84 protein-coding genes, 5 tRNA genes and 1 pseudogene (2 of these 90 only partly in view) are annotated in these 115,343 nt (G+C 55.8%); 39 read left to right on the forward strand and 51 right to left on the reverse strand.

Going from position 1 to position 115,343, the window contains the following annotated elements; translation table 11 throughout:
• From Pla100_RS01390 to Pla100_RS01415, 5 genes are all read right to left on the reverse strand, one after another.
• Positions 1-14, reverse strand: partial view of an ABC transporter ATP-binding protein gene (locus tag Pla100_RS01390; protein WP_146576547.1) — the beginning only. It extends 742 nt beyond the left edge of the window; only the first 14 of its 756 coding nucleotides appear in the window; it begins with the start codon at positions 12-14; its stop codon lies off the left edge, out of view.
• A gap of 116 nt (positions 15-130) precedes the next feature.
• Complete coding sequence (locus Pla100_RS01395; RefSeq protein ID WP_146575901.1) at positions 131-1,900, reverse strand: efflux RND transporter periplasmic adaptor subunit; 1,770 nt, start codon at positions 1,898-1,900, stop codon at positions 131-133.
• 143 nt (positions 1,901-2,043) lie between these two features.
• On the reverse strand, positions 2,044-3,450 hold the full coding sequence (locus Pla100_RS01400) for a UTP--glucose-1-phosphate uridylyltransferase (RefSeq protein WP_146575902.1): 1,407 nt from the start codon (positions 3,448-3,450) through the stop codon (positions 2,044-2,046).
• A 458-nt stretch (positions 3,451-3,908) separates the two neighbouring features.
• Positions 3,909-5,219 (reverse strand): phosphoribosylamine--glycine ligase, encoded by a 1,311-nt coding sequence (gene purD, locus Pla100_RS01410; RefSeq protein WP_146575904.1) that lies wholly within the window; start codon positions 5,217-5,219, stop codon positions 3,909-3,911.
• A gap of 274 nt (positions 5,220-5,493) precedes the next feature.
• The gene (locus tag Pla100_RS01415) at positions 5,494-9,066 is read right to left on the reverse strand and encodes a hypothetical protein (RefSeq protein WP_146575905.1); all 3,573 of its coding nucleotides are present in this window, start codon (positions 9,064-9,066) and stop codon (positions 5,494-5,496) included.
• 339 nt (positions 9,067-9,405) lie between these two features.
• On the opposite strand from Pla100_RS01415, the gene Pla100_RS01420 reads away from it, so the two are divergent.
• Positions 9,406-10,956, forward strand: coding sequence for a hypothetical protein (locus Pla100_RS01420; RefSeq protein WP_231602727.1), 1,551 nt, complete (start codon positions 9,406-9,408; stop codon positions 10,954-10,956).
• Between the two features lie 93 nt (positions 10,957-11,049).
• Here the strand turns inward: Pla100_RS01420 and Pla100_RS01425 are convergent, their stop codons facing one another.
• Positions 11,050-12,258, reverse strand: coding sequence for a hypothetical protein (locus Pla100_RS01425; protein WP_146575907.1), 1,209 nt, complete (start codon positions 12,256-12,258; stop codon positions 11,050-11,052).
• Between the two features lie 204 nt (positions 12,259-12,462).
• Here Pla100_RS01425 and Pla100_RS01430 point away from each other — a divergent pair, with 204 nt between their 5' ends.
• The gene (locus Pla100_RS01430; RefSeq protein ID WP_146575908.1) at positions 12,463-13,767 is read left to right on the forward strand and encodes a Gfo/Idh/MocA family protein; all 1,305 of its coding nucleotides are present in this window, start codon (positions 12,463-12,465) and stop codon (positions 13,765-13,767) included.
• Between the two features lie 27 nt (positions 13,768-13,794).
• The gene (locus Pla100_RS01435; RefSeq protein ID WP_231602542.1) at positions 13,795-14,835 is read left to right on the forward strand and encodes a Gfo/Idh/MocA family protein; all 1,041 of its coding nucleotides are present in this window, start codon (positions 13,795-13,797) and stop codon (positions 14,833-14,835) included.
• 57 nt (positions 14,836-14,892) lie between these two features.
• Here the strand turns inward: Pla100_RS01435 and Pla100_RS01440 are convergent, their stop codons facing one another.
• Complete coding sequence (locus tag Pla100_RS01440; RefSeq protein ID WP_146576549.1) at positions 14,893-18,294, reverse strand: DEAD/DEAH box helicase; 3,402 nt, start codon at positions 18,292-18,294, stop codon at positions 14,893-14,895.
• Between the two features lie 241 nt (positions 18,295-18,535).
• Between Pla100_RS01440 and Pla100_RS01445 the strand changes: the two genes are divergently transcribed.
• A complete protein-coding gene (locus Pla100_RS01445) occupies positions 18,536-18,862 on the forward strand; it encodes a hypothetical protein (protein ID WP_146575909.1) in 327 nt (108 codons plus the stop codon).
• A 174-nt stretch (positions 18,863-19,036) separates the two neighbouring features.
• Here Pla100_RS01445 and Pla100_RS01450 read toward each other — a convergent pair whose 3' ends face one another.
• The 4 genes from Pla100_RS01450 to Pla100_RS01465 form a co-directional block, all read right to left on the reverse strand.
• Positions 19,037-19,591, reverse strand: a complete 555-nt coding sequence (locus Pla100_RS01450; RefSeq protein ID WP_231602544.1) for an NADPH-dependent FMN reductase — start codon at positions 19,589-19,591, stop codon at positions 19,037-19,039.
• Positions 19,592-19,599: 8 nt separating this feature from the next.
• Positions 19,600-20,577 carry a phosphatidate cytidylyltransferase gene (locus tag Pla100_RS01455; RefSeq protein WP_231602545.1) on the reverse strand — a complete coding sequence of 326 codons (978 nt, stop codon included), beginning with the start codon at positions 20,575-20,577 and terminating at the stop codon, positions 19,600-19,602.
• Positions 20,552-21,622: a 3-isopropylmalate dehydrogenase gene (gene leuB, locus Pla100_RS01460; RefSeq protein WP_146575910.1), complete on the reverse strand. Its 1,071-nt coding sequence runs from the start codon at positions 21,620-21,622 to the stop codon at positions 20,552-20,554. Before leuB ends, Pla100_RS01455 begins: the two co-directional genes overlap by 26 nt.
• A 79-nt stretch (positions 21,623-21,701) precedes the next feature.
• Positions 21,702-22,577 (reverse strand): fumarylacetoacetate hydrolase family protein, encoded by an 876-nt coding sequence (locus Pla100_RS01465; protein ID WP_390620543.1) that lies wholly within the window; start codon positions 22,575-22,577, stop codon positions 21,702-21,704.
• Positions 22,578-22,857: 280 nt separating this feature from the next.
• On the opposite strand from Pla100_RS01465, the gene Pla100_RS01470 reads away from it, so the two are divergent.
• Together Pla100_RS01470 and Pla100_RS01475 are read left to right on the forward strand one after the other, a co-directional pair.
• Complete coding sequence (locus Pla100_RS01470) at positions 22,858-24,555, forward strand: hypothetical protein (RefSeq protein WP_146575911.1); 1,698 nt, start codon at positions 22,858-22,860, stop codon at positions 24,553-24,555.
• Positions 24,556-24,572: 17 nt separating this feature from the next.
• Positions 24,573-25,505, forward strand: coding sequence for an alpha/beta hydrolase (locus Pla100_RS01475; RefSeq protein ID WP_146575912.1), 933 nt, complete (start codon positions 24,573-24,575; stop codon positions 25,503-25,505).
• A gap of 185 nt (positions 25,506-25,690) precedes the next feature.
• Here the strand turns inward: Pla100_RS01475 and Pla100_RS01480 are convergent, their stop codons facing one another.
• Entirely contained in the window at positions 25,691-27,535 is a 1,845-nt protein-coding gene (locus Pla100_RS01480; RefSeq protein WP_231602546.1) for a prenyltransferase/squalene oxidase repeat-containing protein, read from the reverse strand.
• Positions 27,536-27,833: 298 nt separating this feature from the next.
• Here Pla100_RS01480 and Pla100_RS01485 point away from each other — a divergent pair.
• Positions 27,834-27,907, forward strand: a tRNA-Met gene (locus Pla100_RS01485).
• Positions 27,908-28,320: 413 nt separating this feature from the next.
• Complete coding sequence (locus Pla100_RS01490) at positions 28,321-28,635, forward strand: hypothetical protein (protein ID WP_146575913.1); 315 nt, start codon at positions 28,321-28,323, stop codon at positions 28,633-28,635.
• Between the two features lie 29 nt (positions 28,636-28,664).
• Here the strand turns inward: Pla100_RS01490 and Pla100_RS01495 are convergent, their stop codons facing one another.
• The 4 genes from Pla100_RS01495 to Pla100_RS01510 all read right to left on the reverse strand — a co-directional run bounded on the left by Pla100_RS01495 (position 28,665) and on the right by Pla100_RS01510 (position 32,158).
• Positions 28,665-29,381 (reverse strand): ZIP family metal transporter, encoded by a 717-nt coding sequence (locus Pla100_RS01495; RefSeq protein ID WP_146575914.1) that lies wholly within the window; start codon positions 29,379-29,381, stop codon positions 28,665-28,667.
• Positions 29,374-29,754 carry a DoxX family protein gene (locus Pla100_RS01500; protein WP_146575915.1) on the reverse strand — a complete coding sequence of 127 codons (381 nt, stop codon included), beginning with the start codon at positions 29,752-29,754 and terminating at the stop codon, positions 29,374-29,376. Before Pla100_RS01500 ends, Pla100_RS01495 begins: the two co-directional genes overlap by 8 nt.
• A gap of 25 nt (positions 29,755-29,779) precedes the next feature.
• The gene (locus Pla100_RS01505; protein ID WP_146575916.1) at positions 29,780-31,708 is read right to left on the reverse strand and encodes an AAA family ATPase; all 1,929 of its coding nucleotides are present in this window, start codon (positions 31,706-31,708) and stop codon (positions 29,780-29,782) included.
• Between the two features lie 90 nt (positions 31,709-31,798).
• Positions 31,799-32,158 (reverse strand): helix-turn-helix domain-containing protein, encoded by a 360-nt coding sequence (locus Pla100_RS01510; protein ID WP_146575917.1) that lies wholly within the window; start codon positions 32,156-32,158, stop codon positions 31,799-31,801.
• Between the two features lie 144 nt (positions 32,159-32,302).
• Between Pla100_RS01510 and Pla100_RS32560 the strand changes: the two genes are divergently transcribed.
• Both Pla100_RS32560 and Pla100_RS01515 read left to right on the forward strand, forming a co-directional pair.
• A complete protein-coding gene (locus Pla100_RS32560; RefSeq protein WP_197167625.1) occupies positions 32,303-33,127 on the forward strand; it encodes a type IIL restriction-modification enzyme MmeI in 825 nt (274 codons plus the stop codon).
• Between the two features lie 97 nt (positions 33,128-33,224).
• Positions 33,225-33,935, forward strand: coding sequence for an integrase core domain-containing protein (locus tag Pla100_RS01515; protein ID WP_197167626.1), 711 nt, complete (start codon positions 33,225-33,227; stop codon positions 33,933-33,935).
• Positions 33,936-34,235: 300 nt separating this feature from the next.
• Here Pla100_RS01515 and Pla100_RS01520 read toward each other — a convergent pair whose 3' ends face one another.
• The 5 genes from Pla100_RS01520 to Pla100_RS01540 all read right to left on the reverse strand — a co-directional run bounded on the left by Pla100_RS01520 (position 34,236) and on the right by Pla100_RS01540 (position 43,676).
• Positions 34,236-35,723 (reverse strand): sulfatase, encoded by a 1,488-nt coding sequence (locus Pla100_RS01520; RefSeq protein WP_146575919.1) that lies wholly within the window; start codon positions 35,721-35,723, stop codon positions 34,236-34,238.
• On the reverse strand, positions 35,720-36,907 hold the full coding sequence (locus tag Pla100_RS01525) for a glycoside hydrolase family 71/99-like protein (protein ID WP_146575920.1): 1,188 nt from the start codon (positions 36,905-36,907) through the stop codon (positions 35,720-35,722). The genes Pla100_RS01520 and Pla100_RS01525 overlap by 4 nt, the downstream gene beginning before the upstream one ends.
• A gap of 134 nt (positions 36,908-37,041) precedes the next feature.
• Entirely contained in the window at positions 37,042-38,598 is a 1,557-nt protein-coding gene (locus Pla100_RS01530; RefSeq protein WP_390620553.1) for a sulfatase, read from the reverse strand.
• A 35-nt stretch (positions 38,599-38,633) separates the two neighbouring features.
• Positions 38,634-40,115 (reverse strand): endo-1,4-beta-xylanase, encoded by a 1,482-nt coding sequence (locus Pla100_RS01535; protein WP_197167628.1) that lies wholly within the window; start codon positions 40,113-40,115, stop codon positions 38,634-38,636.
• Positions 40,116-40,301: 186 nt separating this feature from the next.
• Positions 40,302-43,676 (reverse strand): FAD-dependent oxidoreductase, encoded by a 3,375-nt coding sequence (locus tag Pla100_RS01540; RefSeq protein ID WP_146575921.1) that lies wholly within the window; start codon positions 43,674-43,676, stop codon positions 40,302-40,304.
• A gap of 37 nt (positions 43,677-43,713) precedes the next feature.
• Here Pla100_RS01540 and Pla100_RS01545 point away from each other — a divergent pair, with 37 nt between their 5' ends.
• Positions 43,714-44,037 carry a hypothetical protein gene (locus Pla100_RS01545; protein WP_146575922.1) on the forward strand — a complete coding sequence of 108 codons (324 nt, stop codon included), beginning with the start codon at positions 43,714-43,716 and terminating at the stop codon, positions 44,035-44,037.
• Between the two features lie 48 nt (positions 44,038-44,085).
• Here the strand turns inward: Pla100_RS01545 and Pla100_RS01550 are convergent, their stop codons facing one another.
• From Pla100_RS01550 to Pla100_RS01595, 10 genes are all read right to left on the reverse strand, one after another.
• A complete protein-coding gene (locus tag Pla100_RS01550; RefSeq protein WP_146575923.1) occupies positions 44,086-46,116 on the reverse strand; it encodes a DUF4832 domain-containing protein in 2,031 nt (676 codons plus the stop codon).
• Positions 46,117-46,451: 335 nt separating this feature from the next.
• Positions 46,452-47,684, reverse strand: coding sequence for a pyridoxal phosphate-dependent aminotransferase (locus tag Pla100_RS01555; RefSeq protein ID WP_146575924.1), 1,233 nt, complete (start codon positions 47,682-47,684; stop codon positions 46,452-46,454).
• Between the two features lie 40 nt (positions 47,685-47,724).
• Positions 47,725-49,605, reverse strand: a complete 1,881-nt coding sequence (locus tag Pla100_RS01560) for a Na+/H+ antiporter NhaC family protein (protein ID WP_146575925.1) — start codon at positions 49,603-49,605, stop codon at positions 47,725-47,727.
• Entirely contained in the window at positions 49,602-50,333 is a 732-nt protein-coding gene (locus tag Pla100_RS01565; RefSeq protein WP_197167630.1) for an aspartate/glutamate racemase family protein, read from the reverse strand. The genes Pla100_RS01560 and Pla100_RS01565 overlap by 4 nt, the downstream gene beginning before the upstream one ends.
• Before the next feature lie 79 nt (positions 50,334-50,412).
• On the reverse strand, positions 50,413-51,492 hold the full coding sequence (locus Pla100_RS01570; RefSeq protein ID WP_146575927.1) for a serine hydrolase domain-containing protein: 1,080 nt from the start codon (positions 51,490-51,492) through the stop codon (positions 50,413-50,415).
• Positions 51,489-52,325 (reverse strand): gamma-glutamyl-gamma-aminobutyrate hydrolase family protein, encoded by an 837-nt coding sequence (locus tag Pla100_RS01575; RefSeq protein ID WP_146575928.1) that lies wholly within the window; start codon positions 52,323-52,325, stop codon positions 51,489-51,491. The genes Pla100_RS01570 and Pla100_RS01575 overlap by 4 nt, the downstream gene beginning before the upstream one ends.
• A gap of 25 nt (positions 52,326-52,350) precedes the next feature.
• Positions 52,351-53,415 (reverse strand): dipeptide epimerase, encoded by a 1,065-nt coding sequence (locus Pla100_RS01580; protein ID WP_146575929.1) that lies wholly within the window; start codon positions 53,413-53,415, stop codon positions 52,351-52,353.
• Positions 53,412-54,383: a DUF1611 domain-containing protein gene (locus Pla100_RS01585; protein WP_231602549.1), complete on the reverse strand. Its 972-nt coding sequence runs from the start codon at positions 54,381-54,383 to the stop codon at positions 53,412-53,414. Before Pla100_RS01585 ends, Pla100_RS01580 begins: the two co-directional genes overlap by 4 nt.
• A gap of 261 nt (positions 54,384-54,644) precedes the next feature.
• Positions 54,645-55,397 (reverse strand): penicillin-insensitive murein endopeptidase, encoded by a 753-nt coding sequence (locus tag Pla100_RS01590; RefSeq protein WP_231602550.1) that lies wholly within the window; start codon positions 55,395-55,397, stop codon positions 54,645-54,647.
• Between the two features lie 73 nt (positions 55,398-55,470).
• Positions 55,471-56,691, reverse strand: a complete 1,221-nt coding sequence (locus Pla100_RS01595; protein ID WP_315853429.1) for a DUF1559 domain-containing protein — start codon at positions 56,689-56,691, stop codon at positions 55,471-55,473.
• Between the two features lie 330 nt (positions 56,692-57,021).
• Between Pla100_RS01595 and Pla100_RS01600 the strand changes: the two genes are divergently transcribed.
• Complete coding sequence (locus tag Pla100_RS01600; RefSeq protein WP_146575932.1) at positions 57,022-58,170, forward strand: AraC family transcriptional regulator; 1,149 nt, start codon at positions 57,022-57,024, stop codon at positions 58,168-58,170.
• A gap of 380 nt (positions 58,171-58,550) precedes the next feature.
• Here the strand turns inward: Pla100_RS01600 and Pla100_RS01610 are convergent.
• From Pla100_RS01610 to Pla100_RS01660, 10 genes and pseudogenes are all read right to left on the reverse strand, one after another.
• A pseudogene (locus tag Pla100_RS01610) lies at positions 58,551-61,346 on the reverse strand (carboxylesterase family protein).
• Positions 61,347-61,532: 186 nt separating this feature from the next.
• Entirely contained in the window at positions 61,533-61,958 is a 426-nt protein-coding gene (locus Pla100_RS01615; protein ID WP_231602551.1) for a hypothetical protein, read from the reverse strand.
• A complete protein-coding gene (locus Pla100_RS01620) occupies positions 61,955-63,517 on the reverse strand; it encodes a recombinase family protein (protein ID WP_146575935.1) in 1,563 nt (520 codons plus the stop codon). The genes Pla100_RS01615 and Pla100_RS01620 overlap by 4 nt, the downstream gene beginning before the upstream one ends.
• Positions 63,514-64,005: a DUF2924 domain-containing protein gene (locus Pla100_RS01625; protein WP_146458960.1), complete on the reverse strand. Its 492-nt coding sequence runs from the start codon at positions 64,003-64,005 to the stop codon at positions 63,514-63,516. The genes Pla100_RS01620 and Pla100_RS01625 overlap by 4 nt, the downstream gene beginning before the upstream one ends.
• On the reverse strand, positions 64,002-64,220 hold the full coding sequence (locus Pla100_RS01630; protein WP_146575936.1) for a hypothetical protein: 219 nt from the start codon (positions 64,218-64,220) through the stop codon (positions 64,002-64,004). The genes Pla100_RS01625 and Pla100_RS01630 overlap by 4 nt, the downstream gene beginning before the upstream one ends.
• 946 nt (positions 64,221-65,166) lie before the next feature.
• On the reverse strand, positions 65,167-65,496 hold the full coding sequence (locus tag Pla100_RS01635; RefSeq protein WP_146575937.1) for a hypothetical protein: 330 nt from the start codon (positions 65,494-65,496) through the stop codon (positions 65,167-65,169).
• Between the two features lie 99 nt (positions 65,497-65,595).
• Positions 65,596-65,775, reverse strand: a complete 180-nt coding sequence (locus tag Pla100_RS01640) for a hypothetical protein (RefSeq protein ID WP_146575938.1) — start codon at positions 65,773-65,775, stop codon at positions 65,596-65,598.
• Between the two features lie 85 nt (positions 65,776-65,860).
• Complete coding sequence (locus Pla100_RS01650; RefSeq protein ID WP_146575939.1) at positions 65,861-67,636, reverse strand: phosphatase PAP2 family protein; 1,776 nt, start codon at positions 67,634-67,636, stop codon at positions 65,861-65,863.
• Between the two features lie 194 nt (positions 67,637-67,830).
• Positions 67,831-72,858 carry a lamin tail domain-containing protein gene (locus Pla100_RS01655; protein WP_146575940.1) on the reverse strand — a complete coding sequence of 1,676 codons (5,028 nt, stop codon included), beginning with the start codon at positions 72,856-72,858 and terminating at the stop codon, positions 67,831-67,833.
• 204 nt (positions 72,859-73,062) lie between these two features.
• The gene (locus Pla100_RS01660) at positions 73,063-73,707 is read right to left on the reverse strand and encodes a hypothetical protein (RefSeq protein ID WP_146575941.1); all 645 of its coding nucleotides are present in this window, start codon (positions 73,705-73,707) and stop codon (positions 73,063-73,065) included.
• A 295-nt stretch (positions 73,708-74,002) separates the two neighbouring features.
• On the opposite strand from Pla100_RS01660, the gene Pla100_RS01665 reads away from it, so the two are divergent.
• The 8 genes from Pla100_RS01665 (at position 74,003) to Pla100_RS01700 (ending at position 84,010) form a co-directional block, all read left to right on the forward strand.
• A complete protein-coding gene (locus tag Pla100_RS01665; RefSeq protein ID WP_146575942.1) occupies positions 74,003-74,563 on the forward strand; it encodes an EF-hand domain-containing protein in 561 nt (186 codons plus the stop codon).
• Between the two features lie 177 nt (positions 74,564-74,740).
• Positions 74,741-74,947: a carbon storage regulator gene (locus Pla100_RS01670; protein WP_146575943.1), complete on the forward strand. Its 207-nt coding sequence runs from the start codon at positions 74,741-74,743 to the stop codon at positions 74,945-74,947.
• A 293-nt stretch (positions 74,948-75,240) separates the two neighbouring features.
• Positions 75,241-77,391 (forward strand): peroxidase family protein, encoded by a 2,151-nt coding sequence (locus tag Pla100_RS01675; protein WP_231602728.1) that lies wholly within the window; start codon positions 75,241-75,243, stop codon positions 77,389-77,391.
• 104 nt (positions 77,392-77,495) lie between these two features.
• Positions 77,496-77,936 (forward strand): hypothetical protein, encoded by a 441-nt coding sequence (locus tag Pla100_RS31440; RefSeq protein WP_231602552.1) that lies wholly within the window; start codon positions 77,496-77,498, stop codon positions 77,934-77,936.
• Positions 77,937-78,211: 275 nt separating this feature from the next.
• Positions 78,212-79,690, forward strand: coding sequence for a prenyltransferase/squalene oxidase repeat-containing protein (locus Pla100_RS01685; protein ID WP_231602554.1), 1,479 nt, complete (start codon positions 78,212-78,214; stop codon positions 79,688-79,690).
• A 176-nt stretch (positions 79,691-79,866) separates the two neighbouring features.
• On the forward strand, positions 79,867-80,526 hold the full coding sequence (locus Pla100_RS01690) for a sigma-70 family RNA polymerase sigma factor (protein ID WP_146575945.1): 660 nt from the start codon (positions 79,867-79,869) through the stop codon (positions 80,524-80,526).
• Positions 80,523-82,928, forward strand: coding sequence for a protein kinase domain-containing protein (locus Pla100_RS01695; protein WP_146575946.1), 2,406 nt, complete (start codon positions 80,523-80,525; stop codon positions 82,926-82,928). Before Pla100_RS01690 ends, Pla100_RS01695 begins: the two co-directional genes overlap by 4 nt.
• Positions 82,925-84,010, forward strand: coding sequence for a hypothetical protein (locus tag Pla100_RS01700; RefSeq protein ID WP_146575947.1), 1,086 nt, complete (start codon positions 82,925-82,927; stop codon positions 84,008-84,010). Before Pla100_RS01695 ends, Pla100_RS01700 begins: the two co-directional genes overlap by 4 nt.
• Before the next feature lie 132 nt (positions 84,011-84,142).
• Here the strand turns inward: Pla100_RS01700 and Pla100_RS01705 are convergent, their stop codons facing one another.
• Positions 84,143-86,539, reverse strand: coding sequence for a serine/threonine protein kinase (locus Pla100_RS01705; RefSeq protein WP_146575948.1), 2,397 nt, complete (start codon positions 86,537-86,539; stop codon positions 84,143-84,145).
• Positions 86,536-87,108 carry an ECF-type sigma factor gene (locus Pla100_RS01710; protein ID WP_146575949.1) on the reverse strand — a complete coding sequence of 191 codons (573 nt, stop codon included), beginning with the start codon at positions 87,106-87,108 and terminating at the stop codon, positions 86,536-86,538. The genes Pla100_RS01705 and Pla100_RS01710 overlap by 4 nt, the downstream gene beginning before the upstream one ends.
• Positions 87,109-87,303: 195 nt before the next feature.
• On the opposite strand from Pla100_RS01710, the gene Pla100_RS01715 reads away from it, so the two are divergent.
• From Pla100_RS01715 to Pla100_RS01740, 6 genes are all read left to right on the forward strand, one after another.
• Positions 87,304-88,113, forward strand: a complete 810-nt coding sequence (locus Pla100_RS01715) for an EF-hand domain-containing protein (protein ID WP_146575950.1) — start codon at positions 87,304-87,306, stop codon at positions 88,111-88,113.
• 37 nt (positions 88,114-88,150) lie between these two features.
• Positions 88,151-89,401: an outer membrane protein assembly factor BamB family protein gene (locus Pla100_RS01720; protein ID WP_146575951.1), complete on the forward strand. Its 1,251-nt coding sequence runs from the start codon at positions 88,151-88,153 to the stop codon at positions 89,399-89,401.
• A 72-nt stretch (positions 89,402-89,473) separates the two neighbouring features.
• The gene (locus tag Pla100_RS01725) at positions 89,474-91,255 is read left to right on the forward strand and encodes a CotH kinase family protein (RefSeq protein WP_146575952.1); all 1,782 of its coding nucleotides are present in this window, start codon (positions 89,474-89,476) and stop codon (positions 91,253-91,255) included.
• A gap of 128 nt (positions 91,256-91,383) precedes the next feature.
• A complete protein-coding gene (locus tag Pla100_RS01730; RefSeq protein ID WP_146575953.1) occupies positions 91,384-91,890 on the forward strand; it encodes a DUF4956 domain-containing protein in 507 nt (168 codons plus the stop codon).
• Positions 91,887-93,692, forward strand: coding sequence for a purine-cytosine permease family protein (locus Pla100_RS01735; protein WP_146575954.1), 1,806 nt, complete (start codon positions 91,887-91,889; stop codon positions 93,690-93,692). Before Pla100_RS01730 ends, Pla100_RS01735 begins: the two co-directional genes overlap by 4 nt.
• Positions 93,689-95,182, forward strand: a complete 1,494-nt coding sequence (locus tag Pla100_RS01740) for a mannitol dehydrogenase family protein (RefSeq protein WP_146575955.1) — start codon at positions 93,689-93,691, stop codon at positions 95,180-95,182. Before Pla100_RS01735 ends, Pla100_RS01740 begins: the two co-directional genes overlap by 4 nt.
• 50 nt (positions 95,183-95,232) lie before the next feature.
• On the opposite strand, the gene Pla100_RS01745 is transcribed toward Pla100_RS01740, so the two are convergent.
• The 4 genes from Pla100_RS01745 to Pla100_RS01760 all read right to left on the reverse strand — a co-directional run bounded on the left by Pla100_RS01745 (position 95,233) and on the right by Pla100_RS01760 (position 100,152).
• Positions 95,233-96,474 carry a di-heme oxidoredictase family protein gene (locus Pla100_RS01745; protein WP_231602555.1) on the reverse strand — a complete coding sequence of 414 codons (1,242 nt, stop codon included), beginning with the start codon at positions 96,472-96,474 and terminating at the stop codon, positions 95,233-95,235.
• A 569-nt stretch (positions 96,475-97,043) separates the two neighbouring features.
• Positions 97,044-97,691 (reverse strand): hypothetical protein, encoded by a 648-nt coding sequence (locus Pla100_RS01750; protein WP_146575957.1) that lies wholly within the window; start codon positions 97,689-97,691, stop codon positions 97,044-97,046.
• Between the two features lie 91 nt (positions 97,692-97,782).
• Entirely contained in the window at positions 97,783-99,561 is a 1,779-nt protein-coding gene (locus tag Pla100_RS01755) for a matrixin family metalloprotease (protein ID WP_146575958.1), read from the reverse strand.
• 117 nt (positions 99,562-99,678) lie between these two features.
• Positions 99,679-100,152, reverse strand: a complete 474-nt coding sequence (locus Pla100_RS01760) for a hypothetical protein (protein WP_146575959.1) — start codon at positions 100,150-100,152, stop codon at positions 99,679-99,681.
• 196 nt (positions 100,153-100,348) lie between these two features.
• Between Pla100_RS01760 and Pla100_RS01765 the strand changes: the two genes are divergently transcribed.
• The 6 genes from Pla100_RS01765 (at position 100,349) to Pla100_RS01790 (ending at position 107,700) form a co-directional block, all read left to right on the forward strand.
• The gene (locus Pla100_RS01765; protein WP_146575960.1) at positions 100,349-101,101 is read left to right on the forward strand and encodes an NAD(P)H-binding protein; all 753 of its coding nucleotides are present in this window, start codon (positions 100,349-100,351) and stop codon (positions 101,099-101,101) included.
• Between the two features lie 571 nt (positions 101,102-101,672).
• Complete coding sequence (locus Pla100_RS01770; RefSeq protein ID WP_146575961.1) at positions 101,673-102,194, forward strand: sigma-70 family RNA polymerase sigma factor; 522 nt, start codon at positions 101,673-101,675, stop codon at positions 102,192-102,194.
• Positions 102,155-103,180: an anti-sigma factor gene (locus Pla100_RS01775; protein ID WP_231602557.1), complete on the forward strand. Its 1,026-nt coding sequence runs from the start codon at positions 102,155-102,157 to the stop codon at positions 103,178-103,180. Before Pla100_RS01770 ends, Pla100_RS01775 begins: the two co-directional genes overlap by 40 nt.
• A gap of 131 nt (positions 103,181-103,311) precedes the next feature.
• The gene (locus tag Pla100_RS01780; RefSeq protein ID WP_231602559.1) at positions 103,312-105,183 is read left to right on the forward strand and encodes a YHYH protein; all 1,872 of its coding nucleotides are present in this window, start codon (positions 103,312-103,314) and stop codon (positions 105,181-105,183) included.
• 106 nt (positions 105,184-105,289) lie between these two features.
• Positions 105,290-106,012 carry a hypothetical protein gene (locus Pla100_RS01785; RefSeq protein ID WP_146575962.1) on the forward strand — a complete coding sequence of 241 codons (723 nt, stop codon included), beginning with the start codon at positions 105,290-105,292 and terminating at the stop codon, positions 106,010-106,012.
• A gap of 95 nt (positions 106,013-106,107) precedes the next feature.
• Positions 106,108-107,700, forward strand: a complete 1,593-nt coding sequence (locus Pla100_RS01790) for an outer membrane protein assembly factor BamB family protein (RefSeq protein WP_231602560.1) — start codon at positions 106,108-106,110, stop codon at positions 107,698-107,700.
• Between the two features lie 36 nt (positions 107,701-107,736).
• Here Pla100_RS01790 and Pla100_RS01795 read toward each other — a convergent pair whose 3' ends face one another.
• On the reverse strand, positions 107,737-108,126 hold the full coding sequence (locus Pla100_RS01795; RefSeq protein ID WP_146575963.1) for a CoA-binding protein: 390 nt from the start codon (positions 108,124-108,126) through the stop codon (positions 107,737-107,739).
• A gap of 392 nt (positions 108,127-108,518) precedes the next feature.
• Here Pla100_RS01795 and Pla100_RS01800 point away from each other — a divergent pair.
• From Pla100_RS01800 to Pla100_RS01820, 4 genes are all read left to right on the forward strand, one after another.
• Positions 108,519-108,590, forward strand: a tRNA-Phe gene (locus Pla100_RS01800).
• Between the two features lie 58 nt (positions 108,591-108,648).
• Positions 108,649-108,721, forward strand: a tRNA-Pro gene (locus Pla100_RS01805).
• A 289-nt stretch (positions 108,722-109,010) separates the two neighbouring features.
• Positions 109,011-109,083 (forward strand) — tRNA-Ile (locus Pla100_RS01815).
• Positions 109,084-109,111: 28 nt separating this feature from the next.
• Positions 109,112-109,184: transfer RNA gene (locus Pla100_RS01820), tRNA-Lys, on the forward strand.
• Positions 109,185-109,488: 304 nt separating this feature from the next.
• Here Pla100_RS01820 and Pla100_RS01825 read toward each other — a convergent pair.
• Positions 109,489-110,532 carry an alpha-L-fucosidase gene (locus tag Pla100_RS01825; RefSeq protein WP_146575964.1) on the reverse strand — a complete coding sequence of 348 codons (1,044 nt, stop codon included), beginning with the start codon at positions 110,530-110,532 and terminating at the stop codon, positions 109,489-109,491.
• On the opposite strand from Pla100_RS01825, the gene Pla100_RS01830 reads away from it, so the two are divergent.
• Positions 110,526-111,653, forward strand: coding sequence for a hypothetical protein (locus tag Pla100_RS01830; protein WP_146575965.1), 1,128 nt, complete (start codon positions 110,526-110,528; stop codon positions 111,651-111,653). The genes Pla100_RS01825 and Pla100_RS01830 overlap by 7 nt on opposite strands.
• A 1,218-nt stretch (positions 111,654-112,871) precedes the next feature.
• On the opposite strand, the gene Pla100_RS01840 is transcribed toward Pla100_RS01830, so the two are convergent.
• Entirely contained in the window at positions 112,872-113,066 is a 195-nt protein-coding gene (locus tag Pla100_RS01840; protein ID WP_146575967.1) for a hypothetical protein, read from the reverse strand.
• Positions 113,063-113,278, reverse strand: coding sequence for a hypothetical protein (locus Pla100_RS31445; protein ID WP_146575968.1), 216 nt, complete (start codon positions 113,276-113,278; stop codon positions 113,063-113,065). The genes Pla100_RS01840 and Pla100_RS31445 overlap by 4 nt, the downstream gene beginning before the upstream one ends.
• Positions 113,279-114,161: 883 nt before the next feature.
• Between Pla100_RS31445 and Pla100_RS32345 the strand changes: the two genes are divergently transcribed.
• Both Pla100_RS32345 and Pla100_RS01860 read left to right on the forward strand, forming a co-directional pair.
• Positions 114,162-115,232: an RHS repeat domain-containing protein gene (locus Pla100_RS32345; RefSeq protein WP_146575970.1), complete on the forward strand. Its 1,071-nt coding sequence runs from the start codon at positions 114,162-114,164 to the stop codon at positions 115,230-115,232.
• A gap of 31 nt (positions 115,233-115,263) precedes the next feature.
• On the forward strand, positions 115,264-115,343 hold the start of the coding sequence (locus tag Pla100_RS01860) for a hypothetical protein (RefSeq protein WP_146575971.1). Its footprint extends 538 nt past the window's final position; the window shows 80 of its 618 coding nt (coding positions 1-80); it begins with the start codon at positions 115,264-115,266; the stop codon falls past the right edge of the window.

Here is a 115,343-nt window from a genome sequence, read left to right on the forward strand (position 1 = left end):
ATCCGCGTCGCCATCGAACGAACCGCCGTATCGGCCGACGCGTTGGGTTTGTACGGATCGACCGACCCGTAGGGAGAACCCGGCGAGTTGATCGTACGGGATTCGGATGAGGGTGTGTCAGGCATCGGCATCAAGCGGCAGGAGTTTCGGAACTCGACGACGACGCGTCCGCTTGCGGTTTGCCTTGGTATCTTCCTTCGCCTCCCGCACCGCCACCGGCTTCGCCGCGCGGCGCACCTCCGCCCGGTCCGCCACCTTGGTAGGACCCACCGCCGGGCCCTCCGCCAGTTCCGGGCCGTCCGCCTGCTCCGGGACGTCCACTTCCTCCGGGGCGGCCACTCGGGCCATCTGCGGTCGGACCGCCAGGGCCGGGGCCTGCGTCGGCCGAAGCGAGGCCGGTTTCCTCTTCATCGGCGGAACCGCGTGCGACGTTCTTGGCCTCTTCGGACAACGCCAGCATGTCGCTGTTGTCGGTGACAATGACTTCGGGCAAGTTCATCAACGTGAGATGTTGACGCAGGTTCAGCACCGCCGACTCGCCCGGTTTGAGCCCCTCGGCGATACTCGCCATGGTTTCGTTGGTCGCCAAAATCTCGACTTCTCGTGTTTCGAAAGATTGGGCGCCGGTTTGAACGAGCGAATACGTTTTGTTGTCGTGTTCATAAATCGCCTGAATCGGGACTTGCGTCGCCGTGGGGATTTGCTCGACAAACACTTCCACGCTCGCCGTCATCCCGGTCCGAATCACGTCAGGTGGATCGATGATCTCGACATTGACGGCGTACTCCTTGATCGACGAACTGAACCACGAACTCGGTTCGGCATAGCGATTGACCTTGGCAACCCGGCCGGTCAGGACCATACCGGGCAACGCGTCGATGCGGATCTTGGCGGGCATTCCCCGTCGCAGCAAAGTGATCCGAGATTCGTTGACCTTGCATCGGACCTGCATTTTGGAAGGGTCGGGCAATCGGATCAGGCTCTGTCGTTCTCGAACCATGGCACCCGCTTCGACGACGAATTCGGCATTGCCACCTCGCGAGCTGTACTTGTTCGCATGGACGACCACTCCGTCGGTCGGCGCGTAGATCACGCACTTTTCGATCTGCTGTTCGATTTCGGCGACTTCCTGTTGTTGCTCGAATAGTTTGGCTTCGGCGGCCGACAGGTTGGCTTTTTGTGCATCGATATCGCTGTCGAATTGAACGAGCATTTTGCGTTTGGTCAGTGTTTGCAGAACCTTCAAACGGCCTTGAGCGGCTTCGAGTTGGTTCCTTGCATTGGCCAGGGCGAACTTATCGGCTTCCAACTGCAGTGACTTGACGAGCCCCTTGGCGACCAAACGTTCACTGCTTCCCAGGGCCAATTGAGCTTTGCGGAGTTCTTGCTCGGCGATCGCGATTTCGCTCAAAATGGCGCGTTCTTCTGTCTTGAATACCCCTTCAAGATACTCCTCACGAGCGATCTCGGCTTGCTCGACGAGTGCCTTGGCGGTCGCGTAGCCGGCCTCGGCAGTAATGACTTCGATGCGATCCTCTTTGAGTTCGATTTCGAGGTTTGACGAGTCCAGTTCGATCAGCTTGTCGCCCTGCTTGACTTTTGCCCCTTCGTCGATCACCCACAGAATAGGAGTGCCGGTGTTCCCGCGTGCCTCGATCTCGCAAATGATCTCGGTATTGCTACTGCTTTCAATTTCGCCCTGCTCGATCACCGTATGGTCGAACGCCCCTTGGGTGACTTCACTAAGAATCAGGTCATCAGGAGCCAGTTTCTTCTGATCTTCCAAATAGGACTGATAACCGAACCATCCTCCCACACCGATCACACCGACGAAGAACAACAAAATGAGCAGAGTGTTGCCCCGGCGGGTGGCCGGGGCTCGTCGGGTAGATATTCGCATGGGGAGGGGGCCGTGGTGCCGGAGGGGCGGAGGTGGGATCGCAAAACCGTCGAGCGTGCTAGTTACTCTAACACCAGCGGAAGCCAATCCGCTCGCCCTGTTCTACGAACTTTTGAAGATTTGGGTCGGCTCCCTCACCATAATCAGGCGTCAAAGTACCGGTCCGACGAGATCGCCAGATTTTCCGGGATCCGATCGGCCAATTCCTCCGCGTCGAGGGCGTACCGGGCGTTGATTTCGACGGTTACCCCATCGGTGACGTTCACTCCCGCTTGAACCAGCCAACTACGGTGCAGATCGCTGATGGCTTGCTTGGCCAGTTTGGGGGTGTCGGTCTCAGCCCCGTCGGCATTCTTGATCGGTGCAAACGCCTTGGCCGGCTCGACTTCCACCACGATGGTTCGCTTCGCCGCAGGCAGAAGATCGAAAATGAATTTCTCGAATTTGGTCGCATTGGGCGACTCGGGCTCGACGCGGTTGCCGGCTTGATCGAGGTGGGGGACCTTCTTGCTGGCACGGTGGAACGGCAGCGACGTGCTGCTGTTTTTTTCTCGAACCAGAAACTCGATGTCGAACAAATGCACGGCAATGCTGCCGGCCCATAATTTTAACCCGCCATCGGCAGTGGTCATCTCAGCCGCCGAATCGGGCAGGTCGCTGTATTCGATCACCTGGGTTCGGCCGTCGACCTGCACCACGTTGCCGACTTTCTCGGTCGGGTAACGCTTGCGAATCACTTGGCTGGTCAATTCACTTTGGGCGAGTAAATGATGGCCGATGAAAACGGGATCGCACAACGTGATTAGCGGGTTGTCGACCTGCCAGTAAAATAGATGCGAGTTGCCGTCCGCCTTCATCTTGTCGAGGCATCCGTTGCGATCGAGTGCCCGCAGCGTTCCGCCGTGACCATCTGGTGACAAAGCGAGCGAGTCCTTGTCGCTCATCAGGATTCTGCCCGATGCCGCGTCGACGGCTGGCATCGTGCCTTGTTGAAAGATGATGACCTGGTCGCGATCGAGCCCCAGGTAGTCATTCGATTCGAAATACTCACGCGTTGCCGCGTCGGTCGCTTCGCTGGTCATCAAGTACATCGGCACTGTCACGCCGTACCGTTTTCCGGTCGCGATCAATCGATCGGCGAAAATCTGAAACAACGTCCGCTCGCTCAGCGGCCCGGCGGGAAACATGCCTTTGGGCAAGTCAAACCCGAGACGGGTGCCTTGGCCTCCGGCCACAACGAGTGTCGCGATCTGCCCGGCTCGCAATGCTTCTGCGCCTTTGGCTCGCGCCTCATCGATCGTCCAGTCAGTACCCGATCCGTCGGCGGATACGGCTGGTGGCAAGTCTGCCCGAGCGGCCAAGGCGGCAAAGTCGGTCGAGGAATCTTTGCCTTCGATTAGCTGTGAAAGTTCTTCGAAATCGATTTGGTTGATCTGAGCGGCTAACTTGTCCCGCGAGGTCGAGTCGAGTTGATCCCAAAACCGCAGCAGGTGGTCTTGCTGGTAGGCGCGGAGATGTTCGAGGAGGGCGTCGTGGTTGGCGGCAGGCATGGGTGAAGAGTGAAGAGTGAAGAGTGAAGAGTGAAGAGTGAAGAGTGAAGAGTGAAGAGTGAAGGGTGAAGAGTGAAGAGTGAAGAGTGAAGAGTGAAGAGTGAAGAGTGGAGACGGCGGAACTGTTGTGTTATCAGCCCCAACGCGCTGGCTGGCTGTTGATTTCATCGTAACCCGATGCGTCAGCGAGGGATTGAACGCCATTCATTCTCTTTGAAGTATCCCTCGCTTACGCGTCTTGAAGTTGTACTTTTGCCTGTGGCATTGGTTTTTAGTAACCCGCTGCGTAAGCGAGGGATGAGTCCATATCAACTATCCCTCGCTTACGCAGCGGGTTACGAAAAAACTGCAACTTCAAAACTCACGCGTCGGGTTTCGATGAGGACTAAATCAACAGCCTGCCAGCGGGTTGCGGCTATCCAACGGTACCACAGTCAGCGAAAACCATGCCGGAACACTCAGGTCGCCGAAACGGATACCAATGCTTTATCACTAATGTCTTTGCGGCACCAAGCGCCTTGCCATCGAATCTTTGCAACTGCCTTGTAGGCCTGTAGCTTCGCGGCGCTGATCGTGTCGCCCATCGCGGTCACACCGAGGACACGGCCGCCGGCGTTGACGACGTTTCCGTCGACCATCTTCGTTCCGGCGTGAAAGACCTTCACGTTTTCCATCGCATCGGCGTCGGCGATCCCCTTGATCGGATGCCCCTTCTCGTACTCGCCGGGGTAGCCTTCACTTGCCATCACGACGCAAATCGAAGGTCGCTCGTCAAACTCCAATCCGTCCAATTCACCGAGCCGACCATCGATGGTCGCCTGCATGACTTCGGCTAAATCCGTTTTCAATCGCATCAGCAGCGGCTGACATTCCGGATCGCCCAAACGCACATTGAACTCGAGCACCTTGGGCCCCGCCGGGGTCAACATCAAACCCGCGTATAAGACGCCTTTGAAAGGGCGTCGACTGCGTTTCATCGCGTGAACCACCGGGACTAAGATGCCCGATTCGACGCGTGCGAGCGTCTCTTCGTCGAGGACCGGGGCGGGGCAGTAGGCGCCCATGCCGCCGGTGTTCGGACCGGTGTCGCCGTCACCAGCCGGCTTGTGGTCCTGGGCCGCCGGTAATGTCAATATCGTTTCGCCGTCGGTGATCGCCAGGACGCTGACTTCCGGTCCGGTCAAGCGTTCTTCGATAATGATTTCTTTACCCGCCGCACCGAACTCCTTGCGGGCCCCGATCCGGTCGATCGCGTCGAGGGCTTGCGACCGGTTCTCGCAAACGATGACTCCCTTTCCGGCCGCCAAGCCGTCGGCTTTGACGACCACATTGACCGGGTCACTCGGTTCGGTAAAGCGGTCTTTGATATATCGCATCGCATCATCAGGCGAGCGGAACGTTTGGTAATCCGCCGTGGGAATATCGGCCGATCGCAATAAGTTCTTGCAGAACACTTTGCTGCCTTCGAGTTCGGCGGCCACCTTCGATGGCCCGAACACCCGCAAACCGGCCGCCTGCATGTCGTCGACCAACCCCGCAACCAACGGTGCCTCGGGACCGACGACGACCAAACCGACATCGTTGTTCTTGGCAAATTGGATCAAACCGGCGTGATCGTCTTGAGCCAAATCCACGTTCGTCGCGTCCACCCCCGTTCCCGCGTTGCCGGGAGCGACAAAGACTTCGCGGACGTGCGAGCTTTGAGCTAGTTTCCAGGCAATCGCGTGTTCGCGCCCGCCACTACCGACAATGAGAACGTTGTATGACATGGGGATGAAATCGAGGATGGGGGGAGGGAGATTCGCTAAGTGCTTGTTCGGAAGCAATTTACCTGATCAGCAAATAGCCGCAACGCACCAGCGGCTTGCTGGTTAAATCGTAACCCGATGCGTGAGCGAGGGATTCCCTGGCCTTATTCAACTACAAGGGATCCCTCACTGACGCTTCGGGTTACGATTAAATCGACAGCCCTAGCGCGTTGCGGCTGATTGTGGTTTATTTGCGAACGAGCCTTGAGCATCACGAGAACAAGATCTCGCAATGCTAGACACTCGCCAAACGATCCAGCATAACGGGATCGTTCGGTGAAGGAGACATCGGGTCCACGCCGAGGCTGCCGATCAGGCTGCTGGGATAGCTCGATGCCTCGGCTTGCTGGCGTTTGGCTTGCACGAACGCCAAGCGATCCTTCAAACCAAGGCGTTCGACGGCTTCGTCGTTTTGGGGTTTGCTGATGAATTCGTTCAAGCGATTTTCAAACGCGGTCCAGTGTTCGACGTCGCGTTGCTGTTTCGCTTGCAATCGACGCGCGTACCAATCGCTACTAAGCAAGGACTCACGCGTGAACAGGTTGCGAACTTCCGGCGAGTCGATCGTGTGTCCGTTGTGTTCGCCGTGAACCATGATGTCCAGAACCGCACGCAACGGCGGGCACGCCAACTCGTAACCGAAATCATTGAAGTAATTCTTCGCAACGCGCGCTTGGGCCTCAGTAATCTGCAGGATCCCGTCGCCGAACGCTTCTAAGTCTTGAGTCTCCGGACGCAGGATCGAGTCCGGGAACACCTTGGCCGGGTTGTCGAACACGCGTGCCAAGTAGGTGCGAACGAACTTCTTGGTCATCCGGTATCCCAGACGACTGGCCGGGATCAGCTTGCCGTTGTATTCGAAGTCTTCGACGCGTTGCAGCATCCCTTCGGCGATCAGTTGATCCGGATCGCGTTCTTGCGCCGTCATCCGGCACCACACCTCGGGGATCAGTAACGAAATATCATGTCCGACTTCGAAATGAGGACCGATATGGCCTGCCGGCGTGCTGAACCCGCCCAAGTCCGTCAGGATCGTGGCAACGATCGCGTTGTTCATGTCGATCGCCGGATGTAGCGCGTTGAACGGTCCCTTGGTGAGCGCCCCTTCGCTACCCGCCCCCGTCGTGCTGGGGCTCTTGCCGGTTAGCGAGCATACCCAATCCATGATCAGTTCAGGCAGTTCTTGATAATGCAATGGCGAATAGACGGCCAAGGATCGAATGCCGGCGGCGCGGTCGGGTGGATTATTGCGGCGTCCGGACAACACCGCGCCCACCGGCGTCAGCACCGGTGCACCGGCTGGTAACTTGCGAAACAGCTGCATGCCCCGGATCGCGACGTAGGTGTCCAAATGGCGAACCATGTCAGGACGGTCTTGCAGGTAGCGAGGGTTCTTCGTCCGGGCTCCATCGACGATCCGTGGATCAGCGGTGCTGACGACGTAGCCGTCCTCGGCCGCAGCGGCCTTTTCCAACAACGCTTCCATCGGACCGGTGAACTTATCAAATTCGATGGCGTCGGCGATGATCTCGCGTGCCTGCTTGCTTGTTAGCGGTTCGAAGTTTGAGATGAAGTTGCCTGGACCGGAAAGGTCCAATTCGGTTTGTTTATCGAGACCGCGATGGACCGCGTCGTCGGGACGCTGGAACAATCGGTACTCGCAGTTCTCGACGAACTTATAGCTTTCCGCATCGGCGAACATCGATCCGACTAGAGGCGGAATTCCGGCATTCGCCAGCGACGATGAAGGCACCACGATACTCGCCGAGATGTCGTCTTCCCGCTGCACCTTGGCGGCCGCGATGAAGTCTTGCCGCAGCTTAAACGTCCGCCATCGGGAGTCTTCCAGTCCGACACGCAGGTAGGTTCCCACCAACGGGCGATCACCGATCTTCAATTCGTGCCCTGGCGAACCGTTGACGATATCGACCCGGAATTGCTCACGCCAATTGAACTCGCCCGGCGATATGCCCTCTTCGGCATCGGTGCCGATGAACCGCTTGACGATCAACGCGATCGCGTAAACATGTTCGGGAATGGTATTGAGCCAAGTGTTATATTCGTCGTTGTATTCCGGTGACGGCGTCAGCAGCTTGATCACGCTGCCGAGAGATCGCTTGGGATCCAAGACACTACGTGAGGCCCTGTCCGCGTAGACCTTTGCTCCATCCGAATCGGAGGCCCATCGATTGCTGTAATCTTTGGCAAAGATTTCATCAACAAGCGCGAAGTCTTTGTCGTGGTCTTTGACGAAGATCGGACCATAGAGCATGTAATCGCGTAGGCTTTTGCTGATTTCGCTCTTGCCGCCGCCGCTGACCGTACATGGCTTGTGGCAAAACACGCCTTCACCGACGGTGCCGATCAACCGCCAGCTCGGGGCGCTAGCGTGTTTGGCCAATTGCAGTTTGTAACCGCTCGGCGTGATGTAAACCTGATCGGGCGACAAGGGAATGGTCTGAGTCGCGCCGGTGGCGTCTTTCCAACGGATGTGACGCGACTTCAGAGACGCGAACGCGCTTTCAGGAATGTAGATAACCTCCGGATAAAGCTTGTCGATGCCATATCCTTCGGGTTGAACATCAATGAAGTCTGCGTAGCGTTGGGCAACTTCAGTAAAAGTCTGTCCATTGTAAAGGCGGCTTTTGGCTTGGAAGTGGTCGCCTAGTGAATACGACGCGAACGCGAGCGCCCCGCCGGCGTGCTCTTCTTCCGCGTTGCCCATCAAGTTGGCCGCGTAGCTGAGCTGTGTCTTGACCTCTTTCTTGCAATAGCCGAAATAGTTGTCGGCGATCAAGGTCACGATCACGCCGGACTCATCTCGGCAAGTTACCTTGAACGCCGAGCCGTCGTTATAAAGTTCGCCTTCGGTTTGCCAGCACATTCGGTCCCGACGTTGACGTTCGGTCGCATCGTCGTAGTGCGGCAAACCGACATCCTTTTTCGTTAAACCAACCAGATGGGTTGCCAGGATCACGCAACCGGTATGCCCGCTCCAGTGCAGCGCATCCAGCCCCGCGTCACCACCGGCAACCAACGGATCGCCAGCGTTGCCGAAGATGGACTCGACAAAGTCCAGGTTGCTACAAAAATTTCCGGGGACGAAGAAACGCGTTTCCATCGTCTTGTGCTCGCTAACGCCCTCAATCCCTGGCGCGACTAACGGACGCAACATCAACGAGACCCATGTGCGAGCGGGTTCGGGGGATTCGCTCGTGTAAGGAAGTTCCAAGTCCGATTCCGGCGGTCGCATTGCCGACTGGAATAATTTCACGAAAACTTCTTTGGGAACGGCTCGTTTGTCACCTGGAATCGGTAACCCGCCTTCAACGACATGAAACGTTCCTGCGGTCGTGCGTCGATCTGATTTCGGATTGTTCAAGACACCATTGAAACACCGATACGATTTAACTTGGTCGTTCTCGAACTTGTTCTTGCCCAGCGGCAAACTTAGCTCACGCGCCAATCCGTGTCGGTCGAGCGTCAACGAACGCGTGGGCAGACGCAACTTGTCGCCGCCGGTGCAGTCGGCAAAGTATCGTTTCAAGAACGCCTCGATCCGCCCGTCGATCGGCGGTTGATGCTGCCTCAAGATCGCGTTGCGCTCGCGGAAACTCTCCAGCAATTCTCGGGGCAACGCCGACTCAGGGTGTTCCTGGTTTGATTCGTCCGGTGGAGTCAAACCCGCCATTGCCAATTGGAAGGTCAAATAACTTTGTCGTCGTTGACGTTCGGCCGGGGACGAACTCAAGACACTGTCCCAACCGACAGAGCGTTGAAGTTCAGCGGAATCACGTTGTAAGGGCATGGGATTAGCCTTTCCAGGTTCGAATACGGAGGGTGATCGGCTCGCAAACCGCCTTTCTGCCGCTAGCGCCTAGAAGCTTACCAAATTGCCTGCAATTACCAAGGTGTCGTCTTGTCCTCGTCACTGCCGCTAGGCCGCATTTCGTTGTCATCGAGCCAACCCGAACAACCGGAGTGACCGTCATTGTTTGACAGAAGTTGGAAAACTCCGCACCAAACCTACGCGAGAAATTGGACTAAGGATGAAAGGGAAGTAGCGTCTACTAACACCCTTCCAATTTCGACACTCGCCCGCCGCGAGAGTCACTTACTCCCTCTCAAGGTTTTCTCAGTGAAGAAGATGCTCCTGTCAACGACGTTTGCCCTGGTTGCGGCAAGCTGCGGTTCGTTCGCCAGCGCCCAATGTTGCGGTTCGCCCGCTCCCGCCTGTGGCGGATGCACCGACACGGTCTCCGGCGAAGTCGCCGCCGACGGCTCGGGCGGCTGCGGCCCCACCATGACCACCCAAACGATCATGGTTCCCCAACAAGTTACCGAGACCAAAATGGTCACTGTGACGGAAATGAAACAAGAAACGCGTGAGCGTTCTTACACCGTCATGAAGAGCGTGCCACGCACCGAAACGCGTACCCGCACGGTCACCAAGTCGGTACCACGCCAAGAAACCAAGACCGAAACTTACACCGTCATGGTTCCGTCGACCAAGACCGAAACCTACACCGTTCAAGTTCCTGTGACGACGCAAGTCGCGCAAGAATACACGGTCATGGTTCCTAAGATGTCGACCGTCGAAGAGACCTACAACGTCTGCGTACCGGTCAAGACTCAAGTCGAAGTCCCGTACACCGTTTGTGTTCCTTACACCGAACAAATTGAAAAGTCGTACACCGTTCAGGTTCCTTACTGCGAACAAGTCGCTCAAACTTACAACGTTTGCGTTCCCTACACCGAAACAAGCGAAGTCAGCTACACCGTTCAGGTTCCTTACACCGAAACGATGACCGGCACCAAGACCGTTTGCCAAAAGGTTCCGGTTACCAAGTACCGCACCGTCAGCAAAGACATGGGTAGCTACCAGTGCGTGACCGAAGAAGTCCCCGCTGCTCACAGCTGTGGCGGATGCGGATCGTGTGGTGGATGCAGCAGCGCTTGCGGTTGCAACGACGGTTGTGGATCGGCTTGCGGCGGATGCACTCAAACGATCACCAAGAAGGTTTGGGTTCCCAACATCGTTTGCGAACAAGTTCCTTACACGACCTACACGACCCAACAAGTCGAACAGTCGTACACCTACGACGTTTGCAAGACTCGCTGCGAAACTCGCACACGCCCGGTTTGCGTAACCAAGTACCGCACCGAAACGAAGACCCGTATGGTCAACGTTCGCAAGTGCCGAACCGAAACTCGCACCAAAATGGTTTGCGTGAAGAAGACTCGTCAAGAAACCCGCACCCGCACCGTTTGCCGCGTCAACTACGTGACCGAGCAACGTACTCGCACCAAGCAAGTTTGTGATCACGTCGCCGAGACTCGCACTCGTATGGTCTGCCAAACGAACATGACGACCGAATCGCGTGAGCGTGAAGTCTGTGTCATGGTTCCCGAAGAAAAGACTCGTACGTACACCGTCACCGTTTGCGACCAAGTCCAAGAAGAAGTGCCTTACACCGTCACCGTTTGCGACCAAGTTCCTGAAACCAAGACCGAAACGTACACCGTTTGCGTTCCTGTCGAAGTTCAAAAAGAAGTCCAAGTCTGCAAGACCGTCATGGTCCCCAAGACGATCGAAGTGCCCGTTCAAAGCGGATGCTCGTCGTGTGGCGAAGCCGCCCCGGCAGCTTCGAGCGATTGCGGTTGCGGACAACCTGTTGCTAGCGATTGCGGCTGCTAGTGATTGATCGCGAACCTTTCGGTTCGAATCAATTGAAGTCAAGCGAACGCCGGGTTCTTTCAAGAACCCGGCGTTTTTTTTGCATTCGAGTCCTCAGTCGTTCTTGATCACGTCGACTTCGTCCGACGCTGTCACTCCGGAAAGTGGATTGTTGACGACGGCCTGCCAAGCGATCTGGCGAAACACGCGATCGAGTTCAACACTCGGGAAATCAGACGCGTCACCAAACTCGATCGGCCCATCGATCAGCTCGGGCGAGCGACCGTATAGGGTCGCGTAAAAAACATAGCCTTCGAGTCGATCAAAGCCGGGCCCCAGATGGCCGAGTTCGTCTCGCCACAAGGATCGTTCCTTTCCGCCCACAGATCGATGAAGACCGTCCACCCCTGGCAGTTCGCCTCGGTGATAACGTTCAGCGGCCAAGACCATCGCATCGCTCGTCGGCAACACAAAAACCTTTCCAGGATACTCCTGATTGAACATCTCGATCAGTGAGGCATAGGTTGTGTGCCGTTCCTTTCCCATCCGAGCGATCGTGGCGGCAGTCAGTTCGGCCTCGGAAGAGGGAAACTTTTCAAGTTGATAAAGTTGCGGCCAAGCGTCCGACAGATAGAACTTAATATCAGGGTTGTACCTCAAACAAAAGTCGATCCAACATCGGTAATATTCGGGTTGATCATTGAAGTAGGGTCCCCACATCATCACATCCCAGTTGGCGTTAGAGATCGAGGCGAGGAGTTTCGGGACCGGTTGCCCGGCGAACTCAAAAATTCCGTTCTCTTGTTCCCATTTATAGCGGGCACTGCCGGTGATGCCGCCTCCGGTATGAGTGAGCAATGTTTGTTGATTGAATCCGGCAGCTCGAGCGATTTTCGGGAGACAGCCATATCCCGGTGCCATGAAGCTGTGTCCCGTGCCGACGATCCGCAGTGATCCATCGTCGGGTTTGGGCCGCGAGGTAACCGTTCCATAGGCCTTTGCGATCTCTTGGGGCGATCGATAGCACATCGCGTCAGATGGGAATCGCTCGTCTTTCCATCGCGGATCGACCGAAAACTCACGCGGCGCTCCGCTTTGTTTTCCGCCTGCCCGGTCCTGCTTCATGAGCTTGGATCGGTAGGCATTGGCCTCCGCGGCCGTTAAGCGACCATCTCGATCAACGTCGGCTGCCGGAAATTGCTTTAGCCATTTTGCAAGCTGTTGTTCGGAGTATTGGGCAGTTGCTTGGTTTGGAATACCCAGTGAGGCGGACAAAGCGACGACGACCCATAGGGCAAAAGCGAACCGAGTTCGAGCGAGCATGTTTCGATAATCCGGAGAGACAAATCAATCAAAGATCGACAGGCGGGATTGTAACCGATTCTCGATCCTGTCTGCCAATTCCCCATTCCATAGATGGACTTGCTATACTTCAACCGTCCGTCGTGATGACGACGACCATTGGGAACATGACGCAAGGAATTGCCTCGAACCAATGCCCGCCAGCAATCCACTATGAGGCCCGCCATGCGTTCTAACCAACGAGACCGACGTCAGTTTCTTCGCAGTTCGGCGATACTTGCTTCCGTCGGATTGGTGACACGTTACGCCGATGCCGATGAAAAAGTTGCGACGGAGGTTTCGCCCCTTGAGAAAATTCGTATCGGCATCATGGGAGTCAATGGTCGTGGTGGAGCGATCGCCCGCGGGATGATGGCGACGGGACAAACCGAGATCGCTTACGTTTGCGACGTCGACGAGCGGGCTGTCGCTCGCGCGGCCGAGGCGGTTTCCAAAACACAAAACGGTGCACCGGAGATTGTCGCTGATTTCCGCCGGATCTTGGACGACCAACGAGTCGATGTGTTGGTCTGTGCTGCACCGAATCACTGGCACGCCCCGGCGACGATCCTGGGCTGCGCCGCAGGGAAGCATGTCTACGTCGAAAAGCCATGCAGCCACACACCCGGCGAAGGCGAGATGGCCGTCGCAGCCGCCAGGGCCGCCAATCGGATCGTACAAATGGGCTCGCAACGTCGGAGCTGGCCGGGCATCATCGAAGCGATCGGCAAAATCCACGGCGGCGAGATCGGTGACGTGCTTTACAGTCGCACTTGGTACAACAACCGTCGCTCGTCGATCGGACATGGCAAGACGACTGAGGTCCCGACTTGGTTAGATTGGCGCATGTGGCAGGGTCCCGCTCCGGACCGGCCATTTCGCGACAACATCGTCCACTACAACTGGCACTGGCATTGGCACTGGGGCAACGGTGAGTTGGGTAATAATGGCATCCACGCGATCGATGTCGCCCGATGGGGATTGGAGGTTACCTATCCGGTCCGAGTCACCGCCGGCGGCGGAAAGTATCGCCACGACGACGATCAAGAAACACCCGACACGATGATGTTGACCCTTGATTTTCCCGAAGGCAAAACAATCACTTGGGAGGGTTTGAGTTGGTCACCACTGGGACCTCACGATTCGCGATTCGGAATCAGTTTCCACGGAACCGATGGATCGATCGTGATTCGCGGCGGCGACTACGTTCAGTTTGACAATCAGGACAAACAAATCGCCACCGGTAATGGGGCGAGCGGCGACGCCGAACATTTCAACGATTTTCTCGACGCCGTGCGAACCGGACGTTTACCCAACGCCGACATCGAAACGGCTCACCAAAGCACGTTGCTTTGTCATTTAGGAAACATCGCTTATCGAACGCAAAGCGTGCTGAACACCAATCCCGCCGACGGACACGTGATCCAGAACGCGGCGGCGGAGGCGATGTGGAATCGTGAATACGCCCCCGGTTGGGAACCCAAGGTTTGAACCGCTTCATTAGGAATAAGAAACAACATGTTAAAACAACTCTCCAAGTTCAGTTGCATCTTGATTTGGGTAACGATGATGGTCGCTAGCGGTTCGTTCATCTCGGCCGATGAGAAGGAAACTCCCGAGATTCGGGTCGGCGTGATCGGACTCGATACTTCACACGTTCCCGCATTCACCAAAGCGTTCCATCATCCCAGCGACGACAACATGCGAGGCTTTCGGGTCGTGGCGGCATATCCTTACGGAAGTCGTGAGATCGAATCGAGTTTCAGCCGCATCCCCGAATACACCGCCAAGGTGCAAGAGATGGGGGTCGACGTTGTCGAATCGATCGATGATTTATTGGGCCGAGTCGATTGCGTCTTACTCGAAACGAACGACGGACGACCGCATTTGGAACAAGCGTTGAAAGTGTTTGCGGCAGGGAAACCGGTTTTCATTGACAAACCGACGGGATCCAACTTGGGCGAAGTGGTGGCGATCTTTCGTGCCGCCGAGCATTACGGCGTGCCGATGTTCTCGGCATCGTCGCTGCGTTTCGGTCGCAACACGCGAGCGATCCGAGGCGGCTCGATCGGTCGCGTACTCGGATGCGACACGTACAGTCCGTGCTCGATCGAACCCTCGCATGTGGATCTGTTTTGGTACGGCATCCACGGCGTTGAGATGTTGTTCACGTGCATGGGGCCGGGATGCGAATCGGTGCAACACAAAAGCCTAGGCGACACGGAGTTCGCGACCGGGATTTGGACCGAAAACCGGATCGGTACGTTTCGCGGGATGCGAGGCAATCGTCCCGGATACGGTGGGACCGCGTTCGGAGAAACTGGCACGGCCCCCGCCGGTCCGTATGACGGCTATGAACCCTTGGTCGCCAAAATCGCTCAGTTCTTTCGTGATGGAGAACCACCGGTTGCGCCGGAGGAAACCATCCAGATTTACGCTTTCATGCAAGCGGCGATGGAAAGCAAGAACCGCGGCGGCGAAAGCGTGACGATCGCCGAAGTGATGCAAGCCGCCCAGGCCGAAGCCGATCAATTGCTCGACGGTCGTCTTGGAAAATAGTGGTTGATTCGCGAACTCGCGCTGGATGTAACGCTTATTTCCAATTGGAACAAAGCACTAGATTTCCGTTCGAATTAAATCGATCAAGTCCTTCGTTTGCAACTTCGCGGCGGCGTCGGTTCCGTCGAGGATGCCGGCGACCAGTTCGCGTTTGTCGGCATGCAATTGCAGGATTTGTTCTTCGATCGTCCGTTCGGCAACCAAACGATAAACCGTGACGGGACGTTCTTGCCCGATGCGGTGGGCGCGGTCGGTCGCTTGATCCTCGACGGCCGGATTCCACCAGGGGTCCAAGTGCAGCACATAATCGGCGGCGGTTAGGTTCAATCCCGTTCCGCCCGCCTTGAGTGAGATCAGGAACAGGTCACCTTCCCCGTTTTGGAAAGCGTCGACCCGTCGTTGCCGTTCGTGCGATGGAGTCGCACCGTCGAGGTATTGATACGAGATGCCACGCTTGTCGAGGACTTCTCGCACGACGGTCAAATGCTTGACGAATTGACTAAAAACGAGTGCCCGGTGATCGCCATCGCGGAGTTCATCGACCAACGACATCAACAGTTCCAACTTGGCCGAGGTGCCCTTCCAAGTCGGTTCGACGAGCGACGGATGGCAAGCAAGTTGACGCAGTCGCGTCAGCCATGAAAGCGTTTGAATGCGGCGTCGACCCTCGTGCGAGCTCGAACCGTCGCCGACTTGTGTCAATTCGGCAAGCGCCGCCAAGCGGGCTTCTTCGTACAACTTGCGCTCCGCGTCGCTGAGTTCTGCACGCAGGGTGATTTCCGTTCGTGGCGGCAATTCTTTAAGCACTTTGTCTTTGGTGCGACGCAAGATAAACGGACGGACTAAACGGGCGAGTGATTCACGACGTTCGGGATCATTGTGCCGTTCGATCGGTTCGGCGAACCGGGTTCGAAACCGTTGCCACGATCCGAGCAAGCCCGGACTGAGCGTGCGGAATAGACTCCATAATTCACCGAGGTGATTTTCCAACGGCGTGCCCGATAACCCGAGTCGCCAATCGGCCTGCAACGTTCGGATCGCTTGCGATGTTTTTGTTTGTGAGTTCTTGATGAACTGAGCTTCATCGAGCACCAAGGTGTGCCACGGACGGGTGGCGAATCGTTTCGCGTCACGTTGCATCAACTGATAGCTGACGATCAACAGGTCGCCGGGACCGGCCGCTGCGATCACCGCGTCGCGGTCGCAGTCGCGGTAAAGCGACGGCGTCAATGAGGGCGCGAAACGCCCCGCTTCGCGTACCCAGTTCTCACCGACGCTCGTCGGGGCGATCACCAGCGCCGGGCCGTCGGCGGCCCGGTCGATCAAGATGCCTAGCGTTTGGACGGTTTTGCCCAAGCCCATGTCATCGGCCAGCACGCCCCCAACGCCCCATTGACTCAGTCGCGACAACCAGCGGTAGCCGTCGAGTTGGTAATCACGAAGCGTCGCATCGAGACCCTCGGGACGATCGGGGTTCCAAGTTGCCAGCGAATCGAGCCGCTCGATCGCCGAATGCCATGCCGCCGTGGCTTCCAAACTGACGTCGTCGCCTAAGACCTCTTGAGCCAATGGCACGGCCGCACTGGCCAGTTTCAATTGCCCTTTTTCGGAGACCAAGGTATCGGCGAGCTGCGTCAATCGTCGGCGGAACGCTTCGCTGATCTTGGCGAACCGGCGGTCTCCCACTCGAACAAGTTGCCGATCTTCGCGGACGGCGATCAACAGCTCTTGCAATGGAACGTCGATGCCGTCGATCGTGACACTGCCCGTCAAGCCGAACCAATCCGGCGAATCTTCGATTTGAACGCGTAAGGATTTCGGCGTGATCTCGCCGCGGACGCGGAACGTTTCTCCTTCGGGCCACACGATCCGCGGTGCTTCTTCGCCGGCGTCGTGCAAACGCCCCAAAAGATCCAGCGCCGCGTGATCACTAACGGCGACCCAAGCGAATTCGCCATCGCCCGACAATTTGCCCAGACCGAAACGTTCGATGATCACGTCGGCGCGGGTTTGTTCGTCGGTTAAGTTTCGTTGCAACCGAACGGGGCCTTGTTCGGTTAAGCACGCGGCCAACTCAGGCGGCTGACCGGGGACCAAATCGTCCCTGAGTCTCGGTTCGTGGACTCGCAGGGCGACTTTCAATCCGGCACCCGGCCGAGGCCGCATCTGCAACACCAGTTCGCTGAAAATGGGCCGGATCGGTCCCGCCAATTGGGGCGGCAGCGAGACGTGAATCAGCGAATCGATCGTGCTCGCGGCGAGCGCCAACTTGGCCGCCGAGCGTTCGTCGAGCATCGTGTCCCGGTAGTCGTCGCGAAGCAAGAATTGAACCAAACCACCTGCCGCTGAATCGGCCAACGTGCAAACGACAACTCGGTCGTTGATCGAATCGGCGAGAATCACCACCGGTTCGACGGGACTGGTGTGTCCGAAGATCACGTCGCATTCATGCACGTCGATGTCGATCCCTTCGACGGTCAACCGAGGCCGATACTGGATCTCGATCGTTTCGTCATCCGGGCCCGCCAACGGGTCGTTTTGTTGAAACGGTTGGTCGTCGCTGCCGCTGCGTTTGATCGGTTTCTTGGAGGTCGACTTCTTACCCGTTTGATCGATCTCGATCGGTTGCAATGCGAGACTCAACTGGCTGCTGAATACGTCGACGGCCGACGCGTTGGCGTCATCCCACATCACGTTGTCGTGGCCGGCGAGCAAACGCAACGCTTGAAACATACCGAATTGGTCTTCTCTAAAACCATGCGTCGGGATCGACGTCAGCGACGCTACCTGGCTGTCCAGAGGACTGGTCAGGAGGTTCTGTTCGAGCAGATCGAAACTGCGAACCTCGCGGCCTTTGGTCCAACCTTTACCGCCTTTGCGTTGGCGTTGTTCAAACGGTGTGATCGTCAACGGGGTGGCTTGCGAGGCTGGGTTGATTCGCAATCGCCACTGCAATCGAGTTGGTTCGGCATCGACCGGTTCGGGCCGAGCAGACGCGGCCCGGCGCAGCAGTTCATCGACGAACTGCTTTCCCGCCGCGACGGCGTCGGCTTTGAGACCGCCGAGGAATTCGAGCAACTGACCGTTGCCCCGCCGCCGGGCCATTTGCTCCTGCAACCACCACCCCGATGCGAGCGTGTGGGGGCAGCGGAGATCGCGTTGGTAGACAACGCATCCGCACTCGCAATCGGCGAACAATTGAACCGCCTCGGTGCCAATGTCGTCGTCGTCGACGAGCGGTCGCACAATGATCGCGACGGATTGCAAGCGTTGGCGGTTGCCTTGGAGTTGAAAATCAAAACGCACGCCTTCATCGCCTTGAGTCAGCGTGGGTGTTTTGACGCCCAGCATGGCGGCCTGCTTGTCGAAATCCTCGTCGTGCGAGTCCACCAAACGTTCAATCGCCTCGCCCAGCAAAAGCCCAAGCGATCCGATCTGGTCCTCGGCAATCCAATCCATGCCCAATTCTGTCCCAACTTGCGAAAAGAAGCCCTGCGCGGTTCGGCCGGTCAACCCAAAAAGACTGGGCAAAACACGCAGCTTCGAAAATTCGACCACGCCGAAAATTCGAGCGGAATAGGGTACACGTCATCCGCTCTCAACGCGATGGCTGGGCGAAATTCTTTTCGGGCCCGGCACTCGCTTTGCAACGCCTGACCCGAAAGCCCGATTCCGATCCTCTGTAAAGGCACCCAACACCATGCGTCAACAAAATCAAAAAATTCAGCTTCTTTACTTGTTTCTGGCTCTCGGATGCGCCGTCGTGCTGTTTGTCGGATGCGATGACGCGGTCACCGACGGCAAAGTCGAGACCAACAATGGTCAGGTGCAGACCGAATACACCGATCAGATCGAAGAGGACCTCGTGACCGATTCGGAAACCTTGTCCGACGAAATCCAAGGCACCGACCAAGAACTCGATGCGGATCCGAACCGTCAAGACGCGCAAAACTATCTCGACGAGTCAGATTCGTCGGCCTCCTCGGAGGGGGCTGAAAACGAGGGATCTAGCGGGCTGTTGATTTAATCGTAACCCGAAGCGTGAGCGAGGGATCAAACTCCATTCAAGTCCTTTGTATGTATCCCTCGCTCACGCTTCGGGTTTCGATGAGGACTAAACCGACAGCCCGCTCGCGCCGACCCTCCCGTGAAACCCACTTTCCACTCCAATGCGGGCACAGGTAGCGAGGGTTTAGATTGATCACCGTTCATCGAAGCGGTTGTTCGGCAAAACCGCAACGCGAAGCGCGTCGGAAATTCGAAGCGACTCGGCAACGAGCAGGTCGACTCGCCGGGCAATGTCCTCGTCGGCCAATTGATCGCCTTCGAACGACTCGCCGGTCGCATAAACAAACCTCGGGACAATGAGACAACGGAAATCCAACATCAAACTGTTCGCAACTCCCATCGCCGACATGTAGCTGCCTTGGCCGCCCGCAGCGAGCATTAACGAGACGACTTTTCCCGTCCAGGCCTTCCCGGTCAATTCGATCGCGTTCTTCAATGCCGCGTTGACGTCGTAATTGTAAACCGGCGATGCGATGAACACTGAATCGGCTTCCTTGATCAAGTCCGCCAACGCGATCACTTGCTCATGGCCGTACGCCGTCGCGCCGTCGCATGGTGGCAGGACTCGGCTTGATAAGTCAAACACTTCGACGGGTCGGTTACCGTCGATTAATCTCTGAGCCACTTCTCGAGCCAGGATACGGCTGCGGCTGGTCGGGTGCAAACTGCTGCTGAGAATGAGGTGCATGAATTCGGTCAGGTGAAGAAGAATCGGGTAACGTGATAGAAAATCGGCGCCGCGAAACAAATGTTATCAATCTGGTCAAGGACGCCCGCGTGACCCTGCACCAAAGTTCCCGTATCGGTGACGCCGCGATCGCGTTTGATCGCACTCATCGTTAGCGTGCCCAAGCTCGCCATCACGGTCACAACCACACCCATCATCAACGCTTCCCACCAAAAGAACGGCGTCGCCCAACGAAGCAGCGCGGCGATGATCCCGGTCGTCATCATTGCTCCACAAACGCCTTCCCAAGTCCGCGAGGCGTTGATTTGAGGCGCGATCACGTGCCGCCCGATCCAACGACTCCATACCCGTTCTAATGTCAACGAAAGCTGCGCGATCAAGACAAAGAACATCAGTAGGTTGATGTTACTGCCATCCCACATCGTTCCGCTGGTCCGTACCAATTCCAAATAGAGCAAAGCCGGCGCATGCGAAAGACAGTAAACGCAAACCAGCAAGCCGAACTGGATCTTCGCACATCGTTCGAGGAATCGCTTGGCGTCGCCGGCGATTGCCGCGCGGGCCGGAATGAACAAGCTCGCGTACACCGGGATCACGATACTATAAAACTCGTAGTACTCGCTGCCCGCGCCGATCAAGATGTATTGCAGCGGCGTGAATATGAAGAAGATCCAAAACAACGTGCGGTGATCGCCCCGCCGCGTAGGTGTCATGGAGATGAACTCGCGAAGCGCCCAAAATGAAACGAACGCAAACAAGACCACCAACCCCACGCGTCCGGTGAGTGAACCGATCACAAAGATCGCGACCATCGTCCACCAAACGCGCAGCTTGGATTGATAGCGTTTAACGAGCGCCGAGTCGGTCCCGTCTTTTCCATATCGCCCCATCACCACGCCGACTAACGTCGCGATCGAAAGGGCGGCCAGGATGACCGCGATCAAAACATAGGTGGTGAAGTCAGGCAAGTTTCGCGACCACGGCATCGCCCATCGCTTCGGTTCCGATCGAATCGCCACCGCGAGCCAAATCGGCCGTCCGCAACCCGTCCGAAATCACCCCGGCTACCGCCGCTTCGATCGCGTCTGCTTCCTCGTTAAGTGAGAGCGAATGTCGCAACATCATCGCGGCGGCGAGGATCGTCGCGAGCGGATTGGCGATGCCCTTACCCGCGATGTCCGGTGCACTGCCGTGAATCGGTTCGTACAAGCCCGGCCCGTCACTGCCGACCGAGGCACTGGGCAACATTCCGAGCGAACCGGGCAACATCGACGCTTCATCAGTCAGAATGTCGCCGAACATGTTGCCCGTCACGACCACGTCGAAATCGGCCGGGCGGTTGATCAAGTGCATGGCCATCGAATCGACCAACACGACGTCGTATTGAACGTCCGGGAATTCTTGTTTCATCACTTCGGCTGCCGTTTGACGCCACAGGCGACTCGGTTCCAGGACGTTCGCTTTATCGACGCTCGTCAATCGGTTCGAACGACCCTGGGCCGCTTTGGCAGCCATCCGCACGATCCGTTTGACTTCGCCGACGCTATACGTCATCGATTGATAAGCCGTCTCGTCGTCGCCGGTCCCCGAGCGACCGGATTCACCAAAGTAAATCCCGCCCGTCAGTTCACGAAAGAACAAAATGTCGGTCCCTTTGATAATCTCCGGTCGCAGTGGGGACGCGCCGGCGAGTTCATCGAACATCTTGATCGGCCGCAGGTTGGCGAACAAACCGAGTTCCTTGCGGATCTTCAACAATCCCGCTTCAGGACGCGTCTTGGCCGAAGGGTCGTCCCACTTCGGACCGCCGACCGCACCGAGCAAAATCGCCGATGCCGATTTGCAAGCTTCGATCGTGGCCGGCGGCAACGGGTCACCCGTTTCGTCGATCGCGATCCCACCAATTAAGTGCGAGCTGAATTGAAAGTCGTGACCGAATCGCGTCGCGACCGCTTCGAGAACGCGTTTCGCCTGAGCCACGATTTCAGGGCCGATCCCATCGCCGGGAAGTAAAACGAGGTTGTAATTCATGTTCGGTTTCAAGAGGTAGTAAAGGAATTTTAAATGCGGTAACGCAGGAGAGGGTCAGACCGCTTTTCGGAGAGGTTACTTAAGTCGTTCCCTGCACGATCGTGTTAGATAATGTGCCCACACCACCGATCGTGATGTTCACGAGGTCGCCCGGATGCAATGTAAAATCGCTCGTCGGAACGATCCCGGTTCCTGTCATCAAGAATGCACCGTCGGCGAACGTATTGTCGCGACCGAGCCATCCGACCAAGTCATCGAATCGACGAGCCATCTCCGCCGCCGACGTCGATTGATCGAACACGATGTTTCCGTCGCGATGGATTTTTAGGTCCACGCTAATCTGATCGACCGGAGGCAATTCGTCATAAAGGCGAATCCATGGTCCCAAGCCCGCACATTGGTCGTAGGTTTTCGCTTGTGGAAGGTACAAGGGATTCTCGCCCTCGATGTCACGTGAACTCATGTCGTTGCCGACGGTCAATCCGACGATCTTCATCTTCGGGCTGAGCACCAACGTGACTTCGGGTTCGGGCACGTTCCATTTTGCGTCTGCGCGGATGCGAAGAGCTTGGCCGTGGCCGCTCACCCGCGAAGGCGTCGCCTTGAAAAAAATCTCTGGACGGTCGGCTTGATAGACACGGTCGTAGCACGACGCGGCCGCCTCGGATTCTTCCATCCGAGCCGTTTGGCTTCGCTTGTAAGTCACGCCGGCCGCCCAGACTTCTTGCCGATCGATCGGTGGTAACCACTGCGTCACGTCCGCGATCGGGATCGGATTGCCTCGCCCCAGCGATCCGGCCGCGTCGATCGGCCGGTCGGCCGCCAAAATATCAGAAAGGCTCGTCAATGACCCACCTAGAGACAGCGGAATCACGTGCTCAGCCTCCACCAAGACGACGGCCGTGGGGGTCGAGGGGTCCAGGATCTCGGGGATCCGAATTTTGGCAATTTTCATGGCCGATAGCTTAACCAACCCCGCGTGGGCGGCTAGTAGTTGATCACAGCTGATTTTCCCGTAGCCGGAGTCGCAAGACTTCTTTTTCCGTAGCCGGAGTCGCAAGACTTCGGGGGCACCTAAGAGATCTACTGAACTCTTGCGAGTCCAGCTACCTCTTGCGAGTCTACGACTGGTTTGTCCGACTCCGCACGGGGCGCTTTATGTCAAACTTTAACGCTTGAGACGATTCTTCTAGCACAGTCTGTCCTGACTGCCGATTCAATTCCAATAGTCGTTGTTGTTTCCAATCGCCTTGCTCGCCAAACGCATCTTGATGTCTCCTCTTCCCCACACGATCGATCGCCGCTTCAGGCCCGCGCCGATCCCGGGGGGCGGCTCGAGACATGCTGCCGGGGCCGTTCTTTCGTGGATTCTCGTTCTGACGATATCCGGCAACGCCGTCGCCGACGACAACACGACCTCGAAGTGGCGAACATTCAACGCAAATCGATCCTCCGTTATCCAGAACGCCTCGATGCGAAGCGGAACCGACGGGGTTGTCATGAAACTCGCTGCGGCTACCGAGACGGAGTTATTGCCGTTGCTGCGCCCGCTCGCGCCAGAAGGTGTGACGCTGACCGCCGACGCTCAAGACCGCGTTAACCTGATTGCGACCGAAACATCGCTCTCTTCATTACTGCGAATGATCGCCGAACATCATCAGCTCAATCTGGTCATCGCCCCAGGCGTTGATGCAGCGGTGACCGTCTCGATCCGCAACGCTCACCTCGACGAAGTCCTCGACGCGATCGTGCATATCGCCGGCTTCCATTGGCATCGCAGCGGAAATCTTCTGTACGTTACGAGTGCCACCGCGACTTCCGACCCGCGACTGCAAGGCCGTCGTGTCGAAGTCTATCCGCTCGATTACGTGAAAGCCGTTGATGCTCAAACGGCAATCACCGGGATGCTGTCACCTCTGGGCAATGTCGTGATCAACGAATCCGACGCGGGCGATCAACAAAAGACCCGAGAACTGTTGATCGTCGATGATACGCCCGACGTGCATCAGCGGATCGCTGAAGTGATCGCCCGCTTGAACCGCCCGCCACGACAAGTCCTCGTCGAAGCACACGTGTTGCAAGTCAAGTTAGGCGAAAACAATCGGCACGGGATCAACCTCAGCAGCATCGCCCGATTGGGCGGCAGCCGAATCAGCCTGGGTGGCGTCAACCCAAACGCCTTCGACACCGGACCTGGAATGGTTGTCCAACTCGAAGGCACGGACCTCAACGGACTGATTCAGTGCATCCAAGAAAACACCGATTCAAGAACGCTAGCGTCACCAAAGGTCTCGATCATCAACCAGCAAGAAGCCAAAATTCAGATCGGGAGACGGCTTCCCTATACCGAGATCACCAACACCGATAACGGCAACAATATTCAAAATGTGAAGTTCTTGGAAATCGGAATCATCTTGACCGTGACACCGGTGATCACCGACGACGGCAATATCTTAATGACCGTGCTGCCGAAAGTTTCCGACGGATTTATCAACGACAATCAACAACCCGAAGAAGACGTCACGGAGGTTTCCACCACTGTCTTGATACCCGACGGAGGCGGTTTGATCATCGGTGGTCTGATCGAAGAGAAACAGATCCACTCGCTCAACGTCGTACCCGGCTTGCATCGTATTCCCGTTTTAGGAAAGCTGTTCGTCAAGGAAGAAACGGAGACCGATCGCAACGAACTCATCGTCGCCTTGGTGACCCACGTCGTCGGAGACCCTTGTGCCTTCCCGCCACGTTTCCACGAACAGCAAGAACTACAACAAGTCTTGCCGGAGTATGCCAACGGAGTTCTGGGGGCAAGCTCTTTGCCCTTTGAATCTGGTCCCATTGAAAGGCTGCCTGCCGGATCGATGCCGGTTGATTTGTTGCCAGTTGATTTGTTGCCAGTTGAACCGCTACCTAACGGATCGTTGACTAAATAGCCCGAACCGAGAACCCATTGGCCGATTGGAAACGAAACTTATCGCTACGCATCCTCGATCGGTTGGTGTTGTGCCCGACACGGCACACGATCGATGCCAACGAACTGATCCGGTTCGAGATCGAACACCCGACCTTCACCGATGTTCCATCGGCTATGACCGAAGCGTATCTGTTCACCAATGCCCAGGAACAGGTCGAAGGAACCAATCGGATCAAGCCGACGCTGGAGACGATCGGAGTCCCCCCCCGACATTTAGTATTGAAGTTCGCTGGAACAGGCGGTCGTGCCGAACGAAGTTCTGAGGCTCCCTTGAACTGGATCGAACCGCATGTCGCTGGTCCCTCGGTTCCCCAAGGCGAGCATTTCGAAGTCTGGACATGGAACCCGCCGGGCTACGGTCGCAGCAGCCCACCGGCGAGACTTGCGCATCAGGTCACTTTCGCCGAAGACTTCGCGGCACAAATCGCGCGCCATCGATGCGGCCCTGACACGACCGTGTGGTTGGTCGGCAATAGCCTTGGTTGCATCAAGGTGCTATGGCTCGCCTCGCGTGTGCAACACTGGCGGACCGATTCACTCGATACCCGCCGAATCGGTCTATGGTGTCGCAATCCGCCGGACTTGGGCCGGGTGATCTTAAGGATAGCACGTCGCTACTACGCATCACGTTGGATGCGTCGAATCGTCAATCATCTTCCCGAGACGATGGATACGTTATCATCGGCAGCCGCTTGTCGATTGCCTGCAGTGTTCCTAACGTCCGAGTTAGATTCGCTCGTCCCGGCCGAGTATCAAGCCGACCTGCATCAAGCCTACGCCGGTCCCAAACAAGTCGTGCTTTTGGAAGGTCTCGAACACGACGGATTGCTGGAAGACCAACACATCGCCCCGGTGCAGTCAGCGGCACAATGGCTGCTAAAACAAACCACGAGTGGTCGTGACGATTAAAGTTTTGTGACTTCTTAGTAGCTGGACTCGCAAGAGTTCAGAGGTTTTTCTTCTTAGTAGTTGGACTCGCAAGAGTTCAGAGGTTTTTCGAACGAATACCGAAGTCTTGCGACTCCGGCTACCCTGATTTTTGTTCCCGTAGTAGACGAGGCAACGAGTCCTTGCCAATCGCTAATCGCCAATAGCTAATTTCCACCCGCCTTATAAAGCGGCAAGTGCCGGTAATACACCTCGAGGCAATAAATCGACAAGCACGTCGTGAACAACCGCCCTGAGTTCTCGCCCCATTGATCCGCTTGAGGCGACCAACTTCCCGATTCGCCTCCTCGCTTGACCTGGTGTTGTGGAAGTTCGACTCGCATTTTGCCGTTCCATTGCTCCCACGGTTTGCCGCCGAAATGATGAATCGACTGCGTCGCGTAATACCAGTAGTAAACGTTCATGTCGGAAAAGTCGATCGGCCAGTCTTGAACCAAGGTGTCGACCCCGATCACCATCGCTTCGCGATCACGATCCCATCCCAAGTATTGACGACACAGCAAACCTTCGGCGGTCATCGCCGGCGTCGCCGGACGGCCACGCTGGTAGCTGTAACCTGCGCCCTCGTAGGTTGAGACCGTATCGAGATATCCATTGATAACACTCATTGAGGATTGGTTGACGTCCAAGCCCGCCGATTTGGCACTTGTAAGCGCCATCACGTACCACCCGGTCACCGACAGATCGGAATCTTGACGCGGTTCGTAACGCCATCCGCCTTCACTCGACTGAGCCTTCAGCGCGTAATCGACTGCCGCCTGAGCAGGACCTCGCAGGGAAGAATCTTTCGTCATCGCGTAGAGTTCACAGATCGCGATCGTTGCCTGTGCCTGCGCATAGGCCTTTTCATGTCCCGGCGCGTCGCGGGCAAAGAATCCATCGCGGCGTGATTGTTTCGAAATCAAGTATCGCAGTCCCTTCTCAACCACCGATTGATAAGGTCCCGCGAGGTGCGTGTTGCCATCGCCCTGAAAAGCCAGCATTGCCATGGCGGTCGCCGCGATGCGATTTTCCGAATAGGAGCCGTCATCAAACGGCCCCTTCATACTCCACGACCCCGACTTCTCTTGGTTGCGGGCGAGCCAACGCAATCCACGTTCGACCGCATCCATCGTCTCTTGATTGCCACCGTACATGGCCAGTAAAGCCGACTTCATCGCGCCGCTTCGACCGCTGAACATCGGCTGAACCGTGATGTCCGTCGCCGCCGAACCGATATCCAATGGCACCATCTCGACCGGTTCGGCCAATTCGACGGCGTCGATCATTTCTTGAACATCCAACTCCATCGGCACTTCGGCATCCGAATCATCTTGGTTGAATGCTGAATCCGCCGACTCGAGCGAAAACTCCTGCAACTCGACCGATTCCTGTTCGATCGCTTCGCCGAACTCCAAAACCACCCGGCTGATCCCTTGCCCGATCGGCGTCGTCCACAGAGCCAACGCCAGCAACAACGTGATGTGCAGGATCAAACTGACCAACCAGGCCGGCACCGATTTGCGAACCGGCTCCAACTTCTCACCCACATCCTCCGCCGGCGGACGGGCCGAATGAGTCGACTCCGGTACCCGCCAACGCGACACTTTCGTTCCGTTCGTCGTGCTGGCGTTTGCCACAGCGACGCCGGCGGTATGAGCGCCTGCCGATGCTGCGGTTGAGCTTGTCGCCGAGCGAGCGTCCGCTCCCCGCACGACCGCTCCAGAAGGCACCGTCGGTTCAACCGGATCCGGATGATGAAGTGGAGTGATTGGAGCCGCCTTCACCTGCTTTCCAACCGGTGGCAGCGTCGCACGGGGTGCCGGTGGAGGAGGAAGCGAACGCGAGGCCGGAGTCGGCGGCACCTGCGGAGCGGAGCGGGGGGCAGTCTTCTTCAAGACGGGAGGAAGAGGCGGCGGCGAATTGGGAAGTGGCGGATTCGGAGTCGCAGCGGGCATCCCAGACGAAAAATCGTCCGACGATGACGACGCGGGCGGATCCGAATGCGACATATCCGACAAACCAAGAAAAGACGAGAGAACCGGAAGAAAAGAAGGGGGAACCTGAATCAAGGAACGCCCGATGAATTCTACGTTAGCATAACGCAACGGCGACGTCTTCAAGAAATTCTTTTCGGATCAAAGCAAACACGGTTGACACAATCAACCCAATCAAGGAAGCTCTCCGCCATGACGTCGCCACCCGACCCGAGTCTCTGATTCAGGTTGGATGAAGAAAAGAACAAGAAGTTCTGTTTTTAATAGAAAAAAGCCGAACCTTCCTTCTCTCCTTCGCGTCACACACACATACCGCGGGATGGAGCAGCCCGGTAGCTCGCGAGGCTCATAACCTCGAGGTCGTCGGTTCGAATCCGGCTCCCGCAACTTCTTAGAACGGTTGGGACTAGTTCCGACCGTCGGGTAAACGAAAAGCCGACGTGTTTTGCACGTCGGCTTTTTTCGTTTTATCCCGTTATCTACGAACGACTTGCGCCGATTGGCTGGGGGCGGTTTTCTTTCTCGGTTCTGGTTGAGAGATGACCCGAGAACGGGTTGGTGGCGGCTGGAACCGGTTCTGGGGCGGATTTCTTACGTTCTCCGTTTCTTAGGCCTCTTGGGTTACGAGCTGTTCGGTTCTCTCTTTGGGTCGGGTTGGGAAACGCATCTAACGCTGCAAATCGTTTGTCTTTCTGGGTCGTGACCGATTGAGACGGCCAGACGGTCGCTCAAAATCGCCCGATAGCGTTAAGTTGATTTGGAGAAGCCGAGAAAAGTGTTTTCGCGTTTGAGAGCCGCTGTTGAAGTATCCGACTACCCCCGACGGCCGCTACTTTGTCCACCAAGAACGTCTGTGGCGTTGCACGAATCCGAACCTTGACGAGGCCGAGCGTCAGAGGTTTGTGAATGAATTGATGGCCGCTCGTCGCCAGGTTTGCGTCGCCAAACGGGCCGACGATGATGCCGCCCTGACCGTCGCACGTGCCCGCGTGAACGCCGCCAAAATTTCTCTCGGAGAACGCGGCCCGACTTGGTGGGATGACGACACCGACTTCACCCGGTGCCTGGTTAAGAACACACCCTACGCCAAATGGTGGGCAGAACGAGACGCCTGATCGGGGCTTCGTCGCGGCGAATTGAACGCTCAGCCGTCCAGCAGGACTTGGCCGACGACGCCGAGCAGAAACCCCAGCACGGCTCCGACGGCGGGCAGCTTGCGGTCGCCGTCTTTGGCTTGCGGTGCGAGATCTTGGAACGTCAGATACAAAATTCCGCTGGCGGCAAACAGCATGATGAATGCGACCAGCTTGGGGTACGCCGACAGATAGCTGAATCCGATCCAACCGGCGATCGGCCCCAGCGGCACCAACACACACAGCAACCCGACGATCTTCCAATCGGAACTTCCGCCGCTGGCTTTCAACTCTCGAAACGAATTGAAACCCTCGGGCAAGTTTTGCAACCCGATCAAGATCGCCAGCAACGCGCCCGTGCTTTCGCCATGGGCGAACGCCGCGCCCAACGCGATCGCTTCGGGAACGAAATCCGACACCATCGCGACCAACTGAGCAGCCGAACTCTTCGATCGAGCCAGCACCGTTTCCAAACCCCAAAACGCGATGCCACCGATCAAGAACGCCAGCACGATCCAGCCGAGCGATAACTCACGCACGCCCTCAGGCACCAACACCAACGCGACCGCCGAGATCAACACGCCGCCGCCGAACGCGATCACGCTGTGCCGGAACTCGTCCTCGATCCACTGCGGCGAAATCCGCTCGAACATCGCGAGCACGCCACCGACCGGCATCGCCGCCCCCGCGATCGTCGTCATCACCAACACCTGAATTAGCTCACTCATCCGTCGCCCCCACCCGCTTCACCGCCGCCCACCAAACCCAAGCGATCAACAACCCCTGCAACGGTAACCGAGCCACCAACGCCCAAAACGGAATCTCCGGAAACCGATCCGCGTGCAAAACCATCTCCAAGTTCGCCGGAAACACCGCCACCAACAACGCGATCAATCCCCACCCCGCCGCCCGCCGCAACTTCGGCACCGCGACACCAATCCCACCAGCCACTTCAAAGAACCCCGACACGTAAACCAAAAACAACGGCCAAGGCAAATACGCCGGCATGATCTTCAAGTACACGTCCGGCGAGACAAAGTGATTCACACCGGCGGCGATGAAGAGCAGCGAGAGAAGGCCGTTTGAGATTCGACGCACCATTGGAAGTGAGCTGACATGTAGGGATTCAGTCGTTTTCGCTCACGACGAAACGGTAGAGCTTCTCTGCAACTTCCTTCGCCCCATCGCTTAGGTCGTCAACTGTTTGAAGATGCGAAAGAGCTTTTTGGCAGAAACGGACCTTATCTTTAATTGTTCCGCTTTTGTCTGCGTAGGCACTCTTGGTGCGATCGCTGAACCGCTTTGATTGACTGGCATCAGGCAGGACCTGGTCGTCAATGAACTTGCCAAGATAGTTGAGGCGGTATGCCGTCTGGGCAAAGTCGTGGAGAGCGATTGTTTCCTTTTCGTAATCGTGAATCACGGCTTTGATTGTCGCCGGAGTCAACAGGTTTTCGACTTCGCGGACATCCAAGCGGTGGAAACGTTCGTCCAAGACCTCGGCCAGTCTTTGGTGCCGTTCATCTTTGCCGTCGTCCTTGTCGGTAATCAGAAATAGCCTGGAACAGATTCGTTCGACGTCCATGCCATCCTCTTCGTCCAAAAACGACCAATGCGTGATGTTACCGCCACCGTATTCGACGAAGGCGTAGTGCATGTTCTCGATTAAGTTAACGCTACGATCGGCGAGCATCAGTTCTAGAAACTTGCCGTAGTACAGCCGATCCGTGATTCCCTCGACCCAAATCGTGCAATTCGCGAACATGACCGATGAAGGACGCACACCGATATGCTTCAACAGTTCGTGATCGCCGGTCGTAGCGTTGCTGACGGTGAATCGCGGATCGTGTTCGGGATGGTCTTTTTCGGGGGCCTGCTTACCACAGCGGAAAATGGAACAGCCTTCTTCGGAAATCGTGATGTCCAGAAATTGGTTGGAGTGCGTGGTAACAAACACGTACAGATCAGGGTTGGGATGGTCAAAGATCGCGTCGATGAAAGCCCGTTGGAAGCCTGGGTGCAGAAACAGGTCCGGTTCCTCGATGAACAGAAACAGCGGCTTCTCTCGACGCTCAAACATCGGCAAGGTCAGGATGATCAGTTGCTGCAGTCCGTCGCCAAGCGATTGGACGGGTCGTTCGGCTTCCGTCCCGATCTTGATGTTGACGGTGTCATGTTCGCGTCTCGGAATCAATGCAACCGGTTGGTCGCGAAAGAATGCTTTGGAAAGATACTCCTCATATTGGCGGATGAACTGACGGTCAGCCAGTGATCCCAGCAGTCGATCTGTCAAAACGTCGTAGAGATCCAATCCGGTAAAGACCGTCTTGCCGCTCATTTGCGTGCGGGCTTGATTGATGTCGTCTTTCTGCGAATGCCCTTGGCGGATGTTGCCTTTGATGTAGTCCACCCAGGTTCGATCGAAGTACGCAAACTTCGAGTTGTCGTCATCAACCCCCAGTCGCATCCCACGGAGCGTTGGGACGTAGACAAATTCGGCATTGCGAAAGTGCGGCTCTGGCGTTGGATGATTCTGGTTGTGATTCATAGATCGCGGCGACGCTCGGCTTTCCAGTCGCTCCATGCCATTGACGATGGTTTGCAACGAACGAACTAAATTGTCGTAAGGCTGGCGATCAAAACTTCCACTCTGGTGTGACCTCAGTCGATTAACTTGATTTGCCAGTTCAGCAAACAACTTAACGTTTTGCTGCGTCTTCCCGATATGCTGGCTAATTGAATGAAACCCGAACGATACATTCGCAAGTGCCTCATTGGCCTTTTCGACCACATCCTGATGTCTTGAGAGGCACTCGGATTCTGGGAGAACATTGCGAACTGCTTCGCGAACTCGCATTGTGTCTTCATCATCCGTCGAAACCATCAGATTCGTTCCGGCCAAAAACAACGCCCTCATCAAACGGCTTTTGCCGGAATTGTTCGGGCCTATGAACGCGTTGAGCCTACGAATGTGACGAAGGGAATTGAATGGCGGATCCGCGTCGTAGTCGGATGCAACCGATTCCGGCAACATGATTTCTTCGATGCTTAACATGGTGTGCAACTTGCCTCGGTCTCCAATAAATTGCCTTTGGTCCACAGGGACCGTCTCGGTGCCGTGATGATGTCATCGCACCCGTTCTGATTACTCAGTCGGCCCGCAGGCTTGGTTCTCGATCGCCCTCAACTGGCGTTCGTTGCATCTTGCCAGCGCCCGGAACAAATCAGGGTGGTCGAAGATTTGCTTTGCGATCGTTGCGGGGACGTGATGGGCGAGAAGCAACAGTTCTTCTTCGTCCGCTTCCAGCACATCGGCCAGCCGGTGGATGAGAGATTCCGACGGGGAGCCGTCAAAATCGAGGCGGTCGTTCTCGACTTTGCTCAGATACGAAAAGCCGACGCCGACCAGCGGGGCGAGCTTCCGCAACGAATAGCCTTTCGATTTGCGTAGCTCGCGAATTCGGTCTCCAAAGGTGTTCGCCCGCGATTCGGCTTTTGCGTTCATAGTTCGGTCCGGTCTGGGGCCAGAGTAAGCCTGCTTGTTTGTTGACTCCGGAAATCTTACATTTGTAGCAGCTCGCAGGCAACACACCGCGAGACTTTCGCATCATCTATTTTGCCCCACCCGTTTGCACGAAGGATCGGACGCTTGAACGCAGTTGAGATTGAGGAGGCAGTTAGCAAGCTAATCGAGGCGGCGTTTGATGCGGCGGAGTTTCCGTACGCCTTCTTGGAAGCGTTCGGGAACAAAGACGCGACGATCCGGCGACTGCGCAGTACCGGCAAGAACACGACCAACAAGACCGACGTCGAAGGTGAAGGCGTCGTCGCGGTGCTGCAACGCAACAACATTCACATCGCGTCACTGCCGCACTGCATCGGTCGCGAGACCGACCTGGTCGATGAAACGATGAAGCGGTTGGCCGACTCGCCGGCGACGACCAAGCACAAAGCCAAGTTCGTGTTGGTGACCGATGGCCGAGTCGTTCATGCCGAGAAGCTGAATTCCGACGAACCGCCGTTGGTTTGTGAGTTCGCGAAACTCGATGATCACTTCGGGTACTTCCTGGAACTGGCCGGCATCTCGACCGTTCGCCAGATCCGCGAGAACGCGTTCGACATCAAGGCGACCGGGCGGCTGAACCGGTTGTACGTCGAACTGTTGCGGAACAATCCCGATTGGGACGGCGACCATGCGGCCGATGCAGCAGCGTGTGTGGAACTTTCGCGGCGAACAATACCTGTTGCTGAAATCGCCGCCGGCGTCGGGCAAAAGCCGGGCGTTGATGTTTGTGGCTCTGGACAAACTGCATCGTCAAAAGCTGAAACAGGCGATCGTGGTCGTGCCGGAAAAGTCGATCGGGGCGAGCTTTGGAGACACGTCGCTGAAAGAACATGGGTTCTTCGCCGATTGGGACGTTTCGCCGAAATGGAATCTTTGCAATGCACCCGGAACCGACGGTGGCAAGGTTGACGCGTTGGGTCGGTTCTTGAGATTGGCGGAAAGCCCCTCACCCCCAGCCCCTCTCCCCGAAGCGGGGAGAGGGGAGCCAGAGTCATTTGATCGTATTTTGGTTTGCACGCACGCGACGTTTCGGTTTGCGTTTGAAAAGTTTGGTGTCGAAGCGTTTGATGATCGCTTGATCGCGGTCGACGAGTTCCACCACGTGTCGGTCAGCGAGGACAACAAGCTGGGCGAGTTCGTGCGCGAGTTGATCGAGCGTGACCAGGCTCACATGATCGCGATGACGGGCAGCTACTTCCGCGGTGACGCCGCCGCGGTCTTGATGCCGGAGGACGAGCGTCGTTTTGAAACGGTGACGTACACGTACTACGAACAACTCGGCGGATACAAGTATTTGAAAAAGCTGGACATCGGGTACTACTTCTATTCGGGAAGCTACGTCGACGACTTGCCCAAGGTGCTCGACGAGAACGAGAAGACGATCATCCACATTCCCAACGTGAACAGCCGCGAAAGCACGCAGGACAAGCACAAAGAGGTCGAGCATATTCTGGAAACGCTCGGTGAGTGGCAGGGCATCGAGTGCTCGATGAGTCGAACCGGATGCTGCTACGACAACGCAGTGATGGAACGATTTTTCTGGTCGCTCAAACATGAATGGACCAAGTTCGAAACGTTTGCCGATCTACGAGACGCAGAGCTGAGCGTGTTCCAGTACATCGAAACGTTTTACAACTCGGCCCGAATCCACCAAACGCTCGGCTACAAAACGCCGAATGAATTCGAAGACCTTCACCGAATGAATCTCTCAAGCTAAAAAGTAGATTCCGGAGTCCACCAGTCATGGGCCAACGCAGCAATCAACCGCCCAAGAACGAGAGACACTTCACCGCTGATTAGCTATGGAGAGTTCTAATTAGCATCGCGAGCAATCTCGATATCCGCCAGAACGCGTTGATACGTCTTTCGCCAATCGACGATCCCCACGCGATTGGTCCACAATGGATTGTGGTGATTGCTTGATCTGAATACGCTTGCCAGTGTTCGGCCGCTTCGGTGACCATGTCCTGTCTTGAATCAGACGCAGTTCTCCAGGACATCGTTTATCGAGCCAGCGTTATCGTCGTTTGGCAATGGCAACGTCGTTTGCGCTCGTAAGTAGTTTTCGCAGCTCCAAAAGCGCGAGCTTATGAGCTGGCGAATTGGCGAGGTTCGTATTTTCAAGTGGGTCGGATTCGAGGTCGTACAGTTCTTCTCCGCTTGGCCATTGCGTGTAGTGGTATCGCTGCGTTCGGATCGCCTTGCCAAGCGTTTCCCCACGTGTCACCACGGTGTAGGCGACATCCTTGCCGGGTCGGTTTGAATCGCTCAGCATGGGGACGAGGCTTTGGCCCTGCAATTCCGCTGGAGCCGCAATTTCGCAAAGCTGGGCGAGTGTTGGGAACAAATCGACCAGTTCCACAAGACCCTGGCTAGACGAGCCGGGAGTGGTCGCCCCAGCTTTGATGGCATCTGGAACGCGGATGATCAAGGGGACCCGGTTACAAGTTTCGAACAGCATGACCTTGCCCCACATGAACTTCTCACCAAGCAAGTAACCGTGATCCGAAGTCAGAACGACAATCGTGTTGTCCGACAGCCCGCTCTCTTCTAAGACAGCGAGCACGGCCCCAATCTGCGCATCGATAAATGAAATGCAGGCGTGGTAGGCCTGAATGTATTCGCGTCGGAGATCATCGTTTCGGACACCAAATTCGAAGCCGAATCCTTCGTGACGGCTTGTTCTTGCGAGCTTAGGTGCGTGCTTCCAAAACTCGAGCGATGCTGGTTCGAACAGCAAACCTTCTTTGGGATACAAGTCAAAGTATTTGTCGGGTGCAAGAAACGGTACGTGCGGTTTCTGGATTCCCAGTGCCATGAAGAAGGGTTTGTTTCCAAAAGCCTTGCTCGTCAGCCACTTGTTGATTTGAATGGCGTTCTTGCCATCTTTATGCTGACGGTCATCGAGACCACTGGGACCGTAACCAGGCTGCTGCCCACGCGTTTGTGGCGCAATGGTCGGGTACAACTCATTCCACTGCTTACGTGTCTTGCCGGACGCGATCGACCCGTTCGTCGCCTCGAACTCTTCACGAATGGGAACGACCATCGGCAGTTCGTCGTTCTCGAAACGTAGCATCTGATCCCAAGCTACGTCTCCTGGATCTGCCTTCGTGTTGTGAAAGACCTTGCCAACCGCCGCTGTCCAGTACCCGGACTGCTTGAAACACTGCGGCATGGAAACCGTTCCTGGACGCACCTGGCGGATGTCAGAATTGTTGTCCAAAACACCGGTCGATTGCGGGTAAAGCCCATGCAGAAAGGAAGCCCGTGATGGTCCGCAGACTGGATATTGACAGTAGGCCCTGCGAAAGGTCATTCCGCTAGCCGCGAGTTTATCGAATGCGGGCGTGCTGATATGTGGATAGCCCGATGTTGACACATGCGTATTCAGGTCATCGCACACGATGAACAAGACATTGGGTCTCTCGGCACAATAAACCGAAGTACTTGATAAGACGCAGAGCAGCGTCACGGCGTAGCAAATTCGTGTTCGAAGCGTCATTCGTTGTCCTTGTTGAGTTTGTCGCGCAGCTGCCTTGCAGCTTGTCCAGTTAACTTCAGGTAGTGGTCACTTGGCAGGTCCTCATAGGTGAGGAACTTTGCTCCGTGGCCGGTTGGCGGATCATTGGTGCATTTGAAGATGGCGGTACCCTCGTCGACTTCGTCAAACATGGCGACGTAGATCATCTTGCACCTCGATTGAATAGCCGCATCCAATTGCGATTTCAAGAACTCACCTTTGACTCGAGGGATCGCTCCCAGTTTGTCCCCGGTCAGGTTGTGCCAGCTGAACCCCGGGAACACGACGGGCAAGTAATCGATTTGACGCTCGGAACACCATTGCAAATCTGGTCGCAGGTAATCTCGAGCGTGCCGTTCGATACCGTCTTCGTTACGATAGCGTCCGACTGTCCAAGGACTGATGATGTCGGCAAGCTCCAGCACACCGTGCAAGTCATCATCGATGGTTGAATCACGGTTCTGTTCTCGCCAACCCGTCGGCACTCCTAGCATCACGCAGCATCCGTCTTCCTTCAGGAGCTCGATCAGCTCGCGGCACTCGGAAAGCGTGTACTCACGTGGTTTTTCGCCATCGTTGAATCCGATGCCCCAGATGGCGACAACCGGTTTCCCCTCGTGGTGTTGGTACGCCAGATCGGCTGGAATTCCTCGATTTCGCAGCTTCGCCCAGTCGTCTCTCACCAGCCCACAACCATCCGCCGGAAGTCCGGACAGATCGTACATCACAGCGTACGATCTTCCCGATGCATCGGCGCCTGCACGGACGTGCTCCAGCACTGCGTCCTTGTGCCGCTGCTGGTCTTGGCGACGCAGTCCGCTGGCGAACCGTTGCAAGAAGGCTCCATCGATTCCGTATTCCTGCATCCACCGAAAGTGCCGCGCGACCGTTTTGCGATTGGCACTGCTGAATACCTCGGCCTCGCTTCCGTCGGCGTGCACAAATCCAGTTTTAAAGCGTTCGTCATCGTCCAGTTCGGTCATGTCGGGCCAAAGATCAACCGTGAGGTTTCCGGCGCCAAATGTTCGCCGGCGGTTTCGCGACCAGTGTGCCCAGCCCAAATCCATGCCGTCGCCTTCGCAATTGAACCATCCTTGGTAGCCAACCATTACCTTACCAGTCAGCGTGTCACGCCGTTGCTCGCGACGGATTGGTTCCTCGGCCATGAGTGCATCAAAGGTCAATATCACAGCAAACAAAGCGGTGAATAGTAGGCGAAAGGAATTCATTGGCGATGGAGCCTTCGTGTCGATCTGCAGACGTGGATTCAGTGATGCTGCGTACAAAGCGAATCAAACCCTCATTCAGGATTGATAGAAGTGCGTGGTTGATACTCTGGAACTTTTACGTAATTTCCTTTGCCCTTCTCCCAACGAAACGTGTCACCTTCGATGACCAAATCCCGGCGAGAGTTGAGCCTTGGGAGGGGATCAGCGAATACACTGGGAGCTGTTCGTTTGAGTTGATTCTTTATCTTGGTAAAGTTTGGACGCGACGCGAGGTTTGTCCATTCATTCGGATCAGCTTGCAAGTCGTACAGTTCTTCGCCCTTGTCGCCGTAGCAAATGTATCGCCAATCGCGATTGATCACTGCAAACTCGCCAGGAAGCATGTAGGGCAAGAAAACCGACCGGTCCGCCGCGCTCGATGGATCGCTCAGTGCCGAGGCAAGCGATGAGCCCTCCAGCGTTTGATTCGGAGCGGGAAGATCGCACAACTCGACGAATGTTGGATACATGTCAATCAAGCTCGCGGTGACATTCGTTTTCTCTCCCTCGGCAACTCCCGGGCCCGCCCAAACAAAGGGAACATTGGAGGTCCGCTCCCAAAGCGTGTGCTTGCCCCATTGGCCTTTTTCGCCGAGGTGATAACCGTGATCGCTCCAGAGAACCACGATGGTGTTGTCCGCGTTCGGACTCGCCTCCAAAGCATCCAAAACACGTCCGAGCATGGCATCGGCGTAACTCATGCATGCCAAATAGCCGTGAATCGCGTCAGGGTAAGCACCCATCGCTACAAGCGGTTCGTAGTGTTGTCGTTTGCGATTCGTGCGTTGCTTTCGGACGGCGGTTGGTAGGTCTTCGAGGTCGTCTTCGCGAATCGGCGGCAGCTTGATCTCGCCGCGATCATACAAGTCGAAGTACTTTTGCGGGCAATAGTTCGGATAATGCGGAGCATAGAAGCCGCATGCTAGAAAGAACGGCTCGTCATGTACCTTGCCCACTTGTTCGGCAGCCCAGTTGGCACGGATTGTATCGGCCATTTGCTGTTCTTTTTCGTTGGGGATGCCCGCCCACTCAAGAAACAATCCACCTTTGATCGTCTTGCCACGGTTGTAGACGCTGGCAGGGAAGGTCTCCGGAAACGGCGTGTCTTCGCCCCACGAATCAAGCGGCCAGCCGGTCTCGCGTTGGCTCGGGTTGCGAAGAAAAAACTCCGTCCAGCCTCGCTGGTCGATCGCACCAGCGGGATGATGGAACAGTTTGCCAGCACCGAGCGTTTTGTAACCCGCCTTGGCAAAGCTGAGCTGCAAGGGCTCGATCTCGGGATGCGTTACGAAGTAGTACGGGCTCTCATAGCAACCCGTCGTTGAAGCGTACTGACCAGAAAAGATTGCGGCTCGGCTGGGAGCGCAATATACACCCGCCGTATGCGCATTGGTAAAGCACACCCCACGTCCCGCCAATCGGTCGATGTTCGGCGTCAAGGCGCTTGGCGTATTCTCCAGGCAGCCAATCCAATCATTCATGTCGTCGACCGCCAGGAACAATACATTCGGCGGGCGATCCGCGGCGAAGGAGCTCGTGAAGCTGCAACAAGCAAGGGACATCAGAAAAGAAAAAGTCTTGCAGAACATCTTTAGATTGGCCTTAGCGTCAATTTGTGGTTGATTCACCTCTTAACCTCGATTGCTCCAACTCGAGTTGGCTTTCGTCTACGTCGGCCGACTGCCGCTATCGCGACAATGCTCAATGCGACGACGCAGGACGGTTCTGGAACTGCTGAGACGGTAAGCGTGAAAGTTGAGTTGTCGGTCAATGCGAAGCCACTGAAGACTTGCGACTGGCCATTCACGTTCACGGTAAAGTCATAAGTTCCATCGATCGCATCGCCATTCCAAATTCCATCGACGCCGATGGCTTGATCTTCAAACCCCGTCATCCATTCGCCTCTTACTAAATCGAACCAAGCCGAAGCCTCGTCTTTGACAATCCAGTCTTCATCAAACAGGGGACCATTGCCGCGCCAGTGAGCCGGATCCCAAAAGCCCCACATGCTGAAACCATTGACTGACTCGTGCTCAAACGATGCTTCCAAAATGTCCTGGAACAATTGCTTCTGATTGGCTGGCGAAATTTGGTTGGCGTCGTCACGCATGTCAAATTCGCTAATTGCAATTGGAAGACCGGTTTCGGCCAAAATATCCAGTCGACGCGTCAAGGCTGCCTTGCTAACCGTACGGTCCATATGGGCCTGAACCTTGATTTGATCGATGGGAGCACCGAGAACCAATAGGTCATTGACCAAGTCACGATACTGCATCGCGGCATTGTCGCCACCTGAACTCAGAATGTTGTAGTCATTGATCGCCAGGTTCGCGTCGGGCCGCAGCCCGTCAGCCCGGATAAAGTAATCTGCCCACGCATGTTTTTCGGTAGGATAGATTCCCGCATCTACAAACACGTCTGAGTAGTGCGTCACATGCAGCGGTTCGTTGAGAACGTCCCAGTCGAGAACTGTGGGGCCAGCCCCCGCATCGCTGAAGCGAGTTACGATTCCGGCCGGACCCAAGCGTTCAGCAACCAATGTGTCATGAAATACTTGAGGGTCCGGATTAGCCGCCGGGCGAAACTGGTTTGGTGTAGGCCAATCCGTTTTCTGCCAAACCACCGCGTGCCCGGTCACGGTCATGCCGTTTGCCTGAGCTTCATGGATCGCCGCATCGACGTGTTGTGGGCCGTTGTTCTGATAGGGCAACCACTGCATTCCGTTGGTCGGGATGATGTGATTGAAGTTGTCCGAAATGGCAGCTCGATAGTTCAGTGTGTCCTGCCATGTCGGGACGATGCTTGTACCGGAAAAGTCGCCGATCAACCCTCGCTTTTGATTGTTGTTGAGCGAACCGAAATCTGACTCCGCGATCGTAAACAAACGGTCGTGCACCTGTGTGCCAAACTGAAAAGCATGCTTCGTCATTTTCAAGTCGATGGTCGCATCACTGATGGCGTTTCCATTACCGTCCTGAACAACAATCGTGAGGTTCGATTTGCGGTGGGCAAGCGGGTCTTGTCCAAGCAGGCTTCCGGTCCAGAAAAACGAACTCGCCATTACGGCAAGCATGGAAGATGCAACGCAAATCTTGGAATGATTCATGTTCGTTTTTTTGGAGAAGCAGACAGGTTTGTGCAACGGCAAGCAGTCTAGTCGACAGCGACAGCCGCTGCGTTCTGGAAAAGCTAAAAACTGAAAGGGCGAACTGCTGGGACGAGGGGTGCGAGGCAAGATCGCCCCCCCATGCGACGACGTCATCCTTCGGTCGAACGCGGTCCGTTGACGACCTTAGTCATCAAGTCGTTCAAATGCGGACTGTAATTCTTGACGTGCATCGAGTGCGTCGTTCGATCGAGCGTTCTGCACAGGTCGTGCTGGTGGCTCCCACAGCTCGACGACTGGACGAAGCTCACTCTTGTTGTTCAGCATGTAGCTCCGGCCTCGGATGTGTCTCGCATCCTGGTGCTGGACATGGACCCATTCTCTTGGATTGCCACTGTTGCCAAGTAGCTGAGCTAAAAAGCTTCGTCCATGGATTTCCTCACTCGGCAGTGGAGCACCAGATAATTCACAAAGCGTGGGAAGCAGGTCTGAGAAATCGATCAGGTCGCCGCAGATCGATCCTGCTGAGATCTGCTTTGGCCAGCGGACGATCAGTGGAACGTGAGTGCCGCGGTCTGTCATCGTGCCTTTGCCCCCCTGGATGGCTTTCCCGTCACCCCACGAGTTGCTCAGATCGCGATCTGTGCCGTTATCCGCCAGAAAGAAGACGACTGTGTGGTCGGCAATGCCTTGATCTTCCAGTGTTTGCAATAGCTGGCCGATGCACTTGTCGAGGTACATCACCATGTCCGGAAAATACTTTGGGTCGCCTTTGTGTTCGTTGTGTGGTTTGCGATAGCTCTGATCTTCCGTGTCGGGCGTTGGCTCCCACGGGAAGTGAGGCAGTGGGGTCGCAAAGTAGGCCAGAAACGGCTGCTCTTGTTTGACGCTGGCCTTCATGAATTCGGTTAAAAATTCGACATCCACATCCGGGCCATAGCGATCCAGAACCTGTTCCGTGACCAGCGTTCCGTTTCGGTTGAGGTGTGGTTTCCAATACCGGCGAGTCTTTTCGCCCGCGCTGTCGAAAATCTGCCAGACTTGGTACTGGTCAAATCCGAATGCGTTGATCGTGTTGTGTTGATGAAGCAACGACATGTGCCACTTACCGGCGATGGCGGTGGCATATCCTTGCGACTTCAATTGACGGGCGAAGCTGGGTTGAGCCGGTGACAAATAGATCTCTTCCTGCCGTAGACTGTGAAGCACATCTGTCAGACCGTTTTTGAACGGATAGCGTCCGGTCAATAAGCTCGCTCGCGAAGGAGAACAGAAAGGGTTTGAAAAGCAATGGGTGAATCGCATGCCCTGCTCTGCGATTGCATCAATGTTCGGCGTCGCGTGTTTGCCTCCATACGCGGAAAGACATTCTATCCCCATGTCATCAGCAAGAATGATCAGAATGTTGGGCTTCGCCTTCGCGTCCGACGTTGCATCGATAGAAGAATGCTCCGGTTCTGTCACGGGAACAAGCCGAACGGCATCGGCAATCACATGCCCATCGGTCCCCGACGTGCTGATCTCGACAACGGCAGGCTTTTGACTCGAAAACGAAAATCGACCCAGCGAATGCCAACCATTTTCGGCGGGCTTTCGTTGTTGATTGACAGTGATCTGAGAGTCGCCGTTTGCGTGATGGATCGTAATGGGAACATTCGTGGCTCGGTTGCGATGCGATGTGTAAGAAACGTGAACTTCATATCGTCCGTCCTTCAGTTCGCTCCATTCAAAGTGAATCCTCTTCTTACCTTTGCCATCGTTGTCGTCGTGCAAATACGAGTCGCCAATGAACCCGGTTCCGAAAGTGCTTTCCTTCCATTCCCCGATTCGTTCTGCCTCTGGATCGTCTATGGCGTTCCCGTCAATCCTCGCTGAATCCTTTTTGGGCGGAGCCTTTGCTGCTTTAACTTTTCGATTCCACTGGACGATTACCTTGTTCACGTCCAGTTGCTGGCGAAGGTCGGCATACTCGACATCCTGAACGGAAGCATCCCCTTTGATTGCGAGACTCGCAGCAATCGCGGCGCTTTCGCTAAGCGTCATGAACACGGGTTCCATTCGGATAGAACCGTGAGCCACGTGGGACGTCGACAAGCAGATCGGGGCGAATAGGTTTTCGCACTCGCCCCTGCGTGGAACAATCGATCGGTAAGAGATTCCATACGGCTTCGGCGGAACATGCCAGATCACACCGTCGTGACGTACGAATCCCTTTTCGTTGACAAAAAACTGCACAACATGGGAGTCCATTCCAAACGATCCTAACCCGATTGGGTCGCGTGCCTCGCGTTTTCCCTCGCAGTCCGCTTGCGTCATCACGTAGTCGGCGACCATTCGGCGTGCTTCGCGAATGTAGATCATGTAGGGCCAGCCACCGTTGTCGGTGAACTCATCCTTTGGCAAGCCGTAGTCGGCAACTCTGTTGCGAATTGTCTCCGGCACCCGTGGGCTATTGGCCAGCGTCCACAGAAACCCACGTATGTAAAGTTCATGTGCTGCTTCAATCTCGCGACGTTCTTCGTATGACGCTTCTGGATAATCCCAGTTAGCTCCGTCATAGTCACTGCCGACGGCATGCATGTTGTTCCAGTCGACTTTCGACGCCGAGCCAGCCAGAGAATCAATCAACGCGGGTAACCGAGAGTCGCCTGCTTCGAAGTTTCGCAACAGGAGCTCGTGATCGATGGCCTGGTAGCCGGTTGGCTTGTCGATAGGAATGCGCAACTCGGGATCGGTCGTTAGACAGAGGCGGTAGTTGTACGCCTGGATCTTGCGATCGCCTTGGCCGTTCTTGAGGCCATCGATCTTGTGGACATGCGGGAGCAGTCCGCTATCGGGTTTTCCGGGGACGATGGAGGGATCGACGTCGACAATGAAATGATCCTTGTCACCTTGTCGATAGTGAACGCGAGGTTGAGTATCCCCACGTCGCACACCAGCCAGGCTTTCCCCGTACTGTTCTTCGGGCTCACGACCGACGGTGTACGTCACGCTCGCGGCCGCCATCAGGTCACCCACGTAAGTCGCGTCGATGAACATCTTGCCGCGATAAGTTTGACCGTCCAGCGTTGTGATGGAAGCGATTCGCTGACCGTCCATTTCGACGCCAGAATCGCGGTTCAACTTCGCGTTGAAGACGACAGGAACGCCCGCTTCGTCAGTCATTTTTTTGAAGACTGCTTGTCCTACGTGAGGTTCAAAGCTTCGCACAAAATTCTCGCCGTAGTGCTTCGCAATCTCGTCGTAGAACTCGGACGCGATACCGCCAAACGTATCCCTTCGCCCGAGAAAGTCTGTCGCGCCGAGCCCGCTGGCACTCATGCCACCAAGGAAGTGCGTCGGATTGATGAGAATCACCGAGCGTCCCTGACGTTTGGCCGAAATCGCAGCCGTGACGGCACCGCACGAATCGCCGTAAACAACGATATCGTAAACAGCGGCTTTGGCCGCGGGCTCCGCATGCCCGGATCGCTGAAACACAGCGAGCACCAATGTGAAAACCACGAGAGCGCGAAGTGCCATTGGCGGGCGAGACTGTCGAGAAGAATGGAAGTTGTTCATGTAGATATTCTAATTAACCTCGCAGTACGCGAATCACTTGATTGTTTTTGACGAAAAAATTTATACGGTCAGCCTTGATGGCCATTCCTGGTGGCTTCGGCTCGCCGTCCTGCCGAATGATACGCCAGGGCCGCTTGCGATGTATTGCCAGTTCTGCGGCTGCCTCAGTCGCCAGACCGATGAATTCCGTGTCGAAGGAGTGCGACGTGTGTTTCTCGGGCTGTACGAGTCGACCGATGGCGATGCTGCTTGTGACTTTCCGCTCCCCGATCCGATCGGCAAACCGTGCGTGAGGGTTTGCACCCGAGACGAACGCGTCGTTGCCGATGACCAGAAGTGGAGTTGCGTCTCAAATCTGTAGAACGAAAGCGGCGAAACGTTCCGGAGTTCGCATGCTGTGACTCAATCCTCAATCCAGCTTCTGCAGTCGCATGTCTGATGTTGCAAAAGTCCCCTTCACATTGTCCGGTAAGCGGAACCTCAGGCGAGTTTCCTCTTGAAAGATGTGTTCAACCGAAAACTCATGCACATGTTGCCGCCAATCATTCGACAATGGAATCGCGACAGGATCAACAACGCGACGCCAACCGTCCCCAAGCTCGAAATCGACAATCGTATTCGGAGTTCCACGAACGTAACACGAGAACCGATAATGTCCGGGCGGAAGTTTCCAGTCTTCAAACGAGGAGTATTCCAGCCGGGAACCTTTATCAAAGTCTCCCTCCAGGCTGATGACACGCTCGCGCGCGGGTTGCTTGGTTGGTCCATTCGCAAGAATTCGCTTTTGGAGCGTTTTGGAATTCGTTTCAAGATTCCAGTAGCGCCAGGGGTTAATCAGGTCAAGTGAAGTTGGCGCCCACCGTGCGATTGGCACTGGAACTGGGATTGGCGGTGTCTCCACCTCTCTCAGTTCCGCCGGGACCTTGTACGCCAAGGTGTCGTCAAAGCCGGGGCTGTGGAATTCAAAGCCCGAAAGTTCAGCACTCTCTGGCTTTCCTCCAACGCCGATGTAACCAAACGGATGCCAGCCGCCGCCAAGGTAGTTTTCCGCAGCGAAACGAACGCTGGGAGTCATCCCGCCCTGACGATCGAGAATCGCGAGCGCGACGACGTACTTGCCTGAAGCGACATCCTTTGGCAAGCCAGTTGTACCAACAGTCGTGTTGACTTCTTCTTCGACCTGATAAGCCTGCGACTGTTCGTTCCAATCTTCACCCGGCAGCCACTTGCGGATATCGACACCTTCCAACGGAGCTGACCAAACCACCTTCAAGCTCACAGGGTCGAGAAGTCCAACCGCCACTGGCCAATCGAGATAGAACGGTGCGCTTCCCGTGTTTCGGACGTTGAGCTTCACTGCCAGATCCTGGCCTGGCTCAATCGATAACGGGTAACTCATGGAATCAATGACAAATCGATACCCGAATGCTTTCTGAATTTCCGCAGCACCGGCTAGCGATCTCGGATTACTCTCGTCGTAATCGCTGATCCATCCCAGGTAGGTTGCGTGATAGCGTCGGATCTTACCAATCATGTAATCCCGATAGGCGGGCACCTCCATGGTTTCGTCGGGAGTTCGCCCAAAGGTCGATTCCGGCATTGCGTTTTCACGACTCTTTTGCCAGTTGTATTCGACCTCGCCTTCAATCGGCGAGCGTTTCCAGATGTGGGGATAGACGTTCGTTGCCTGCCAGGGCAACTGTCCGACAGCTTCGGTTGGAGGTTCGCGAGTGAGCGTGGCAAACGTGTCGTAGTAGATACCAAACCCCGCATCCATGAATTCGGGGTCCGTATGCCGGACCAGCACCGGCTTGTTCTTGAATGCTGATCGAAACGCCTCGGCCAGTAGTTGACGCTGTTCGCTTGACGGCGTCGGATTGTGGTGTTCACCGAAGCGTCCAATGAGGCCCATCTGGACGGCGAAAATCCGTGGATCGTTGTCCCAGGCCTTCCCCAGTTTGGCGATCAATTCTCGCAATCGCCGCTGAAATTCGGGGCTGTCGTAATCAAAGTCAGCCAGATCCGACGGCCAATACTGCTGTGGCTTTCCGTCTTCGCCGATGACACCGTTCCAATCCAGATAAACGCGTGGTACGAGTTTAATGTTCTGCTCTTCAAACGACTTCCCATGAGTCTGCGTGACCTGGTTCGTGTAGGCGATGATTCGATCGACCGAGTCACCTTCGCATGTTTCAATTTCGTTCCAATCCACGTACTTTCGCTTCAATAATCCATACCCATCTTTTTTGAAGTCGCGAAATCCCTTAAGCGGATTGTTGATGGCATTGCGAAACTCGTTCGGCTTGACGGTGACCCATTCAACACCGGACTCGAATTTTATTGTTGGGGCGTTCCGTTGTGCCAGAACTTCACCGCATGAAATCTCGGCGATCATCAGAGCCAAAACACAAATCAACAACCAATAATGCTTTTGAAACATCAAATTTCTCTCATTGAATCTAGATCAGTGCGTGAGCAATTCTGGCTCAACCACGCACTACTTGAGTCACTTTATCGTTCTCGACAACGAAGTCCAGACGGGCATCCTTGGTGATCATTTGAGGTGTTATGGATTTTCCGTCCTTGCGAATGATGCGCCAGGATCGCTCGCGTTGGTTTGCCTGTTCGACCGCTTCCTCAATCGTCAGGCCGACATACTCTTTGTCCTGGGCATGCGAGGTGGTTTCTTATCAGCACCAGAAGTGCGGTGGGAAGTCTTGAGCTTTTCATAAGTGCCTAACGGTGAAGAGGTTGCTCGATAGTTTAATGGATCAATCAGACTCGGTAGCGATTGGCGATTTCAATTGTTCGCTGTATCGCTTGCACCGCAGCGGTGTGGTCCTGTGAAAAGTTGATTCGAAAACTATTGGTGAATTGTGGTCCGAACTGCGTGCCGGGCGTGACGATGACCTCGGCCTGAAGTCGCAGCACTTTGACAAAGTCGCCGATGCTGATGTCCATTTCGGGCATCTGTGGGAAGAGGTAGCTGCCGCCTTCGCCAAGGCGCAGTTTGAATCCGTTGGCGCGGAGGAAGGCTTCGTGAATGTCGTCGCGAATCGCTTGATGTGCGGCGATTCGTGCCTGTATCCAGCCCGTCGGTTCCGAGAACCAGTTTGCGAGCACCGTTTGGCAGTAGCCCGCAGCCCTGAGTGAAACGATCGCCTGCAGCTTTTCCATGCGGTCGATCATTTGCGATGAACCGAAAGCCGCCCCCAGACGAAAACCGCTCAGCGACTCCGTTTTGGACGGTCCAATAATCGTGAGCAGGTTGTCGGAATTGAGCTTGTCCAGTCCTCGCAGATGGGTGTAGCGGACACCGTCAAAAATCTGTCGCGAATACAGTTGATCGACGATCACTCGGACACCGTGAGTTTCCGCGAGCTCCGCGATTGCAAGAATCTCATCGGGTGAATAAACGACGCCTGTCGGATTGTTCGGATTCGAGAAGACGAACAACTTCACACCGTATCGAAAACACTCTCCCAACTTCAACAGATCGATTCCACTGCCGGAATCGGTGCCGAAATAGTCCATTCCTACCGGAACCAATTCGCCTTCGAAAAACTCCACGAGTTTTCGATTGGCAAAGTAGTCCGGTTCGACGATCGCAACCTTGTCACCGCGGCCGATGTTTGCTCCCATTGCCAGGAACAGTGCCCCCTGAGTTCCGGGAGTCAAGATCATTTCACTGTCAGAATCGATGGGGGCGCCGGTGAACTCCGCAAGCTTGGCCGCGAGCTGTTCACGGATCGCCGCTTGACCTCGATATTCGGTATAGGCTTGTGAACCACCGACTTCGTAGCCTCTTTGAAACAGTTCGAGTGATCCCGGAATCGGTGGATGCGCGTCGACGTCACCGTGCGAGAAGTCGACCGGCGTTCCTACGATCCTATCGCCGCGCAGATCGATTGAGTCGACCTGTTGCCGGCCTTCCTGTCCCGGTGCACTTTCGACACCAAGCTTGGCGAACTTCTCAGTCAGAAGACTGGATTCTGGAAGTGCATTCATTGGACTTACATCTTTTTGTCAGTGGAAAGTCGAGCGGAGCTCAGGCAAAACATGCAACGGTAGCTGTCCACATGACGGCAGCAACTCCAGCTGCGTAACACGCCGGAACGAGTTGTGTTTTCACGTGATCGGTCAGATCGCAGCCTGTGGTCATGGCACTAAGAATGGTTGTGTCGGAAATCGGAGAACACTGGTCGCCAAACACGCTGCCGTTCAGGACCGTGGCGAAGCAAACCGACATGAATAATTCGGGATGAGCGACACCACTGGCCAGGCCAACATTCCATGCCAGCGGCATCGCCAAAGGGAACGCGATCGCGAATGTCCCCCAGCTTGTTCCCGTTGAGAACGCGATGATCATCGTGATCAGTTGCAACGCGACGGGCAGAGCGATGTACGGAATGTGATCGCCCAGCAAGTCGACGAGATACGTACCCGCTCCGACTTCCTGGCTGATGCTGCCCACAGTGACGGCCAGCATCAGAATGACGGAAGCCAGCACAACGCCTTTCAAGCCGTCACCAATGCCTTCAATGACGTCTCCAAGTCGCATGCCTTTAGCCAGAGCTACCAGCACCGATAACAGCAGGGCCAGGCCAAACGCCCAGTTCACTCTGGGAGTGCCGGTGACGACGAATGTTCCCACAGCCGTCCCGATGAGCAGTAGCAAGGGCACGAAGAACTCCAGCACGTGCGGCTTGTATCCCGGTGGAATCTTAGCGACCTGAAGTTCCTCCGCGCCCATGGGCGTGACACCCGGACCATCGAGTTGTCCGGTGATCCTGGCGCGCTCGCTAGCCGCGCGAATGCCGGCTCCTGAAAAACGTGTATAGCCGAGGCTCAACAGAAACGTGCCGATCACTGCGAGAATGCTGTAGAAGCTAAACGGCACGCTCCGGAAGAAGAACGCAATTCGGTCAGATTCAGTCGCCAGAAAGCTGACGCCGGGAACGAAGATCAATGCCTGCACATAGATCGGCCACGCGTTGAATGCCAGAACCGCTGCGATGGGCGACGCCGTCGAGTCGACAATGTAGGCGAGCTCTTCGTGGCTGACCTTTTCTTTGTCAGCCACAGGCTTGACGATCGTACCAACCAGCACGACGCTGACCGTTCCGCCCTGAAAGAAGATCACGCCCATCAGCCAGGCAACCAGTTTCGCTGATCGTGGCCCCTTCACAAAGTGGTCCGTCATGAACTCGGCAAACGCCTTCGCTGCTCCGGTGCGTGACCAGATTCCCATCAGCCCGCCCAACAACCACAAGTACAGCAGCAAAATGGTGGCGGCACTCTTGCTGGCAAGACTTGGCAGCAGCACGGCATCGGTGATGTCGAAGCGTCCCACCATGAAGGCGCCAACGACCACCGCAATCAGCAGCGCCGTTAACGGCTCTTTCGTCAGCAGGCAAAGCCCAATGGCAACCACGGCTGGAAGCAACGACCACAGTCCAAAATGAAATCGTGTCTCCAGCAGCGAATAGCGTTTCGTCTCGACACCTTCCTCCTGCACAGAATCGACGACCCACTGACTTTCGAAAGGTGGTCTCCCGTCGACATCTTTCAGTGCCTCCTGTCGCAGCGGTGACTCCGCATAGGGTACAACACCTTCAATCGCAGTCTCTTCGCCTTTGAACATGTACGACAATTGGCCGGCTTCGTTTTCGTACACATTGTAAGTCCTCTTTTGTTCCTGCCAGCGAGGTTCAACCTGAGCGAACACGTAAAGGCTGGCGACGATTCCGCCGATAACCACGGCCGCAGCCAATCTGCGCGCTGGCCGAAACTGCCTTGCCATGTCTGTGCCGATATCGGGCTGCACGGCGGTGCCAGTGGCCGCCTCTTCGATCGCAGGTACGGGCTCTCTGTCATTGTGCTCCCGCAGTGAATCGTGTTGATTCGGTTCGTTGCTGGACGCAGTCATGACGTCACTCTCCCGGCGCCGAGCCACCATGAAGCAAAGTCTGTGACCCGCTGTGTCTCGACGACATGGCCGGTCACTCTAACTCGCAATTCGTTTTTCTCTTCCTCTGCGCGATCCTCCAACAGACGAGCACAGTATTCACCGGGATCAAGGAATCGAACCCTCGGAAACAGCAACTTCAGTTGAGCCATCGCCATCGGAAAGCAAGTACAGGCCAAAACCGCAACGTCAGTGGATTCCAGAGCACGCCGCAGATCACTCGTGATGACCTCGTTGGACTCAGTTTCCCACGGTTCGAACCGGGCGATAACGCGTTCCAACGCGGTAGCCGCAACAGAACTCACAACCACACCGGGAACATTGTCCGTCAGAATGTCGCAATAAATTGGCTGGCTTGCGGTGAATGTCGTGCCGATGATCAGAACTCTTTGATTTACCAATCGCTCTCGTTCGCATTCGACCATGGCCGTGAAACAATTAACCATCGAAATGATCTGGCTGAGGCCGGGCACGTTACGCGAATCAGTCAGTTGCTGATAACGAATCGACAATGTGTTACATGCGAAGATTAAAACGTCCGCCTCCTTCTGCGCAGCTTCGACCCATTGCTCCACCACCGTTGCGATCGCCGTATCAGACTTCACCCCCAGCGGGTTGACCGCATAGTCCGCCATGAAGACCGCATTGCGTGCAACTCCGGCAGCCCAAAGAGACTTCAGGACAGACATTCCGCCGACGCATGAATCTGCGAGGAAAACGGGGCGTGATTGTAGTAATGTACTCGTCGTGGTTTGCATTCGCTTGTCATTACTCTGTGGCCGAACGAGCTTTCAGAACAGCTTCGTACAGTTCGCTGGAAAATTTCATTCGAGCTTCAGTGTTCAGCTGTGGATACTCCTGAGCGAAAAAGGCGACGGTGGTTCCGTCTTCGAAGTGGCGTCGAATCCAGTTCCGAGCTGCCGTGGTTCCACTGCCGCCTCCACCATGTTCGGCAATCTGTAGTTGGTCATCTTTGCACCTAACTTGCCAGCCGAACCCATATTCGATCGGATCACCGTTGTCGAATTTGCCTTGGTTGAAAATCATCTCATAACCGTCTTCGGAGAGCAGCCGTGGATCCCGATCCCACAACGCCTTGTCCCACTTGGCGTAATCGACAAGCGTGGTGACCATATTCCCGGAACCATTGAAACGCTCGCTGTCGGTCGTGTCGTTTAGTTCCAATACGTCGAAAATCCGGCGTTGCTGAAACTCATGAAACGGCTCGCCGGCGATCACTTCGATGATTCTGGTCAGCAGGACGTAGCCGGAATTCGTGTACTCGTGTTCGATCCCAGGGGCACGACGCAGATCCATCGTCTCCAACCACTCGGCATGAGTTTCATTGGTCAGGTGAGGCAGACCGCGTCCCTGCTTGAATTTCGCGATCGCAGCCTGTTCTTTCTTTTCGATGAAGTTCGCGAGGCCACTTGTGTGCCACATCAGGTCTTTCACATAAAGCTCGCGACCTTTGACTGGCAGGTTCAACTTGGGAAGGTAGTGCGAAACCTTCGCGTCCATGTCCAGTCGGCCTTCTTCGATCAACATCGCGGCGCACATGGCGGCGTATTGTTTCGTGATCGATGCCAGCCTGAGAGGAGTGCGTGACGTGACGCGGCGTCCTTTGACGAAGCCGTACCCTTGCTGATGCTGGACGATGCCGTTCTGAGTCACCAGCACGCCGACCCCACCAACGGCTTCGGTTGGAATCCATCGTCGAACAACGTCACCGATTCCGTCCATCTCAATTGCTTCGGGATCCTCGATGGGTTTTCCGTCAAGGGCCAGCGTTACGGCCGCAAACAGCAACCATGCCGCCGAGGCGAAGAGGATCAGTAATTTGCTCATTTCTTTTTCTCCAACGCGGCATCAATGAACGCCTGAATAAGTTTTTGCTGTAATTTGTTTTCCGGAACGAGCTTTTCCGGATGCCACTGAACCCCGATCACAAAACGATTCGGGTCGGTCGATTCGATTGCTTCGACAATTCCGTCTGGACTTTTGGCGACAATCCGCATCCCCTGGCCAGGATCACGAACCGACTGATGATGAAGCGAATTCACCTCGAACTGTTCTTCCCCGAAGATTCGCATCAAATGAGAGTCTCGTTCGACCGACACCATGTGATTGACATACTTGGGATGGCCACCAAACTCAGTAGGGATGTCTTGCACGAGTGAACCATGATGAGCAACGCTGATCCATTGGCATCCGAGACAGATTCCGAGAAGCGGTTTGTCCGTTTCTTGTAACCAAGCGGTGATTAAAGCTTTTTCAAACGTGTATCGCTCATCGGTAATCAAATTCGCAGCCGGATGTAATTCTTCGCCCCACTCCGACGAATGAATGTCATCGCCGCCTGGCATCAGTAAGCCGTCCAGCAATTCGAGATACTCACCAACCAAAGCGGTACTGCCGTCGGCGCACGAGAGTATCACCGGTATACCGCCACAATCCCGAACGGCACGCACATAGGTTTCCTTGTCCAAAGTAGAAATGCCGATAAGCGGCTTGGATCTTCTCAACGTCGGTGACGCGTCCTTTGCGAGTGATCCTGTTTGCGTAGGAACGCTCTGTGCCGTTGTGGTAAAAGGCGGTTCGCCAATGACGATTCGATTTGACGAAAGCCAAGTACCTACGAGTGTGACCAGGCCAATCAAAAGAAGGGTATTACGTTTCACGACTTTGTTCCGTTAGAAGCGGTCATCAGGGGTATACCAGTGTGGAGAGCTGTGAGTTGCCAACGCTGACCGAATCAATGAGCTCAACCCCGTTTCCAAATCGATTCGGTAATCGCATGGCTCCATTGGTTATTGTTACGCCCGTCGCCACATCGTTTGAGAGCAGTTCGGCACCATCGAGGTCTGCGTAATCCAAAAGCGGTAGCAATTGAGCCGCGGCTGAAATTCCGACCGACGTCTCCACCATGCATCCGACCATCGTTTGCATGGCCAGTTCACGGGCTCGTCGCAACATTCGGACGCCTGGCGTCAGGCCGCCACATTTGCTTAGCTTGACGTTAACTCCATGGAAAAGTCCGCTGCACTTTTCGACGTCCGATTCGACCAAGCAGCTTTCGTCGGCGATAATCGGAAGAACGGAATTTTCAAAAACCTGCCGATGCTCGTCCTGACGTGATTGGGCCGACAGTGGCTGCTCGATGAATTCAACGCCGAGTTCCTGCAAGGCGTGGGAATTTTCGATCGTTTCGTGCACTGACCAGCCGCAGTTGGCATCAACACGGAAGACGGCTTGAGTTCGCTGGCGAAGTTGGCGAATGATCTCGACGTCATTTTTTGTTCCAAGTTTGATCTTGAAGATCGGCCAATCGCGACGTTCCACTAACTTCTCTACCATCCGCTCAACGCTGTCGATACCGATGGTATAGCTGGATTTCGGAACGGTATTCCATTCGAGGTCGAGCATGTCAAAGGTAGGTCGCTTAGCAAGCTTACCAAACAGGTCGTGTGCCGCAGCGTCAATCGCAGCCAACGCGAACATGTCATCTCGCAACGGATGATGAAGCAGCGTCCACAGCTCGGCAGCGCTATGGTAGTCCCCGGTCTCGATGGTCGGGCAACACCGTTCGATCGACGCAGCGAGCGAATCAAGCGTCACGTTGTAATAAGCGTGCTCGGTTGCCTCGCCATAGCCCCTAAGGTCGCCGTGCTCCAGTTCAACGATCAAACATCGCTGCACGGTCTTCGTTCCACGAGCAATCGTAAACGGGTGTTCGAGCGGAATCTCGACTCGGTACAGGCAGAGTCTCACTTGCCCAACTCCCTTTTCAAATTCAATACGGCGTCTGCCAAACAAGTGGCTCCATGACGATACACGTCGCAAACTGGCAGACCATATTCCTGCTGCATACGTTCGCGTTCGGCATCGGCCTGAGTGGCGGAAACACTCCTACTGTTCATCGCAATCCCAATGAGCTTGCTGGGATGTCTCAGCGATGCATTGGCGAGATAGGCATCAATCATCGTGCGATGTGGCAACAGCGCAACGGAGCTGAGGCCTTTGACCGACTCTCGACCGACTTCGTAGCAATAGATCAAACCATCGGGAGCACAACCGTGCAAAAGCCCCATCGTTACCGCAGAAAAACTTGGATGAGAAATGCTGCCTTGCCCCTCAATCAGCAGCATGTCGTGATGTTCATTTCGCCGAATGAGTGCTTCGACAGATCCATTGACAAAATCGGAGACGACACAGTCCACCGGAACGCCAGCTCCGGATATCATGATGCCGGTCTGGCCCGTCGCAACAAATTGTGCGTCTTCGCCTCGATTGGCAAGCTCACGTTGAACCTCCAGGCTAACGACCATCTTGCCAAGACTGCAATCTTGTCCAACCGTGTGGACACGCAGGCACTCGCTGCGGAACGGAACGCCCGTTGACGTGACATGCTCGTTGTTGCGTCGCACGTCGATCAAGAGCGCTCCGTTTTCTTTTGCAACTCGGCTGAACTCCGGATCGTCCGACAAGAAATCGTGCATCCCGGAAACAACATCCATTCCGCGGACCAACGCATTTAAAATGATGTTCCGCCAAGCGGCAGGCAGCGCCCCACCCGTCAAAGCTGTTCCCAGAAACAGCGAATCCGCGTCCAAGTTGTCAAGTGAAGAAACGACCGGGACCGTCTCGCCAACGCCGAACAACTCGTCTGCAAACTTGCCATCTTCAGTCGCATCGAGAACGGCGATCACGTCACTGTGCCGGTATCGAAGCAGGCTCATCGCGGTCTTCGCGCAGAAGGGCTTCGAAAATCCCTCGGTCAAAACAACGATTCGATGATACGATCGAATTCGAGCATATAAGTCGGTGGGCTGTGCCGACAAGGTTTTTGCAACAGATGTACTCATGAATTGACTCAAAATATATGAAGTTGGTTTGGGGATGTCTCAAAACCTGAGCAGGATCAATGACACGGGCAGATGATTGACAATGACATTGCTTGCTGGAAAATCGTTAAGCACGAGCTCCGACGAAAAGATTGATCACTCATGCTGAAGACTCAAGTGCAAGTGATTGTCGTGTGGCGATGAGGCAGGTTGTCGCAACAATTCCATCGCTCGCTTGATGCCCTCTCGCAAGCGTTCAGCTTTGTCACCTTCAGCGGCTTCATGCAGAGACATGGCATGGTCGAGCAGTTGCTTCTTCAGAGCATCCGCAATCAAGAGCGATCGAATTTTACGAAAAGTTTCGCTCGAAAGAATCGCATCGATCATTATCCAATTGCGCGCAGCGTCGAATCGCAAGTCGCCGTCCTCCGATAAGCCCCGCTCGTCAAAGCTCACCCATCGAGATCTTTGAGGAGTCCCTGAAAGATCCGTGCAATAAAAGACGATATCGACGTCCAATCCCATTTGATGATTGATGTGGCGAAGTTGTTTCCCACCATCTCGATCGGAGATCTCATTGATGTGAAGCTGGGAGTGGGGCTCGTCGCCAAGCTTTTCATGCATCACTACGCCGAGTCGCATTAAACCGAAAACCATTCGATCAGCACCAAAGTTCGTATCACGATCTGGGTGAATGATTCGATAACCTACCCCCGACGGCTTGGGAAGTTCGGCCGCATGATCCAATCGACCATTCTGGAGTCTGCCCGAAGAAACACTTGGCGGCTTTGAACTTTGTATTCGCGAGATCGCGGCTTCGACTGACTGGCGAATCGAACTGAGCGATTCGTCGGCGGAAATCGGGTTCATGAAGAACAGACACAACGCTGCCAAAGCAGGGCTGGTCAACCAGAAACAGCTTCGATTGCATGAATGCAACAAGATAGATTCCTTTTTGAGTGAGAGGTGAAACGGAAACCGATCAGGGGACGGATTGCGTAGCTGTATCGGAAGCAGCTCGAGTGCCCATTGCACCCCACACGCCATAAGGACTCACTGAACCAGGTGCCGTGTATGTCGGCGGACCGCTGAAATGTACGGTTGGAGCGTTCTGATTACCCGCATCGATCGAGTCCGTGATGAATGACACTGACCCGTCACACATCAAGACGTGCACACCGCCTTGATGGCGGCTGCTTGGCGGGACGATGCTTCGACTGAGTGAACCAACGTCCGTACACAATTCGCGATTCGGAGGTGTAATCGTCGTGATTGCCGAGTAAAACGGTCGGGCAAGTGCCCACTTGTATCCGCGCTTGTTTTCGGAACCGGCTAGGTTCCCAAACTGGCTAGGGTCCCAGAAGCGAGGACGTGAGATATCGATAAAGGGAACACAGGCCGATGGCGTCACTCGTATATCAGCGGCACCCGCAGATGTCCGGTGAAGTCCATTGGTGGTGATGGCGTTGTCCCCGAGATCCGTGTTGATCTCTCCCGCCGCAATCGTGTTGGACAGTCCGTCCAAAATGTCACGAAATGAAATGTCCATGCGTGCAACGAAGGCACCGCGGCACGATGCTCTTGCCGTCGTCGCGAAAGTTGTTGAAGTCGTCCCGCTGTTACTAAGTGGGCCGGAAGTTTGAAACTCCAACGCATCACCGAGACACGCCGCGTAGTTCGTTCTTCCTTGCGCGGGCAGTCCAGCGCCGGGATCGCTCGGACATCGCAACGTCGCAACATCCGTCAGCCATGGTGCATAAGAACCGTGCGTGTTGTGACGAGCAAGATTGAGCGTTGGCCGTGGACCCATGGACGTATAGGTATTTCCAGTAGCTGGCGAAACAAAAGGATTTGAAATGAGCTCCCATAAAGCCTGTTGTTCAATAAATGGCAACAGACCGACGAATATGCTCAAATCGTCTGAATTGTTTCCCGGCGGAATAGCTGCGTCGCCACTTGGCTCTGGACCACCTTTCAAGCTCGTTCCACCCGAATGACGCGGCATCTGATTATAAGCAGCATGATAGTTGTGGAGGCCCAGGCCAATCTGCTTAAAGTTGTTACTGCAGCTCATGCGTCTGGCCGCCTCCCTGGCCGACTGAACCGCCGGCAACAGTAATCCGACAAGGACGCCGATGATCGCTATCACGACGAGCAGTTCGACAAGTGTGAATCCAGTTTTTCGATCCGGTCCAGTCATCATTTTGCTACTCCGCTTTTACTATCGTTTTCGTTTTCCATCCGATCAATTGCCTCTTGCTGTGCAATCGCGTCAGTATTCTCCTCGACGTATCGTGATAAGTCGCTGTCACTCGGGGCAACTGTCCCACCTGGCCCGCAACCGACGAAGACAAGCGAAAGATAAAGAAGCAGTGTCATTCGGGACATTCGAGAATGCATGGTCTCTCCATTCAGTAGTGTGGCAAAGGTCGCTTCGCATGGCACTATTTTAGCTGTTGCGATGTTTTCGTCATTACGCACCTGCGCAATTGTGTTACAATATTGCGCATGCGATTCGCCTGAGGACACAGCCATGCAATCACCAAAACGCTCAACGGTTCATGTTGGCGTCCTCGTCGACACGGAGGATTCATGGGGACGAAATATCGTGGAATCAGTTTGCCGTTTCGCGCAATCGCACGAATGGACATTGTTGCTCTCCCCGCGTGATCGGCACGGAAAGCTGCGGATTCCAAACGGATGGCAAGGGCATGGCGTGGTGGCGGCTCTGCGAAATCGAGCCCTTGTACGCCACGTCCGAGAACTCGGCGTTTCTGTCGTCGATGTTTCCAGTGCATCCAAGCGAGAGAAATGGTTCGGGCGAATCCAAACAGATGATAGTGCGCGTGCGAAGATGGCGGTTGAGCATTTGGTTGAACGGGGTGTTCAGCATTTCGCTTGTTATGCTCCGTCCATTGGCCGCTATTCAGACCAGCGCGCCCGTGAAATTCAAGCCTACGTATCTGGTATCGGCTACCGCTGCGATACTTACACGTCGAAACCTGGACAGCAGTGGCTGACCAACCACCGCGATGTCCGTCGATGGCTCAAGAAGCTACCGAAGCCGGTTGGCATTTTTGCTGGCGATCCTTACCCAGCGCGACAACTGGTCGAAGTCTGCATGATGAATTCGATTCGTGTCCCAGACGAAGTCGCCATCATTGCCGGAGATGACGATGACCTACTCTGCCATATCGCAACGCCCCAGATTTCGAGCATCGAGTTAGCGAGTCACCGGATTGGGGAAGCCGCCGCAAAGCTGCTGAAACGCTTGATGAAGGGGGCGGCAGTGCCACAAAAACCTACCCTCATTCCACCCATACGCATTCGCGCCCGCCAGTCAACGGACCTTTTCGCCATCGATGATGACTCCTTGAAAGTTGCGTTGCGTTTCATCCGTGAGCATGCAGCAACGAACATGGGTGTCACCGACGTTGCCAGTGCGTGTCACATCTCTCGCCGCTTACTGGAGCAAAAGTTCCGAACTCACTTGGAGTGCAGTCCGGCCGAGGCAATTCGTAAAACTCGTTTGGAGCATGTGCGCCGTTTGCTTCACGACACCGAGAAGACCGTCACCGCCATCGCACTCGAATGCGACTTCTCCAGCACCGCATCTCTGTGTCAAGCGTTTCAGAAGCATTTCGGACAATCACCCGGCCAGTTCCGGTCGAATAGAAAGTGAATCTTGGTCGAAATCGCCCTCAAGGCGGATCACGCGGCTTCGGGCCGGTTCCTGGGCTGGGCCATCGTGCAAGATCCGCTTGCGAAGCGTCTTGCAACGAGTTTCGAGATTCCAGTAGCGCCATGTATCTGCGCAAAGCTTCTAGCTGTTAACCGAGTGTCAGTTTGTCTTTGTGCAAGCACAAATTTGCCTCTGGTTAACAGCCTGCTTTTAAACCGCATCGCAAAGTCCCGTGAACGTTCGATTCTGTCAAGCGCTCGACCGAACCAGACGCAATTAACGCAAAGCATTGCCAGTAAGACATTAACGAGAACGAACAAACCGAGACTCTTTCCGGAGAGCGTTGGGTTCGGTGAGCACTAGTTCAAAGTCGTCGCAATCTATTTTCCGACGCCGCGAATGTCATCCAGTAAATCGCACGCGTCGCGTCGCAGTTCCGATTCGGTTTGAATGGTCGCGTTCATGACCTGATGCTCGTCCGTCGCAGTCATGTACGCTGGCCAATGGGAGACGCCCTCCACATTCGGATTGCCAGTCTTGGCGAACTGCACCCAGTAATCCATGAACGCGTCGGAGAGCTTGGCATCTTCTGGCGATGGGCTTTCGAGTTTGCCGAACACGTAGCCAATCTCGGCGGCGTGTGCCGCGCCCATCCATCCCCAAACGGGCTTGGTGAAGTGATACATCCACACCTCGCTGCCCTGGCTGTCCATCGCCCGAGCGAATTGGCGTGACGGCTGAACGAACCAACCGTCGGTGATCAACTGCACCGCCGCCTTTCGTGAGTTCTCGTTTGTATCTTTCAAGTAGAACTCGATTAATCGATCATCGTCCTCGCCATACCTCTCCACCAACGCACCGCGGTAGTCCTGCATATTCTTGAACCCTTGCCGACCGGCGAACATCGTGCCTTCGTCTCGGTTGGTGCCAACGATGGTGGGGATGTCGTGCTGGTCGCCGTCGGCATAGATCTCAAGCGGGCGCTTAGGAAAGACATGACCGTCGATCGCGACGGGTCAACGCTGCTTGACTTTCTCTAGCAACTCTTCGGCCGGCAGGGAACGCAGTTTCGCGATTGGATTTTCGGCATCTTCACCGAACAAACGCCTAGTCTGTCCAACACCGTCGTATTCGGCCGGTGGTCCATTGTCCGTTTCCTTCTTCAGATCTCGAAAGATCACCGGGTCGAGCCAAGGACTCTGCAAGATTGCTCGGTGAAACAGACCTTTAGAAAGCGGCGTTGCGGTCAGTAAGTAAACGCTCGTCCCGCCCGCTGATTCGCCGAAGATCGTGACGTTGTCGGGATCGCCACCGAAGGCTGCGATGTTGTCGCGAACCCACTGCAGTGCTGCGATCTGGTCCAGAATCGCATAGTTGCCCGAGACCCCATGCGGGGACTCGGCCGACAAATCGGGATGCGTCATGAATCCAAGAGCGCCCAGCCGATAATTGATGGAAACCAAGACCACGTCGCGACCCGCCAAAGCATCGCCGCCACCGTTGCCTTGGTTGCCCGATCCCTGCGTGAATCCGCCGCCGTGAATCCAAACCATCACCGGATGTTTTTCAGTCTTGGTTTCATTTGATCGCCAGACATTCAAGTACAAGCAGTCTTCGCTCTGTCCGCCTTGGTCGAAATCTTTCTGCTGCATCGACTTGGCACCGTACTCGTCGCAAACGCGAACGCCGGTCCAAGCTTCTGGCGGTTGAGTCGGTTTCCATCGAAGATCACCGACGGGAGCCGCCGCGTAGGGAATGCCTTTGAAGACTTCAATGGAGCGATCCCGCGACGGCACACCTTGGATCGGACCCGAAGTGGTTTGCACGATCGCGTCGGTCGCTGCCTTTTCCACCGACGCGGTGGATGCGTCGTCCGAATCGTCCTCCGTGATGCAGTAGACCTTCGTCAGCGTCCGCACCAACAAGTTCCCACCAGCCACGCTTGGCGTTGCGATGCAAAGTTCATCCAGCGGGCTGGTGTCCAAGATCTGGAACTCCGGTCCAGCCTGGATCGCATAGGTCAAACCTTGTTCGCTCAAACAGAACACCTTTCCGTCGTAAGCCCAAGGCGACGCCGTGAACGATCCCTTCGGCGAAAAACGACGCTTGCCGTAGGTTTCCTCGCCGGTCAACGCGTTGTGACACGTCATGAATCCTTGGTCGTAGACGGTGTAAAGATAGTCGCCGTAGACGATTTGCGTCGTATTGTATGGCGAGCATTGCGGCTGATACCACTCGATGAACTCGCTGCGATCAAAGTCACCGTCGGGTGCAATGTCGCCACTCGCGCCGGGCCGAATTGCAAACGTTGGGCGATGTGCATCCCCGACATAACCAGATGACAGATAGCACATCCCATGTGCGGCGAACGGTGACGGAATCACCAAGATCGACATGTCACCATCGAACCGCCAAAGCTCTTTGCCGTCAAGCGAATAGCTTCGGTTGACGCGTTGCCCCGGCACCACGATCTCGGTGCGAACCTCGTTCTCCCAAACAAACGGCGTCGCCCACGACATCACCTCGTCACGCTTGGTTCGCCAATTCTCGTCGCCGGTCTTCGTATCAAACGACGCGATCCAGGACGCTTCTTTGTTGTCATAAACCACGAACACCTGATCGCCGTGAACCACCGGCGACGCGGCCGCGCCGTAGTCCATGTTGGTCTTCTTCGGCTCAATCATCTGCTTCCACAGCAATTCACACTCAAGTGAATAGCAGAACAGCCCTAGGTCACCAAACAGGACGAACAATCGCTCGCCGTCGGTCGCTGGCGTTTCGGCCGCGTACGAACTCTTCGGGTGACGCGGCACCACGGGCCGGCCCGCGAACGATTCCTGCTGCCAAAGCTCGTCACCCGATTTCAGATCAAAGCAGTACACCATCCAGTGATGAACGCCCTTGGCGGGATCACGCACACCCTCCCCCAAATACAAACCACCTTGTGGTGCGATATTGGCTTCGTCGGCAACCACGGACGACACAAACACACGGTCGCCCACCACGATCGGACTGCCCCAACCTTGCCCCGGCACATCGGCAACCCAAGCCACGTTCTCAGTCTTGCTCCAACGGGTCGGCAAACCCGGTTCATCCGTCACCACACCCGTCGCGTCGGCCCCCCGAAACCGCGTCCAATCTCCATCGGCCAACCCAACGTGTCCAACGACAATCACGGCAAGCAATACGATCAAGCGAATCAAAGCGTCGTCTCCGAGAATGGACAGTGCGTACGAACCGCCCTCCCAGTGAACGCAATCCGTCGGAACCCATTCTCACCGATCGCTCGCCCCATCACCAGCTCGCGACCGAATCAACGTGTATCGCTTGGTATCGACTTGCGTTGCATCAGTTTCGCCCGATCAAGCTTCGTCGGCTCCAGTTTCCGATTGCAACCCTCTCCAAATCTCACGCTGGCGGTCCCAATCCATTTCAGCCGTCATCGGTCGCAGCATCTTCTCGTTGATCTTCGACCGTCCGACGAACTCGCGCGGCAGACAGAGCAACGCCTCTTGAATGTCGGGGGCAAGCAACGCCAGATTCATGATCTGCGTCACCCGCGGCGAACTGATCGAGTGCATGTCCGCCAGATGCATCGTGTCCTTCGCCTCACCGCTTCGCAGCATCTGGTCGAACTGAATCGAGATCGCCATCAAACGGGATACTCGCGGGATCTTGCCGCGACGTTTGACCGGGACATCGTCGCCAGTCTCTTCCTCGGTGGGTTCTTGCTTCTGCTTGGAGACCTTGTTGAGCTGCAAATTTACTTTCAGTTTGACATTAATCATGATGCCGCTTCCTCCACATTATTAGCGAGTGATTTGATGCCGGCGGGGTGCATCGAGATTGAAAGAGAACTGTCGGCGGCATCAAACTCGATTCGCGACACCAGCAACCCCAACACCTCCGCCTTTTCAAGCGTGTTCAGGGCGTTCCAAATGTTGTCGAAGTCCGAGAATGCGACCGCGACATCCGCTTCGCTAATGCGATCCGTTTGCAACCTCTCGATCTCCGCTTCAACGCGGGCCACCGATCGGCCGAGATCCGCCGTATGTTCGTGCAGTTCCGCGAGGCGGCGCGAAGTGGTCACCCCCGAACTACCAACGAGTTCGCGAATCTGTCTGTCGTTGGAGTCGAGTTGGTCCTGCAACTGAGACCGCTGCGTTTGCAATTCGCCAAGCTCGTCGCCGACTTGCTCCATCGCTTGCGTCAACACGTCCCGCCGCAACGCGTTGTCCGACGCGATCGCACGCACCTGGCCCACCACGACCGATTCAATTTCGCCGGCCGGCAAAGACGGCGACGGACAATGCTTCCGCCCCCGTTTGATCGCCGTCACGCAAGTGTAATAGCGGTAAATCTTCGACTTCCGCTTCGATACGTTATGGACCATCGAGCGGTTGCAAGCCGGACAGTACAACAAACCACGCAGCAACGCTTGGTACTTGTTGACCAAGTGCGCGCCTCCACCGCGACCGTGGCTGCGAAGCATTGCTCCAACATCATCGAACAATTTGTCGTCCACGATCGCTGAGTGTTCGCCATTGAACGTTTCCGTCTTGTGCTTGATCCTTCCGATGTAGATCTCGTTGGTCAACAAAGAATGCAGTGAAGCTTTGTCGAACGTCCGACCGCCACGAGGCTTGCCCAATTTCGTCTTCCAAGGCTTCGCCGTCCACCCGCGACGACCGAGTTCTTCGACCACCGGCGTCAACGCTTGCAGTTCCAAATACATCCCAAAGATACGCCGCACCCTGGCCGCCTCGTCCGCGTTGATCACCAACTTTGGACTCGGCCCCGACCGATCGACGTCGTACCCCAGCACCGGAATCCCGCCGGCCCATTTGCCGCGTCGCCGTTGAGCCGCGATCTTATCGCGAATCCGCTCGCCGATGATCTCGCGTTCAAACTGGGCGAACGAAAGCAGAATGTTCAGCGTCAGCCGACCCATCGAGTGAGTCGTGTTGAACGCCTGCGTCACCGAGACAAACGAAACGCCTTGATTATCAAACGCCTCCATGATCCGCGAGAAATCCAACAACGATCGACTCAACCTATCCACTTTGTAAACGACAACGCAGTCGACCTCGCCGTTGGAAATATCCGCCAACAAGCGGTTCATCGCTGGCCGCTCGAGGTTCCCGCCGGAGAACCCACCGTCGTCGTAGTGCTTCGAGATCGCGACCCAGCCTTCTTGTTGCTGGCTCGCGATGTAGTTCTCGCCGGCGTCGCGTTGAGCGTCGAGCGAATTGAACTCTTGATCGAGTCCTTCCTCCGTCGACTTCCGGGTGTAGATCGCACACCGGATTTTCGGCACCTCGGGCTTATCCGATTTTGGTTTTGTCATTTCTCACGCACCCCCAGCTTAAAGAACACGAATCCGTTGTAACTCGACCCGCTCAGTTCGCCGGCGATGTTGGACAACGACCGATACCGCCGTCCCTCGTACTCGAACCCATCCGTCAAAACCAAAACCCGAATCATCTTGCCCTTGTACAGACGCTCGACGTAGCTGCCGGGCGGCGGCAAGCGCGGATCCCAATCCACGTAACCGTCCAGCTCCGGCTTCTTCCGCCGAACGCGATCAATCACGTCTGCTCGAGGGGGCGTCGTCCGAACATCCGATGTCGCCGCGATCTCGCGAGCCCGTTGCTTCGCATGGTTGCTCAGTCCACCCTCATCACGACTCTGCAACCGCCAAGCGATCCGCCGCGTCAGATACTTGCGATGCCGACTGCGACACGCTTCTTCAAACAAGTCTTCGTACTTCGCGATCAATTGGTCGACCGTCATGTCGTCCAGCTTCGCGATTTCAATTTCAGTCGATGGTTTCATAGCGTCGCCTCCTTCGATCCAAGATCTTCTGTTTCCTCAATCACCGATTCATCGCAAGCCAACGTTGCATCGGTCTCGTCATTTGGTTTCGCCAGCACCGAATCGAACTCCGGTTCACGCACCGGTTGTCGATGTTCGTCGCGCGACACCGTCCGGCACCGCGCGACGCCTTTGGCAAAGATGGCAGCGATCGCGCTGCGTCGTTGTTCACACATGTTCTGAATTCCCTGTGGAAGAAGAAGTACCGGACGCGTCGTCTCGACCAACCGAGACCGCGTCGTCCACAGAGAGCCCTGGATCCGAACGACGATCAAGCCGTTCGGGTAAAGAGTCCGTCGGAGTTCCAGAAACAGACGCCAGCCACGAAGCCCGCCACCGCAAAACCCCACGAGCCAACAACCCAGCGACCAACCGCCGCCGCTCCGACGAAGAAAGATCCGCCGTCCCACCACCATTCAATGCCTTACCCACACGCAACCTTTTGAAAAATTCACGAAGCTACCGAGACAAACCAAATCGTCCCTCTCAGGTAACCTATGCCGTGTTTTCAAAACCCTGCACAAGCATCTTCAACAAAGCCACAGCATCCGTCCCGCTACCACCCCCAAGAGCGGCCCGGTCCATTATTCCGACGCCAGATCGCGGTTTGTAGTATTTAGTACGCAGTTCACAATCGGGGTTTTCTCACCCTCGCAGAGAATCAAGAAATGCCTTGACGCGAGTCGCTCGCCCACAACTTCTCTGGGACATAAAACGGTTCTCAGACCCGGAAGTAAAGAAAAGGTCGGCATGATGTTCATGCCGGCCTTTTTTCGTTTTTGCCCAGTAAATCGCGGTGTTTCGTGGTGTGGCAACCGCCGGCCGCGTTCTTCGTTTCTCTGGCCGGGCAGATAACCCGGCGTTGGCTGGGTTATGGGATCGGGGTGATTTGGCCCGATTTCTTGACTTCTTCGTTTCTCTACCACACCGGGTTAACGAACGTCCGACTCCCTGGGGTCGAACCGGATATGGAAAGGATTCACGCGGCAAAACGCTGGTTTTTCGAGCGATTCTCACGTGAGGGGGTGGCCGTTGGCTCGTTATGCGGCGGAGAAACAGAGAAATGCTGGGTAATGGGAATTTTCGAGATAGAGAGTACCTGCTGACTCGCTTCCGCATCGCTCAACGTTCGCGGCCGGCTGCTCGGAAATTGTTTGCTCCTTCGGCGGCCGCGTTACCTCCGCGTGGTCCACGTGGTGGACGTCCGGCTGCGTTGACGTCCCCGGCTTGGTTGTTTTGTCCGATGGCATTCTGTCCAAATGCGTTATGCCCCAAACCATTCTGTGCGTTCGCGGCATCGCCCGCTTGTCCCTGGTTGCCGCCGTTTCGGTTCTGCATCATCTGACGAAGAGCCGTGAGACCATTTTGCAGTTCAGCTTGCTCCAATCCGCCGCTGCCGTCTGCATCGAAATTGGCAATCATCATTTGAGCGAGTTGCTGGATGCTGGGCATGTTTTGATTCGCAGCATTTTGATTGGCAACGTCTTGGTTACCGAAATTTTGGTTGCCGAAATTCTGATTCGCGGCATTTTGGTTTGCGAATTTTTGGTTCTAAAGATTTGCATTGTTTTGGTTCATGCCGGGAGGCGGGCCGTCCTGTCTGCCGCCTCCACCACCGCCGGGACCACCACCCAGGCCACCTCGGCCACCGCCGCCGGGGCGTTGAGCCTCGACGGTCGGTGTGAATGTAAGCAGAGCGATGATCGTGCAGATTTGAAGAGTGGATTTCATGGCTTGGGTTCCTTGAAAGAAGTTTCGATGTTAGCGGAAGGGCGCGCGCCCTCCGGTGACGCACCGGGCGGCTTGCGACGCACCGCTAGAAAAGGAATCGCTCATCGGCGAACGCTGAATCGACGGATGCAAACCGGTCGTTACTTCCGCGGCTGTTGTTATTGTTTCGCCCGCGGTCATCGTTTTGGTTTCGCTGACGATCATTTTCCGTTCGCGTCGTGTCATCCGTCGCGGCGACAGCGAAGTCCGAAGCGACACTGGCAGCAATCGCTGCACCAACTTCTTGCCCGACGGTGTCATCGAAGTCGAAGTGAATGCCGAGGTACACTCGACTGCGACCGTTCTCGGCCATCGCTTCACTGAAGGAATCGAACGAGCGTGTCGCGTCGTCGAGCTCGATTCCGTATGCCTCTTGCAGTTCCGGATTGTCGAGCAACCCTTTCAGTTCCTCCGAGGCCAATTCAAACGAGATGTCATCGGTTCCGTAGAACTCTTGCAGCGTTCCGAACAGGGCTCCGCCGAACGTCGCGTGACCGGAGATGTACGTCGGGAACTGCGGCGTGAAGCCCGTCAGGTCTTCGCCATTGGGTGCTCCCAGTGCGACCCAGTCGGCGTCGCCTTCGGTCGCGTCGTTGCCGTCGATGTCACCCGAATGAATCGCGGTGACCGGCCGCCAGAAGTCTTCGCCGAACTTGGTGTCCCAAGCAACAATGGCAGCGTCGGCCATTGCGACGGAGGCTTGTGCAAACAACGCCGCGTTCTCTTCCAACGAGTTGCCCTGCTGCTCGGCGATCTGTATCAGCACGTCGTTAAACAGTGCGATCGGTGTCCCCAGCCCTTCGCGGTCATACGCCCAGAACAGGCCCGCTTCGGTTTGATCAGCGGTACGAGTCTCGCTATCAACCGAGCCCAGTTCGAGCACCTCGTTGTACGACTCGGCGTATTGTTCGCTGGTCAATTCTGGTGTGGTCTCGGGCGAAAATTCATCGACGGAGTTGATCGCAAATAGGTCGACGTCACCCCACGCTGGCCCCCAAGCGGGAACGTCCGGGTTAAGTGGGTCGGGTTGGAAGGTTCCCAACTCGTCGCTGTATTCGTACTCGCCCATCACGTCGAAACCATCGTTGGCACGAATGGCAAGGATCGTGTTTCCAATATCACTTCCGAGCGTCATGCTGGCATCAGTGACTCGGTCGGACGCGGTGCCTGAAATGCTCTGGGCGCGAAACGCATCGAGCGTGGCTTGCTGTTCAGGGTAGAGACCACTCAGCACGGTGTAGGCGGCTTCGGACGCGGCGATCTCTGCGGACAACTCAACGTTGCCGCTCAGATCAATTGGATAATCGTAGAAAGTATTCGCGTCGGTTCCGTCGGTCGCGATGCCAACGGCGTCATAGATCGCAAGGTTCAGGATTGCCTGCGAACGCGACGCGTAACCAGGATTCTGTTGAAAGGATTCGGCGTCCGCCAAGACTTCGCCAAACAACTCGTTCCACGCCAGCACCACGTCGGAGCTTTCGGCAGAAACGTCATCATTGTCGATGGTCTCGTCGGTGTTTTGATCTTCCGTTTCGTCCGTTGGCTGATCGACCGGGTTGTCGATTCCCGGATCGCGATTACCCAGGTTCCCGCGATCGCGATTGAGTCGGTTGATGACCATCAACGCGTCGAGGGCCGTGATATGTCCGCCTTCGTTGACATCCTCGGGCATCGCCTCGTTGTGGAAGATGTTCGCCGCCAGCAATTGACGGGTTTCCAAGTTCTCGGCCTGCGGTCGCCGACGCAGGGACTTCCGTTTGTTGAATTCTTTCCGGCGTGATGAAGTTTGGCGTGCGATCCAGCGATTCCAAAAGCGGGCCATGGTTTCACCTGTGCGATGTTCGAGAAGAGAGGAGTGGTGGCTTACTCTTCAAGGACGATCAGCAGCCGCTATTGTCACGCAAGGGTATGGAAAACGTTGCTAGCGGAACGGCGCGAGCCGTCCGGTATCGCGGCACCAGACGGCTCACGCCGTACCGCTACGTTGCAATTCGATGCCGAGCTTGCGGACGACGCCTATCCAAACACTCGGTGGAAATCGCAAGCAAGCAGTTCGAGGTCGTTCTCCGAGACGATGGGTTCGCCTTCCTCGGCCAGTTCGGCGACCGCGATGGATCGCGATCGAAACGACATTGTCGGGACTGTTGTTGGGGTACCAACCAGCCGACTTCCGGCGACGCTCAGGTCCACAATGGGCTCATCGTTAACTTCCGTCGTCGTCGTTTGCAACGAACTTGTTACGGCAAGAGGCTGCGCCGTTGGCAAAGGGACCAACTCGCCCTCGCTCGGCACACTGTTTTGACGATTCAGTTCGTTGATCACCAACAAAGCATCCAGGGCCGTCGTTTGTCCGTCTTGATTGACGTCGTACATCGCCGCGGTTGGCAACATCTCTCCCTCGGCGACTTGTTCGCGATTGAGCTGATTGATCACAACCAATGCGTCCAAGGCCGTCGTGCGGCTATCGCCGTTCGTATCGGTCGGTTGCAGAAAATTGGTCGGAACCGATGGAGTGAACGCGTCCGTGCCCGCGGTCGATCGCACCGTGTAGATGCGATTCTCTGAATGAGGCTCGAACACGATCGCGTACATCTGGCCCGCCGTCACGGTCGCCGTCATCACGCCCTGTGAATAGCCTCCGACCTCGGCAACTTCTTGATTAAGCATACGGATCGTTTGCCCGACACTTGCGGTGCCGATAGGAACCACCGAGATGTCCGCATCTGCGACGGCCCGGAAAATGATCGCGGTGGGAATGCTATCGCCGGGGATGACATGGGGGCGAACGACGAAGTCGGGTGTATAGATTCGTGTTGGCGGATTCGACGTGTCAGCGTCCTGGGTGACGACCTCGACTGCAACATCAGCGAGGGTGGCGTAGGCGGGATCGCTGCTGGTGGCGGCGAACGAAACTACCGTAGTTTGGCTCCCGTCAATCAGTCCGTCGTTGGAACTGCTGAGGGTCACCGTCTGGGCTGAGTTCCAGTTTTCTGTAGTGAACGTCAGCTGCCCCGGCGAAACGCTCGCTTCAGCCGTATCGGCACTGGTAATCGTGATGGCCACATCGGCCGTCGGTTGGCTGGAAAGCGACAAGCTGATCGTATCGGACAGTCCAGATTCGCTGACCACCGTTGAATTGCCGGATTGCATCACGACGATCCCTGGCGTTACCGCCGCGCTAACCGTGATGGTCGCCGTGTCGACGCTGGTTGCTCCGGCGTTGTCAGAAACTTGTAAGCCAACAGTGAACGTGCCTGTCGTTGTAGCCGAGAAGCTTGTCGCCACACCGGTTGCGTCATCGAACTGCCCGTCGTTGTCCAGGTCCCAAGCGTAGGTCGCAATCGTGCCATCGGTGTCGATTGAAGCTGAACCGCTGAGCGAGACCGTCTCGCCGACGGTACCTGAATAAGGGCCGCCCGCGTCAGCCGTAGGAGCGACGTTCGCAATTGCGTTGACCGTGATCGTTGCGGTGTCGGTGCTGGTGGCTCCATCGTCGTCGGTGACTTGCAATCCGACGGTGAATGCGCCCGCGACTACTGCGCCAAACGTGGCGGTTTCTCCAGTGGCGTCATCGTATTGGCCGTCGTTATCGAGGTCCCAGGTGTAGGCGGTGATCGTGCCATCGGAGTCAGTTGACGTTCCGCCGCTGAGCGAGATCGTCTCGCCAACAGTGCCCGTGTAAGGACCACCGGCTTCCGCGATGGGTGCAACGTTTTCAATGACTTCGTTGGTGTTCGCAGCACCGGGAGTAGCCGCCGACAACACAGTCAACGTCGACGATCCGTTCGGGAAACGCCCATAGGAAACGTCCGTCGTTTGTTCGCCAAAGGTGACCGAGTCGACCAAAGTCGTACCATCGGTGTGATAGAGCAGCACGCTTTCGCCACCGGCGGACAACCTGAACGAGGCGTGGTTGTCACCTTGATCGGTATCGTCATCAGCCCAGATGAGCAGGTAACCGCCAGCGTCGATGGTCGATCCGGTTGGGAACTGCCACTGTGTCGGATCCTCGGCGTCATCGGTGAGGTAGAACCCGCTGAGATCAAGCGAGGTCACACCCGGATTGTACAACTCAATCCAGTCTTCAAACGCTCCGGCTTCATCGGGGTCTTCAATCGTCGCGTCATTATCGGCCATGATCTCGTTGATAAGGACCACGGACGATTCTTCAGTGACAGTAATCGTCGCCGCATCGGTGCTGTTAGCACCCTGGTCATCGGTGACTTGCAAACCGACCGTGAAAGTGCCTGGCGTCGTTGCATCGAGCGAGGCTGTTTCGCCGGTAGCATCATCGTACTGACCGTCGTTGTCCAAATCCCATGCGTAGGATGCGATCGTGCCGTCGCTATCGGTCGAAGTCGCGCCGCTCAGCGAGATCGTATCGCCGACCGCTCCCGAGTATGGTCCGCCGGCTTCCGCGACGGGAGCAACGTTTTCAACGAGGTCGTTGGTGTTCGCAGCACCAGGTGTTGCGGCCGACAACACGGTCAAGGTCGATGATCCGTCGGGGAATCGACCGTAAGATACATCTGTTGTTTGTTCGCCAAAAGTGACCGAATCAACCAAGGTCGTACCGTCGGTGTTATAGAGCAACACGCTTTCACCACCAGCGGACAATCGGAATGCGGCGTGATCGTCGCCTTGGTCGGTATCGCCATCAGCCCAGATGAGCAGGTAACCGCCAGCGTCGATGGTTGATCCACTCGGGAATCGCCACTGCGTCGGATCTTCGGCGTCATCGGAAAGGTAGAAACCGCTCAGATCAACCGAAGTCGTGCCTGGATTGTACAACTCGATCCAGTCTTCAAATGCCCCTGCTTCATCGGGATCTTCGATCGTGGCATCGTTGTCGGCCATGATCTCATTGATGTAGACCTCCACCGATTCGGGCTCCAGATCATACTGCGAAAGAGCAGACGCCAAGAAGGTCGACCGATCCTCGATGAAGCTGGTCAGTCCATAGATGGTCCTTCTGCCGTCACTAACGTCATTCGTCAGGTTTTGCTCGAACTGTGCCGCCGTGTATTGCTTGTTCGGGTCCGCAGTCACGTCGTCGCGAATCAAGTTGGCCAGTTCGTTGATTCGAGCGGTGGCTGACGTGACGTCAAATCCATCTTCCAACATCTGCGCCAAGTCGCGAAGATAGTCGGTGCTGTACTGATCGACCGCCCAGAGGCTTTCTGCCAGTGGGCGTGATTCGTCTTCGACCGGAGTTCCGGGCGGCCCCATGGCCGTTCCCGTCGGCAACCAAAACGGATCAATTTCGACAGGATCTTGTCCTCGATCGACAAACTGGGTGAACGTGCCGAACGATTCGTTGACGTCCCAAAAGATATGAGTGAACTGCCCCGTGTCGTCACGGTCATACACGTAGTAATTGTGGGCTGCGCCGATGTAAGAATCCAGGTTCACGAATAGGTTGTTCAGCGCCAGCGAGGTTAGCGTGCTGTCGACATCCAACAACGGTTCGATTGCATCCGCCAATTCACCCGATGGAGTGTTGTTGAGCACATCAATGAACTCGATCAACTGTGAGTAATCGTTCGCGGCTTCATTTGTTTTCAGGTCGTAGAAGTCTTCATAGTCGGCTTGATCCGTTCCGAGGTATGTCAAGTCCGAACCAAAGTCGGCTCGAGGATCCTCCAGCACGGCGTCGTCAGACGCGGTTCCCTTGTAAAGATTGCCGTCTTCTTCGTCGCCAAATCGGCTTTGCGTGAACGTCGAGTCGATTTGTTCGACCGCCGTGTACAGCCCATAAAATTCGCCGTTGATCGTGACGCGTGTGAAAACGGCACGACCAACGCCTTCAACAAAGTTTGATGCGTAATCGTAAAACAGCTTTTCCCGCAGCATCGTCGGGTCGTTGAAGTTGTTGTTCAGGTTCAGCTTCTTCAAGCCCAAGAACGTCAAATCTTCAAACTCGTTGAAATCAATCTTGATCGACTTCTTGACGCCGGTTCCGCTAAACGATGAATTTCCTTTGAAGCGAACGCCCACTCCGTCGATTGCAATCCCGTCAGCAACAAAATCAGCCACGAAATAGGGGTCGTCTACGTCCGTGTCGTGCGAGGTGAAAAGCGTGTTGTACCAATCGTCATCCTCAAACGTGATCGACACCTCGTGCACATAGGTGTCGTCAAAGAACGCGGCCGCTTCATCGTCGATCGTGACGGCATCCCACGGCGAACCGTCGTCCCCTACCGCCGAAATTTTGATCGTGCCCGTGTCCACGCTGGTCGCTCCGTCATCGTCGGTGACTTGCAAACCGACGACGAACGTTCCCACCGTTGTCGATGAGAAGCTGGCTGCTTCGCCAGTCGCATCATCATATTCACCATCGTGATCCAAGTCCCAAGCGTAGGTTGCGATGCTTCCGTCGTCGTCTTCAGAGCCCGAAGCACTCAGCGAGATGGTATCCGCCGTCGTGCCGAAGTAGGGACCGCCCGCATTGGCGGTCGGCGCTAGGTTCGCTTCGCCGACGACCGAGTTGGCTGCCCCAGGCGTCGGCGTCGTCAGTACGCTGAGCGTATCGCTGCCGTCGGGCGAACGACCGTAGGCGACATCGGTCACCTGTGCACCGAACTCGATCGAGTCGACCAAGGTCGTTCCGTCGGCGTCGAAAAGAGCAACCGTCTCGCCGCCCGATGACAACTTGAACGACGCATGGTTATCACCTTGATCGAGATCGTCATCGGCCCAAATCAAGAAGTAGTCCCCTGCGGCGATGGTCGAACCGGCAGGAAATTGCCACTGCGTCGGCGCATCCACATCGTCGGTCAGGTACATACCCCCAAGATCAACCGCCTCGGTGCCAGCGTTGTAGATCTCGATCCAATCGTCAAACTCACCGGCTTCATCGGAGACTACAGAGTCGTTGTCGGCCATGATCTCGTTGAGGCAGATGTCCGCCGCAAGCAATTGGCGAGTTTCCAATGCCTCCGCCCGCAGGGGACGTGACCGCCGCCGACGGCGTGGTGTATTTCGTTCGTTTGTGCGTTGAAGGCGTCTGATGGTGCGGCTGAGAAAATCTTGGCGTTGTGACATGGTGGCAATGGTCTCAATTCAATGGTCGAAAAGCCCACTTCATCCCTTCGTGGGATATACCGAGACGTGGGACCGAGGATTTGTCGGCAGAGGTCAATGCGCCATTGAGTCGAGCGTAGTGCCAACAAAATTTTCAAATTGCCAACGCCTTCGGAGTTCTGTTGAACGGACCGAAGCGATCGGTAACTCACTTGCGGCTTTCCACTACACCAGTACGTCGAGAAAAGATCCTGCGGAGCCGATTTCACTGGCAAGGGCCTGCTCGAACGCGCTGAAGTCGACTCCGTTTTCTTCAAACAGATTGGTCAGCACCGTGCGAAGCTCATCTTGGGAGACATTACTTCCTGATTCCGTCGTCAGTTCCCCAATCGTGTCGATGATCTGGCTGATCAATTCATCGGTCGACGATTCGTCGACACCCGCAGAAACCAGGGCGGATTCCACCGCACTGGTTTCGCTTTCCTCTTTCTTCGGTGGTGGCGGAGGTCCGTTGGGGCGACCTGCGCCTGAGGGCCCCCCGGAACGCGATGCGCCCCCTGAACGCGATGGACCTCTCGCCGCAATCGCTTCCTCGACTTTCGCTGAGTCGATGCCATTGGCCTCCAATACATCGCTCACCGCAGACTGAACTGCCTCGCGGCTTGGCCGACCCGACGATGACTGCGATTGCATAGCCGAGAGCGATTCGCCAACTTGCTCAAGTACATTCGCGGACGTGGAATCATCCACACCGATCGTTTTCAGGGCCGACGCAAGCTGGTCCTCGACCCTGGGAGGCGGTCCTGGGGCACGCGAACTATTGGATGATGCTTGACTCGCGAAAGACGCTGTAGAGCTGGAGATATTCATGCTACCCCTTTGATTAAGTTTTGTTCGCTAGATGGGCTGAGTGTTTCGTCACCATTTAACTTCCACTCCAACCCATGACACGTTCCTATTCGGATACCATCGGCTGAACTCTTGCACGCAAAACGAGCGAAAACTGCGAATTTCCGGTTGTTTTTGAGCATTTCAACTATTTGCAAAAAACTTGTACAAAGCGTGGCCCTCCACATCCGCCGATGGCGCATTACCCCAGAGGGAAGGTGTCTATCGAACATCTTTCGCTCTTCGCTACTCGTCAATCTCATTGAGGAATCAAACCATGAATCGTGGCTTTCCAATCACCGTCATCGTCGGCATCGTGCTTAGTCCGAGCTTGCTACTGGCTCAGCCACCGGGACGCGGTGGTCCTCCTGGAATGGGTCAAGGCGGAGGCCCGCCCATGGAGATGATCATGCAGTTGTTCACGCAGGCGGATGCCAATCAAGACGGCAGCGTTACCAAGGCGGAGCTGACAGCGGTTCTGCAAAACCAAAGCCGCGGCAATCAATTCGGCCGAGGTGGTCCGCCTCCGCAAGGTGGTAACGCCGGTCAAGCCAACCAGCAAGCTCAGAACCAACCGCCGCAAGACGGAGGCCATCGCGGACCGCCTCCAACGCCCGGTCAAGTCTTGCCCGAACCGATTGCGCAGTCACTGAATCTGAATGAAAAGCAAACGCGCATGCTCGCCGCATTGCAAGCCGATGTCGACAAGCGACTCGCGGCGATCTTGACGGACGACCAGCAGGCTCAACTTCAAAATGCCGGCCCACCACACGGTCGCGATCATGCCGAGGGTGATGCTGGAAACCAACGACCGGATCGACCTCAACGTCCTCAGTGATTGCCTACCGAATTCGCCGCAACGCTCGCTGAAAGTTTCAGCCGCAGCTGTTCGCCAATTCGCGATGGAGAATGACAAACTTCTTCGTGACACAAGCGGTGGGTAAGCGTCCTGAGTTGGTATCCGCAGGAGTCTTGTCTGCGAACTGTTCCATCAGCCTCGTTCAAGGAAGAGACCATGTTAGTGCTGTCACGAAAAGTCGGCGAGCGAATCACGATCGGCGACGACGTTCAAATTGTGATCACGCGAGTCGCCGGCGGACGGGTGACGATTGGCATCGACGCACCCAAGCAAGTCGCTGTTCGACGCAATGAACTTGCGCCACTAGTACTCGAAACATCACCGGCAAAGTTGATGTCTGGCTTGGAAGCTCAAATCGCTTAACGGCAGAACAGCAACAACAGATGCAACGCGGACCGGGTGGACGTTCTCCGATGGGGCGCTGATTCTGATCGTTTCACCGCGTGCTCAACGGGCCGCGATTCGCCTGATATCGCGCGGCGTTGCCCACGCGGTTAAACGAGTGGCGGAAAATAATCTGTCGCTGGCGTGACATTGCTGCGCGGAAAATGCCCTATGGAAGATGAGGCGATGCTTGGCCGACTCCACTCTTCTCTTCTTTTCGTGCGAGGGTATCCGCGATGACACTACAACACCTTCTTCAAATCCTCTCATTTATGCGCGTGCGCAACGCCCCGCGATCACACAGAAAAACGCAACAAAAAAAGCGACGTCTTCGCGCCGAAACGCTCGAGACACGACGCTTGCTGGCGGCCGACTTTGATGGTTTTCGTCACAACGTCTTCGATGCCGAAGACGTTAACGATGACGGTCAGGTCACGGCCGTCGATGCGCTCATGATCATCAACGCGATGAGCCGTCAGGGCAACGGCGATTCGGAAATGTTCACCGATGTGAACAACGATGGCAGGCGAACAGCCCTCGACGCTTTGCGAGTCATCAATCGGCTCAATCAAGGCCGATCGTCCGACGACTTTTCGCGCAACGACCGCAACAACAACGACGTCGTCCCATCACTGCCCGACGAAGTCCGCTCGATCGACGGCACCGGAAACAATGTGGAAAACCCCAATCTCGGCAGCACCCGCGAGCAACTGATTCGCATCGCCGACGCCGACTATGCCGATGGTATTTCGGAACCCGCCGGAACCGATCGTCCGAGCGCTCGCGAGATCAGCAACGAGTTGTCAGAGTTCGACGGCGAAACGTTCAGCGACCGAAACCTGTCCGCGTTCATCTACGTGTGGGGACAGTTCATCGACCATGACTTTGGTTTGACCGAAGAAGCCGATGTTGGTGAATCGTTCGACATCGAAGTGCCCACGGGCGATCCGTTGTTCGATCCGACCGGCAGCGGTGAAGCGACGATTCCGTTGACACGATCGGAGTTTGATGAGACCACCGGAACATCAACCGACAATCCTCGTGAACAAATTAATCGGCTAACCGCTTTCATTGACGGCTCGCAAGTCTACGGCAGCGATCAAGCGACGGCCGATGGCTTGCGAACCTTCGAGGGAGGGCGATTGGTCATCACGGACGATGGTCTGCTGCCGCTCGGTGACGACGGCCGGGTGCTCGCCGGCGACGTGCGGGCCAGTGAAAACGTTGCGTTGACCTCGGTGCAGACTTTGTTCGTTCGCGAACACAATCGCTTGGCTGATGAGATCGAGGCGGCCGACCCGACTTTGTCCGATGAAGCGATCTACCAACAAGCTCGTGCGATCGTGATCGGTGAAATTCAAGCGATCACGTACAACGAATTCTTGCCGGCACTGCTGGGCAACCGAGCGATCTCGCGATACGACGGCTACGATGCCAGCGTTAATCCGCAACTGGCGACCGAGTTCTCGACCGCTGCGTTTCGGTTCGGACACAGCACGCTGAACGACGACGTCGGGTTCTTCGACAACGAAGGTCGCGACTTGTTTGACGAGATCGAATTGAAGGATGCGTTCTTCGCGTCGTCGTTGCTCGATGAAACCGGCATCGACTCGGTGTTGAAGTACGAAGCTTCGGCGCAAGCTCAAGAGATTGATTTGGAAGTCGTCGACAGCTTGCGTAACTTCTTGTTCGGGCCTCCCGGAGCGGGCGGACTTGATCTTGTTGCGTTAAACATTCAGCGGGGACGCGACCACGGATTGAATGATTACAACTCGACGCGGAAAGCCTACGGTTTGGACGCAGTTGATTCGTTCGCCGACATCACAAGCGACACTGAACTGCAGGGCAAACTCGAGACGCTCTACGGCGACGTTAACAACATCGACTTGTGGGTCGGTTTGATGGCCGAAGACCATGTGCGTGGAGCCTCGGTTGGCGAGCTGACGCAAACGATCATCGCGGACCAGTTCGAGCGGATTCGTGACGGTGATCGTTTTTATTACGAAAACGTCTTCGAGGGTCGAGAACTGCGGGCGATTGACAACACGACGTTGGCCGATGTGATCGAGCGGAATACGAACGTCAAAGGTTTGCAGGACAACGTGTTTTTCATGCAAGCGGAGGTTCGCGGCACGGTGACGGCTGTGGCCGTCGAGCCAGCGTCCAGTCGATCGGGTCGCGGTGGCTCGCGTGATTTGGGTCACTCGCAAGGCGTTGATGGCATCACCGTCGAACTGCTCGACGGCGATGGTGAAGTGGTCGACACCACGATCACGGACGGACGCGGCAACTATCGTTTCCGATCGTTCGCCGAAACCGGTGACTATCAAATCCGCTTGGCCGATTCCGGCGAAACCCTCGACGTGTTGGTCTCCACCGGCGACGCTCGTTTACGAGGATTTGATTTTGAGATTGTCGTTTGATTGAGATTTTTAGTGACGGATTTGCATTGACGTTCCCTACTTGATCAGTGAGCCATGTGAAGCGGCTCGGATCTCCCTTAGTTCAACACACTTGGAGGTGTATCGTGGTTCGCAAACGAAATGTCCTGTTCCTACTCGCCGGCGTAGCATCCGCGGTGATGTTCTCGTCCGGCGAGGTTGACGCCCAGTGCTCTGGTGGTGGTGGCCGGGGTGCGATGCCGACAGGCAGCCCCACTTCGCTCGCCACCAGTTCGCTCTACTCACAAAACCCGCTGGCCTCCAGCGGCTATTCTCAGGGCAACTTGATGGCGATGCAGTATCAGCAGCGAGTGTTGGCAACGCAACGCCAAGTCGCCAGCGTGATGTACCTGAACGCTCAGCGGCAGCGTTTAGCAGCGATGCAGCGTGAAGCACAGGCCCTTCCCTATCGGCTCGCTCGTGCCGAAGCGAATCGGGCCAAACGTGCCGAACGCATTGCTGAACGACTGCGTGAACAAGGTCGATCGTCCGAGGCGTACACATTGGCCTCTGTCAACGTTGACTAAAGCCTGTCACCTCTGCTCGTTTAACCGCGTGGGCAACGCCCCGCGGTTGTCCGAGATCGCGCGGCCACCGCTTTTCCAATTCACTGGGCACGCGTTTCAACGTCTCAACCGCCGCATCAACTGAGTTGCCCACGATGCAAGCCTCTTCTCACTCCGCGACGATCGTCCCTCCTCCGCCGCCGACCCGGCGCTTAAGTGTTTCGCCAGTCGCACTTCAACAAACGTCAGCAAACACAACGCGGCTTCGCTGGCGAAGCGAAGGAACAAAGCCGGCAGTGCTGTTGAAGCCCGGTCCGTCACCCAAACAACAAACGGTCGCACTCAAGTTTTATCATCCCAAGGCGATCAAGCAACGCATCGAAGACGCTCCGGCTTGGCTCGTTAGCATGGTCGTTCATTTGGTGTTGTTGCTCGTGCTCGCGTTGATCTCGACGTCCTCGGGAGCTGTCGGCCGTATTGTTTTAACGATGACTCACGGCAAAGACGAAATCACGACCGAGTTGGCTGAGTTTTCAATCGAACCAATCGAGTTAAGCGATCTGCCAGACACATTCGACTTTGATTCCGAAACGGAGGTCGATCTCGAGCCGATCGAATTTGACACCAAGATCAAATTGGCGTCGTTGGCTCCCAAATTGGAATCCCTCGAACCATCGGTTGAACTCCCGATGACGAAGCTTTCTGCGTCGGCGACAAACATGTTCGCCGGACGCACCGGCGCGATGAAGCAAAAGTTACTCAGAGAAGCCGGAGGAACCGCCGCAACCGAGGACGCTGTCTCATTGGGACTCGAATGGCTCAAACAGAATCAATTGAAGGATGGCACTTGGTCCCTACGAGGTCCTTACGATTCAGGTGCTCGCTCCGAGAACCAAGTTTCGGCGACCGCGATGGCGATGTTGGCGTTCATGGGTGCCGGCAGCACCCACCGAGGCGGTCAATACCAGAAAGAGCTTTGGCGAGCCGTCAAATGGCTGGTCAAGCAACAAGATCGCCAAGGATTCATGGCCGTCCGTTCCGCTGACCACGAAAAGATGTACGCACAGGCTCAAGCGATGATCGCACTTTGTGAACTGTACGCGATGACGGGCGATTCATGGATTCGGCCCTACGCACAAGCGTCATGCGACTTCGCCTGCCGCTCGCAGTCGCCACAAGGTGGTTGGCGCTACCAACCTCGTTATGACAGCGATACGTCCGTCACGGGCTGGTTCGTGATGGGGCTCAAGAGTGGCGAAGCGGCGGGCTTGAATGTCGACAGCTACGTCTGGCCAAGGGTCGAACGCTATCTCGACTCAGTCAGCACGAGGCCAGAGAACGATTACTACGCGGCGGTTGGTTATTCCTACAAAGTTGGCGACATCGCAACACCGTCGATGACCGCCGAAGGCTTGCTGTGCCGGCAATACATGGGGTTGCCTCGCAACATGCCGGGAATGGCCCAAGGTTTGGGCGCTCTGGTGCAAAATCATCCGATCAACGTCCGCCAGTCAGACGTCTATTACTGGTATTACGCCACCCAGTCGCTACATCACTATGGCGGTCCGCTATGGACACAGTGGAACGACAAAATGAAGGTGGCGCTGCCCGCCGAGCAAGAACTCAACGGTCGCGAGCGAGGTAGCTGGTCGCCGCAAAACGACGCATGGGGACGGCACGCTGGCCGCCTCTACACAACATGCTTTTCTTTGTACTGCCTGGAGGTGTATTACCGCCACATGCCGTTGTACGCGAGTGATTTGGACGCCGAGTAGCGGAACACGCCCAGATTCCTTGCGTGAAAATCGACGGATTTCGTTGACCACCGCTGCAAAATCCTGCTTCGCAATGTTGATTTCCCAAAACAGCCCATTTTGTCGTGGCCCGCACGGCGAAGAAATGACGCATTGATCTTCGGTGGGTTCTCCTCTTCTCGACCCGACAGAAAAGCATGTCCATAGACTCAATCGACCAATCCCAAACCAACGAAGCTGTGAGCGAAAAGATCGCCGCCGTTCGCGGAGGCGATGCGCAATCGCTCGGAAGCTTGTTGCTGCTCTATCAGAACTACTTGGCTATTCTGGCGACGACTCAGCTTGATCAGCGGCTGCGTCGCCGGATGAGTACGTCGGATCTGGTCCAAGAAACGATGCTGGCCGCTCATCGCGACTTCGGCCAATTTCTCGGCACAAGCGAAGGCGAACTCATGGCGTGGCTGCGTCAGATCCTGAGCCATTGCCTAAGCCACGCGATTGAGAAAAACGTGTATGCGAAGAAGCGGGACATTCGCCGAGAGGTGGCACTGGATCACGTTGCGAAACGACTCGACGACAGCATGGCGAGGCTTTCGCACATGGTCACCGACAAGGCTGCGTCGCCGAGCGAAGTGATGATGCGTCGCGAACTGGCTGCTGAGCTTTCCGATCAGCTTGCGAAGCTGAAAGAGAGCTATCGTGACGTGATCGTGTATCGAAATTTGCAGGGTCTATCGTTCGATGAGATTGCTCAGCGGATGGAGATCAAGTCTGGGGCGGCACGCATGTTGTGGGTTCGCGCGATCGCCAAGTTTAAAGAGGTTGCTCAAGTAGACGACAACGGAGCCGCATCATGATTTCACTTGGTAATCACAGTTCGCTTATCGACGACGACGAACCCGACTTCATGGGCGGCTTGACGGACGATCAAAAAGAGCGGATCGGCGAGCTGCTTGAGCAGTACCTTGGCGCAATGGAATCGGGTGTGCCGCCTACTGTTGAACAACTCACGCGATCGGCTCCCGAGCTTCGCGAGCCGTTACGTGTTTGCGTTGGTGGATTAGAGAGTCTGCACCGGATGGCTGGCGGGGAATCAGCGTCATCAGCGATCAGAGACAACCAAAGCGACAACAATCAACTCGGCGACTTCGTGCTTCACGAAACCATCGGCCGTGGCGGCATGGGCGTCGTTTATCGTGCGACTCAACAGTCGTTAAATCGAACGGTTGCCGTGAAGATCCTTCCTTTGGCATCAGTGCTCGATCCGCGTCAATTGACGCGTTTCCAGCACGAAGCGGAGGCGGCGGCTGGCTTACAGCATCCCAACATTGTTCCCGTTCATGCGATCGGTTACGAACGTGGGGTCCATTTCTTTGCGATGAGATACATCAACGGTCAGTCGTTGGAACAATGGATTGAGCAGCGTCGAGATAGCGACACGAATGACTGGCAAACGGCGGTTCGCTATGCCATCCAGGGCGCCGAAGGACTACAAGCAGCGCACGAATACGGCATCATTCATCGCGACATCAAGCCATCAAACTTGTTGCTCGATCAACGTGATAACGTTTGGATCGCCGATTTCGGACTCGCTCGAATTCAAAACGACCCATCGGTGACGGGACCGTCCGACGTGGTCGGGACTGCTCGCTACATGAGTCCCGAACAGGCACGTGGAGAATCGGCGATCGTTGACGGTCGTACCGACATCTATGCGCTCGCCGCGACGTTACAGGAGATGTTGGCATTGAACCCGAATCACGCAATTAGCGTGGGTCGCATGCCGCGTGATCTCGAGACGGTCATCTCAAAAGCGATGTCGCTGCGACGTGATGACCGCTACGAAACGGCGATGCACTTCGCCGATGATTTGCGGCGAGTGCTGGCAGGAGAGCCCACAATCGCTCGCCCTCCGACTTTGATCGACCGCTTGGTTCGGCAGGCCGCCAAACACCGAATTGCCGTTATCGCTACCGTGATCGTTGGCAGTCTGACGCTCGCCGGTCTCGCGGTGGGCACGACGATGCTCGCGGCTGAAAAACGAGTCTCCGATGCTTTGTTGATTCAATCACAGCAAGATCGGGCGATCACGCGCGAAGCCGTCGATCGTCTGGGAATGCAAATTGCGGAATTGCTCGCGGACATTCCTGCGGCTGATTCCGTGCGTCATCGGCTGCTGACAGAAACGCTCGATTACTACCAACGAATTGCGAACGCGGGCACCATCGCTAGTGCAGACGATCAGCAACGTTTGGACCTAGCGGTCACGTATGGAAAGATCGGTTTGTTTCAAAGCGAACTTGGTCAGCCGGGGAACGCGACCCATTCCTTGCGAGAATCCGAACGTCTTTACGCGGAACTCGCAGGAAATACGCCAGACGACGGTGAGCTGAACCTTCAATGGTCAATCAGCCAGAACAATCTCGGTCTGCAGCTTACTGAGTCCGGCGAATTTGAAACCGCGTCGATGTGGTTTGCCCGCGCGATCTCGATTCAAAAGCAACTTGGGAATTCAATCGAATTGGCCAGGACACTCAACAACCTCGGCGGCATGTTGGCCGACGCCGGTAACCCAGTTGAATCTCAACGGACATACGAGCGGGCGTTGAGCTTGCTTGGCAGCGAAAGTGTTGCTCTGCGATCGACCCTTCAATCAAATCTCGCCGGACTGCTGACCAGCCGCGATCCGGTCCGGGCGGCGGCGTTGGCGAAGGAATCTCTAACGCTCCATTTGGAAAAGTTACAGCAAGATTCGAGCGATCCTAAACTCGCGACTCAGGTTCTACTGACGCTGAATACGCTAGCCGAGGCGCAAACGGCAACGGGAGAGTATCACGAGGCGAGCAACTCACTTCGCCAAGCGGTTGCCATCGGAACCCAACTCCACAACCGATGGCCGGATCATCCGAGCTACCGCCGTGATCTGGCCCTCAGTCTAAATCAACTCGGACTCTCGCTCTCAGGGGCCGGCGAGCTCACTGCTGCCCGCGAAGCGTTGCATCAAGCCGCCACGCATGGACGGCGACTTCGCGAAACGGTTTCGCAGACCGCCGAGGTCGAAAACATGCTCGGCGGCATTCTCAACAATTTGGCGTTCGTTGCCGCGAAAATCGGCGATCGCACGGTAGCACAAGAAGTCTATGCCGACGCAATCAAGCATCAGCAACGTGCAATCGCATTGGCTCCGCAAAACCAGAAGTACCAAGCCACACTTAAAACGCAAGAGATCAACCTCTCCAAAGTCGGAGGCGAATCATGAACGACCACGATGGCACTCGTGTCCTGCGTATCGAACCGCTTGAAAAACGATCACTGTTGGCCGGCAATCTATTTGGCGGCGACGACTTGAGGATCAACCTGTTCGGTCACGATACGCGAGGCGATGATCAATCGCGAATTTTAGATAGCGATCGCTCGCAACAAGTCGCGGCAAATATTCCGAACAATCGTCAACCCACTCGCATCGTCGCCGACGCGACGACGATTCCGCCGCGACAGGACTCGCCCGCTCGTCCCCCACTGTTTGTCGTCGTCGAAGCAGCACCTCTATCCGCCACGACAGTTCCCGATGTCGAGCAGCGAAGATCTCAAGCCCCAGCCGATGCAGTCATCGACACGGCGATTGCAGCGTTCACAACCGACGAGGTCACAGAAGCAGCAGACGGAATTGTTGAAGACGATCTCTTGCTTCGCGAAGAGCGTCAAGAATCACATTCGGCTCCAATCGCAACGTCGGGCACTCTAACCGATCTCCGTTCCGGTATAAGCCGTATTCAAGTTGCACCGATCGAGCGTGACGGTGGACTCATCGAACTGTCACCGTTGGAATTTGATCTTTCTGAAGACGGCTCGCGAGATAAGTCTGAACCTTGGCAGATCGGGGCCGACATCTTGCCCAAGATCCGATCCGCCCTGGAGCAAACGACTGATTTGCACGGTCAGGTCGTCGACGCTGCCATCGCGTCGTGGTTTGGTGGGAACGCTGGAAGTGGCGGCATGATTGCGGTGGATCAGTTCAATCTTCCTCAATCAGTATTCGACACAGCGATTGAGTGGATCGATGTTGCTCTTAAGTCGGATTTGAAGCTGCACCGCTCGTTGGGCATGATTGCCGGCGGATCGATGCCGCCAATTTCCGATGTCACGCTAGACGCCATCATGGCGTCGTTAGCCGAGATCGCAGATTCGCAAACGCAACCGATCAGCAGTATTCATCGCTTTGAAGTTCCGACGGTCGCATACCCAGCGATTGCGATTCTAACGACTGTTGCGATTGCGGCGAGAAGAAAACGCTACGAGGGAAAGGGCGAGGGAATTGGCGATCTACCAGTGAGGGTATAAACGCAGAGGACGCGTTGGCGCAGAGAGCCGCAGAGGAAGTATTGATTGAGAAGGGTTTACAAAATTTAAGTGCTGGGCGTTCTTCTCTGCGTCTTTGTGACCTCTGCGTTAAAAACTCCCTCCCCCAAAAAACTACTGTCGCAGACGGTGATTTGCTTCGGCTTGCAACACCTCGAATTCGGCAAGATCAAACCACGGAGCGCCGGCAAAGCGATCGGTGGTACCTGTTTGTGCTTGAAGTTCGTCAGCGATTTCGTGGGCCTGTTTAAGCTGCTCACGAGCCTCGTCCTTTTTGCCTTCGCTCGCATACGCCATCGCTAGAGGTGCATGGAGCAAGAACGGATTCGGCCATCGCATCTCCGCCGCAGTCTCAAAACGCTCGATCGCTCGCTCATTATCGCCTGCTCGCAAATGAGCAAGGCCCGATATGTAGATTTGCACGGGGCGGGGCAACGGGACGATCAAGTCCAAGGGTGACGGGTTTGGACCGCCGAGGAACCCGTCGTCTCGTGGTGGTGGGCGGCGATCGTTAGGCCGCGGCGGAGGCTCGCGACGCGAAGGGTCACGTCTAGTTTCGCTGTCTCGTGGTCCTCGTCCACGAGTTCCCGGCTCCGGGGGTCCTGGCTCCGGGGGTCCGGGTCCACGGTGCGGCAATGCGAGCACTCGGTCGGTCCATTCTGCGAGTTGTTGGTAGTGCTGGTCGCTCAGAACATTGCCGCTGATCAAACCATTGCGAATCCATTCCCATCGTAACTGTTCGGCTTCGGACGTAGTGGACGAGGCAACGGGTCCTGTCCCCGCAGATTCCAGTTCGGACTCAAGGGGCTCATTGCCTCGTCCATTATCAAAAACCTCCGACAGGCGTTCACTGAAACGCTTGAAGTATTGGGTAGTCGCTTGATCATTGTCACTCAGTTCAAACAGAGCCGGCACACCCCACCACTGCGGCGTGTCGGTGGCCGCTCCCAATTTGAGTGCCTCGGCGAAGTCGTCGGCCGCTTCGCTCCAACGTTGCTGGCGTGCGAAATACTGGCCGCGACTTACCCATGGCAAGTAGTAGCTCGGCTGTTGTGATACCGCTTCATCAAATGCCGCTTCCGCCGCGTCCAATTGATTGTTGCCTGCCAGTGACTCACCGCGAGCGACCAACTCGTTTGCAATTGTCACCTTTTCCGCGAACGATTCAACTTCGTGAAGTGCGGCTTCCTTTTGATCACGTTCCCAGACCGCTCGTCGCATCTGCCACACGCTAGCCGCGAGTCCGCCGGTCAAGATCAACAGTATTAACGTCGCAGTTGCGAGGGCAACGCGATAACGCCGCGCGAACTTGGACAGACGGTAAATCGTACTCGGCGGTCGAGCTTCAATCGGTTCCTGACGCAAATACCGTCGGACGTCGTCGGCCAACGCGATCGCTGAGGGGTAGCGGCGACTGCGATCCTTCTCTAGTGACCGCATTACGATCCAGTCGACATCGCCACGCAGTGTCGACGACAATCGCGAAGGCTCAACGCGTCGGGACGACGAAATGGTCGTCATGCGTTCGCCCAGCGTCGTCAACCGTTGACTCGGCCGCGGCGGTTCTTCTTCTCGGATGATTCGTCGCCACTCGTCGAGTCCTGCGCTGTCCAGCCGCTCGCGATCAAACGGAGTCGCACCAGCCATCAATTCATATAGCAGCACGCCGAGTGAATAGATGTCGCTGCGAGTGTCGACGTCCAGACCGCTCATCTCCGCCTGCTCGGGGCTCATGTAAAGAGGCGTTCCGATCATCGAAAAAAAGCGAGTGTAGATTGTCTTATCGGTCAACGATTGGCCGATCGCTTTGGCGACACCGAAGTCGATTACCTTGACGACTGGTTTGTCATCGTGAAGCGTGACCATGACGTTGGATGGCTTGATGTCCCGGTGAATCACGCCTTTTTGATGAGCATGGTGCACGGCCCCGCAAACATCGGAGAAGATATTCAGCCGAGCATTTATCTCAAGACGATGGTTGTCGCAGAATTCCGTGATAGGAACTCCACGAACCAATTCCATTACGAAATACGGTCGTCCGTCGCCGGTCACTCCCGCGTCGAAAACCTGCGCGATGTTGGGATGGTTCATCATGGCGATCGCCTGTCGCTCGGCTTCAAACCGTGCGATCACTTCCTTGGAACCCATCGAGGGTTTGACGATCTTCAACGCGACTTTGCGTCGGACCGGACTCTCTTGTTGGGCGACAAACACGAGGCCGAATCCGCCTTCACCGATCTGTTCCATCAGCAGGTAGGGACCGATCTTCATGCCGATGTGCTCGATCGATTCGATCGGAGAGGACAAGATCGTTGACGCCAACCTCACGCCACCCACGATGGGATGGTCCAACATGTTCTGCGTTTGGTCGTGGGCGGCCAGCAATGCATCGACGGCTGCTCGCAGTTCGGTATCTCCACCGCAGGCTGATTGAAGATAGGCCTCTCGTTCCTGCGGACTTTCCTCTTCGATCGCCTGAATGAAGATCGCTCGTTGGGCCGCACGGTTCATGATCCGCCCGCGTCTGACATTTCGTTTTGCAACCAAGCTCTCGCGTACGCCCAATTCCGCTTGGTCGTTCGTGGCGAAACGCCCAACACCTCGGCGGTTTCGTCGATGGTCATGCCGGTGAAGTAGCGCAGTTCGACCAGCTTGACCAATTGAGGGTCCTCGTCGGCGAGCTTTGTCAGAGCCTCATCCAGGCTCAGCAAATCTTCGAGGTCGTCTGGCTTTGCGATCGCACAATCGTCGCCGAGCTCATGCCGGACAAAATCCCCACCACGTTTGTCTCGACCCCGACGTCGAGCGTTGTCGATCAAAATACGTCGCATCGCTTCAGCCGCGGCGGCAAAAAAATGTCCACGTCCTTCCCATTGCTGCTTGTCCTCGCCACCTACCAGTCGCATGAACGCTTCGTGGACCAGGGCGGTCGGCTGCAACGTCAGACCCGCTTTTTCTTGCTTCATCTTGCTTGAGGCGAGTCGACGTAGTTCTTCATAGACGAGCGGCAGCAGCTCGGCGGCGGCTTGTCGATCACCGTTTTCGATGGCGGAAAGGACTTGGGTAACGTCGTTGTTCATGAGGCCATTGTAGATGTCGATTGCGGATCACGAAGCCCGGCTTCGCGAAGCAATGCGACATCGCGTGTTCATGAGGGCCAGACTTTGCACGAATAATTCCGAATAGAAAAACTTTTGAACCTTTGGCCCGCCATGAATCATTTTGTCGCATGAATAGCCGAGCGTCCATTTCTCTTCTTCAGCACGGAAAATACGATGAAAATTCGACATGCACTATCAATGTCCGCCATTCTTCTGGCGGCTCCCGGTATCGCACTGGCACAACCGCCCGGTGGTGGTCGAGGCCCAAACGGTCACGGGGCCATAGGAGGCCCCAATGGCCCACGCGAACACGGCGAACACGGTCACGGCCCAGGCGGCTCTCCATTGGAGACCATGAGTCGCATGTTTGACCAAGTCGACGCCGACGGCGACGGTTCGATCACCAAAGCCGAACTCGAAGTCGCTTTGAATAATGAACGTCGTGAGATGGGCCGTCGTGAAGATGGGCCACCGCCAAGAGGCGAGCAGCTAAGTGGTGAACAACCAAGAGGCCAACGGGGCAACGATCAAGCAAGTCATCGTCCACCACGTGAAGGTGACAGCCAAGACGGACGCGGAGAATTCGCTCGCCGCGATGACCGAGGACGGCGCGGTGAGCAAGGTCAGCCCGGTGATCAAGAACGTCCGAGCGAACGAACGGAGGGTGGCAGTCCCGGCGAACATCGTGGTCCTGGCGAGCATCGTGGACCAGGTGGACCTCCTCCTAAACCCGGTCAGGTGATGCCCGACTTCGTTGTCGATTCTTTGAACATGACCGCAGAGCAAAAGGACCAACTCGCCAAGCTGCAAGCCGACGTCGACAATCGACTCGCGGCGATCCTGACCGATGAACAAAAGCGACAAATCGAAGAGCATCAAGCCCACGGCCCGCATGGTGAAGGTGGACCGCCACGCGAAGATCGAGGCCCCGGCCATGGTAGCGACCGCCCAGATCGTCCAGACCGCCCGCAACGGCCTCAGTAGTTGACGCCACGACACGTAACCTCTCTCAAGCAAAAACATGCGACACTCCATCTTCAGCTTTCTCTTTCTATTGATCTCTCCATCGTTGGCATCAGCCGGCGATTGGCCTCAGTTCCTTGGTCCTGATGGTCGCGCCCGTTCATCCGAATCGGTGCCGAAGTCTTGGAGCGATTCAGAGAATCTGAAATGGAAGGTCGACCTTCCTGGGACCGGTTCATCCAGCCCCATCGTGATCGGTGACCGGATCATCGTGACGTGCTACGTCAGCGAGCCTGACCCGAAGCGTCAAGTCCTGTGCTTCGACAAGAGCAGTGGCCAACATCTCTGGTCCGTCGATTTCCCGATCGACTATCGCGAAGACGGGTATCAGGGTTACATCACCGAACACGGTTACGCCAGCAACACACCGGTGTCCGATGGAAAAGATGTGTTTGTCTTCCTCGGCAAAGGTGGCGTGCATTCGATCAGCCTGGATGGCGAGAAGAAGTGGAGTGTGGACATCGGCAAAGAGTCCAGCAATCGCCAGTGGGGTTCGGCGGCAAGTCTATTGCTGTTCGGCGATACGGTCATCGTCAACGCGGCCGAAGAGTCGCGAGCCATTATCACCCTGAACAAAGCCACCGGTGAAGAAGTCTGGCGACAGGAAGCGAACATGCTGGAGTTGACCTACGGCACGCCTCGCATTGTGTCGCTCGCCGACGGCGAGCACGAACTTGTCATCAGCGTTCCGTCGGAAATTTGGTCACTCAATCCGATGACCGGCAAGTTGAAGTGGTACGCCAGTTCGCCGATGACTGGCAACGTTTCGCCATCGGTGATCGTCGACGAAGAAACCGTCTACAGCTTCGGTGGATACCGAGCGTCAGGCAGCATCGCGATTCGCGCCGGTGGCAAGGACGACGTCAGCGACTCGCACGTTCGATGGACCAACCGCTCCAGTTCGTACGTTGCGACACCGCTGTTGCATGACGGTCGCTTTTACTGGATCGACGATCGCGGCATCGCCTACAGCACCCTGGCAGACGATGGCGAAGTGATTTATCGCGAGAGAGTGACGAACCTGGAAAGCGGTCGTCCTGTTTACGCGTCACCGGTGTTGATCGGCGACAAGATATACGTCGTCACTCGCCGCAGCGGAACGTTGGTGTACGAACCAGGCGATGCGTTCCAACCAATCGCACAAAACAAGTTCGCGAACGACGAAACCGACTTCAATGCATCCCCCGCCGTCAGCGACGGAAGACTCTACCTGCGAAGCAATCAATCGCTCTACTGCGTGGCTCAATAAACGGGTCGTGCGGACACCAACCTCATTCACTTAAGAACTGTTTCCTCAATCGACTCACGAAGGTCTGCGTCCATGGTGCGAAGATACTCATCTGCTCAAGCGATTCTATTACCGGGCATCGTTCTATGTTCACTCGCTTATTCAACGACGGTTTCGTCCCAACCGCCAAACTTCCAAGGTGGTGGTCCGGGCGGCGAAGATCGTGAGGTTCTGGAACAGTTTGACACGGACGATAACGGTTGGCTTGATCTTGAAGAACGCGAGCGAGCTAGAACCTTTTTGAAAGAGAACCAGCCGGAGCGGCGTGGTCCTGGTGGGCCGGGCTTCGGCGGTCCTGGTTTTGGTGGACCCGGTTTTGGTGGACCCGGTGGCCCGCGAGGCGGTGGCGCGCCTGATGGCGGGCGTGGGTTTGGGCCACCGCCCGGTTTTGGTGGACCGGACCTCGGTGGGCGTGGATTCGGTGGACCCAACGGTCCCGATGGTCCACAAGACGGCGGACGTCGCGGTCGCGGTGGGCCTCCCGGAATGGGTGGCGATCGCCCGGAGGCGAGCGAAGGCCAGCGAGTGGAGAAATCTTCAGTCGCTCCGCTGCAAAATGACCTCTACGACACAACCGTTCTTCGGACAATTTTCGTCGACTTTGAAAACGCTGACTGGGAAATTGAACTCGAAGATTTTCATGGCACCGATGTCGATGTCGCGGCCACGCTGACTGTTGACGGTAAGACCTACCCGAATGTCGGTATTCACTTTCGCGGTGCGTCATCCTACGGAATGGTGCCAGCCGGTTACAAACGGTCACTGAACGTGTCGATGGACATGGCTGACGATGATCAACGATTGCTCGGGTACAAGACGCTGAACTTGCTCAACGGTGCCAGCGACAATTCGATGATGAGCACCGTGTTGTATTCGCACATTGCTCGCAGCTACATGCCTGCGCCCAAAGCCAACTTCGTTCGCGTCGTCATCAACGGAGAGAACTGGGGTGTCTACACCAATGTCCAGCAGTTCAATAAAGATTTCTTAAAAGAAAACTATGACTCCAGCAAAGGAACACGCTGGAAAGTTTCCGGGTCGCCTCGCGGAGGCGGCGGATTGGATTATCGCGGCCAAGACCCGTCAGCATACGATCATCCTTACGAACAAAAGTCCGCCGGCAAGAAGGCGAAGGCCAAGTTGATTGAGTTGTGCCGGGTGTTAGAAGAAACGCCGACCGAAACATTGCCGGACGCACTCGAACTGATCGTCGACGTCGACGAATTATTGTGGTTCCTAGCATTGGATGTTTCGCTGATCAACTCCGATGGTTACTGGGTCCGCGCTAGCGATTACAGCATTTTCCTAGACAAGAAAGATCAGTTCCACTTCATCCCACACGATATGAACGAAGCGTTTCGTGGTGCCGGCGGAGGGCCGGGCGGTCGTCGCGGTGGACCAGGTGGCGGGTTTGGCAGACCTGATTCCGAGATAGCTGAGCGTGACGACCGACCGCGAACCGCGCCGCTGGAACTGGATCCGATGATCGCAGCGGAGGACTCCGACAAGCCGCTGCGAAGCAAAGTGCTGGCGGTGCCAAAGTACCGCGAACAGTACCTCGCGAATGTTCGCCAGATCGCGGAAGAATCACTCGACTGGAATAACATCGGCCCTTTCGTTCAAACGCAAGCGAACTTGATTGACGACGCGGTCAAAACAGAAACTCGCAAACTGGGCAGCTATGAATCGTTTCGATCTGCCGTTTCGTCGGCAGTGATTAAGAAAGAAGACGAAACGGTCCAACCGGGGCGCGGCCACGGCAGCATGAATTTAAAAGAGTTTTTCGACGGACGTCGCGCCTATTTGCTGAAGTAGTCAGCCGACGGAGGTAGTAGTCGCGGTGAAGATTTTCCAATGCGAAGGGTTCGCAGCCTCGTCCACTACACCAAAGCATAACTTGGCGTCATCTCATCCAACCATTAACGCATCAATGAAGCCTCAGCATGGAGTTCCTCGAAGTCCCCCTATTTGACGACGACCTGTTCAAGCTTGGGGTGCGATTCATATTCAACATGACTTTCATGGTGCTCCTCTTGCGTCTGGCAATCATGCCACGACTGAAGGACAAAAGTGATTTTGCGTTCACCGCTGCGATGATGAATATGATGGTATTCTTCATCTGCTTTACCTTGAAAAAGTTGGAAATTGAACTCGGCATGGCGATCGGGCTGTTCGCCATCTTTGGGGTACTGCGATTTCGCACCGACACGATTCGCACCAAGGAGATGACGTATCTATTCATCTTGATCGGCATCGCCGTCATCAATGCGTTGTCGAACAAGAAAACCAGCTACGCCGAACTGATCGTGGTCAATCTTGTCATCTTGATCGGCAGTATTGTCATGGAACAAGTCGTTCGCAAACCGACGAAACTGCCTAAGCCGGGCAAAAGCGACGCCTCTGACCCTCTCGTTTCGGATAAGATGGCTTCGGAAGGAGATACACCATGACGGCGACAAGCTTCACACCGAACATCGCCGAGATCGATCCTGAACAATTGCCGATACCGGAGCACAAGCTGCACGGGTGGACGCACTTTGCGGGGCTGTACGCAGGTGAGCATGTCGCGGCGACAGAATTTGTCATTGGAGCGACATTCGTTGCCCTCGGTGCAACGACGATGGACATTCTCGTCGGCTTGTTGATCGGGAATGTCCTTGCCATTTTAAGCTGGACACTGATTACGACGCCGATCGCGGTGCAAACACGCCTAAGTCTTTACACCTATCTGCACAAGATCGCCGGCGACTCGATGAGCGATCTGTATAACGCCGCCAACGTGCTGATCTTTACGGTGATCTCAGCTGCGATGATCACGGTCTCCTGCACCGCGGTTCGATTGCTGTTTGACATTCCCGCTCAATTGGAATGGTATCCGACCAGCAGCCTGTTCGTGTTGGTTGTCCTTGGCGTCGGCATGATTGTGGTTCTGGTGGCGATGTATGGGTTCAATGCCGTCGCCGAGTTCTCGGGACTGTGCGGCCCGTGGCTGATCGTGATGTTCATCAGCGGTGCGTTGGCGCTTTTTCCTGCTCTAGCCGATGCGGTGATCGGACAGACTCAGCTCACTGGATTCGCTGACTTTATTGCGATCGGTGACCAATCCATCTGGACGGGTGTCAATAGCGCGGGCGACCCCGGCATTGGTTTGTTGGAAGTAATCGGTTTCGCTTGGGCAGCCAACACGATCACTCACTTCGGTCTGATCGACATGGCGTTATTGCGTTACGCCCGGAAAACGGTGTACGGACTTTGCACCAGTGCCGGCATGTTGTTTGGCCACTACATCGCCTGGATCGCTGCTGGCATCATGGGTGCGGGCACCGCCGTCCTGCTCAAGTCAACGATCGTTGAACTCGATCCCGGCGACGTCGCTTACCGAGCATTGGGATTGTCGGGCTACGTCATCGTCATCGTTGCCGGATGGACGACCGCCAACGCGAACCTGTACCGCGCCGGCCTCGCCGCCCAAGCGATCTTCCATCGGCATTCACGAAAGAAAGTCACCTTCGCCGTCGGTGTCGCAACGGTCGCGATCGCGTGCTTCCCGTTTGTTTACAAACAGATCTTACCGCTGCTGACCTACGCGGGGTTGATTGTCGTGCCCGTCGGCGGAATCGTCTTTGCCGAGCACGTCATCTTTCCACGAATCGGGCTGACTCGATATTGGTCCAAGTACCGCGAGCTTCGTAGCGGACGAGGTGACAAGTCTCCCGCCGAAGGACTCGCATCTTCGTCCACCAAGGTCGGGTTCGCCGACAAGCTCGCCACCGCGAACAAGGCGGCAATCGCATCATGGGCCATCGGCTTGGTGTTTGGGTTTGGACTGAATTATCTGCAAGTGATGTCGTTCTTCTACCTGTTCCTTCCGACCTGGGCATTCACCATCGCCCTGTACACGTTCCTGGCAAGTCGATCCGGTGCGGCGGAAAGCTACCCGGCCGAAGAATCCGCCGAGCAAAAGTTGAACGTGGCGATCCGCGAATTCCAATCCGAACAAGCCATCGCCCAAGGTGAACCTGTCCACGACAAATCGGTGTTTTCAAAAATCCTGCACACTGTCGGCTGGATCGCATTGGCGGTGACGTTGATTCAAGCATTGATTGTGATGTTCGGCAGCGGCGACATGGCCGCCTACGAACGCAACGTCGGCGTTTTCTACACCTGGGGATTTGTCTGCACGATCGTGTACTTCGGTTCCTCGTACTGGGCATTGCAACGCACGAAAAAACTTAACCGAATCCAAACATGAACGAACCAATCAAGCTGAATCAAAGCAATCTTTCGCAGTTCCCCCGCGAGATCTCGCGTCCGACGTACGACCGCAGTCGACTGACCACCGGCATCGTTCATGTGGGTGTTGGTGGCTTCCATCGGGCGCACGAAGCGTTCTATACCGACTTGCTGCTCCAATCCGAAGACGCTTCGCAGTGGGGCATCTGTGGCGTTGGACTGCGTGAAGCCGATCGGCGGATGGCGACGATCCTGGGACAGCAAGACTATCTATACACGCTAATCGTCAAACATCCCGATGGTAAAGTGGAAACGAAGGTGATCGGATCCATCGTTGACTTCCTGTTGGGCGTCGACGATCCGGGGGCTGTCATCGACCGGATGGCCGCCCCTGAGACCAAAATCGTTTCGCTGACGATCACCGAAGGCGGTTACAACGTGGACGCCGAAACGGGTGAGTTCGACATTTCGAATCCTGACGTCCAGTACGACATCGAACATCCGTCAACTCCTCGACTTGTGTTTGGATACTTAGCGGCGGCACTGAAGAAACGCCGTGAAGCTGGTCTACCCGCGTTCACGGTCCAATCGTGTGACAACGTTCAACACAACGGCGATTTGATCCATAAGATCCTGGTCGCCTTTGCACGGCTGCAGGATGCCGAGCTCGCCCAGTGGATCGACAAAGAAGTTTGCTTTCCCAACGCGATGGTCGATCGCATCGCGCCGGTGACTACCGAATCAGACATCGAGTTCCTGCGAACCAAGTTCAATGTCGATGACGGGTGGCCGGTCGTCTGCGAGCCGTTTCGCCAATGGGTTATCGAAGACAGTTTTTCAGCGGGCCGCCCGAACTGGCAAAATCATGATGCCCAGTTTGTCGAGGATGTGAAGCCCTACGAAGAGATGAAGTTGAGACTACTCAACGCTGGTCACTCCGTGCTTGGAATTCTTGGCAGCGTGTTCGGTTACCAGACGATCGACGAATGCGTCCGCGACGATCTGTTTAGCAAATACCTCCGGAAGTTCTTCGACGTCGAGGCAACGCCCGTGTTGGATGCTGTGGAAGGAATCGACCTTGACGCGTACAAAGCGACGTTGATTGAGCGATTTGGCAACCCAAGTATCCGGGATAACCTCGCCAGAATTTGCTTGGAAAGCTCTAGCAAGCTACCGGTCTTCCTCATTCCCACGATCCGCAAAAACCTCGCCGACGGTGGCAGCATTCGTTACGCGGCTCTGGTGATTGCGGCGTGGTGTTATTACAGCGACAATCACGCCGACCGTCACGGCCAACCTCTCGAAGTGACGGACACTTTGAAAGACGAACTGCACGAGGCAGCGAAGGCAACCAGCAACGATCGTTTATCATTCATGAAAGTCAAACAGGTGTTTGGTGATCTCGCCAACGATGAACGATTTGCGGAAACCTACACCGAAATGATCGACCGAGTGTATCGCGATCCCGATGTAACCGACCACATGCGTGAAGTCATCGGTGGTCGGTAATAGACCCGTCTGGCAACTTGTTTTCGGAGACTTGGTCGTACAATTGACGATCAGTCCAACGGTGCCTTCAGGCTTCCCAAAAAGATTAGTAATAATTCTTTCTGGTCTTCATTGAGCCTGAGATAGTTTCGCTTGGATTCATCTGCTTCGCCGCCATGCCATTGGATCGCATCGGTCAAAGATTTGGCGCGTCCGTCGTGAAGATAGGGTTCCGAATCCGCGACACCCCATAGCGGCGGCGTTTTCCATTCCCGCTGAAGTGCATCCCATGAAAATCGGTGTCGACCATTCAGATCAGCTTGGTTGAATTCGCCACGCGGAAACCGCGGTTGCTCGGGGTAGTCCATGGCAATTGGCTGAGGCGTCCCCGCTGGAACTAAGGAGCTGACAACTCTTGGGGTTGAACGTCTGCGATTGGGCGGTGGCCCAAGACGGTCATACGGAGACTCGGTACGGTAGGGCGGAGACAGGCTGCGATAAGATGACGTCTCGCCACGGCCATATCGACTCTGGTAAGGACTCGCAGGTGCAGTTGAACTCGTGTTAATTAACTGGTGCGCCGGAGCCGGAAATGGATCTTGCAGCTCAGGCCCCATGTCGTGCAACAACAAATCGCTATAAATGCCACCTGCGGGTGGCAGATCAGCGATGTGACAAGCGGCGCATCCAACGGTGCTGAAAACGCGTTCTCCTCGGCGAACCCGTTTGCGGTCTTCCATGGTTAGCAATTGTTTGGTGGGGGCAGGCAGGTCAGCGACGTAGCTCGTTAGATCCGCGACTTGCTCCATCGAAATATCAGGGGCCAAGCTGACGTAACGGGGGTCTGCCGGATCATTGGCTTGTCGAGCGGTGTTGGCCACGTTCAACCCCAACTCTGACGCACAAGCCCCTGCAACAAAGTCGGACAAGGTACTGACTTGGCCCCGCCAACCATACTTCCCGGCCACTCGGCCAGAGATGGTACCACCGGACGACCGTGCCTGGGCAAGCGAAACTGCTTTCAAACGATTCATGGAAATCCTCTCGATATCGCCCATGCCATGCAGCGGCGGTGAGTTGCGTTGACTGAGGTAGTAGTCGAGCGTTCCATGTCGCCCAGCAACCACCGGTTGATTCGCGATTGCATCAACGGTCCGCTCTTCCGAGTTGAACCACTCTGGCGACAAACCGTTAGGCACGCCGACGGACAATCGTTGACGGATGAACTCATAGCCGGGCCGTGTCGAGAGGTCATGAACGATGGTGTTCAACGACAGCGCATTGCCGGACACCAGTCCCGGAAAGAAATCCATGACTGAGTTTGCGGCAGGTCCGTGGCCGCCACGGTCAGTCGGCTGAGCAACGAATGGTGAGCGTGGGTCAACCGTAATCTGGGTCACATTGTGAGTTACTCCCGAAGCGCCGCCGCCAGGGTGACACGCTGCACAAGAGACTGCGTTGTGCAGCGGCCCAAGTCCATCGGCTGGGAGCATGGACGTCAGCTCCCGGTTGTCGTCGCGGGGTTGCGGACGTGGACCGCGCCCCCTAACTCGACCGTGTCCTCGAGTGCTCTGGGGTGGCATCCCACGCATTGAATCAAATTCCGTGAACGTCGGTGCCCGCTCCACGAATTCCCACTCTCGCTCAAACAACTCACGACCAGCATTCGCATCCTGGGCAATCGCCTGAGGGGCACTAATCAACGCCAAGACCAGGAACCCAGCCAATGCGTCCCGATAATTGTCACCCATGAGAATGTTCCTCGGCAATACTCGAATAGTGAAGCGGAAAAGCGGCGCAGCAATCCCTAATAAGTAGGGACGAAAACCGTTTGCAAATTGAACGCTCGCGGGCGTCGTCCACTACCTTCCAATGCTAAGACTCATGGTGGCGGATTGAGAATCGCATCGAGCGTTGTGCCCTTCGGCAAATCCAACATGCCATGGTCAGTCAGACGATCCAGTTCTTGGTAGCGGATGTCGACCAAGGAGGTCACTTTTTTGAATGCGTCCTGGACGTGCTCCTTCGCCGATTGCTGAAACGGTGCCTTCTCGGACAGCAGCTTCTTGAACAGCTTTTCATGTCGTGGGTCACTCGAAATTCGTACATGATCGAGTTCATGCAACACCAGCCAATTCGTCCAGAACGTCTCAGTGTGGGGACGCTCGCGGAACCAAACGATGTGGTCACAGGTGAGTCCGCGGCGACCCAAACGGATCGTTGTCACCATGTGCTGACGATTGCCTCGCCGCTGCACTCGACTTTGGGTGTGAAAGTCATAGCTCATTTTGTAAACGGTCAGCGCACCCAGGCGACGCCCGTTTGGCATCGTCATCGACGATGGTTTTTCCTGCGGGCCGTAGCAAAATCGAACGTCCGCCTGTTTCAGCAGTTCTGTTATTTCGGAGGGTGGTTGAGGCAGCTCGGAAAGCTCGATCGAGCCGGATTGTGCGAATGCGTTCGGCAAGTTGACGAGACAAATGGCCGCCAACGTGAAAGCTGCAATCGCTGCGAATCGGCGTTGTATCATTCTCCGTGGCTTAGCTGGAGGAAGAAAATGATCCTGGATGGACTCGTGACCTCGTCCATTGGAGTTCTTGACGGACTCGTGACCTCGTTCTCTACGAAGAAAAACGGAATCGGCCCCGGCCAATGGAGGCAAAGACGGCATCAGATGCTCGGTGAGCGTGGCGATGCGAGCGGCGTTGGAAATTGCTTCGCCCGAGTCCCTCTTCTTCGATCAACGTATCGAGTTCATCCAATGATATCCCACCGTCCTCATTCGCGTCGGCCCCTGAAATCTTTGACCAACGACGCTCGCCTACCTCGTCTTCCATCAACAGTCCATCACCATCAGAGTCCTTGGCGTCGAACGCTGCTTGCCTCGCCGAGGCGATCAGGGTATCCAGTTCGGCGATGGTTACAAGTCCATCCGCATCCGAATCACCTTCCAAGTCAGTCAGCTTTGACCACAGCCGTTCGGATACCTCGTCTTCGGAAATTGCAGCGTCTTCGTTGGTGTCAAATCGACTGACGAAGGCTTCTGCATCGCCGGCGAAAAGTCCAGCGTTGAGAATCCCACCGTGACGATGTCGGTGCTCATGTGAGTCTTGCTCATCGTCGCTCTCCTCGACCTCATCTTCGTCATCCATTTCTTCGACCGGATCGTCGGTCATAGGGTCTTCCAAGTCGGTGTCATCCGAATCGTCAATGACACCGCCGTCATCAATTGGGTCGGTGGTGTCCCCGGCATCATCGACCTCATCAGCCGGAGTTTCCGAATCGTCAACGGCATCAACCGATTCGTCGTCCAGTTCCTCAATGGTTTCGGCGTCTTCGTCAGTAGATGACTCATCGGTGGCATCAACATCATCCACTGTCGTAACCGAGGCGAGTGTCCTTGCGTTGCCACGATTGAGAGAATTGATAACCGTCAACGCATCCAATGCCGTGATTGAACCATCGCCGTTAACGTCACTCAGGCCGACGGTTTCAACTTCCGACAGATTCGTCAACTGGCTCGGGGACGACTGGTTGAGCTGGTTAATCACCATCAAAGCATCCAATGCCGACGTGTGGTTGTCACCATTGACATCCGTTGTATTGACGTAGTTGTAGTCAACCAACTCCGCGTACAGCCGTCCACCAAAGCGGTGCCAGCGTCCGCCGCGTCGCCAGCGACTACGAGTAAACGGATCATCATCCGTATCGCCGGGATCGTTGGCATCGTTATCGTCGTCACTGGTGTCGGTTCCCTGGTCTGTTGGGGTTTCGTCGACTGGGTCGTCCACTATGGGCGTATCGTCGACATCGGACGTTAGCGATGCATCAGCTGCTGCGTACAGCTCTTGGACGATCGCGGCATCGAAGTCGCTGAGAGTGTCGAACGATTGATTCGCTGAAACGAACGGAGCCAGCACGCTGCCGATGCCTTCGTGGTGGTCGAGTCCCAATGAGTGGCCGATTTCGTGAACGGCGACCCAAACGAGATCGAAGGCACGGTTGCCGAGCGAGTTGCCGACTTCCCACGCCTCCGACACGTCAAACTGAATGTCGCCGGCGATCCGAGCCGGATTGATGTCGTCAGGGAAATACGCCTGAGCGAGTGTGCCGGCGCGTCCGTCAATGTTGACGAAGGAAATGTCGATGGAATCGCGCAGCCCGGTTTGATCGGTCGGCGTGAAAGTGATGTCCGCAGCACTGGACCAAGCTTCAAATGCCGTCTCAATGGCGGCATTGGTTTCAGCTTGTGACAGGGAGCTAGGCGATCCGTTGATGGTGTAGGTCAGCTCAGCGCTGCCCAATCCAGGACCATCCCAACCAAAACTGGCCGCAAGAACGCGTCGAGCTTCGAGGGGCTGAAAAGAGAGTCGGCGACGTTTCTTGGAACGGAATTTCATAGTTTTGGTTTCGCTTGCAGGAATGTTTTGGGGCGGCGTGTCGTAGTGGACGAGGCAACGAGTCCTTCCGTTCGGGACTCGTTGCCTCGTCCACTACGTCAAACTAAACGGCTTCCGTTACTCAAACGGGTAGGTTTCACGAACCGTGGACGCCAACATCACGCCGCTTTCGTTGCCGCTAAGCTCGCCTTCGAGTTCAGCCGCACGCTTCGCCTTCAAAGCCGCGATCCGGTCCGCTCGTTTCACGCGTTTGGCTTCCGCACGAGCCAAACGCATCGCTTGAATGCTCTGCTGTTGCTCATAGCGGGCGACGGCCGCTTGCTGCATCTGCTGTTGCCGCATCGCGATCAACTGACGCTGCTGGGCCAACGATTGCTGTTGATACGCAAGTTGCCGTTGCGACGCAAAATTGTTTGAAGAACTCGCAAACGAGTTCAGTGGGGTGAACGATCCAGTCGCCAGAGACGTATCGCCGGGGCTGCCACCTCCGCGTCCACCGCGTGAGCATTGGGCCTGAGCATCTTCGGCCGCAACCAGCGTTAGGGCTGCGAAAGCCGCAAGCATTGAGATTCGTTTGATGTTCGATGACATGGAAGGTGTCCCTGTGCGAAAAGAAGAGAAGTGTGAAGGGAATCACGATATTCCCCCGTAGTTGAAGGACGTTTCGCTCGCGCCGCTGTCACACTTCAGTTCGCAGTTCTCGCAATGAGTCGTGACATCCCACAACAAAACTCGTCCTTAGAAGTTGGAGGCGGCAAATCTCATCCTCATCAAACGAGTCGGAACCATGGTTGCTTTCAATGAATCCAACGTCGGTCAGCCAACCGGCGCACAGCTTTTTCGCGGCCAGTCACGCGGCAATTTCGACTTGGTCGACCGTGAGGTCATCGGCATCCTGGGGGCTGATTGCCCGCTCGGCGAGCAGATTGTCGCAATTTCACTGCGTTGTGGCTACGAAGTTCAAGCGTTGACTCAGGGAGAACTCGGCAGTTCGCCCGACAAAGACCTTCGAGTCTTGGCCAGCAAAACGTTTGACGCTCGTCATATCCAAACGGTCGTCCGAGGCAGCACCTGTGTGATCAACCTTTGCAACGTCAGTCACCCGCATTCGGATCCACAACACCCCAGCAGCGAGTCAATCACTCGAAACGCTTTGGCGTCGATGAAGAACGCTCGTTCGGGTCGCTATCTCTGCGTGACTCACCAAAGCGTTCGCTCGCCCGGTGACGCTCGTTTCATCTCTCACGGTTTTGGATCTCGATACCTTTGGCCGTTGACTCATCGCGGGCGTTATCATGATTTGCAAAAGGAAGCCGATCTGCTCGCTCGATCAAGCATGGACTGGACGCTAGTTCGATGCCCGACGATCAAGACTGTCGCAAGCTTTGGCACCATCAGCGTCGATCGTCATCGACCGACCGGTAAATTCGTTTCACGCGATCGACTAGCGAGGTACCTCGTGCATCTCAAAGACAGCGAGTTGTACAGGCGAGAGGCAATGTTTGTCGCAAGTCAATCGCCACAGGTTCGGTACGCATGACACGGTCAGAAAGCCGAAACGAAGACGACTTGCTTTCGCAATAGGTTGCGAGGTCACTCCGGCGTTACGGGTACCCAACTATTTCGGTCGTCGACGTTGGTGACCGAAAGGTTTAGCTATCCGGTTCGACTGAAAACGCCGACGACCGCGCACTACTCGTGGCCATTGCCCGCACTGTACCGGGAGTCGCAAGTGTTACATTCATATGAGCAACGTCGAGCTGGGGGTCGTTGTATAGAATGCAGGCTGCATAAAGAAAGTTGACAGGAATGCAGGGCAAGTTGACGCAGCGACGCGATAGAGGAATACGAAAAGCGGCTGCATTGGATTGTCCAATGCAGCCGTGGCGTGATTTCAGTTGTTGCGGACGACTATTCTTCTTCACACTCGTAAGTTGGCGGCCAATCGTCAAGGATGCCGGGATAGGTGGACCAGTCTTCGCCCCAATCTCCCGGATGCACGAGCGGGAAAGTCATCAAACGCGAAACTTTCTGGAAAAGCGAAAAAAGCTTGTCATGAAACGGGGTGTGCGGATAAGTAACCATGTAGGCACTTTCTCCGTGGAGCTATTTTGGACGAAACGACCCGACAAGCGACTCGACAATGGACGTTGGCCCAGCCAGCGGTCTCGGCATTTGTTGCTTCGGCGGTGCGTGACTTCCGTGATCGCGACGATGTGCTTCAAAACGTGGCCATCGCCGTGATCGAATCTTACGAATCCTACGACGCGAATTCGCCGTTTGTCCCTTGGGCGATCGGAATCGCCAAACGACAAGTCGGGTTGTACCTGCGACGCCGAGGCCGCGATCCGCTGGTTTTTGACGACGACGCGGTCGCTTGTCTTGCGCTCGCTTTCGACGAAGAAGCCCAAGCACGGTCAGCGGCATTTGATTTCCTCGCGGACTGCATCGGTCGGCTGGACGGTCGAGCAAGAACGCTGATTGATTTGCGATATCGTGACGACCGAAAACCGGCTGCGATCGCATCTCAGTTAGACATGACACCGAACTCGGTGGCAAAAGCGCTGCAGCGGATCCGAGATCAATTGAGAGAATGCATCCACCAAAAATCATTCGAGGCAGACATCCAGTGAGCGTTAATTACGAAGACTTGATTGACCGCTACTTCGACGATTCACTTTCGAGTGAGCAGCTGGCTCAATTGAACGAGTGGATAAAGTCGGACCCAAAGAATGCGAGGCAATTCGCGTCCCGCGCGATGCTGCATGATCGACTGCGTAGCGAATTGGCCGTCGCTGACGAGGTTGCGAAAGTCGTGCTTCCCAGCCAGTCGCAGTCAATGACACGCCGACGCTGGCCGTTTGCTCTTGCGTCGACCGCCTGTGCGGTACTGCTGGCCGTTTCGCTGCTGTGGCAAGCCGTCGATGCGCCTTCGGCGTCGGCCGCGATGACTGAATTGAATCGAATCATTGAGGCAAGCAAAATGTCCGTCGATCGCACGTTTGTGATTTCAGTTTTGGATGCAGTCGTCCCGCCAAAACATCAAGATCGTCGTTCGCCCGAACGTGGCCGCCCTCCCAAGCCTTCGCTTGAAGGCGCAGTCCTTGATGTGCGTGGACCGGATCAGTTCGTTCTGGGGCGAAAGACCGCGACGGGCGAGTGGTTCATCACGGGCAGAAACGAGACGACAAGTTGGGCAATTCGACCTGATGGGCCAGTTCGATACAGCGACGATTTGGCGGAGTTCGCCCGCGATCTTCCAGGGCATGAAGACGGATTGCCAATCAATAATCTGAGTGACGGATTGGAAGCGTTGCGGACCGCCTACGACTTGGAATTGGCCTCGGTATCGGACACTGAATCGTCTGCAAAAAACGATGGTGGGACCATTCGGCGGATGATTGCTCGCAAGAAGCCCGGTTTTCGCGGTGCCGAGCGAATTGAGATCGTCTACGACGACGCAAGCGGCCAAATCAGTGAGTTGCGATTCGATCAGATGTCATACGGTCCTCAGCAGATTTCATTGAAGATGACCGCAGTTGAAGAACAGGCATTTCCCGAAAACTACTTTGACCATTCACACCACCACGGTCCCGAACGTGTCGTGGAGTTTGAGTGATGGCAATGAAACCAAAACGCATTCTTCATCTAGCAGAATTCGTCACGAATTTTGATCCGAACTGGCGAGCGTCGAAAGTCTCGACGACGTCCGTTGGACCTCTTTCCCTAAAAACACGGAGGACTCCGAAAATGATCACCAGGCAATTTCTGGTTCTGGCAATCGCGACACCAGCGATGCTGTTCTGCTCAAGCACGATCTTGGCACACGAAGGCCACTACCATGGTGATTCCGCAAATGCCACCGGATCGAGAACCTGGACCATCGGGGACGAAGGTGCCCATTTGCACGGCAGCTTCGTTGCAGCGACCGGCGACCAGATTCAAATTCGTTGTGACGACGACCAGCTGGTTAGCTTGAAAATCGAACGCTTGGCGGCGGCTGACCAAAAGTGGGTCACGCAACGACTTGAGACGATCAAACGACTGAATCAACAACGTCAACTACGCTTGGTGATCCAAAACACTCAAGCCAATGGCAAAACAGCAGCAGGCCAAAAAGTGACGCCAGCACCATTGATCCGCAAGCACTTTCAGCCGTTCGTCAGCACGTTGAAGCTTCGGTGGGACGACGACTTTTTCTATGTCGGTTCCAACGGAATTCCTGACCACCCGATGATGATCGGGATTCGCTCATGGCAACAACAGGTCCCGATCCCCCAGAAGTACTTTGGTGACAACGCATGGCGAATCCCTCTTAATCCGGTTCCAGCCAAAGAGCCCATGACGACGAAGAACGACTTTCTGCGTGGAGCGATCGCACTGGCAGTCAACGGTGTTCCCATTTTCAATCCGCTGAACAACCGAGGCGACGACGCGTTGCTGTTCGGCGAACTGGACGAGTACGGTGGCCACTGTGGCCGTGCCGACGACTACCACTATCACATCGCCCCCACTCATCTCGAAAAATCAGTCGGGAAAGACCAGCCGATTGCGTACGCCTTAGACGGCTATCCGATCTTCGGATACCAAGACGAGAAGGCGAGCAATTTCGCGCCGCTCGATTCGCTCAATGGTCACAAAGACGCCGGCGGACAGTATCACTATCACGCCACAAAGACCTATCCCTATCTCAATGGCGGTTTCTATGGCGAAGTGACCGAGCGTGGTGGCCAGGTCGATCCGCAACCGCGAGCTGAACCGATTCGCCCGGACTTGCAACCGCTCCGCGATGCGAAAATCACGGACTTCACGCAGCCGAAGCCGGGCACCTATCGCCTCGTGTACGACGTTCGTGGCAAAAAGGGATCAGTTGCCTACACGCTAGCGAAAGATGGTTCAGCAACGTTCACGTTTGTTGACACTGAAGGTCGCGAGACGACCGAGAAGTACTCCGCGAATTCCGGTGGACGCCCTGGCCCGCCACCGCCACGCGATGGTGATTCGCGTCGACCTCCACCGCCCCGCGACGGTCAAAGTGGACCACCGCCGCCACCCCGCGACGGACGCCCTGGTCCTCCACCGGGATCTGGTCCTCCACCACCTCGTGGTCCCGACGGAGGTGACATGGGTCGAGTCGATCCGCCGGTCGATCTTTCCGACATGTCGCGAACGACGGTCCCTGGTTTCGAGGTCAGCAGTGCTTCGGTCAATGACAAAAATTTTCTGTCAGTCGACTGCACTTGCGACGGTGCCGCGGAGTCACCAGAGGTCACTTGGAAAAGTGCTCCCAAGGGGACCAAGACATTCGCGGTGAGCATCTGGCACACGGCTCCAGATCAGGAAAAGTCTTACTGGCTTGTCTACAACATTCCCGTGAACGTCTCGTCGCTGAAGCAAGGCTCCAAAGACGTCGGCACTGTTGGTTTGAACGATCGAGGAAGCGGCAATTACGATCCGATGTGTTCCAAGGGTCCAGGACTGAAAAAGTATCACATCACCGTCTACGCACTCTCAAGCAAGCTGAATGTTTCTCCGCGTCAGGCGACCCGAGCGAGCTTGCAGAACGCGATGAAAAACAGCCTGCTCGGCGAGTCGACGTTCGATGTGTTGTACGAAAGATAGGTCGCAGGTTGCACGCGCTGCCGTAGTGGATCTTGCTAAAGATCCCTGAGCTTATGGATCTTTGGCAAGATCTACTATCAACATTTTCAATCCGCTGGAGTAAACAATGAGAATCACCTTCCGACGCAAAGCTGGCATCCTTTTGTTCGGTGTAGCGATCGCCGCACTTGCGTCAGTGACGACGCTCGCGATCGCACAACAACGTGGTGACCGCCGGCCGCCTCCACCACGCGGCGGTGGCGGTGCAAAACCCGAAATCGAAGACACGCAGAAACTGAACGTCTACGCGGACAACTGGTTCTCGTTGTACATCAACGGTGAACTGATCGCCGTCGACTCGATCCGCTTCATGCCCCACAACGTGATCTCGGTCGACGTCTTTCCAAGCTATCCCATGACGATCGCGGTCATCGCCAAGGACAACGCCGATCCTATCACTGCGATGGAATACAACAACACCCAAATCGGTGACGGCGGATTCATCCTGAAGATGGCCGATGGAACAGTCTCGGGAACCCACTGGAAAGCAAAATCCATTTTCCACGGTCCCATCGACCGAGACACTCGCAATCCAAAAGTCAGGCGTGAAGAGATGCCGGTGAACTGGACGGCGGTCGACTTCGACGACAGCGATTGGCAGTCGGCCAAAGAGTTCGATGAACAAACCGTTGGGCCAAAACGACCTTTCTATCAGCACGACTTTGAAGGTGCCAAGTTCATTTGGGCGGACGACCTTGAACTGGACAACACCGTCCTGTTTCGGGTGAAGGTCGATTCACCTCCGGACGGAAGCACTCCGAAACGATTCCCCATTCTCGAATCAAATTGATCGTAGGCGATCTGTCTTGATCGTGGTGGACCTCGCCAGAGACTCCCCAAAGCCGAAATGAAGTTTTTCCCAAGATCCATGACTCCAAACACTCAATGTTTATTATGAATTTCTTTCAATCAGTCAGGGACACCACCGTTGCATTGACGCAAATATATTTCGGTGATGTCTTCCGTGCCGATCAATTCGCTTTGCTGATCGGCCGCTTCCGTATTGTGAATCGTTGGAACGGAGTCAACTCGTCAGGCGGCCGGACCATGATCGTCGCTCTCGCAATAGCGACATGCATTCCCGCGGTTTCGCGTGCCGACTGGACGCGATTCCGTGGTCCGAATGGCTCGGGCATTGCGACGACGAGTGCGCCGACCGAATTCAGTGAGGGTGAAAACATTAAGTGGAAAATCGAGCTACCCGGCCAGGGCACATCAAGTCCGATCGTCGTCGGCGATAAGGTCTTTGTGACGTGTTATTCCGGCTATGGTTATGAAGCCGGTGACATTGAAGATCTTAAACGACATCTCATCTGCGTCGACCGAGTGTCCGGTAAACAGCTTTGGAAGAAGACCATCGCGGCCAAGATGCCCGAAGATCCGTGGCAAGGCCCGGGGATACCCACACACGGTTACGCCAGCAACACACCCGCCAGCGATGGAACGCGCGTCTTTGCTTTCTTCGGGAAGTCCGGCGTTTATGCTTACGATCTTGAAGGTAACGAAATCTGGAACCAAAGTGTTGGTCAAGAACCGAGCTTCAAAGGTTTTGGATCGGCCGCTAGTCCGATCGTGACCGACGAGCATGTCATCGTCAACGCGGCGGACGAATCGTTGTCGATCGTTTGGCTCGACAAAAAGACTGGCAAAGAATTGCACCGTGCCGAAGCGGATGGTTTGGGCGAATGCTGGACGACACCGGTTCTGGTGACCAATGGTGACCAAAGCGAGATTGCTCTGTCGGTGATCGGTGAAGTCTGGGGACTCGACAACGCCACCGGCAAATTGAGCTGGTTCGCCAACGGCGTGAACTCGCGGAACGCTCAGGTCAGCTTGATCGTCGACGACGGCATCGTTTACGCAACCGGCGAAGAGAGCTATGCCATCCGCGTCGATGGCAAAGGCGATGTGTCCGAAAAAAACACGCGATGGGAAGGCCGCATGCGTACCCGATACGCAACACCAGTTCTTGTTGACGGACACCTGTTCTCGGCAAGTGGTTCGGTGGTCGAGTGCGTTGACGCGAAGACCGGCGAACGTGTCTTCCAAGATCGGTTGCCCAGTACGAATGCCGGATTTTCAGGAGCCGACAGGCAACCAGAGGGACCCGGCGATCAGGACCGAGGCGATGGAGCCCGAGGCGATGGAGCCCGAGGCGATGGAGACCGAGGCGACCAGCGCGGCGGCGTCGGACGAGATCGAGGTATTCGTGATGCGGGTGGTTTTGATTCCGGAGGGCGAGGCGGCCGGGGTGGTGGTGGCGGCGATGATTTTGCTTCGCCGGTCGCTGCAGGAGGCAGAATCTATGTCGCCACAAACTCCGGAATGGTGCATGTGATCGAAGCCAAGCCTGAATTCAAGGTCATCGGGTCAGGTGACATGACATTCGATACCAGCGGTTTCGGTGGAACGCCGGCCATCAGCGATGATTGCCTGTTCATGCGCTCGAACACTCACCTGTATTGCATCGGCGAGTAGTTGAGCGCATCCGACTGAAAGGTACGCGGATCCTGACTAGACACGAGCCAACAACACGAGGATGCAACTTCCGTCGTCGATGACGGTGATGCCGGCTTCGCGTGCGGATTCGCTGGCCTGATTGTCTTCGGCTCCAGGCTGCATCCAGATGTGTTTCACTCCGGCTGCGATTGCGTCGGCGACGACTTTGCGAGTGACCTCGGGCGGTGTGATGATCGAGAGGGCTTCGGGGACGAGCGGTAGGTCGCCGATCGACGGGTAGGCTTGGTGGCCTTCGATTTCGTCTTGAGCCGGATTGAGCGGGTAGGTCTCGCGGCCGGCGGCAAGCAGGGCGCGGAAGACTTTGTTGCCGTACTTATGTTGGCGATTGGATGCGCCGGCGACAGCGTAGGTTTTCGCAGCGAAAAACTTGTCGATTGAATTCATCGTGGCGAGTATCTTTTGGGTTTCTCGGCGTTTGGTGAAATAGAATCACGGTCTCGCGCATCTCCATTTTTGTAAAAGCGAGATTTTACGTGAACCATCGTGACGCGAAAGCGTCTATCTACCTGAACTACAAGTCACATTCACAGACAAGCGAGTAACGAGCTTTCTGATGTTAACGAATATTCAATCCAGTCGACTCGAACAGATACACGAAGGCAGTCTCTTCGGCGGGCAACCGTTGAATACAGATAATGCCCCGGCGTATCCGCGTCTGATGTGACACTCGCTTTCATTAGCGAACGACTTCTTCATGAAGGCTCGGTGTCACGCAGGCACCTGAGCCTTTTTTCGCGTCCGCATCGAACGGGCAACCCCAACAACGAACCCAATTTGGGCTGGTAGCTGAGACGGTCTAGCGGCGGTCTGAAGAACCGCAGACGAGGATTCGAGCGCCTCCCGGCCCACTGACAAGGAAGATATGCGCCGACAGCAACCGCTGCGGCGATCGAAGCAACACAACATCGGATACAGGTGCAGATGGAAGCACGCCTGCTTTGGGAGCAGGAGGGTCTCGGTTCGACTCCGAGGTGTCCGACTTTTTGAAACGACAACATGGTAGTCGAGGGCTGGTCGCCCAAATCCGCCTGATACGCGGGTCGCGCTGAGTTCGATCCTCGGGGCTACCACTTGAAGTAGGTAACAGGTTTCAGGTCACAAGGATCAGGTAAACGAATCATGCAGACATTTTTGAAACGCATAGCCGCGACTGAACAGCGGGGCTGTGGTGTAACTGGCAGCATGACGGACTTCGGGCACCGACGCTTCAAGCGTTGGTCGTCGTGTAGGTGAGGGTTCAACTCCCTTCGGCCCCATTGGCTACGCATCGGCGTGTAGCTCAGGGGTGAGAGCGGCGTCCTTATAAGGCGACGGTCGCGGGTTCAATTCCCGCCACGCCGATTGAAACGAAACAACGACGACAACACATGGGATTGTGGCAGACAAGGTAATGCATCGGACTCTTAATCCGAGCGATGTGAGTTCGATTCTCACCGATCCCACTTGAGACATTTTGAAACAAGCACTGATGGTCTAACGGCAAGACTCCTCCGTCGCGAGCGGGGTGATGCGGGTTCGATTCCGGCTCGGTGCTCTTTAGCCCGCCTTATTCACCAAGCGCGCCTTTAGGGTAGAAACCATCGCGTGAAACGCTACGTTTATCGGTTCACTACAACCAACTCAAACGCAAAGCAGGATCACGCGATGGGTGAAGTACAACGTAACCTAGGTTACGTTGTACTTCACCCATCGCGTGATCCTGCTTTGCGTTTGAGTTGGTTGTAGTGAACCGATAAACGTAGCGTTTCACGCGATGGTTTCTACCCTAAAGGCGCGCTTGGTGAATAAGGCGGGATCATACTTAACCGGCAGAGTCTTGTGATCCGGGTCGGCCAATAAGTAGGCTTTGGCGGGCTTGCCAACGATCCCGTTAAAGACAACGCCCTCTGGGTTCCATTTCATGACGTGAAGATAGACCGTCCGGTCCTTTTGGGTCATGGCTCCCCAAGGAAAATCGAAATCGACCGGGGAGTAGTCTGTGCCGTAGATCGACTCGCCGTTGAGCTTCATCCACTGGCCGATTTCCGCCAAACGCTCGATTTCCTCTGGACAGAGTGTACCCTCTGGCATCGGTCCTACGTTAAGCAGGAAGTTCACTCCCCGTGCCGCGCTCAGCACCAGACGTTCGATAACATCCTTGGTGCTCTTCCAGTTGGCGTCGTTTCGGTCGTAGCCCCAGTTAAGCCGCATCGTCATACAGGTTTCAACATCGCCTTCCATACGCCGAGGGGCAATGGTCCGGTCGGGCAGCGATTCGAAGTCGGCATACTTCTGCTTGTCCGTCGGCACCCGGCGACTGTAGAGTCGGCTGCAGATCACGGTGTTCGGCTGAAGCTCACGCACCCGCGCGCCTTGCCGGTCCGCTTCGATCACATCATTGCCACCGACATCAAACCACAGGACGGCCATCTCGCCATAGTTCGTCAGCAGCTCATCGAGTTGGTTCTCAACAAATTCAAGATACTCGTCGTTCGTCATCGTCCCTGGTTTGTTCCTCCCCCGACTCCGGTGGTACCAGTCCTTGAACTGCGAATAGTAAACACCAAAGTGCATGTCCTGCTTTTTGCACTCGTCCGCGAGTTCCTTGATGATGTCGCGTTTGAATGGCGTGGCGTCCATCACGTCGTAATCGGTATATTTCGTATCAAAGAGACAGAATCCATCATGGTGTTTCGGGGGAAGACCATGGGGACATAGCACCGCAGAGGCTATTGACTTGGCACCCTGTAGCGGTAACCATGACCGGGTCGAGTTTGCTGAGTTGGTAACTATTGAGGTGCGTGATGGCACGGATGAGTCGAGCGGAAGTTTTTGATCCGGGCGAAGTCGCGGTCGGACACGTGTTTAGCCGTACCGTTAGACGGTGTTTTCTCATGGGCGATGATCCTGTCTCTGGGAAGAACTTCGACCATCGCAAACGCTGGATCGAGGAATATTTGCAGCAATTCGCCGCGTATTTCGGTATCGATCTGCTTTGCTATAGTTTGCTAGCAAATCATTTTCATTTGATTCTTAGGTCTCGACCGGACGTCGTTGCGACTTGGAGCGATGAAGAAGTCGCCCGTCGTTGGATGATGCTGTGCCCCAACCATCGCAAGGCGGACGGGTCGCCGATGGAACCGACGCAGCCGGAAATCAACGCCATCGCCGGTTGTCCGGTGAAGCGTGAAGAGATTCGCCGTCGTTTGAGTGATCTGAGTTGGTGGATGCGGTTGCTGTGCCAGCGTGTGGCAATGCGAGCCAACCGTGAGGACGAAGAACACGGCCGCTTTTTCCAAGATCGATACAAGGCGACTCGGCTCACCGATGAGGCGTCTGTGTTGGCTTGTGCGGCTTATGTGGATCTCAATCCGATTCGGGCGGCGATGTGCGAGCGGATCGAAGACAGCGATTTCACCTCGGCTCAGCGGCGAATCCAAGCCGAGCATGAAGAAGTTCGCGAAACGCCACCCGACGAAGCGACACGTCACGAAACGCCACCCGACGAAGCCATGAGCGAGCGATCCGAACCGATCGCGAAATTGCGGCATCGTCGCGATTCGTTTCTCTCGCCTGTTTCGATCGACGAGCTGCTTGATCCGATCGGCCCGTGTGGCAGTGCCACGCCGGAGCGTTGCAGCGACAAGGGATTCTTAGCGATGTCGCTGGCGGACTACTTAGAGCTGTTGGACTGGACGGCCCGTCAGGCGGCCCCAGGCAAACGTGGCAAGACACCCGCAAATGTCCCGCCCCTTCTCCAGCGACTCGGTTTGGATCCAGCGTCTTGGTGTGAGTTGGTCAGCGACTTCGGCAAGCTGTTTTGCACCGTTGCCGGTAGTCCCGACAGTGTCGACTCCATGCGGAGTCACGGCACTCATCGACGTTATCATTTGCGTCGGCGGGCACGCGAGCTATTCGCGGTCACGGACTAAGGTCCGGGATCAGCTTCTTATTTGCTTCAGCTCATCGGCCCAACAGGCCGATCGTGGATGAGGCATGCGCTTTTCTCATCGCAACCGCCGCCAGACCCGGCAAAACCAAAGCCGTCGAGGCTTCGGTGCAGGCGACTTTTGTTGAATCAGGGATGTAGCTTTGTTGAGCTACATGCGGATAGACTGGCAAAGTGTCGTGTCCCCAAGCTCCCCCGCGTAGAGCCGCGACCGGAGCAAGAATGCTGCGATGAGGCAAAGGCAGCGGGTATGTCAGATGGCGATGCGGGAGGTGTGGTGTGCTGCGATGGTCGTAAAGTGTCGTGCGTTTGGATTAGCACCGGCTATTTGATTGGTCACCCAGATCGCCCGACTGAACCAACTGCGATCAAGATCATTGATGAATGTGTCAAGAAGCATGAAGACACTCACCACGGACACATTGATGATTGCAAGGCAAAGGTTCCGTCTTTAGAGAGGCCTGATTTCAGCGCAGGCGTCGATGCGGACAAAGGCGAATGCGAGGCTTACAAAGCCGAAGAGAAGTGTATGAAAGGCAAAATAGTGAAATGCCGTGGTAGGCTGAATTGTGCAAATCAGGTCCGGCAAGTTTTAGAAATTCTTAAGAAGCGTAGAGATCGTCACTGCCGCGACTCCCTTAAACCCTAATGGTCTATTCAGGCAAAGCGAACAATGAGCCGTGATTACTTTTTGACTCAGGTTCGGGTTTGTGTAGCAATGGCCCTAATTTTCCTGCTTATCGGGTATTGGATTTACGCTTCCCACCTGAGAACGAAGAACGTGAGTGTGCCTGAGTTGCTTCGCAAATCTGAATCCATTGTCATGGAACGCGAAAACTGGACGAGTTTCGAAATAGACCCGGAAGTCGATGTTTTGGCTGATGGATATGAGGTGTACGCACACCGTGTCCCTCGGAGGCCTGGATCACATCGTATCTTGAGTTATGATTTAGAGGGCGAACTTACGAATTACTCGCGCGGGCGTTAGTTGAAGCGGGAGAAATCAAACGGGTCAGCGACGGTCTTAACTTTGGTCAATAGCAGATTCCAAAAACGTTTTGGAATTCCTTTCTGTGAGAAGAGTAAGGTGTCCAATCAAGAGAAGAATAGGAACCAGCCTATTCTGGCGGGTCATGACGGAGCGGTGGCACGACTGGAAACTTTCCTGGTTTGCCTGGGTGACGCAGCGTGCTCAGTGTGACTAATAGAAAGCGGTCACTTTTGCTTTGCCGAAGTCTTTGAGAAGTTTGCCCGCGGCGGCGTGGTAGACACGTCGGAGCGTGATTTCGATGATGCGGTGACGCTTTGCTTGAGCCGGCGCGTGCGGCGATCCCAACGCAGTTGGTGATTCTGAAAGCGAGTGAGGTGGATTCGTTGGGTGCGTGCGTTGAATCATGGTGGTGGACGCGGTTTCGTGGATACCGTGGCAGTGGCTGGACGGGGTGTGCCTGCGTGAGCATCCAAGGCGGCTTGCGAGCAGAAGTGCGACGGCATGCCGGCGGGGCGGTTGCGAGGCGCGACGGCAAGTTCACCGACTAAGTACGCCAACACCAGACGCAGCCACGGCATGAAGTGCATTGCCTGAGCGCCCGTCAGTCGACCGTGCACCACCATCGGTGTTTCGCAGTGACTGCAACGAACCCGATAAGACGTCTGACCCTCACGCTCACCAGAAAAGTCGGCTGCAATGTGATCCAGGTCGCGAGGAGGCTCGCGCCGGAGTCAGACGCGGGATTCGGGATTGACAGACGGTTGAAACCCAAATCCCGCGTTTGCCCCTTGCGAAGCAACTTTCCCGGGCTTGAGCAACTTGTTCCTCTACCCTTACGCTGAAGGCGTTGTTAGCTATTAGCCGGTGGTCGAGCGAAGCGAGTACCACCGGACAACAGAACGCCACATCTCCTTTGACCCCGAACGGGGTCGCAGCACATTCACTCCGGATGCTGCGACCCCGTTCGGGGTCGACGTTCATTCATTTCTTCGCAATCCACAGGTGCGCTGCGCGACCTGTGGCTAATCGCCTGGATCCCTTCGGGATGGTTGAGACAAGATTGCCGAGCAGCGGTTTTGATGTTTGAGAGGCTGACGGTGGGGTGAGGACTCACTTCGGAATCTTCCTGCCAGTAAACGGATGACTTAATAAGCGATCCAATCTACGGGGAGCCTGAGGGAGGCTCGCGCCGGGGTCAGGTTGGGTTTTCGGTTTTCGCGAGTCACTGAGTTACCGCACTGACGCGACGAAGTCATCGCGATCTTCCAGCACGATTCGGTTTGGCGTATCCGGCGAGATCGTCTACCTTGATCCGCTGAGCGACGAAGTGGATGGCCGAGTCAAAGAGCTACAGGGATTCGATCAACAATATCGAATGCGCCCTGGGCCTGAAAACCGAAACCCAAACCTGACCCCGCCGAAGCGAGTCAACGCCGGACACTGGCCAACCAGAAGACAACGCCTAGCACACCCGGGCGGCGAACTCACTACAATAGCGGGATGCTCTGCAAGTCATCCTCCCGCCGTTGTCCTTCTTCCCATCGCCCTCGCGTACGCCGGCGCGGGAGGCTCCCAACGGCGTGCCACCCTCCAACCCGAAACACCTTCCAAAACACCAAACGTCAATACCAACGCAACCAACAGTACAGCATCACGGCGCTGACCAACGGCGGCGGATCGATCGTCGAACGCTACGCTTACGACGCCTACGGCGGGATGACCGTTCTTGACGCAAGTTTGTCGCCGCTGACGGCATCAGCCGAAGGGAACCGCTACACCTACACCGGCCGTGAGTACGACGAGGACTTGGGTCTCTACCACTACCGCGCCCGGATGTACGACGCCGATGCCGGTCGGTTCTGCTCCAGAGACCCGATTGGGTTTGGGGATAGTTGGAGTCTGTACCTTTTCGTTTTGTCAAACCCCGCAAGTTTGCTTGATGGTACTGGGAACCAAGCCACCCGTCCCACCGTTTCAATTACCGACGGCGATGGCTGTAGTGACGGTCATAAGGCTTGCATAAATGACATTAAGCGTGCGATCAAACGGATGCTGACATTGGCCGTAAGTTCCGGACGTTCCTGCTTTACTCCATCACGCCCAAAACCCAAAGAAGTGAAATGCAGGAGTCAGGTTGATCAAGCAATGCTGGACATGATCGACAAGATGCCCATCACCTGCTCCAGCGCAGGTTCGTGCGGTGATGGTCGGTATCGTGCTGTTTCTCGCGGGGAATGCGTGGATAAAAAGGACGATGGCAGAAACCCGAGAAATTCTTGTGCTGATTGGCAAAGAGATTGCACCGCTTGTCCAGACTCGAGTATAGCCAATAGTCAAATTGAACTTTGTGTGTCTAGCCCAGGAAGCACCGGTTCACTACCGCCTGCAAGCAATGACATCCGCGTTTGGTGCAGCGACCCAAGAAAACGAAGGGATTTAGCGAGGACGATCGTGCACGAGCTAGCCCATCACATCGTTGGCGGGCACACCGATGATAACGACACGGATTCTCTCGGACGCCCCGACGCCAATGAATTGGGCGCTAACTTTATTCGCAATTGTGGTCGATAGCATGCGTGCACTTCTAATCCCGATCTGCTTGATGCACTTGGTTGTTTCTTCATGCTGCGTCACGACGGCAGATGAACTGATACCACGTCGTCCGAAGAGATTCAACGATCT

This window comes from Neorhodopirellula pilleata (assembly GCF_007859915.1).
GTDB classification, from domain to species: Bacteria; Planctomycetota; Planctomycetia; order Pirellulales; family Pirellulaceae; genus Rhodopirellula; species Rhodopirellula pilleata.

What these genes read in the sequence shown, in the direction of transcription:
- Pla100_RS01395 (WP_146575901.1), bottom strand. Translation starts at nt 1,900, where the DNA reads ATGCGAATATCTACCCGACGAGCCCCGGCCACCCGCCGGGGCAACACT.
- Pla100_RS01400 (WP_146575902.1), bottom strand. Translation starts at nt 3,450, where the DNA reads ATGCCTGCCGCCAACCACGACGCCCTCCTCGAACATCTCCGCGCCTAC.
- purD (WP_146575904.1), bottom strand. Translation starts at nt 5,219, where the DNA reads ATGTCATACAACGTTCTCATTGTCGGTAGTGGCGGGCGCGAACACGCG.
- Pla100_RS01415 (WP_146575905.1), bottom strand. Translation starts at nt 9,066, where the DNA reads ATGCCCTTACAACGTGATTCCGCTGAACTTCAACGCTCTGTCGGTTGG.
- Pla100_RS01420 (WP_231602727.1), top strand. Translation starts at nt 9,406, where the DNA reads ATGCTCCTGTCAACGACGTTTGCCCTGGTTGCGGCAAGCTGCGGTTCG.
- Pla100_RS01425 (WP_146575907.1), bottom strand. Translation starts at nt 12,258, where the DNA reads ATGCTCGCTCGAACTCGGTTCGCTTTTGCCCTATGGGTCGTCGTCGCT.
- Pla100_RS01430 (WP_146575908.1), top strand. Translation starts at nt 12,463, where the DNA reads ATGCGTTCTAACCAACGAGACCGACGTCAGTTTCTTCGCAGTTCGGCG.
- Pla100_RS01435 (WP_231602542.1), top strand. Translation starts at nt 13,795, where the DNA reads ATGTTAAAACAACTCTCCAAGTTCAGTTGCATCTTGATTTGGGTAACG.
- Pla100_RS01440 (WP_146576549.1), bottom strand. Translation starts at nt 18,294, where the DNA reads ATGGATTGGATTGCCGAGGACCAGATCGGATCGCTTGGGCTTTTGCTG.
- Pla100_RS01445 (WP_146575909.1), top strand. Translation starts at nt 18,536, where the DNA reads ATGCGTCAACAAAATCAAAAAATTCAGCTTCTTTACTTGTTTCTGGCT.
- Pla100_RS01450 (WP_231602544.1), bottom strand. Translation starts at nt 19,591, where the DNA reads ATGCACCTCATTCTCAGCAGCAGTTTGCACCCGACCAGCCGCAGCCGT.
- Pla100_RS01455 (WP_231602545.1), bottom strand. Translation starts at nt 20,577, where the DNA reads ATGCCGTGGTCGCGAAACTTGCCTGACTTCACCACCTATGTTTTGATC.
- leuB (WP_146575910.1), bottom strand. Translation starts at nt 21,622, where the DNA reads ATGAATTACAACCTCGTTTTACTTCCCGGCGATGGGATCGGCCCTGAA.
- Pla100_RS01465 (WP_390620543.1), bottom strand. Translation starts at nt 22,577, where the DNA reads ATGAAAATTGCCAAAATTCGGATCCCCGAGATCCTGGACCCCTCGACC.
- Pla100_RS01480 (WP_231602546.1), bottom strand. Translation starts at nt 27,535, where the DNA reads ATGTCGCATTCGGATCCGCCCGCGTCGTCATCGTCGGACGATTTTTCG.
- Pla100_RS01495 (WP_146575914.1), bottom strand. Translation starts at nt 29,381, where the DNA reads ATGAGTGAGCTAATTCAGGTGTTGGTGATGACGACGATCGCGGGGGCG.
- Pla100_RS01500 (WP_146575915.1), bottom strand. Translation starts at nt 29,754, where the DNA reads ATGGTGCGTCGAATCTCAAACGGCCTTCTCTCGCTGCTCTTCATCGCC.
- Pla100_RS01505 (WP_146575916.1), bottom strand. Translation starts at nt 31,708, where the DNA reads ATGTTAAGCATCGAAGAAATCATGTTGCCGGAATCGGTTGCATCCGAC.
- Pla100_RS01510 (WP_146575917.1), bottom strand. Translation starts at nt 32,158, where the DNA reads ATGAACGCAAAAGCCGAATCGCGGGCGAACACCTTTGGAGACCGAATT.
- Pla100_RS01520 (WP_146575919.1), bottom strand. Translation starts at nt 35,723, where the DNA reads ATGACGCTTCGAACACGAATTTGCTACGCCGTGACGCTGCTCTGCGTC.
- Pla100_RS01525 (WP_146575920.1), bottom strand. Translation starts at nt 36,907, where the DNA reads ATGGCCGAGGAACCAATCCGTCGCGAGCAACGGCGTGACACGCTGACT.
- Pla100_RS01530 (WP_390620553.1), bottom strand. Translation starts at nt 38,598, where the DNA reads ATGTTCTGCAAGACTTTTTCTTTTCTGATGTCCCTTGCTTGTTGCAGC.
- Pla100_RS01535 (WP_197167628.1), bottom strand. Translation starts at nt 40,115, where the DNA reads ATGAATCATTCCAAGATTTGCGTTGCATCTTCCATGCTTGCCGTAATG.
- Pla100_RS01540 (WP_146575921.1), bottom strand. Translation starts at nt 43,676, where the DNA reads ATGAACAACTTCCATTCTTCTCGACAGTCTCGCCCGCCAATGGCACTT.
- Pla100_RS01550 (WP_146575923.1), bottom strand. Translation starts at nt 46,116, where the DNA reads ATGTTTCAAAAGCATTATTGGTTGTTGATTTGTGTTTTGGCTCTGATG.
- Pla100_RS01555 (WP_146575924.1), bottom strand. Translation starts at nt 47,684, where the DNA reads ATGAATGCACTTCCAGAATCCAGTCTTCTGACTGAGAAGTTCGCCAAG.
- Pla100_RS01560 (WP_146575925.1), bottom strand. Translation starts at nt 49,605, where the DNA reads ATGACTGCGTCCAGCAACGAACCGAATCAACACGATTCACTGCGGGAG.
- Pla100_RS01565 (WP_197167630.1), bottom strand. Translation starts at nt 50,333, where the DNA reads ATGTCTGTCCTGAAGTCTCTTTGGGCTGCCGGAGTTGCACGCAATGCG.
- Pla100_RS01570 (WP_146575927.1), bottom strand. Translation starts at nt 51,492, where the DNA reads ATGAGCAAATTACTGATCCTCTTCGCCTCGGCGGCATGGTTGCTGTTT.
- Pla100_RS01585 (WP_231602549.1), bottom strand. Translation starts at nt 54,383, where the DNA reads ATGAGCCTGCTTCGATACCGGCACAGTGACGTGATCGCCGTTCTCGAT.
- Pla100_RS01595 (WP_315853429.1), bottom strand. Translation starts at nt 56,691, where the DNA reads ATGATGACTGGACCGGATCGAAAAACTGGATTCACACTTGTCGAACTG.
- Pla100_RS01600 (WP_146575932.1), top strand. Translation starts at nt 57,022, where the DNA reads ATGCAATCACCAAAACGCTCAACGGTTCATGTTGGCGTCCTCGTCGAC.
- Pla100_RS01615 (WP_231602551.1), bottom strand. Translation starts at nt 61,958, where the DNA reads ATGATTAATGTCAAACTGAAAGTAAATTTGCAGCTCAACAAGGTCTCC.
- Pla100_RS01620 (WP_146575935.1), bottom strand. Translation starts at nt 63,517, where the DNA reads ATGACAAAACCAAAATCGGATAAGCCCGAGGTGCCGAAAATCCGGTGT.
- Pla100_RS01625 (WP_146458960.1), bottom strand. Translation starts at nt 64,005, where the DNA reads ATGAAACCATCGACTGAAATTGAAATCGCGAAGCTGGACGACATGACG.
- Pla100_RS01630 (WP_146575936.1), bottom strand. Translation starts at nt 64,220, where the DNA reads ATGTGTGAACAACGACGCAGCGCGATCGCTGCCATCTTTGCCAAAGGC.
- Pla100_RS01635 (WP_146575937.1), bottom strand. Translation starts at nt 65,496, where the DNA reads ATGCCCAGCATCCAGCAACTCGCTCAAATGATGATTGCCAATTTCGAT.
- Pla100_RS01640 (WP_146575938.1), bottom strand. Translation starts at nt 65,775, where the DNA reads ATGAAATCCACTCTTCAAATCTGCACGATCATCGCTCTGCTTACATTC.
- Pla100_RS01650 (WP_146575939.1), bottom strand. Translation starts at nt 67,636, where the DNA reads ATGGCCCGCTTTTGGAATCGCTGGATCGCACGCCAAACTTCATCACGC.
- Pla100_RS01655 (WP_146575940.1), bottom strand. Translation starts at nt 72,858, where the DNA reads ATGTCACAACGCCAAGATTTTCTCAGCCGCACCATCAGACGCCTTCAA.
- Pla100_RS01660 (WP_146575941.1), bottom strand. Translation starts at nt 73,707, where the DNA reads ATGAATATCTCCAGCTCTACAGCGTCTTTCGCGAGTCAAGCATCATCC.
- Pla100_RS01665 (WP_146575942.1), top strand. Translation starts at nt 74,003, where the DNA reads ATGAATCGTGGCTTTCCAATCACCGTCATCGTCGGCATCGTGCTTAGT.
- Pla100_RS01670 (WP_146575943.1), top strand. Translation starts at nt 74,741, where the DNA reads ATGTTAGTGCTGTCACGAAAAGTCGGCGAGCGAATCACGATCGGCGAC.
- Pla100_RS01675 (WP_231602728.1), top strand. Translation starts at nt 75,241, where the DNA reads ATGCGCGTGCGCAACGCCCCGCGATCACACAGAAAAACGCAACAAAAA.
- Pla100_RS01690 (WP_146575945.1), top strand. Translation starts at nt 79,867, where the DNA reads ATGTCCATAGACTCAATCGACCAATCCCAAACCAACGAAGCTGTGAGC.
- Pla100_RS01695 (WP_146575946.1), top strand. Translation starts at nt 80,523, where the DNA reads ATGATTTCACTTGGTAATCACAGTTCGCTTATCGACGACGACGAACCC.
- Pla100_RS01700 (WP_146575947.1), top strand. Translation starts at nt 82,925, where the DNA reads ATGAACGACCACGATGGCACTCGTGTCCTGCGTATCGAACCGCTTGAA.
- Pla100_RS01705 (WP_146575948.1), bottom strand. Translation starts at nt 86,539, where the DNA reads ATGAACCGTGCGGCCCAACGAGCGATCTTCATTCAGGCGATCGAAGAG.
- Pla100_RS01710 (WP_146575949.1), bottom strand. Translation starts at nt 87,108, where the DNA reads ATGAACAACGACGTTACCCAAGTCCTTTCCGCCATCGAAAACGGTGAT.
- Pla100_RS01715 (WP_146575950.1), top strand. Translation starts at nt 87,304, where the DNA reads ATGAAAATTCGACATGCACTATCAATGTCCGCCATTCTTCTGGCGGCT.
- Pla100_RS01720 (WP_146575951.1), top strand. Translation starts at nt 88,151, where the DNA reads ATGCGACACTCCATCTTCAGCTTTCTCTTTCTATTGATCTCTCCATCG.
- Pla100_RS01725 (WP_146575952.1), top strand. Translation starts at nt 89,474, where the DNA reads ATGGTGCGAAGATACTCATCTGCTCAAGCGATTCTATTACCGGGCATC.
- Pla100_RS01730 (WP_146575953.1), top strand. Translation starts at nt 91,384, where the DNA reads ATGGAGTTCCTCGAAGTCCCCCTATTTGACGACGACCTGTTCAAGCTT.
- Pla100_RS01735 (WP_146575954.1), top strand. Translation starts at nt 91,887, where the DNA reads ATGACGGCGACAAGCTTCACACCGAACATCGCCGAGATCGATCCTGAA.
- Pla100_RS01740 (WP_146575955.1), top strand. Translation starts at nt 93,689, where the DNA reads ATGAACGAACCAATCAAGCTGAATCAAAGCAATCTTTCGCAGTTCCCC.
- Pla100_RS01745 (WP_231602555.1), bottom strand. Translation starts at nt 96,474, where the DNA reads ATGGATTTCTTTCCGGGACTGGTGTCCGGCAATGCGCTGTCGTTGAAC.
- Pla100_RS01750 (WP_146575957.1), bottom strand. Translation starts at nt 97,691, where the DNA reads ATGATACAACGCCGATTCGCAGCGATTGCAGCTTTCACGTTGGCGGCC.
- Pla100_RS01755 (WP_146575958.1), bottom strand. Translation starts at nt 99,561, where the DNA reads ATGAAATTCCGTTCCAAGAAACGTCGCCGACTCTCTTTTCAGCCCCTC.
- Pla100_RS01760 (WP_146575959.1), bottom strand. Translation starts at nt 100,152, where the DNA reads ATGTCATCGAACATCAAACGAATCTCAATGCTTGCGGCTTTCGCAGCC.
- Pla100_RS01765 (WP_146575960.1), top strand. Translation starts at nt 100,349, where the DNA reads ATGGTTGCTTTCAATGAATCCAACGTCGGTCAGCCAACCGGCGCACAG.
- Pla100_RS01775 (WP_231602557.1), top strand. Translation starts at nt 102,155, where the DNA reads ATGCATCCACCAAAAATCATTCGAGGCAGACATCCAGTGAGCGTTAAT.
- Pla100_RS01780 (WP_231602559.1), top strand. Translation starts at nt 103,312, where the DNA reads ATGATCACCAGGCAATTTCTGGTTCTGGCAATCGCGACACCAGCGATG.
- Pla100_RS01785 (WP_146575962.1), top strand. Translation starts at nt 105,290, where the DNA reads ATGAGAATCACCTTCCGACGCAAAGCTGGCATCCTTTTGTTCGGTGTA.
- Pla100_RS01790 (WP_231602560.1), top strand. Translation starts at nt 106,108, where the DNA reads ATGTTTATTATGAATTTCTTTCAATCAGTCAGGGACACCACCGTTGCA.
- Pla100_RS01795 (WP_146575963.1), bottom strand. Translation starts at nt 108,126, where the DNA reads ATGAATTCAATCGACAAGTTTTTCGCTGCGAAAACCTACGCTGTCGCC.
- Pla100_RS01830 (WP_146575965.1), top strand. Translation starts at nt 110,526, where the DNA reads ATGGCACGGATGAGTCGAGCGGAAGTTTTTGATCCGGGCGAAGTCGCG.
- Pla100_RS01840 (WP_146575967.1), bottom strand. Translation starts at nt 113,066, where the DNA reads ATGATTCAACGCACGCACCCAACGAATCCACCTCACTCGCTTTCAGAA.
- Pla100_RS32345 (WP_146575970.1), top strand. Translation starts at nt 114,162, where the DNA reads ATGCTCTGCAAGTCATCCTCCCGCCGTTGTCCTTCTTCCCATCGCCCT.